The organism is Sphingomonas sp. MM-1 (assembly GCF_000347675.2).
Lineage (GTDB): Bacteria > Pseudomonadota > Alphaproteobacteria > Sphingomonadales > Sphingomonadaceae > Sphingomonas_E > Sphingomonas_E fennica.
Genome location: NC_020542.1, coordinates 57672 through 173014 on the forward strand (window position 1 = coordinate 57672; position 115343 = coordinate 173014).

The following is a 115343-nucleotide window of genomic DNA, read 5'->3' on the forward strand; positions in this document are numbered from 1 at the left end:
CCAGTCTCGATCATCCGGACGCCAAGCTGTTGCCGCTGCTGTTCGCAGCCGACACCGCGCGCGATCTTGGCGCTCGCAGGATCGGGCTCGTCGCCCCTTACCTCGCTTACATGCGCCAGGACATACGCTTCCATGCCGGCGAGGCGGTGACGTCGCGAACCTTTGCTGCGATCCTGTCTCGCCATCTCGACTGGCTGGTGACGGTCGATCCGCATCTCCATCGCTACCATGAATTGTCGGAAATCTACCGCATCCCAACCCAGGTTGTTCATGCCGCGCCGTTTTTGGCCTCGTGGATCAAGCGCAATGTCGCTCGCCCGCTGATCATCGGTCCGGACCTGGAAAGCGAACAGTGGGTCTCGCAGGTGGCGGCCGATGCCGATGCTCCGTTTCTCGTGTGCGAGAAAATCCGATCCGGCGACCGTCACGTCACCATCTCGATTCCGAATGCCCCAGCGTTTCTCGATCGCCAGCCGGTGCTGGTCGACGATATCGCCTCATCCGGTCGGACCCTCACCGAGGCGGCGCGCCAACTGGTCGGCATGGGGTTCGCGCGACCGGATTGCGTGGTCGTGCATCCGCTTTTTGCCGGCGATGCAGCGCAGGTTCTGGGTGGGCTTGTCGAAAGGATCGTCAGCACGAACGCGGTTGCACATGCGTCGAATGATATAGACGTCATGCCAGCGATCGCGGAGGCCGTTCGCCACCGGATTGAATGGCGTGCTGCGCGTCAGTTCTAAGACGGAAATGAACGCCCGGCAAACGCTGTGCGCGTCCTCATCCATTGACCCTAAACGAGTCCGAACCAATCTCCTGAGATCTCCCTTTCGGAGAAAATCGCGGCAGGGAAGGAGGATATGTCGTGTCGCACACACGCTCGTTCATCGATCCCCTCGACGTTGCTGGGCACCTGAAGCTTGAGCCCGAAGTAAAGCGCGCCACCCTGCTATCCTGGGCGTCCGATCGCGCAGCCGTCAAGGGCCAACCCGCCCCCCTCGCCCGCCGGGCGCCAGTAACCCGCTGCCGGTCGACGATGTGATGGAAGCGTAGCGATGGCTCGATCGCGCCGAGGGCGGCGCGGGCAACTCGCATGCATCGTCCGGAGCAGAGACCCGGCAATGAGCCGCAGCGACCGCGGCATTGGTGTGAGCGGAGTAGCCGAACCCTCACAGTTTCGCTGTCCTTCGCCGTTTTGCCTCGCCAAATTTTTACTCTTGACCTGGGACCATAGTCCAACGTGCAGAGAAGTATCCCTTGAAGCGCTGCCCTCGCGGCACTGCGTATTGATCGATCTCGGGGGCTATGGGGAACAAGCGCGTCGTGCATATCGTCGATGACGAAGAGACAATACGAAAAGCACTAAGTTTCACGTTGCGGACCGCAGGGTTTGCCGTAGAAGCCTACGCTTCGGGGCCGGAGTTTCTGTTGAGCGCAGAGGACGCCGAGAAAGGCTGCGTGGTTCTCGACATGCACATGCCCGACATGGACGGCCTGCAGGTTCAGGCGGAGCTGACGCGACGCGGTATCGACATGCCCGTCGTGGTGCTGACGGGCAATGGCGATCCTACGCTCGCCGTACAGGCGATGAAGGCGGGCGCTGCCGACTTTCTCGCCAAACCGGTCGAGAAGGCCGCATTGCTCGGCGCGATCGACCGCGGCTTCAGCTGGCTTGAGAGTATAGCCCGTCGTGCCTCCGAACAGGCCGACGCTCTTTCGAAAGCCGCGAGACTGACGCAGCGCGAACGGGCCGTTCTGAGAGGAATTTCGCGAGGCTATCCAAATAGCCTTATCGCAGATGAACTCGGCGTCACGTCGCGCACGGTCGAGCTGCATCGGGCCAGTCTGATGATCAAACTCAACGCGCAAAGCCTGCCCGACCTGTTGCGGATCGCTTTCGCCGTCGACCTGCACGAATCGACCGAAAACGGGCACCTCTAAAATTCTCGGCCGTGCGATGCCGGATGCTATGCGGATCGGGCCGCGGCCAGTTCGGCGATGATCGGACAATCCGGCCGCTCGTCGCCTTGGCAGCGCTCGGCCAGGTCGATTAGCGTGTCGCGCAGCGCCGTCAACGCCTCGGCTTTGCGCTGAAACTCATCGGCGCGGGCAAGGGCAAGCCGCTTCACCTCCGCGCTGGCACGGCCGGTATTGGCCCAAAGGCTGAGCAAGGTGCGGATCTCCTCGATCGGGAAGCCGAGATCGCGGGCATTGGCGATAAACCGGAGGCGATGGAGGTCGCGCTCGCCATAGTCACGATAGCCAGCACCCCGACGCGCCGGCGCCGGGATGAGGCCGATCTTTTCATAATGGCGGATCATCCGCTCAGAGACGCCGCTCTGCCGTGACGTCTCGCCGATGTTCACAGTGCTTTCCGGTTGAGGCGCAGCGCGTTGGTGACCACGCTCACCGAAGAGAGCGCCATCGCCGCCCCCGCGATAATGGGCGAGAGCAGAATACCGAACAGCGGATAGAGCGCACCCGCCGCTACGGGCACGCCCGCGACATTGTAGATGAAGGCGAAGACGAGATTCTGGCGGATGTTCGACATGGTCGCTTGGCTGAGCCGCCGCGCCCGGACGATGCCAGTCAGGTCGCCCTTGAGCAGCGTGACGCCAGCGCTCTCGATCGCGACGTCGGTGCCGGAACCCATGGCGATGCCGACGTCGGCGGCGGCCAACGCGGGGGCGTCGTTGACACCGTCGCCGGCCATGGCGACGACCCGCCCCTCGCGCTTGAACCTGGCGACCACGGCGCTCTTCTGATCGGGCAGCACCTCGGCTTCGACCTCGTCGATGCCCAGGCGTCGGGCGACCGCTTCCGCGGTCGTGCGGTTGTCGCCGGTCAGCATGACCACGCGAATGCCCTCCGCCTTGAGCGCGGCGAGCGCTTCTGGTGTCGTGGCCTTCACCGGATCGGCGATCGCGAAGGCGCCGCCGACTGTGCCGTCGACCCCGATGAAGATCGCGGTGGCGCCATCCCGGCGCAGCGCGTCGGCCTGGCTGGCGAGCGCATCGGTCGCAACCCCTTCGTCGGCAAGGAACTGCGCATTGCCGAGGACGATGCGCCGCCCTTCGACCGTGCCGAGCGCGCCGCGCCCGGTCGGCGAGTCGAAGTCGATGACGTCGCTCGTGACGATGCCGCGATCCTTCGCGGCCTCGACGATTGCCAACGCGAGCGGATGCTCGGACGCCCGCTCGACCGAGGCGGCAAGACGCAGCAGCTCGGCTTCGTCGAAGCCGGGCGCCGGCACGACCTGGGTGACGGCAGGCCGGCCTTCGGTCAGCGTGCCTGTCTTGTCGACGACGAGAGTGTCGACCTTCTCCATATGCTCGAGTGCTTCGGCATTTTTGATGAGGACACCGAGCCCGGCGCCGCGACCGACCCCGACCATGATCGACATCGGCGTTGCCAGCCCCAGTGCGCAGGGACAGGCGATGATCAGCACGGCGACCGCCGCCACCAGCCCATAGGCGAAGCGCGGCTCGGGACCCCAGATGCCCCAGGCGATGAACGCGACGGCCGCGACCGCGATGACCACGGGCACAAACCAGCCCGACACCTGATCGGCCATGCGCTGGATCGGCGCGCGCGAGCGCTGCGCCTCAGCGACCATCTGGACGATGCGTGCGAGCATGGTATCGCGGCCGACCTTGTCGGCGACGATCACCAGCGCACCGGTCTGGTTGAGCGTGCCGCCGATCACTGTGTCGGCCTTTGCCTTGGTGACGGGCATGGATTCGCCGGTGACCATCGACTCGTCGAGCGAGGAGCGGCCGTCCTCGACTACGCCGTCGACCGGCACCTTCTCGCCCGGCCGCACCCGCAGGCGGTCGCCCACCGCAACCAGATCAAGGCTGATTTCCTCTTCGTTCCCATCAGAACCGATCCGGCGCGCGGTCTTTGGTGCAAGGTTGAGCAGCGCCTTGATCGCGCCCGAGGTGCGTTCCCGCGCGCGCAGTTCGAGCATCTGGCCGAGCAGCACGAGGACGGTGATCACCGCGGCCGCCTCGAAATAGACGGCAACCATGCCGTCCTCGCCGCGGAAGGCCGGCGGGAACAGCTGAGGCGCGAGCGTCGCGATGACGCTGTAGATCCAGGCGACCCCGGTCCCCATCGCGATCAGGGTGAACATGTTGAGGTTGCGGGTCTTGAGCGAGGCCCAGCCACGCTCGAAGAACGGCCAGCCCGCCCAGAGCACGACAGGCGTCGCCAGCACGAACTGGATCCATACCGAGGTGGACATCGGCACGAGGCGATGGATCGCGGGAAAGACATGCGCGCCCATCTCGAGGATCAGCACCGGGAGAGCCAGCACGAGGCCGACCCAGAAGCGCCGCGTGAAATCGACTAGCTCGTGGCTGGGGCCGCTGTCGGCGGTCACGGTCGCGGGTTCGAGCGCCATGCCGCAGATCGGACAGGACCCGGGATGGTCCTGGCGGATCTCGGGATGCATCGGGCAGGTCCAGATCGTGCCTTCGGGCGCCGCGACCGGCGGCGTCGGCGGGCCGAGATAGCGCTCGGGATCGGCGATGAATTTGGTCCGGCAGCCCGCGCTGCAGAAATGATAGCTTTCACCGCTATGCTCGGCGTGATGCGCCGTGGTCGCCGGGTCGACGGTCATGCCGCAGACCGGGTCCTTGACGCCGGTCGCCGCTTTAGCGGTGCCGTGGCCGCCGCAGCAACCGCCGCCATGCGCCGCTCCATGTGTCTCGTTCATCGCCTCGCTCCTTTCGACGCCTGACGATCTAGGGTCTGACACCGTGTCAGGGTCAATACGTAATCGCCTAAGCGGCCAAATCGGCGGGCCCGTTCGCTTGGCCGCCATCAGGCCGGGGAGCACGCCGTCGGCATTGGGCTGGGTATCGTCGATGCCATCGAGCCGCTGCACGGTCAGGCGGAAGGCGAGCCGCATGAGACCCGTGCTGTCGGCCATAATCGGCGATTACCAGGCGCCAATCCGGGCGCAGCATGGCAAGCATGGCGGCACGCCACCGCTTCTCCCGCGCCCACAGGCGGATCGCGCGATCATAGTCTTTCGTCGATCCAGTCCCGCGCGGCGGGGTGTACGATTGCATTGGCTTCTCCCAACGCGAGGCGTTCGAAACGATAAACTACATCGACATGGGTGGCGACAGTGTCCCCAGCCAGGCGACCAGCCCGAGAATGACGATCGCAAGACCGCCTTCGACGACGAGGCTCGCGCGCAGCAGCGCCTGCGCCCGTGGCGCGTCCTCTTCCTCGATCGCCTGCGCAAGTGCCGGGGTCAGGCGATAACGGTTGAGCGCGGCCAGGCCCAGCATGCCGGCGAAGAGCAGCAGCTTGGCGATGAGCAGCAGGCCGTAGCTCGACTGACCGAGCGAGGCGATGTTGCCCGGGCCGACCAGAAACCAGCCGTTCACCGTCCCGGTCAGGATCAGCAGGGCGACGATGATCGTGCCGACGAGGGAGAAACCCCGCAGGGCTTCCTCGGCCAGTGTGACCTGGTCCATGTCTTCAGCGGCGACATCATCGGTTGCGAGCCTGGGAAGAACCAGCGCGAGGAAGGCGGCAAGCGCGCCGACCCAGGCGCCGGCGGCGAGCAGATGGATGAGATCGGCCCCCAGTTGCAGCCAGCCCGCCTCGCCTTCGCCGGCCGCGCCATGCCCGCTCCAGGCGAGGGTCGCGAGTGCGACCGCGCCTGCCAGAGTGGAGGCGATGAAGGCAGGACGGGATTGCCGGCGATAGAAGGGGATGGAGAGCAGAAGAACGAGGAGCGCGACGAGGCGCGCCTTCAGCGCCGTTCCCATGGACGTGCCGTTGAACAGCTCTGCGACCATGGAAAGATCAGGCTGGGTGAGCGGCAGCCCGGTCATGGCCGCTGCCTGCAACGCGAACCCCAGCGCCGACAGCAGGAGGGCGAGACAGGCGAGACCGGCCACCATTGCTACCATCGGCAGATGCCGCTGTACCGTCCGGCCGCCGCCGGGCGCATAGAGCGCGAACAGCGGCAGGCCGAACAACAGGCCGAGATCGACGTAGAGCGCCCAGCGGACGGCGACGAGTGCCACGTCGTTCATGGCGTCACTTGACGGTAAAGGCGAGATTGCCCTGGATGCGGTGCGTGTCGGTCGAGACGACGTGCCAGGCGACCTGATAGCTGCCCGCCATGAGCGGCTTGGCGAGCGTCAGCACGAGCGTCTTGTCGCCTTCGACGGACGTCTTGAAGCCGGTTACCGCCATGCGGTGGTTGGGCATGCCGGGCATGCCGGTCATCACGATCTCGGCGCCCGACAGCTTCGGCATCAGACCTTCACTGAAGGTGAGCGTGATACGCGAAGGCGCCGAGACGCTGGCGTTCGCGGCGGGCGTCGAGGACACAAGCTTGGGATGCGCGTAGGCCGGAGCAGAAACACTCAGGCCGACGGCGGCGATAACTGCGAGAGGCGAAAAGAAACGCATTGGAACATTCTCCTGTAGATCCCATGAGACAATACGCAGCCCGAGCCCCCACCCCTCGCAATTATTCTTTTCAATCTACAGCAAGGGTTCCTGGACCATCGTGCGTATTGAAGGATGAAGACGGAGAAGCACCATGGATGAACTTGACCACCTGCTCTCGCGGTTGCGCGATGCGCCTCTCGATCCCAGGCTCGGCGGCCTGGAAAGCCGGGTCATGGCGGAAATAGCGCGCATCCGGGCCATACCAAGCCTTGGCGCTATGACGTTCGGCATCGCGGCCGCAACCGCGCTGTTCATCGGAATTGCCGGCTCGGCAGTTCCGACACGGTCTGCTGATGCCAAACCGCTATCGCCCTTCGATGCTCGGCTCGCGCTTGCGCCCTCGACGCTGCTGAGCTCGCAGTGATGCGCGACCGCCGCCGGCTCCTGCTCCTCGTCCTGGTGACCTTCGCCGCGGCGATCGCTGGCGTTGTCATTGGCCGCGTCTATGTGGTTCCAGTGCGCCCGGTCGAAAATGAGCTGCACGAGCTGCTCCATCGCGATCTGAAGCTGAATTCAGCGCAACACAGCCGACTCGAGACAATCGAGAAGAACTACGCGATCCGGCGTCAAGCGCTGGAGGCCGAATTGCGCGCCGACAATGCGCGTCTCGCGGAAGCGATCGAAGCGGAGCATGGCTATGGCCCGCAAGTCGCAACTGCGGTGGATCGCTCGCACCAGGCCATGGGCGCGCTGCAGAAAGACACACTTGAGCATATCTTCGCGATGCGGGCCGTGCTGCGCCCGGATCAGACGGACAAATTCGACGACGCCGTGGTGAAAGCGCTGACGGCCAAATCCGAATGACCGCGTGCCTCCCCGACTGCTCGGACGGGGAGCTCGCGGCTCTGGCGCTTGGAGGCCGGCAAGCGGCCTATGGCGAGCTGGTCCGCCGGCATCAAGGTTGGGTTCACCGGCTCGTGCGCAGCCATGTCGGATCTATGGATGAGGCATTGGATGTCACCCAGGCGAGCTTCGTCGCGGCCTTTGCCGCACTCAACCGCTATGACGTAACCCGACCCTTCCAGGTCTGGATGTCCCGGATTGTCATCAACAAATGCCATGACTGGCGGCGTCGGCGAGCGGTTCGAAATTTCTTTGCCCTAGCCCTACCGCTCGGCGAGGCGGACGGCGTCGCCGACGACGCACCGCTGCCCGATCAGGCGATCGGGGCCGAACAGCAGCTCGCGCAAGCAATGAAAGCGATTGCTGCCCTGCCGTCTTCCCTCAAGGACACGCTTATTTTGCGGACGATCGACGAGAAATCGGAAGCCGAAACCGCCGAGATCCTCGGCATCTCCCAGAAGGCCGTCGAGACCCGCCTCTACCGCGCCCGGGCGCGCCTCGCGGAAAGTTTGAAGAAAGTTTGAGGGGCAGGCGGGTGGGCTGCGTATTTCCAATAGGTCCGCCCTCTTTCCGCAAGCTGAGACAAACCGAATGATTTCTGCCCTCGACCGCCGCCAGTTCCTTCGCGGCGCGGCCCTCGCCGGTGGTGGCGCCGCATTATCAGCCTGGCTGCCTGCCTGGGCGCAGACCATCTCGCCGGGGATGCGACCGACGCTACCGACCGTGTCGGGCGAAGACATCACGCTGACCATCGCCCGGCAGTCGATGAGCATCGACGGGCGCCAGTTCCGCGCAATCGGTCTCAACGGCACGGTCCCCGCCCCGCTGATCCGGCTGCGCGAAGGCCAGCGCGTGCGGCTCAACGTCGTCAATCAACTCGAGGAGGACAGCTCGATCCACTGGCACGGGCTGATCCTGCCGGCCAATATGGACGGCGTGCCGGGCGTGTCTTTTCCGGGCATCAAGCCGGGATCGAACTACCTCTACCAGTTCCCCGTCGTGCAAAGCGGCACCTACTGGTATCACAGCCATTCGGGCCTGCAGGAGCAGGAAGGCCATTACGGCCCGATCATCATCGACCCCGCCGGTGCCGATCCGGTCGCCTATGACCGCGAGCATGTCATCGTGCTCGCCGATCACAGCGCACTCTCGCCGCAGGCGATCTTCCGGCGTCTCAAGGTCAACCCCGGCCATTTCAACTTCCAGCGCCAGACGCTGGCCGGGCTGCTCTCGGGCAAGGACCAGCCACTCAAGGACCGGCTCGACTGGGGCCAGATGCGGATGGACCCCGCCGACATCTCCGATGTCACCGGATCGACCTACACCTATCTCGTCAATGGCCATGGTCCGATGGACAACTGGACCGCGCTCTTCACCCCGGGCGAGCGGGTGCGGCTGCGCGTCATCAATGCGTCGGCGATGACCACCTTCAACGTCCGCGTACCCGGCCTGCCGCTCAGCATCGTCCAGGCCGACGGGCAGAATGTGGTGCCCGTCACCGTCGACGAGTTCCAGATCGGTGTCGCCGAGACCTACGACGTCGTTGTCAGCCCAGGCGAGGACAAGGCCTATACTCTTGTCGGCGAGGCCATCGACCGCTCGGGTATGGCGCGTGCCACGCTCGCGCCGCGCGCCGGCATGGCTGGCGAGGTGCCTCCCTTACGCAAACGGCCGCTCGCCGACATGAAGGACATGGGCATGGACATGTCCTCGATGCCGGGCATGGAAGGCATGGACATGTCGGGCGGCGCTATGCGGGGCGTCGATCCGACGGCCGAGAAGAACGCGTCCGCGCGCCTCGCGACCGGCGCGGCGGCAGCGATGGCGACCATGGACAACAGCGCCATGGCGGGCATGGACCATTCGGGGATGGATCATTCCGCGATGAGCGGGATGGATCATGGATCGATGGCCGGCATGGACCACGGCGCGATGGGCGCCGATGGCCAGATGGCGGGCATGGATCATGGCGGGCACGCGATGGGTTCGATGAAGATGCGCGACTTCTCGAACGCGCCGCAGGTGAAGCGCGATCCGAGCGTCCAGACCATCTCGCCGATGCCCGTCGACCGCACCGGCGAGCCCGGCCAGGGCCTCACCGACGTCGGCCACAAGGTGCTCGTCTACAAGGATCTGATGGCGCTCGAGCGCAATCCAGACGTGCGCGCGCCGAGCCGCAGCATCGACATCCACCTCACCGGCAACATGGAGCGGTTCATGTGGTCGTTCGACGGCGAGAAAATGTCGGACCATCACGAGCCGATCCCGTTCATCGAAGGCGAGCGGGTGCGCGTCAATCTCATCAACGACACGATGATGGGGCATCCGATCCACATCCACGGCCATTTCTTCGAGCTGGTGACCGGGCATGGCGACCATGCGCCGCGCAAGCACACCGTCATCGTCCAGCCCGGCGGCAAGGTGAGCTGGGACTTCACCGCCGACGCGGTCGGCGACTGGGCCTTCCACTGCCATCTCCTCTACCACATGCATGCAGGGATGATGCGGGTCGTGAGCGTGCGTCCGAAGGGAGACGCGCAATGACCCGCATCCTCACGCCGCTGGTGAGCGCGATCGCCCTTCTCGCCGCCGCACCCGCCTTTGCCCAGGATCATTCGATGCACGACATGCCCGGCATGGCGCCGCCGGGCGGGGCGCGGCCGGCGCAGGAGAAAAAGAAGGACAAGGCCGCCGCGCCGCGCCCCAAGCCCACTGCCAGGCCGCGCGCTCAGAAGCCAGCGCCGGACACCATGCCGGCAATGGACCATTCGCAGCACCAGACCACTCCCGCGGCGCAAGCAAATGCGGCCGGTCAGCCGCAATCCACGTCTCCCGCAATGCCGGAGATGCCGGGCATGGACCACTCCCAGCATCAGGACGGCGCGATGCCCGACATGCCCGGGATGGACCATGCGCAGCATGGCCAGACAGCGACGCCGGGAACGCCCGCCATGCCCGGCATGCAAATGACCGGCACCGCACTTCCGGCCGGCAATGCGCCCCCGCCGCCGCCCCCAGGCGACCACTTCGCCGATCGGGATTTTCCCGGCGGCGAGATGGCGCGCTCGCGCGACATCATGATGAAGGACAGCGGCGGCAACAATTTCGGGCAGGTGCTGCTCAACCTGTTCGAGTATCAGGCGCATAGCGGCCGCGATGGCTATCGCTGGGATGGCGAAGGCTTTTACGGCGGCGACATCAACCGCCTCTGGCTCAAGAGCGAGGGCGAAGGCGAGTTCGGCCGCGGCATCGACAGCGCCGAGGTGCAGGTGCTCTACAGCCGGGCCATCGACCCCTATTTCAATCTTCAGGGCGGTATCCGCCAGGACTTCGGCCGCGGGCCCGACCGCACCTACGCGACGATCGGCGTCGAGGGCCTGGCTCCTGGCATGTTCGAGGTCGAAGGCGCGCTGTTCCTCTCGACCAAGGGCGATGTTCTGGGCCGGGTCGAGGGCTATTACGACCAGCGCATCACCCAGCGCCTGATCTTGCAGCCGCGCGCCGAGGTCAATTTCGCCGCGCAGGATATTCCGGAGAACGACATCGGTTCGGGGCTGGTCAACATAGAGCTCGGCGCGCGCCTGCGCTACGAATTCAGCCGCCAGTTCGCACCTTACATCGGCGTTTCCTATCTGCGCAAAGCCGGAGACACGGCGCGGCTGTCGAGGCTTGCGGGCGAGGACGTCCATGCCACCAGCTTCGTCGCCGGCGTTCGCTTCTGGTTTTAGCATCAGGACGGCTGATGGCGGGGGCGAACAAGAGAGCGGGGCGTTACACTCATACCCAGGTCGGCCGGCGCCGAGCGAAGGAGATACGCCATGGACCATTCGTCCCACATGAACACCCGGAAGATGGGTGCCTATTGGAGCCTTGCCGTTCAGACCGTCATCAGCGGCGTCATCATGTATCTGGTGATGTTCGTCATGATCGACGGGCTCGACAGCTTCTACAACAACCTCAACATGCTCTACATGACGCTGATGATGGTCGCACCGATGGTGGTGCTGATGATCCTCGCCATGCGACACATGTTCGTGTCGAAGGCCGCCAACATCGCGCTGATCGCCGCGTCGCTGGTCGCCTTCTTCGGCAGCTTTGCACTCATCCGCACCCAGACCACGATCGGCGACACGGCCTTTCTGCGCTCGATGATCCCGCATCATTCCGGGGCGATCCTGATGTGCCAGGAAGCAAAGCTCAGCGATCCGGAAGTCATCCGGCTTTGCGAAGCGATCAAGCGCTCGCAGCGGCAGGAAATCGACGAGATGAAGGCCATACTCGCGCGGCGCTGAGTGGCACGGTCGGGCTACGCCCGGATACGTGCGCCCGGCCAGGTATGTGAGCCGGCCGATGGTCGACACGAGGCGCGGGGCGGACGAGATTGCCAGGGAGGTGGTGCGGCTTGCGCCGTTGTTCCTGCGACAGGCTGGCGGCCATGTCCTGACGCTGCTCGATCCTGCCGGGATCGTGCTGAGCTATAATGAAGAAGGCGAGCGTGCCGAATGCTGGCCCCTCGATCGCGTCCTGGGACAGCCCCATGACCTGTTCTACCCGCCCGACGAGATTGCGGCCGGCCGCCCGTGCGCAGACCTGGCGGCCGCCCTTCACGAAGGCACGCTGGAGCGCGAAGCGTGGCGGGTCTGCGAGAACGGAGCGGAGTATCTCGCGCGCCTGACGATCAGCGCCCTGTTCGAAGGCGACGCACATCGAGGCTTTGCCTGCATCAGTCGCGATGTCACCGACGAGGCGGCGGTCCGGGCGTCAATCGAGACCCGCGAGCAGCATCTCCAGTCGATCCTGGCGACCGTCCCCGATGCGATGATCATCATCGACGAGACCGGCGACATCACGTCGTTCAGCGCGGCCGCCCAACGCCTGTTCGGCTATTCGGAAACCGAGCTCGTCGGCCGCAACGTCTCCTGCCTGATGCCCCAGCCCGATCGCGACCGGCATGACGAATATATCGCGCATTATCTCCAGACCGGCGAGCGCCGGATCATCGGCCTCGGCCGCGTCGTGGTCGGCCAGCGCCGCGACGGCTCGACCTTCCCGATGCAGCTGTCGGTTGGCGAGGCCGGTGAAGACGGGCAGCGGTTGTTCACCGGCTTCATCCGGGATCTCACCGCCAAGGAGCAGGATGAGCTCAGGCTCAAGGAACTGCAGGCAGAGCTGGTCCATGTCTCCCGGCTGAGCGCGATGGGCACGATGGCCTTGACCCTCGCGCATGAGCTCAACCAGCCGCTTGCCGCGGTCGCGCTCTATCTCGAGACGATCCGCGACATGCTCGACGAGCGGGACGACGAACCCTTCGTGTCGCTACGGTCGGTGATGGATGATGCGGCACAGGAAACGCTGCGGGCCGGCCATATCGTCCGGCGCCTGCGCGATTTCGTCGCCCGCGGCGAGGTCGACAAGAGCCTCCACGATCTGCCGCAGGTTGTCGCCGAGGCGAGCGAGCTCGCGCTGGTCGGTGCACGCGAGCGCGGCATCCGCAGCTTCTTCGCGGTCGATCCCGCCGCGACGCCGGTTCTCGTCGACAGGGTGCAGATCCAGCAGGTGCTGGTCAACCTGATGCGCAACGCCATCGAGGCGATGGCGGCGTGTCCTGTTCGCGACCTCAAGGTAGCGACCAGGTTGCGCCCTGACGGGCTGATCGAGGTGACCGTGGAGGATACCGGCCCCGGCATCGCCGACGAGGTCCGGGAGCAGCTCTTCACGGCGTTCAAGTCGACAAAGGCCGACGGCATGGGCCTCGGCCTTTCGATCTGCCGGACCATCATCGAAGCGCATGGGGGCCGTATCTGGATGGAGCGCCCCGACCGCGGCGGCGCGCGCTTTCATTTTACCTTGATCCATGCGCGGGCGGAGGAGGAACATGGGGGATAGACGCGTCATCCATCTGGTCGACGACGAGGAGAGCATCCGCAAGGCGGCGAGCTTTGCGCTCAAGACCGCGGGCTACGACGTCGTGACCTATGCCTCGGGCGTGGAGTTTCTCAAGGAGGCGAAGTCGGCGGCCGTCGGCTGCGTCATCCTCGACGTGCGCATGCCCGAGATGGACGGTCTCGAGATTCAGGCCGCCATGGCAGCACGCGGGGTCAATATGCCGGTCATCGTCCTGACCGGCCATGGCGACGTGTCGGTTGCGGTGCAGGCCATGAAAGGCGGCGCGGTCGACTTTCTCGAGAAGCCCTTCGAGAAAGCCGCCCTGCTCGGCGCCGTCAGCCGCGCGTTCGCGCGTCTCGACGATGTCGACCTTCGCACTCTGGAAACCTCTGAAGCCGGCGTGCGGGTCGCTGCACTGACGCCCCGGGAGCGTGAAGTGCTGGAAGGGCTGGCGAACGGCCTGCCCAATAAGACGATCGCCTATGACCTGGGCTGTTCATCGCGAACGGTCGAGGTCCATCGCGCGAGCCTGATGGCCAAGCTCGAGGTCCGCAATTTGTCCGAAGCCCTGCGGATCGCCTTTGCCGCGGGCATGGGCCGCAAGCCGAAGTGACTGCGACCTCTACGTAGCGACGGGACGAGGCGCGATATGCGATCGATGGTGCAATCGTCACACGGGTGTCCGCTTCTCGCAATGCCATCGGTCCGTTCCACTCAGCATGATGGCAGATACACCATCCTCGTCTCCGACGACGATCCCGGCGTGCGGCGTGGCCTCCAGCTGCTGCTGAGATCGCGCGGCTATGCCGTGTGGGGATATACGACCGGCCACGCGCTGTTGGCCGACCCCCGCGCGAAGGAGGCAGACTGCGTCATCCTCGACTATCGCATGCCCGACATCGACGGATTCGCGATGCTGCGTCACCTTCGCGAGATCGGATGGTCGGGACGCGCGATCATGATCTCAGGCTTTCATGACACGCTGCTGGCCTCGCGGGCCGCTGAGGCGGGCTTCGATCATGTTCTCGCAAAGCCGCTGATCGGCAGGGCTTTGCTCGAAGCGTTGGACCGGCACCGCATCGAGACGCTTCGAAAGCATTGAATTGTGGCGGCCGGCCCCCGGCAGCCTCAGCCCGGCGCGATGTGGAAAGCCGATCTGCGCCGTCAAAGCCAGTGGCTACGTTTGAACCGGATGTAGAGCCCAATGCAGACCGCAGCGATGACGCCGAGGATGACGAAATATCCCCATTGCGTCTTCAGTTCGGGCATATTCTCGAAATTCATGCCGTAGATTCCGGCAATCGCGGTAGGCACCGCGAGGATCGCAGCCCGGGCGGCAAGCTAACGGGTGATCGCACCTTGGCGCTGCTGTTCGAGCAGGTGACTCGCCTCGAACACCGAGATCAGGATGTCGCGGATGCCGGTGATGGCGCTCTCAACCCTGAGCATGTGATCGTCGAGCTTCGAAATCTGGTGGCCGTTGTCGGCACCTTCCATGGCAAGCGGGTGAAGGCCGTAATTCCCGGCGATGTCGGCAAGTTCTGTTTCGCTGGGCTGGGACATTTTGATCCACACGAAGTCATCCTTGCCGACGTGCTCGCACGCCGGATCGATCAGGGTCGCCGGCCGTAGCCGTTTGCCATTGTGACAAAGAACGGCGGCGGCGACCGGAAGCCGTGTGCCTCGCCTATTGAGACGCGCGCACAAACACTCGTCATTCTTCAAGCCCAATCGCAGGAAGAAGAAGGCGGCGCGCAGCAATTCGAGCGAGAGCTTATAGAAAATGCGGCGGAGCGTTGGGTTTCGCAGAAGGCCGCTCCCGTTCATGACGCGCGTGGCTGGGCGGCGCGCTGCCACATCAAGGGCACGCAGACTGCGAAGGTCTGCGCACCCTTGATTGGCGACCGCGAGGGTTTTCCTCTCTTGCGATGATACCAAGCGATTGCCCGTGTGGCGCCTCTGCAATCGTGTCGGATGACTATACCTAAGTATCGGATAACGGCGCTGACGACAGGGTTGCCGGGCCCCGGTAAGGCGCGTCGCACCGCGCGGAGACGAAAGCTGGAAGACGGAAAAGCTCAACTGTCGAAAGCGACCGAGCGCGCGAGCGCTTCCTGGGACTGCAGAAAGGCGAGCCGCGATTGCAGCGCCGCCTGGACAACGCCGAAAGCGTCACCCCCCAGAGTCACGCGCAGCGGCGGATGGTCGCTGGTTGCGACATCAACGATCCCTTGCGCGATCTTTTGCGGGTCGAGCGTGTAGAGCTCGTTTCCGGCGGTCTCGAACATCTTGCGGATATGGCCGGCGGGCGTATCGCGATACGCGGCGATCTCGCTGGCGAATTGCAGATTGTGGCTGAAGCTGGTGCGCGCCCCGCCCGGCTCGATCAGTGTCACGAACAGGTTGAAGGGTTCAAGCTCCTGGCGGAGGCATTCGCTGAAGCCCTCCAGGCCCCATTTGGCCACATGATAGAGACTGCTCGTCGGAAGCGAGCCCTGACCACTAGCGCTGGAGATCTGGATGATCCGGCCGCTCCCGCGCAGCCGCATGGCGGGGACAAAGGCGCGGGTGATGTGGATGGGCGCCATGAGATTGAGCGCGATCTGGCCTTCGACCTCGGCGTCCGACATCTCTTCGGTGGCGCCGATCACGCCGCCGCCGGCGTTGTTGACCAGAATATCGACGGGTCGACGCGCCTGCGCCCGGGCCACGACCGCAGCAATATCGTCCTTGACCGTGACGTCGAGCGCTTCGACGCGCAGCTGGCTCGGATATTTCGCCGCGAGATCATCGAGGCTTTCGGGCTTGCGGGCCGTCGCGGTAAGGTCGTCGCCAGCGGCCAGGATCAGTTCGGCCAGATGGCGGCCGATGCCGCTGGACGCGCCCGTGAGAAACCAGTGATTGGACATATGTTACTCCATATATTACCAACTGGTAGGTAACTTGAAACCTGGAATGCGTCAATGCTTGGAGGTGTGATGAAGCAACGAACCCGGCGGAATGCCGCACAGAGCCGCGAGACGCTCCTGGCTGCAGCGACCGAGGAGTTCGCGTCCCATGGGCTGGCGGGCGCGCGGATCGACCGGATTGCGCAGGCGGCGGGTATCAGCAAGCCGATGCTCTACACCTATTTCGGGGACAAGGAGGCGCTCTTCGATGCCGCGCTGACGCAGGAAGTGATGGACGCGGCGCAGGCCGATCGCTTCGATCCCAATGATCTTGAGGGTTATGCGGGGCGCACCTATGACTTGCTGGTCGAACGCCCGCGCCTGTGGAGGCTGCTGACCTGGCATCATTTGGAGCGTGGCCAGGATGTTCTGATGCTCCCGGCCGGCGAGGTCCTTCTCGGGGAGAAGCTGGACGGGATCGCAGCGGCGCAGGCCGAGGGGCGGATCGTCGCCGACTTCACGCCCCTGGATGTCGTCCGGCTTGTCGCCGCCCTCACCCAGCTCTGGTGCATGACCGGAGCTGCACGCGACGCTGCCGAGCACGCGGCGCGCCGGGCGACGATCATGCGGGCGGTGGGGCGACTGCTGCGCGTGTGATCGTGCGAGGCGCGAGCTGCACGCCCGCGCGCCGACCGGGACACAGCAAGCATTTTTCGCAACCTGCCGTACTGCCCAGCGGCAAAATCAGGGCGGCTCATGCACAAGCCGGCCCGTCGGCTCCGCGGATGCGATCGACGTTCGAGGACTGCGCCGCCACTGCCGAACCGGATTGGATCATCGCCAAGTGACCCAGTGGCTGCGCGACGATCTCAGGTCGCCGGACTCGTCGCACGACGTTTCGTCAGGAGTCGTTTCATCTGCCTCAAAAGGCGAACCTGCGGCTCAATCCGGAAGAAGGCGCGACACATCCAGGAAACGAGGATCAAATGCGGTCCGCATCGGTATTACTTTCCCTGGCGCGTGCAAGCTCAGCAAAGGACTAATGTTCCCGGAGCATCTCTAGCGCTATACCTAGGTATATCACGCCGACACCAATAACATGTGATCATGCCGCTTCGCATTCTTGCCGGCCAAATGTCCCGATCATCAAATCGAAGCGTGCGAGGCTGTATTACGATATGATATTCTATCTCCTATCTCAGCAGCTTTGCAAATGAGCGCTCGCAAAAATATCTCTTCAGTCATGAGGGTTCGACGTCTGGCGTGCGTATTATAGCTTTATCTATATCTAAATTTCACGAGAATAAGGTATTGGAAAAACAGGAAAAATACTGTTGACCTGTATATACAACTGATGTTGTCTGTGGCTGTTCTAAAACGTCAGGGGGATTGCACATGACCATCAGGATGGCCCTGCTCGGCAGCGCCGCCATCGTCGCGGGCTACGCCGCGCCGGCTCTCGCTCAGGCCGATCCGACACCGCAGCCAAAAGCACAAGTCCTGGGGGATGACAGCGACATCGTCGTTACCGGCTCACGAATCCGTCGGCAGGATCTGGCCGGGGTTGGACCGGCCACCGTGGTCACCGCCGAGCAGATCCAAAATACCGGCATCGTCAATATCGAAACCGCCTTGCAGCGTTTGCCGGCCAATGCCGGCTTCGCGGGCAACCAGACATCGGCCTACTGGACCAACAACGGTTATGGCACTGCTCAGGTCAATCTGCGCGGCCTCGGCATCAAGCGCACACTCGTGCTCCTCAACGGCCGACGCCTCGTCGCGGGCGGCACCGGCGCCAATTCCTCACCCGATCTCAACATGATCCCGGTCGTGGCGCTGGCACGCACCGATGTCCTCAAGGATGGCGCGTCCGCTATCTACGGGGCCGATGCCATGGCCGGCGTGGTCAACCTTGTCACGCGCACCGATTATGAAGGCCTGGGTCTCAGCGTCCGACAAGGCATTACCGAGCGCGGCGACGGCTCCGATCTCACCGCGGACCTACTTTGGGGCATTCGCAACGATCGTGGCGGGTTCATGGCAGCAGTCACCTACCAGAAGACCAGCGCCGTCAACATGGCCTCGCGTGCGCCCTGCTCGCTCGCTGAAACGACGCCGGGCTCGCTGAGCTGCGTCAACAGCGCCTCGACGATCGGCGGACGCGCGGTGCTGCCCAACGGCCAACAGATCAACTTCAACCAGGTACCCGGAGGGAACGGGAACTTCTACGAGCCTTACAGTCCCGCCAAGCACAACTTCAACTCGAACCCGTTTCTCAATGCGGTCAGCCCAGTCGAGCGCGTCAGCACGGCCTTCTTCGCGGACTATGCGCTGACCGACGGTATCCAGGCGTTCGGCGAGTTCCTCTATACGTTCCGCAAGTCGAATCAGATCGCGACACCCGGCACGCTGCGCAATCTCTCGATACCAGCCAGCAATCCGACCAATCCGACCGGCCAGAACCTGGTCCTGGCCCAGCGCCGCCTCGCCGAACCCGGCGCGCGCCACTTCTTCCAGGAGACCGATACCTGGCAAGGCACCTTCGGGCTGCGCGGCAAGCTGGCGAACGACTGGGCCTGGGAAGTCGCGGGCAGCTTCGGGCGTAACACGGCCGTCGACGGCTCGACCAACATCGCCAATCTCGAGCGCGTCGCGAACACGCTCGACAGGAGCAAATGCTCCAGCACGGCGGGCGCGGCCATCCCCTGCGGTGACTATCTTGGGTTCGGAGACCTGACACCTCAGGTTCTGGATTATATTCTGTTCACCTCGCGCGATCGCGGAGGCAACGAACTCGGCACGGTCACGGCTGACCTCAACGGCGATCTCTTCTCCCTTCCAGCCGGCGCGGTGTCCTTCGCCACCGGCGTGGTCTATCGGCGCGAAAAAGGCTGGCGCGATCCCGACCCGTTGACGGTGCTCGGCGTGGCGAACGTCAATCAGCAGGATCCTATTTCGGGCTCGAGCACCGCCAAGGAAGCCTATCTCGAGCTATCGGTGCCGGTGCTTGCCAACACAGCTTTCGCCAAGGCGCTCACGCTCGATGGCGCAGTCCGCTACTCAGACTATAATCTCTTCGGGAGCGACTGGAATTACAAGCTCAGTGCCGACTGGGTAGTCAATGACAGCATCCGTCTGCGCGGCACTTATGGGACGGGCTTTCGCATTCCCAACGTGCCGGAGCTTTTCGGCGGCGTCTCGGAAGGCAATCTGACCACGACCGATCCCTGCTCGCGCTACACCTCCAGCGGCAACGTGACCTTGATCGCCAATTGTCAGGCGTCCGGTGTGCCGGCCAACTATACGCAGCTCGGCACCACGATCCTCACCACAGTGGGCGGTAACCAGAGCCTTCGGCCCGAAAGCTCCACGACCTGGACCGTTGGTACGGTGATATCGCCGCGCGGCATCATCCCAGGGTTGTCGCTGACGGCAGACTGGTTCGACATCAAGATCAAGGACGCGATCCGGGCCATTCCCGGCTCGACCAAGCTCGCAGTCTGCTATGCGAGCCAGAACCTGTCGCACCCGTTCTGCAGCGACTTTACGCGCAGCGCGCTGACCGGCGAGGTCACTTACCTCTCCGCCCAGCCCATCAACACCGGCCGCGAGGAGATGAATGGTCTCGATCTGGGTCTGGTGTACAGTGGTGCGGTGGGCGAGGTGAAGATCTCCTTGGATCTCAACATGACCTATCTCAACAAATATGTCGTAAACCCCTTCCCCGGCGGCGCGCCGATCTATTTCGACGGGTTTATCGGGGGCGGCAATGGCGGCTATCCGAAATGGCGTGGTTATGGCGTGCTGACGGCGGAAAAGGACGGCATCAGCGCGACCTGGTCGACACAATGGATCGGCAAGGCGACCGACTTCAACGCATCGGCCGGCGACATCGGCTACCGCACGCCGAACGTCTTCTACCACAATCTTCAGCTTGCCTTCGCGATCGACGAGAAGACACGTTTCCAGATCGGGGCCGATAATCTGTTCGACCGCAAGGCGCCCTATATCCAGAGCTTCACCGATGCCAACACCGACACGATGACCTATGATCTGCTCGGACGGCGCTTCTACGCCGGCTTCCGAACCGCGTTCTGAAGGGCAGCACATGGCAATTCGCTGGCCTTTGGTCATCCGCCGGACGCACAAGTGGCTGGCCCTGATCGTCGGCGTCCAGGTTCTGCTCTGGACGCTGACCGGCTTCTATATGGTGGCCGTCCATATCGACATCATCCATGGCGACGATCTGGTCCGCCCACCGGTCGTCGCCCCCATCGACCTTGCGAGCTTCGTCCCGCCGGCGCGGATTGTTCAATCGGCTCCCGACGCGTCCGAGATCCGCCTGCAACGGTTCATGGATCAGCCCGTCTGGCGCGCGCAAACCTCGGGTGGTCCAAGACTCTTCGATGCAGGTTCGGGACAGCCCATCCCCGATTTGAGCGAGGCACAAATCCGCGCCGCCGCTCGGCGCATCTACAGCGGCACCGGGGACATCGTCGCAGCCCGGCTGCTGACGACGGCGCCACTGGAAATGCAGGCGCGCAAGCCTCCCTATTGGCAGGTCGAATTCGATGCCTGGAACCGGCCAACCCTGTATCTCTCTCCGCAGACCGGTGAGCTGATCTCGCGCCGCCATGCGCTGTGGCGCGTGTTCGATTTCGCGTGGATGCTGCACATCATGGACTATGACGATCGCTCCGACGTCAACAATCCGCTGCTGCGCGTGGCGACCTGGAGTGCCCTTGCCATGGCGCTGGCCGGGGCTTGGCTGCTGCTTTGGTCGTTCCCGCGGCGCAGGAAGAAGAAGGCATGAAGAAAATCCGGTTCACCCCGCTCTTTTTTCGGCGCATCCACAAATGGGTCGGCCTGATCCTGGGCGTGCAGTTTCTCCTTTGGGCTCTGAGCGGCTCGATGATGGCCTTGCTCGATCAGGAGAAGGTCGGCGGACACAGTGCGCAGGCCAGCCATCAGCACGCCCTACCTGCCGGTGACTATATTGCGCCGGCAAAGCTCGCTCTTGATGGTCCCGTGCTCGGCATCGCCTTGCGGTCCCTTGCCACACGCCCCGTCTACGAGCTTCGATCCACCACGGGCACGCGGCTAATCGACGCGACGAGCGGCGCCCCGGTTCGGGTCGACGAGCAGGTCGCGCGCGACGTCGCGACGATGGTGAATGAAGCACCGATCCGCAAGGCAACGTTGCTCGCCGAACCGAATGTGGAAGCGCGCGAGCACGAAGGCACCATGTGGCGACTGGATTTCGCGGACGCAGAGAACAGCAGCGCCTACATCTCCGCCGACACCGGCCGATTCCTGGTCATGCGCGGCGACACATGGCGCACCTGGGATTTCTTCTGGATGCTCCACAATATGGACTATGTGAACCGCACCAGCTTCAATCACCCGCTGATCGTCTTCGTTGCGTTCGGTACTTTGTGGCTGTCGGGGACGGGCTTCTACCTGCTGTTTAAGAGCTTCAGTCGCGCCGACGTGCGATGGTTGCGGCGCAGGCGCAAATCGGCCGTCAAGTTGGGCGCGGGCTGATCGCTAGGTCCCAACAGAAAAAGCCGCCGATAGCTCGAACCGATTGCCCGGGTGCGTGAGCCAAGCGTGCGATACGAGACGTCCGCGACTCCAGGTTCTGCGCGTCATCATTAGCACTGGTTCTCCTTCAGCGAGGCCCAGCATTGTTCGCATGGCTGTATCCGGCATCGCCGCGCACACCCGGTGCTCTACTCGCTCGAGCGGGGCAACACGTGTCAGATATTCATTCGGCGTCGAGGCGCTGAAATCCCTCTCTCCGTAGCGTGGCGCAGCAGATGCCAGCACAAAGCGCTCCTCGACCTGAATTGGGAATTCGGTCTCGTGATGGACGATAAGCGAATGGAAGAGGCGCGTGCCCAAGCCGACTTCCAGCAGAGCTGCCCTTTCCGCATCAGCCCGTATCTCGATATTATAAATGACGCGCGCGCGATAGGCGTGGCCCCTGCCGCGCACCTCCTCCGCGATGTTGCGGATCTCGATCAGCTGCCCGATCGGCCGGGGCTCGGCGACAAAGCTGCCCCGCCCCGCCCGCCGTACCACGACACCGGCCGATTGCAGTTCCCGCAACGCCCGGTTTGCGGTCATGCGCGAGACTTTGAACGTCTCGACGAGCTCGGCCTCTGACGGCGTCTGGTCGCCGGGCTTCAGGCGACCTTCCCGGATGTCCTCGAAAATGCTGTCTTTGATCGCCACATAGCGAGGTTGCTTCTCCGCACCGGCAGCGTCGACCGCGGGTTCGCCCACAGAAGCAGCTTTCGTCCGGGGAGCGGATGCGCGGCTATGGGGGCGAGCGGGAGCATGCATCAAATGACTATACAGGTGGGGGCGAGCAAGTCCCAGTCATTCAAACAGGAAATCACCAGCGAGAGCCGAGGCGTGCGTGATCAATGCCGCGCGAAGACCTTCTGGCCCGAACTGCCGAACGACACCACCGCATAGGGTTGGCGGGCGGCGCCTGCCACTTCCATGCCCTCCGAGCCGATCGGCATCCCCGCCACCGCAATGCCTCTGACGCCTACGGGACGGGTTGCCAGCAGGCGCTTGATATCGGCGACCGGGACATGGCCCTCGATCAGATAGCCATCAACCATCGCGCTGTGGCAGGATGCCAGCGTGCCCGGCATGCCGGCCCTCCGCTGAAGCGCCCCGCGCGACGCATCGTCGCGCATGACGACCGTGCGGCCCAGCTTCGCGCGAAGCGCCTGGGCCCACTTCTCACAGCATCCACAACCCGGGTCCCGGTGGACGACGACATCATTCGCCGCAAGCGCTGCGCCGGGCAGGGCGAGGAACAGCAAGGCGGCAGAAAGACGGGTCTTCATGAACGGCTCCCGGAAGCATGCGATAGGGTTCCTAATGATCTATACGCATTGATGCCCCCTACCCCTCATCACGCTGAAGATTTCACGATGGCGCGCGGCCTCCAGGCGAGCGGCAAGGACACAAGCAGCGCCAGCGACAGACCACCAATCCCCCACAAGACTAAGTGCTGCGCCCCGGGAGCGACGACGGCGATCGCCAGCGGCGCGAGCGCCTGCCCGATGCTGGCGGCGGAATGCTGGAGACCGAGCTTCAGACCCGAAGGGGCTGCCGCACCGCTGATCCAGAAGCTGGTGACCAATCGAAGGGTTGCCGAGCTCCAGCCGGCAGCAACGATGATCCCACTGAGTTCGGCCATGCTCGCGGCGACAGGGAACAGGAAGAGCGCCGCAGCCAGCAGGCCGAGCGTCAGCCCCGCAAGCCGCCTCGGCATGGTCACCAGCCAATCGAGCCTCGCATGGAAGATCTGTGCTGCCAGCATGCCCAATCCGCAGAGACTGAGCATCCAGGCGATCTCTTCGCGGCTCAGCGAAATGACGCTCCGCGTCACCAGGAGATTGACATGCATCGCCGCCAGCCCGCCGCCCGCGACGATCGTGACGAAAAGCAGGATCAGCGTCGCGCCGAGCGTCGGCGCGGGCAGGTCTCCGCCATCGATGCAAGGTGCACACCAGCGCGGCAGACGCACGGCGCAAAGCGCCGCCCCGACGGCACCGATGCCGAAAGCGAGGATCATGAGGGGAGCGCGGGGCAGGATCGCGGCCGAGACCTCCGCCACCAGCGGACCGGCGAGATCGCCCAGAAACAAGAAGGCGGTCAGCCAGGTGAAGCGCCGCGCCTGGTCCGCGCGCTCGTTTGCGGCAAAGCTCGCGCAGAGCAAGCCCAACGGTATGATGGCGGCCGACGCCATCCCCGCCACCAGGCGCAATGCATAAAGCTCAGGCAGCCCGACGAGGCCGATCGGCGCGGTCACCAGGGCGAGGATGACCAGCGCTGCGCGCAACATCGCCCGATAGTCGACCCGGTCCGCGATCCAGCCCCAGAGCGGCGCCGCCAGCAAGGCTGCCAGGGGATGGACCGCGGTCAGGCTCGCGACATGAAAATCATGAGCGCTTGACGATAGCGCGCCACGAGCCGGGTCGACCAGTGCCGGAAGGAAGGCGAGAATGGCCGTCTGTCCCGCCGACGCCGCAGCCGCCGCGAGCAACAAGACGAAAAAGGAGGCCGGCCAGCGACCGTTGGCTTGCGATCCAGCCTTGTCACGCGGCGCGTTCGCGGTCGACCCCTCGAGTGGCCATCCGCGGATCACCACCAGGCGCGCAAGCCGATCACCAGCCTGTGTTCGGAAGGCCCTTCCCCGCGCAGGCGACGGAAATCGGCCGTGCCGTCAAATGCGCGCTCCCAGACGAAGCCGATATAGGGCGCGAACTTGCGCGACACCTCGTAGCGCAACCGTCCGCTCAGCTCGACATTGCTGAAGCCGCTGCCGAGCTGCCGATCGCTCGACCGCTTCGAATAGATATTGGTCTCCACCTGCGGCGTAAGGATCAACCGATTGGTGAACAAGACCTCATAGGACGCCTTGGCGCGCGCCGCGAGACGCCCATCGGTTCCTACATAGCCGGTGAGCTGGACGTCGAACCAATAGGGCGCCAGTCCCTCGACGCCGGCGGCCAGCCAGGTGGTCGCACCCTTGCCGAGATCCTGCCTGACCCCGAGCAGCGTGCCCCAGAACGGGTTCTTGCTGTGCCACCACAGCGCCTCGACGCTGCTCTCCGGATCGAGACGTTGGTCGCGGGAGTTCTTGAGCCCCTGGCTGCGCAGCCAGAGCTTGTCATTGTCCTGACCCTTGGTGACGAGCACGGTCCAGCCCACGCCCTGACCCTCGTTGCCGCTGGTGAACTCAAGCTCATCGACAAGTATCTTGGGGATTGAGAGCTTGTCGGCCATCTCATAGCCCGGCAGCGTCGAGTTGCGGTAGCCGTCGGCATAATCGTCCGAGTTGCGCGCGTCCGGCGGGGCCTGGCCGCCCTGCATCGAGCCCATGTCCATCGTGGCGCCGTTACCGGACGCCTTCGTGTCGGTCATATCCATGCCCGGCATGTCCATGCCCGCATGGTCCTGAGAGCCTTGCGCGGAAGGGGTGTGCTGAGCGGGAGTGGCCGTTTGGGCAGGGGTGGCGGCGGGCGACGGGGGCGAGGCATCCTGCGCGAGGGCGGGAGCCGTGATCGCCGGCGCCAGGAAGAGGGCAGCGCCAAGAGCGATGCCGCGCGAGGGGAAAATCCGGATCATGCGACCACCACCTCCCGGAACATGCCGGCCGCCATGTGATAGAGCAGATGGCAGTGGAAGGCCCATCGGCCCATGGCGTCGGCGGTGACGCGGAAGCTCACCCGCTGGGCGGGCTGGACCACGACCGTATGCTTGCGGACCTGGAAGGCGCCGTCCGGGCCTTCGACATCGCTCCACATGCCGTGCAGATGCATCGGATGCGCCATCATCGTGTCGTTGACGAAGGTGACGCGCAGCCGCTCGTTTGGCTTGAAATGAAGCGGCCTGGAATCGTTGAGCTTGATGCCGTCGAGCGACCAGATGAACCGTTCCATATTGCCCGTCAGATGCAGCTCGATGTCGCGCTCGGGCTCGCGCGGGTCGGGATCGCCGCCCGGCGTGCGCAGATCGGCCAGCGTCAGCACGCGCCAGCCGCGCCCGCGCAGCCCGGCGCCGGGATCGTCGAGATTGGTGCGCGGATAGTCGACGCGCATGTCGGTATTGGCGCCATATTCGGTGCGGGCGTGCCGTGCCCTGGCCGGCATCTCGGTCATGCCGTGCCCGGCATGCGCGTCGCCTCCCATTGCGCCCATCGTCGCCATCGCGCCCATCATGTCGACCGGCTCGAGCCAGGTCCGGGCATCGAGCGGCGGCACGGCTGCCGCCATGCCCGGGGCCGGTGCGATCGTGCCACGCGCATAGCCGCTCCGATCGATCGCCTGCGCGAAGATGGTGCGGGCGCCGCCCTCGGGCATGGTGAACTCGACGTCGTAGGTCTCGCCCGGGCCGATCCGGAATTCCTCGACCGTGACCGGCTCGACCGGCTGCCCGTCGGTCGATACGACCGTCAGCTCGACCCCGGGGATCCGCACGTCGAAGAACGTCGCCGTCCCCGCGCCGACGAAGCGCAGGCGCACGCGCTCGCCGGGCGCGGCGATACCGGTCCAGTTGCCGGCGGGCGGCGCGCCGTTCATCAGATAGGTGTAGGTCGCGGCAGAGACATCGCTGTAGTCGGTCGGGTTCATCCGCGAGCTGTTCCACATCCGCCGCCGCTCGAGCGCCTTGCCCAAGCCCATGGTGCCGACATCCTTGAGGAAATCGCCGGCGGTCGGCTGCGCAAAATTATAGTAGCTGCTCTGCTTCTTGAGATTGAGGAAGATCTGCAGCGGCGGCTCGTCCGACCAGTCGCTGAGCACGATGCAATAGTCGCGATCGGGCGCCCGCGCCGTCGGCACCTGTTTTGGCTCCACGATGATCGCTCCATAGAGTCCCGTCTGCTCGGCGAGCGTGTGAGCGTGATACCAGTAGGTTCCGCTCTGGCGGACCTCGAAGCGATAGGTGAAGGTCTCGCCCGGCGCGATGCCGGCAAAGCTGATGCCGGGCACGCCGTCCATCTCCGCCGGCACGATGATGCCGTGCCAATGGATGCTCGACATCTCCTTGAGGCCGTTGCGTACGCGCAGCGTGACCGTGTCGCCTTCGCGCAGGCGCAGGACCGGCGCGGGCACGCTGCCGTTCACGGCGGTCGCGATACGGCGTTTGCCGGTGAAGTTGACCGGCAGCTCGGCGATCTCGAGGTCGAACTCGGTCCCGCTCAGCTCAGCGGGCAAGGTTGGTGCGGATCGCGCGAGAAGCGCCGGGGCGAAACCGGCGACCGCGCCGCCGATCGCCAGCCCCTGGACGAAACGGCGCCGCGCGATCGGCCGGATATGTAAGGGAGACATGAACTGTACTTTCGCGAAGTCGGCTTCAGGCGAGGTCGAGGACGATCCGGCCCTCGATGTCGCCATGATGCATGCGGGAGAAGACGTCGTTGATGTTCTCCAGCTTGTCTGCATGGACCGTGGCCTTGACCTTGCCCTCGCCGGCGAACGCCAGTGCCTCGAGCAGATCGAGCCGCGTGCCGACGATCGAGCCGCGCACGGTAATGCCGTTCAGCACGGTGTCGAAGATCGACAACGGGAAGTCGCCCGGCGGCAGGCCGTTGAGCGCGACCGTGCCGCCGCGCCGGACCATGCCGAGCGCCTGCTGGAACGCCTTGGGCGAAACGGCGGTCACCAGCGCCCCGTGCGCGCCGCCAATGGCTTTCTTGAGCGCTGCCGAAGGGTCCTCGTTGCGCGCGTTGACCGTCAGTGTGGCGCCAAGGCGTGTAGCGAGGTCGAGCTTGCTATCGTCGATGTCGACCGCGGCCACATTGAGACCCATGGCTCGGGCATATTGCACCGCCATGTGGCCGAGCCCGCCAATGCCGGAGACGACCACCCACTCGCCGGGTCGGGCCTCGGTGGCCTTCAATCCCTTGTAGACGGTGACGCCCGCGCAGAGGATCGGCGCAATGTCGAGGAAGTCGACATTGTCGGGAAGGTGACCAACATAGTTGGGATCGGCGAGGACATATTCGGCAAAGCTGCCATTGACCGAATAGCCGGTGTTCTGCTGTTCGTGGCAAAGCGTCTCCCAGCCACCCAGGCAATGCACGCAGTGCCCGCAGGCGGTGTAGAGCCAGGGCACACCGACCCGGTCGCCTTCCTTCACATGGGTGACGCCGGCACCAACGGCGGCGACATGCCCGACGCCCTCATGGCCAGGAATGAAGGGCGGGTTGGGCTTGACCGGCCAGTCCCCTTCTGCCGCGTGCAGGTCGGTATGGCACACGCCGGTTGCCGCAATCTTGACCAGGACCTGCCCGGGGCCGACCGTCGGGATCGGCGCGTCCTCGATGACCAGGGGCTTGCCAAATTCGCGGACGACCGCCGCCTTCATGGTTTTCGCCATGTCCGTTTCTCCTTTTAAGCGGGGGGTCAGAATAGGCCGAGCGCGTGCTCGTCATAGGAGACGAGCAGATTCTTGGTCTGCTGATAATGATCGAGCATCATCCGGTGGTTTTCACGCCCGAAGCCCGATGCCTTGTATCCGCCGAAGGCGGCATGGGCGGGGTACTGATGATAGCAGTTGGTCCAGACCCGCCCGGCCTCGATCGCGCGGCCGAGCCGGTAGGCGGTGTTGCCGCTCCGGGTCCAGACGCCCGCGCCAAGACCGTAGGCGGTGTCATTGGCAAGTGCGATCGCCTCCTCGACCGTCTTGAACGTGGTGACCGACAGGACGGGACCGAAGATCTCCTCCTGGAAGATGCGCATGTGGTTCTGACCCACGAACACGGTCGGCTGCACGAAATAGCCCTGGTCGAGCGCACCGCCCGGCAGCGCCCTGGCGCCACCGACCAGACACTGCGCGCCCTCGGCCTTGCCGATATCGATATAGCCCAGGATCTTGTGGAGCTGGTCCTCCGACGCCTGCGCGCCGACCTGGACCGACGGGTCGAGCGGATCGCCCTGGCGGATCGCGGCGACGCGCGCCACGGCGCGCTCGATGAAGCGGTCGAAGATCGACTCATGGATCAGGGCGCGCGACGGGCAGGTACAGACCTCGCCCTTGTTGAAGGCGAACAAAGTAAAGCCTTCGAGCGCCTTGTCGAAGAAGGCATCGTCCTCGTCGAGCACGTCCGCCATGAAGATGTTGGGCGACTTGCCGCCAAGCTCCATCGTCTGGGGGATCAGATGGTCCGCCGCGGCGTGCATGATCTGCTTGCCGGTGACGGTCTCGCCGGTGAACGAGACCTTGGCGATGCGCGGATTGGCGGCGATCGCCTGGCCAACGGTCCGTCCCGGGCCGGTAACGACATTGAGCACGCCGGGCGGCAGGATGTCGGCGGTGAGCTCGGCGAACATCAGCAAGGTGAGCGGCGTCTGGGATGCGGGTTTGATGACGGTGCAGTTGCCCGCCGCCAGCGCCGGGGCGATCTTCCACGCCGCCATCAGCAGCGGGAAGTTCCACGGGATGATCTGGCCGACGACGCCGAGCGGCTCGCGGAAATGATAGGCGATGGTGTCCGCATCGATCGTCGAGATGCCGCCTTCCTCCGCCCGGATGCAGCCGGCGAAGTAGCGGAAATGGTCGATCGCGAGCGGCACGTCGGCAGCGCGCGTCTCGCGGATCGGCTTGCCATTGTCGATCGTCTCGGCAAGTGCCAGCAACTCCAGATTGTCTTCGAGCCGGTCGGCGACGCGATTGAGAATCCTGGCGCGTTCGGCGGGCGCGATCCTTGCCCATTGATCCTTGGCGGCGTGCGCCGCATCGAGCGCGCGCTCGACATCTTCCGGCGTCGACAGCGCGAACTCTGCGATCTGGGCGCCATTGATCGGGCTCGTGTCGGCGAAATACTCGCCGCCCGCAGGAGCGCTCCAGCGGCCTCCGATGAAATTATCATAGCGGTGTCGGAAGGAGGCCGCCGCGTTAATGGTCCCGATCGCCTTCTCGAACATAACCTGACTCCATCTCTATCGATGGCCTGACGGAGTAATCTCTTTGCCCGGGTGGCCTATAAGTAAGTTCCGCAGAAGGTAGTCTGGTATCGGGGTCGCGGGCTTGAGGGTCAGACACGCCAACAGAGCCGATGACTATTCATCGACTCCTGAACGTATTCGCGCACGCCTGATCGGAATTATGCCGAGACAGGCGTTACTCGGCCGAGTCTTCTTTTGGCGAGGGCGGCGCTTGGCATTCCAATTCTGGCGTTACGCCCGGACGCGCTTTAGGCTCACCCAATCGCCTTTCTGAAGCGTCCCGTCCCTCACGCGGAAATGAGCATAATGGTCGTCGAAAATCTGGTCGACTTCGACATGACCGACAAGACGGCGGTGGCGCGGCGTTGCGTGATAGACTTCGAGTATCTGCCCGATGTGCGCGCCATCGGCCTTACCCAGGCAGGCCACTGTGCCGCCCGCATCCATACGGACGATCTTGCCGCGCATGAACAAGCTATGGCCGATACCCTGTGCGAGGAGCGGCGTGCTGCCAAAGAGCAGAAAGCCAACAGCAGCACCGACGCCAAGATGTTTTCGCATCGCTGTTTCCTCTGTCAAGTCAGACGCTCGGACCCGGTTTTGAAAGCTGGGAGCACGGGGCGACGCTGGGCATCGTCAAAGAACTGGCCCGCCGCGGGGGAACGGCGGGCCCTCAGCCCCTGGGGTCTGTTCTCGGGGCTGGAAACCTCACATGTCGCTCATCGGCTTGTCGGCCATGGGCTTGGCGGTCTTCTTCTTCGCCGCCGGCTTGGCCTTCTTCATCGGCATCTTGCAGCAGCCACTCTTCGCCTTACCGGCCATGCCCGAGCCGTTCGATGCAGGCGAGCCGCCGGACATGCCGGCCATCCCCGACATGCCCTGTTGATCCTGCTGGGCCGGTTGCCCCTGCTGCTTCTGCGCGCCGGCCTGATGATCCTTCATCATCTGATCGTGCATCTGCTGCCCGCCATGATCCATGCCCTGCTGGTGGGCATGGGCCGGCGCAGCCTGCGCGGGCGCGGGCGTCGACTGGGCGAGAGCGGTGCCGGCGGCGAAGGTTAGCGTCGCGAAGAGGCTGACGGGCGCCGCGAGAAATGTCGTCTGTCGCATTGAGGGTCTCCGAGTGTTCTTCCTGTTGCCCGATCGACGTTCCGATCCCGGCAATTCCGAAGCTTCAATGCTGCTAGCGAGACGCTGTCTGTATACGTAAGTTACGAATCGAAATCCGATCGGCCGTGTGCCTGCTGGAGCAGGCGCGTAAAATGATGATCCGGGATCGATCAAAAATGTGACCCGGCCTGGTTTTCTCGTCCTGAGACCGGCCAGAAAAGCGATTGGCCCGCCGTGGGAACGGCGGACCAAGGCTTCGGTTGAAAGCGGCCATGATCTTGTCCGTCAACCTTGTCGTCTGATGGAATGATGGCAGGGTCAGCAACCACCGTCCGACCTGTGTGACATGCCGGAGGCGCCGTCCTGGTCCTGCGAATCCCGCATCGCCATTCGATGGCCCTGCATCATCTGGCCGTGCATCTGCTCCTTACCGTGAGCCATGCCCTGCATGTGGGCAGGATCGGGCTGGGCAGGCGCCGGCCTGGCCTTGAGGGTCTCCTCAAGATCGGGCATGCCCGGCGGCATCCCGTCCGCCAGCACCGGTCCGGCACTGACGGCGAGGAAGCCGAGAGCTGCGAGCGAAGCGATCATTGCCGTCTTCTTGCGCAAGTATCCATTCCTTCAAGTCTGGGTTTCCCGTTCGATCGAGCATATGCCCGGTCGATTGTCGCCCCTTCCGGAGCTTGCCCGTGAAATGGTGTCACCTTCCGCCTTGCTGTATACGTAATGTGCGAAGTCCGTCTCTGAGATGGCCATAAATTATCGCACTGGCATCGTTGTTGTGCCGATGTGTAACTATGGTTCGGACTCGAGAGCAGGACAGGTCGGCAACAGTGACTAATCCATGGCGGCCAGCAGACGCTCGAGAGGAATAGTGGCAAAAGTGGTGAAGCTGTCAGCAATGGCATAAGGCAGTACCAGCACCCGATTATGTACCATCGCGCCGCAGCTGTAGGCTACGTTTGGCACATAACCTTCGCGCTCATCCATGTCCGACCGCAAAAGCGGTAGCTTCGTCCGCGCCAGCAGCTTCGAGGGATCGTCACGGTCCAGCAGGCACGCCCCGATGCAATAGTTCCGAACGGCGCCGACTCCATGAGTTACGACCAGCCAGCCTTCGTCGATCTCGATCGGCGATCCGCAATTACCGATCTGGACAAACTCCCAAGGCCAGCGAGGTTCGATGGCTTTCGCTCCGCCACTCCAGTCGTGAATGTCCGCGGACGTCAGGAACCAGATATTTTCGTTATCCTCGCGCCCAAGCATGGCAAAGTGCCCGGCAATGCGTCGGGGGAAAAGCGCCATGCCCTTGCTACCGGTGGCATCCCCACGCAGCGGTCTGAGTTCGAATGTCCGGAAGTCCGGCGTGGACAACAACTCCTGCCGGACGGACTGGCCGCTAAATGCCGTATATGTACCGAAATAGGTGGCTCGGCCATCGTCGTCCAGGAAGCGGACCAAGCGAAGGTCTTCGATGCCACCACGCTGGCTGGGGGTTGTCGGAAAGATCACGATCTCCGAGAGATCGTGGCTGCCATCGCACTTGATCCGAATGCCCGCGTCCGGCCCGTCCTCGCCGGAGATGTTTTCAGTCTCCAGCACGAGCGGCATGGGGCTCGGAGGATTGATTGCTATGGTTCCGTCCGCGGCGCAAAACCCGGTGCGAAAGGTGACGGAGGAGATATGCCCCTCGCCCACGCCTCGCAGGGAAAGAATGAATCGGAGAGAGTTTTCAGGTACAGCAGACTGATCAGGATGCAGGACGATGCTCGGATTGAAAAGCGCTGCTGCCTCATAGGAATATTCGTTGCAAAAATGGGCACCGATCAAGAGCGCCTGTTCATGGGTGACCTCGCAATCACAGACGATGATGCCATCAACCTCGTGGAACCGCCGCAAAAACAGGGACGGAACCTCACGATGCCTTCCCGAGAAATCATCAAGAATGCGTTGCAACTCATCGTGGAGCGATGCTGGGTCGAGCGCCAGGACGCGGTCGGCGATGCGCTGCGCACGTGGCTGATCCGGTACCGCATATTTATAGGTTTCCGTCGACGGCATATAGGGTCTGATCACTACCCTTGCTGGATTGGGGCGGAGCAATTCGGGTAGCCGGTTGACAAATTCGGCGGTTGACACTGACTTCTCCAATACAGATCGACCGTGGAGCGTTCACGCAATCGTAAAGATGGTGCTCGGCATTACCCGACTATCGGGTGGCGGCACGGAAGGCTCCGGCGATGGCGGGTGCGATGATTTCCGCCGTTGCCGGATACTCGGACTTTGTGCCACGTGCCATGATCGCTGTCCTGGCGTAGTTGTCGGACACACAAGCTGTGACCGGGGGCTCTGGCCTGAACGTGACTATGTGGGGCACGTGCGAAGCGCGCCGCTCAGCTCGACATGTCCGCCATCGTTCGGCAGCTCGCCGCGCATTTCTTGCAGGTGGCCGAGCAACGCGCGATCCGCTGGTCCGCGCTATGGCGTCCGCATTCCTCGGCGCAGCGCTCGCAAGCGTCGGCGCAGGCGCGGCAGACGATGCGGTGCAGGGCAGATTCCCGCAGCATCGAGTTGGCGGTCGCCTGGCACAGTTCCGCACAGTCGTTCAGCATGGCGATCAGCGACGCCGTAGCTGACGCGCCGCCTTGCTTCGTCAGCCAAGCGGCGGTTTCCAGGCACATGCGGTGCGAAGCCACGCAATCGTCGATGCAGTCCGTCATCGACATCGCCATCCCTTCCATTCGATGCTGCTGCGCCGCCGCCGGCACAGCCAGCGTTCCGGCGGCGGCAAGGCCGGCGCCGGCCATCAGCAATTCGCGTCTCTCGATCATCATGCACCTCCCATCTGCTATCCCTTGAGCGCTGTGCCGCATCCGGCGGCCTCAGCCGTCGCAGGCGACCCATCCGACGCCGCACGCGCCTTCTCCCGCGCCATCCGGGTTTCCTCCCAGGGCCAGTGGCCGTTGATCTCGACCCCGAGCGAGATGCTCAGGAAGGTCCGCACCAGCACCAGCCCGGCCAGAACGATGAGATCGTCGAGCGTTGGGTTGATCACCAGCGACTTGACGATGTCGCCGGCGACCAGAAATTCCAGGCCGAGCAGGATGCTGCGGCCGAGCGCCGAGCGGAACGCGCTATAGGCCTCGGTTCGGTCGCCCGCCCTCGCCCGCCGCGCAAACAGAAAGGTTGCGAGCCCCGCGCCGACCAGGATGGTCAGCGTGCCCGCCAGTTCCAGGCCGATCACCGCGAGCCGGAAGAAGGCGCTCAGCCAGTCGGCCTCAATGGTGATCATACCAGCCTCGCTTGCGGATATTGTTGAAGCTGTCGGTGGCGTGACAGGCATAGCATTGGTCGACGCGCGCCTTCGATCCGGCTGCGCGCTGCGAGACCATGCTGAAATGCTCCATGAAGTGACTCGGCGGCGCCTTGTGGCACTCGGCGCACTGCGTCGAATTGACCGATGGATGGCGGTAATTGGCGATCTTCCAGCTGTCGGTCTTGTGGCAGCTCGCGCAGTCGGTGCCGAACAGGCCCTGGTGCGGATCGCGGAACGCATGGCAGCTCGCGCAATTGAGCGCGGTCTCGGGGGTCAGGCTTCGAGTGTTTGTCGACATGCCCGCCAAAGGCTGCCGCCACTTCGCCATGTCGAGCAACGCGGCGTGATCCATGCGGATGATGCCGCGCTCTCCCTCATGTTCGACGTGGCAGGAGGTGCACTGCGTCGCTTTCGCGTGGAACTGCGTCGACTGCTTCGTCCCGAAATCGGTGCCCGCATGGCAGGTGAGACAGGTCCGGGTTTCGACGCCCTTGCCCGGCGTGTGGCAGGCCGTGCATTGGCCGGCAAAGGACTGGTGCGCGCTCGAGAGCGGGCCGGGCGAGACGAGCTGCGCCACCAGGCCGGCATCCCTCGGCGCGTCCGATCGCATCCGGATCGCGACCGCGGCGACCATCACCAGCAGGGCTGCGATGAAGACGGCGTAGGAAAGACGCTGCCAGCTCATAGCCAGCGCAGCCCGTAATAGATCGCCGCGCCGACGTGGAGCGCGAGCAGCGCGAAGATGAGACAGCCCAGCAGGATGTGCAGGAACCGCCACCGCGCGAACAGGGTGTTGGTTGCCTCTTCGGCACGGATCGCGAATTCGGTATCGGCCAGCGCTGCGGCGATCCCCGCCTTGTCCTGGGGGCGCTGGCCCGCGGACGCATCCCCGGCGACGAACAGATAGCGCTTCCAGCCCGACAGCGGCGGGGCTGCGGTATCGGCCTGCGTCGGCGCCGCCGGCTCCTCGAGGAAGGCGGCGCGAAGCGAGGCCAGTTCTGACCTGCGTCCGCGCAGCGCCCGACCAAGCTGGGCAAGCAGGTAGCGGCCGATGAAGCCGGTGATGACCGTCATCAGCAGGAGGACGGTCAGAAGCAGGCCGACCGGGCTTTCGAGCTTGTGCGCGGCGTGGACCAGACCCAGGATCGGCGCCAGCACGCCGGCATAGATGTGGATGGCGAGCAGGGTTGGCTTGCTGACGACCCGGGAGAGCGCCTTGTCGACCCAGGCGATGTGCTTGGCCGCGACATAAGGAAGCGTCAGCAGCATCAGCACGAGCGCTGCGATCCCGATGATCCCGCCGGCCAGGCTACCCGGAAAGCGGGGCGACACATGCACGAGATAGCCGAACGGGAACAGCAGCAGGAACGCGACCAGCAGGCCCACGGCAATGTCGCTGCGTTCGCGCATCAGGCTTCGACCACGAGCGGCGTGCCCGTCCCCTTCGCCTGGCACGCGAGCACATAGCCTTGCGCCTTGTCGGCGGGCGCAAGGCCGGATTCGACCTCCATCGTCACTTCGCCCTGCAGCAGCTTGACCACGCAGGCGCCGCATGTGCCCGCACGGCATGCATAGGGGATCTCGACGCCCGCGCCCTCGGCCGCCTCCAGCACGGTCTCGTCCGCGGGCAAGGCCGCCGACACCCCCGACACGGAGAAGGTCACCGTGCTCGGCGCCACCTCGGCGCTCGGGGCCGGCTTATCCGCTGGCGGGGGCGCGGGCTTGACCTCGAGATCCTCGTGGTCGGCCGGCAGCGAGGCCGGACCGAACGCCTCGGTGTGCAGCTGCGCTTCGGGGACGCCGAGTTCCGCCAGCACGCCGCGCATCGCGCCCATCATCGCCGGCGGGCCGCACATATGGATGCGCCGGCTCGCGATCTCCGGCACCGCGGCCAGGATCATCTCGCGCGTGATCGGCCCTTCGGGGCCCATCCAGACGGTGCCGGGCGCGCGCTGCATCGCGGCGACGACATGGAGGTTGGGAAAACGGCGTTCGAGCCGCTCGAGCTCGTCGCGGAACACGAATTCCTCGGTCGACCGTGCGCCGTAGAAGAAGAAGATATCACCCTTCCACGCGGTGTCGGTGAGATAGCGCAGCACCGACATCATCGGGGTGATGCCGACCCCGCCCGCGATCAGCACGATGCTCTGGGCATCCGTTCCCGTGAAGGTGAAGGCGCCGAACGGTCCGCTGACCTTCAGCAGATCGTCGGCGACGACCTTGTCGTGCAGGTATCGCGAGACCACGCCCTGCTCCTCGCGCTTGACCGTCAGTTCGACATAGGCCCGCTGGGTCGGCGAAGAGGCGATCGTGTAGGAACGGCGCGCGGTCTTGCCCGCTTCGGGCTCTACCTCGACCTGCAGGAACTGGCCCGGCAGGAAGTCGAACGGCAGCCGGTCGGCGGTCGGGTCCGCGAGCCGGAAGGTCAGCACGCTCGGCGTCTCTCGCACGATCTGGACCACGCGCAGCTGCCCCGCCCAGCTTTTGGGCTTGCGCAGCGACGCCCCAGCGGGTGCGGCCGCATTGCTCGGCGCGAGCCCGGCGCTGTCGGCAACGGGTGCAGGCGCGGGCGCAACCCTGGTAGCGGGAGGGGCAGCCTTCGGCTCCGGCTTTGCTGGAACCTTGGCGGTGGCGACACCGCCGGCGATCGCCCCGATCCGCCGCAGGCGGAAGATCTGCAGCGCGATAAGCGTGGCGCTCACCAGCCCCAGGAACAGCATGAGAAGGAGGTGCGAGGGCGAGATGCCGAACCAGTGATCGGCATGGCCGGGCGCGGCCTGGTCGATGTCGAGCTGATCGCGCAGCCAGGCAAGCCCGACCTCCCGGGGCGGCTGCAAGCCCCCGATCGCGCCCTGCGCGGCGGTGCCGGAGCGGAACAGGTCGGTTCCCTCGCGCAGGCGCCGCGCCGCATCGAGCCGGGCCGAGACCGTGGTCGCACGCGCGCCGTCGGCCGAGGCGGCGTTGATCATCGCCAGACCCGTGCTTACCCGTTCGCCGGCCTGCGCAGCGATCCGCTGCCTTGCCGCTTCGTCAAGCGCGGGAAAGGCGAGCAGCTGCGAGATGAAGCCGGTCCGGCGCGATTCGTGGCCGTGCTCATTCTCCCCTTCCCCATTGATCATGCGATCCATCATGGGGTTCATCATCTTCGCCATGTCCGACGACCCCGGCTCTGCCGGTGCGGACATGCCCCCGCCGGCCGGCATGCCTGCGCCATGATGCGCGGCATGATCCTCGCCCTCCTGCGCGCCCGCGCTCGCGGACAGGCTGAGAGCGATTGCGCAGCCGAGGCTCAAGCGTCGAAGGCTGATCCGCCTGGACATCCTCATCCCCTTAGTGTGCGAGCCTACATATCCTTCATCGGCATCGCCGCATTGCCCGGCGCGGGATCGGGTGCCGGCGCGGTCTGGTTGCCGGCCCCGGCGCGCATCGCGTCATGGTCCATCGCCTGACGGTGATGCCGCTCCATCTCGGCCTGGTTGCTCATCGCGTCCATCGGCGCCGCGTCTGCAGCGTTGCCGCTGTCGGTCAGGACCGGGGTGGCGGCGACGCTGTTCGCCGCGGGCGGCACCGTCTGGTCGGCCTGGCGGTCGCAGCCCGAAAGCGCGAGCGCCAGCAACAGGCTTCCGCCGACAAGTGGAAGGGCTTTCTTCGCATGGTCGATCATGGCTTTGCTCCTTGGCTTGAAAACTGTGTCCGGGCGCCATCCCTGGCGTCCGGACCGGCTCATTGCGCGCTGCGCAGAATCCGGAGACACCGGTCGTGCGAGAGGTTCATCGGGTTGCGCCCCTGCCCCTTCATCTCGCCATGATCATGCGGCGTCTGGAGACCCATATTGCCCTCCATCGCCCGGCAACTCTCGACCTGCGCCGAGGTCGGCCGCGTGGTCACACAGGCGCCTAGAAGCAGCGCCGGCGTGAGGACGGCGATCAAACGCATTTTCTTCATGACAAAACCCCTTTCGCTCGTGGTGATCGTTCGTCCTGCGCTGCCTGATGTTTCTTGTTATGCTGCTGGTCTTTCCGCCGCGCCGTCAGGAAGGCGAGGATCGGGCAATCGGAGACCGGCACTTCGCCCGGGCATTCGTCGGCGAGCATCCGCAGCATGTCGCGGATATCCGACAGGCGCTCGAGCCGGGCTTCGGCGTCCGCGATCTTGGCAAGCGTGATATCGAGCACGGCCTGGGCATGCGCGGTGTCCGACGCCCTGAGCGCCAGCAGCTGCCGGGCCTGTTCGAGTGTGAAACCAAGCTCCTGCGCCGAGCGGATGAAATTGACGCGCTCGAGGTCGGTCGCGTCGTAGAGCCTGTAGCCCGCTGCCGTGCGCGCGGGCTCGCGCAGCAGGCCCATCCGCTCATAATAGCGGATCGTATCCCGCCCCACGCCTGCGGCCGCGGCCAGTTCGCCGATCTTGAAATTGCCCATGTCATCCGCTCGATCATGCCGGTTGGACCATGGTCCAGGGTCAAGCGGTTTCGCTTTGACCCCGAACGGTCTCCTCGTCGCCGGCGGCCCGCTGCCCCGACGCGTCGCAGGGCAGCCCGTGCCGCCGGGCCACCGGCTTGTCAGTTCTTGCGAAGCTCGACGATGTCGTGCCTGGCAGGCGTGCCGTCGGCGACGGACACGTGCGCGAAGTGATCGTCAAAGATATGGTCGATCGTCACATGGCCGACGAGCTGGCGGTGATAGGTCGGCGCCACGCCCTTGGACGGACCCGGATGGGTCACGACGCGATAGACCTCGAGCTTCTGGCCGACCTCGGCGCCATCGGCCTTGCCGATGCAGACGACCGTGCCGTTGCTGCCCGTGTCGACGATCGAGCCGCGCATGAACAGGCTGTGCCCGATGCCCTGGGCCATAGCGGGGACGGCAGCAAGCATCGAAATGCCGGCAAGCGCGACCATGAGAGTTTTTCTGACCATATTCACCTCCTTGGATGGTAAGCCACCGCCCGGACTTTGCCGAGGGGAAGAGCGTCTCTTCAGGCTTGGGACTACGGTCCCGGGTCCAGCCTCGATATACGTAGAGGCCGCAGCCGATCTTCTTCCCCGGGCCGGATCTTTATTGACGCGGAGTTGACGGAATCAGCCGTCAGCACTTCAAAATCCGCGCGGCGCGAGACTTTGGTTGGCTGCGCCCGCGAAACCCGCTAGATATCGAGGCCCGTGAAACGCCTGCTCGCCCTCCTGCTCGTCATCGGAGCGCTGTCCGGTCTCTTCGGAGCCCAGATGGCGGCCGCGCACAGCGTGCCGCAGGCGGCAGGCGCGCCGCTGGCCAAGGGCATGGATGCGGACTGCATGGCGATGATGGCCAAGCAGCAGCCTGCGCCCAGCGAAAAGCCCTGCAAGGGCCTGACGCTCGATTGCATCGCCGCGATGGGGTGCGTGATCCCGCTGGTCGCAGCGGACCTGGCAGGCGGCGTTGCGCCTGCGCGTCTCTACGACGCGCCCAGCTTCTGGACGACCGACACGATATTGACCGGCAAGGCGGTTGCGCCCGAGCCGGATCCTCCCACCAGCCTTGCCTGATTGAACGAGCACGGGCTGCGCGCATCGATCGATGCGTGCGCGCCCGGTTTCCTTCTTTTCAGTCAAAGGTTTTCGTGATGATCAAACTGCTTCCGGCCGCCCTTGTGGCGGCCCTCAGTCTCGCCGCGCCTGCGCTTGCAACCGACGCGAGCCGCACGCCGCAAGGCCATTGGGAATGGCGGTCGGCGCCGCAATATGGTCCGCGGGCGACTGGCCCTGCGCGTGTCCGCATATGGGTGCCCGACAGCCGGGACATGGCCAGCTGCGATTGCGCGATGATGCAGGCAAGCGCCGCCGACTGCATGCGCGGCGCAGTCAGGTCGGACAAGGGCTAAACCCGCTCCGGAGCGGCGCGTCACATCTTGGCGCGCCGCCTCTGTCATGAGGGGATGATATCCATGATCATGATGCCGAGGCGCGCTGTGCGACGCCTGTTGCTCTCTATCGGTGCGACGCTTGCGAGCGCCTGGGCCGTGCCGGTGTCGGCCGGCCCGCTCACCTACGAGCAGGCAGTGAGGCTCGCTGCCGCCAACGCGCCAAGCCTCAAGGCGCGCGCGGCGGCGACAGCCGGCGCCCGCTCTTCGGCCGTCGCGGCCGATCGCCTGCCCGATCCGACGCTCGACCTGGGCCTGCAGAACTTCCCGGTGAGCGGCCCCAATGCCGGCAGCTTCACGCGCGACGATTTCACTATGGCGACGATCGGGTTCAGCCAGACCTTCCCCAATCTCGCCAAGCGCCATGCACGCGCCGCGCGCGCCGCGGCCGATATCGGTATCGCCGAGGCGGGCGAGCTGGTCGAAGGCCGCAACGTGCGGCTCGAGACCGCCCTCGCCTGGGTCGATCTCTATTATGGAGAACGCCGGCTCCGGCAGCTCGACCTGCTCGATGCCAGCCTCGACGACCTGCAGAAGACCGTGACCGCACGCCTGGCGTCGGGCAGCGCGCGCCCGAGCCAGGCGCTCGAGCCCGACCAGCTCCGCGCCGCCATCGCCGATCGCCGCGCCGAGATGGCTGCGGTGGTGGCGCAGGCGCGGGCCCGGCTCGCGCGCTATACCGGCGACCCCGACCCGCAGGCGACGGGCGACCCGCCGATGCTCGATGTCGATCCGATCCGGCTGCGGGCCGAAATCGATGCGCTTCCCGCCCTGCGCGCGCAGGACGCGCGGATCGCAGTCGCCGAAGCGGACGTGCGTCTCGCGCGCGCCGACAAGCGCCCCGACTGGAAGGGGTCGTCTCAGAAAACGGAAAATAAAGCACGCTAAGCCGGTTGCAGCGGCCGTAGCGGCCTGAACTTGCCCGCGCCGATCTTGGCGCTGCTGCGCCAGAGGTAATCGCCGGTCAGGTTGATGTGCTCCCAGCCGAGCGGCGACAGGTACTGCAACAGGCCGTCATCGACGGCTTGACCGTGGCCACGCAAGGCGTTCGCGGCCCGCTCCAGATAGACCGTGTTCCATAGCACGATGGCCGCCGTCACCAGGTTGAGGCCGCTGGCCCGGTAGCGCTGCTGCTCGAAGCTGCGGTCGCGGATTTCCCCCAGGCGGTTGAAGAACACGGCGCGGGCCAGCGCGTTGCGCGCCTCGCCTTTGTTCAGCCCGGCATGCACGCGGCGGCGCAGCTCGACGCTTTGCAGCCAGTCCAGGATGAACAGTGTGCGCTCGATGCGTCCCAGCTCACGCAGGGCGACGGCCAGGCCGTTCTGGCGCGGGTAGCTGCCAAGCTTCCTGAGCATCAGCGAGGCCGTCGCCGTGCCCTGCTTGATCGAGGTGGCCATCCGCAGGATTTCATCCCAATGGGCGCGGACGTGCTTGATGTTGAGCGTGCCGCCGATCATCGGTTTCAACGCCTCGTAGGTGGCATCGCCCTTCGGGATGTAGAGCTTGGTGTCGCCCAGGTCACGAATGCGCGGGGCGAAGCGGAAGCCCAGCAGGTGCATCAACGCGAAGACGTGGTCCGTGAACCCTGCCGTGTCGGTGTAGTGCTCCTCGATCCGCAGGTCGGATTCGTGATACAGCAGGCCGTCGAGCACGTAGGTCGAGTCGCGCACGCCGACGTTCACGACCTTGGTGTGGAACGGCGCGTACTGGTCGGAGATATGGGTGTAGAACGTCCGCCCTGGGCTGCTGCCGTATTTCGGATTGATGTGGCCGGTGCTCTCGGCCTTGCTGCCGGTGCGGAAGTTCTGGCCGTCCGACGATGACGTGGTGCCGTCGCCCCAATGCTCGGCGAAGGGATGTCGGAACTGCGCGTTGACCAGCTCGGCCAGTGCCGCCCCGTAGGTTTCGTCGCGGATGTGCCAGGCTTGCAGCCAGGCCAGCTTGGCGTAGGTCGTGCCGGGGCACGATTCCGCCATCTTGGTCAGGCCCAGGTTGATCGCGTCGGCGAGGATCGTGGTCAGCAACAGGTTTTTGTCCTTGGCCAGGTCGCCTGACTTCAGGTGGGCGAAGTGCCGGGTGAAGCCCGTCCATTCGTCTACCTCCAGCAGCAATTCGGTGATCTTGACGTGCGGTAGGATCATCGCCGTCTGGTCGATCAGGGCCTGTGCGGTATCGGGCACCGCCGCATCGAGCGGCGTGATCTTCAGGCCCGACTCCGTGATGATGGCGTCCGGCAGCTCGTTGGCCAGCGCCATGCGGTTGACGGTGGCGAGCTGCGTTTCCAGCAGCGTCAGCCGGTCATGCAGGTACTGGTCGCAATCGGTGGCCACGGCCAGCGGCAATTCGCTGGCCTGCTTGAGGCTGGCGAATTTCGCGGGCGGCACCAGGTAGTCCTCGAAGTCCTTGAACTGGCGCGAGCCTTGCACCCAGATGTCGCCGGAGCGCAGCGCGTTCTTCAGCTCCGACAGCGCGCACAGTTCGTAGTAGCGCCGGTCGATGCCGGTGTCGGTCATCACCAGCTTCTGCCAGCGCGGCTTGATGAACTCGGTCGGCGCGTCGGTGGGCACCTTGCGGGCGTTGTCGCTGTTCATGCTGCGCAGCACCTCGATGGCGTCGAGTACGTCCTTGGCGGCGGGCGCGGCCCGCAACTTGAGCACGTCGAGAAATTCCGGCGCGTAGCGGCGCAGCGTGGCGTAGCTCTCGCCGATGCGGTGCAGGAAATCGAAGTCCTCGGGTTGCGCGAGCCGCTGCGCTTCGGTGACGCTCTCGGCGAAAGCATCCCAGGACATGACGGCCTCGATGGCGGCGAACGGATCGCGGCCCGCTTGCTTGGCCTCGATCAGCGCCTGGCCGATGCGCCCGAACAGCCGCACCTTGGCATTGATCGCCTTGCCGGATGCCTGGAACTGCTGCTGATGCTTGTTCTTGGCGGCATTGAACAGCTTGCCCAGGATGCGGTCATGCAGGTCGATGATTTCGTCGGTGACGGTGGCCATGCCCTCGATGGCGAGCGCCACCAGGGTCGCGTAACGCCGCTGCGGCTCGAACTTCGCCAGGTCGGCGGGCGTCATCTGGCCGCCCTCGCGGGCGATCTTGAGCAGCCGGTTCTGGTGAACCAGCCGCTCGATGCCGGAGGGCAGGTCGAGCGCCTGCCACGCCTTGAGGCGTTCGATGTGTTCCAGCATGTGCCGCGAGTTCGGTTTGACCGGGGATTGCCGCAGCCAGGCCAGCCACGTCGTCTTGCCGTTGTCGCGGCGCTTGAGCAGATCGTCGAGGCGACGGCGATGCACGTCCGTCAGCGGCTCAGCCAAGGCGTCGTAGAGACGCCGGTTGGCGCGGGTAATCGCTTCGGCGCTCGCCCGCTCGACGGCGTTGAGGGCGGGCACAATGACCGACTGCCGCCGCAGGTGCTCGATCAAGGCTCTGGCCAGCACGATGCCCTTGTCGGTTTGCATGGCCAGCTCGGTCAGCAACTGGACAGCCTGCCGGTAGTGGCCAATCGTGAACGGCTGGAAGCCGAACACCGTTTGCAGCTCGACCAGGTGCTCGCGTCGGGTCTGCTCACGCTGCCCGTACTCGTCCCAGCTTTCGATGCCGACCTTGAGCTGGTTGGCGACCAGTCTCAGCAATGGCGGGAACGGTGGCTCATCAGCGCCAAGGATGACGCCGGGAAAGCGCAGGTAGCAGAGCTGCACCGCGAAGCCCAGCCGATTGGCCGGGCCGCGCCGCTGCCGGATGATGGAGAGGTCGCTTTCGCTGAACGTGTAGTGACGGATCAACTCATCCTTGGTGTCCGGCAACGCCAGCAGGCTTTCGCGCTCGGCGGCGGAGAGGATCGAACGGCGGGGCATGCGGTTTCCTTCTTCTTGAAAACGTAGGTTTGTGACAAGCCCGCCAAGGCAACCGGCGCGGCACGGGAATCAAGGCATTGCGATTCTCGAAAATAGTTCTTGAAATTCTATTCTTGATTGCATATCATCTCAACGAGTTTCGATAAGAAAGGATGCCCATGCGACCGTCTGTTGTGCTTGACATGAAGCGAAGCGCAGTGCGTGAAGCGGTAGGCCGCTTTCGCGCCGCGAACCCGCGCGTCTTCGGCTCGGTGCTGCATGGCACCGACCGGGATGGCAGCGACCTCGACCTGTTGGTCGATGCGCTGCCCGGTGCCACGTTGTTGGACTTGGGCGATTTGGAAGAAGAACTGAAATCGCTGCTCGGCGTTGACGTCGATCTGCTGACTCCCGGCGACCTGCCGCCGAAGTTCCGGGCCAAGGTGCTCGCGGAGGCGCAACCGATATGAGCGAGAACCGCCTGCCCGATTACCTCGACCACATTCAGCAGGCCGCAACCGATGCGCGCAGCTTCGTGGAAGGGATGGCCAAGGACGACTTCTTGGCCGACAAGCGCACCCAGCAGGCCGTCATCATGAGCCTGATCGTCATCGGCGAGGCGGCCACAAAGGTGATGGATGGCTACGTCGAGTTCACCCAGGCAGGCTCTGTTGCAAAAATCGTGAAGCTTGAGCATGCTTGGCGGAGATTGGACGGACGGAACGATGACGGATTTCAAGTGGCGCCATTTCCAGGGTGATGTGATCCTGTGGGCGGTGCGCTGGTATTGTCGCTATCCGATCAGCTATCGCGACCTTGAGGAAATGCTGGCGGAACGCGGCATTTCGGTCGGCCATACGACGATCTATCGCTGGGTCCAGTGCTACGCCCCGGAGATGGAGAAGCGGCTGCGCTGGTTCTGGCGGCGTGGCTTTGATCCGAGCTGGCGCCTGGATGAAACCTACGTCAAGGTGCGGGGCAAGTGGACCTACCTGTACCGGGCAGTCGACAAGCGGGGCGACACGATCGATTTCTACCTGTCGCCGACCCGCAGCGCCAAGGCAGCGAAGCGGTTCCTGGGCAAGGCCCTGCGAGGCCTGAAGCACTGGGAAAAGCCTGCCACGCTCAATACCGACAAAGCGCCGAGCTATGGTGCAGCGATCACCGAATTGAAGCGCGAAGGAAAGCTGGACCGGGAGACGGCCCACCGGCAGGTGAAGTATCTCAATAACGTGATCGAGGCCGATCACGGAAAGCTCAAGATACTGATCAAGCCGGTGCGCGGTTTCAAATCGATCCCCACGGCCTATGCCACGATCAAGGGATTCGAAGTCATGCGAGCCCTGCGCAAAGGACAGGCTCGCCCCTGGTGCCTGCAGCCCGGCATCAGGGGCGAGGTGCGCCTTGTGGAGAGAGCTTTTGGCATTGGGCCCTCGGCGCTGACGGAGGCCATGGGCATGCTCAACCACCATTTCGCAGCAGCCGCCTGATCGGCGCAGAGCGACAGCCTACCTCTGACTGCCGCCAATCTTTGCAACAGAGCCCTCCAAGGTGCAGTCGATCACCCTGGCGATCGGACGGGACGCCGCACGGTTTGACGACCATTTGCGGCGCGTGCGGGCGAGCGTATGATGAATCGTCCCCACATTAAGCTTGGCTTGATCGCCGCATGTCTGGCGATGGCTTCCCATTCCGGCGCCGAAGCGAAGAAGAAAAAGGAAGCTCAGGTCGAGCAGGCGGCGCCCATAGACCTCGCGGCACTGGATGAAGCGATCAGAGCCGATCGGCTCGTCCAGGCCAAAACGCTGATCGAACAATCCCAGCTCGCCCGTCAGTCCGGACCGATGCTCGATCTGCTGAAGGCCGAATATGACCTTGCGCGCGGGCAGAATGATGTGGCGCTGGCGGGCTTTCGCCTTCTTGTCGCCGATGCGGGCGTGGGCGCGCGCGCTCAGCAAGGCGCCGGGATCGCCTCGGTCCGGATCAACCGGATCGACGACGCAATGGGTTATCTGACGGCGGCGACCAAAGCCGATGGCTCGCTTTGGCGCGCGTGGAGCGCGCTGGGTGTCGCTTACGATGTCAAGCGGAACTGGCCGGCGGCGGAAGCGGCCTACGCAAGCGGGCTTGCCGCGCGCCCCAACGCTGGAGAAATTCTTGCAAACCGGGGATATTCGCGCTAAATACGTGACCGGCGCCGAACTGGTCATCGACGGCGGCTGGTCCGTCAGCGCTTGAACTCGATCACAATCACAGAGGAGTAATCATGTCGAATCTAGAAGAGGTGATCAGCAGGTTTGCACTGGCCGATCTTGTGTCGGATTATTGCCTTGGCGTGGACAAGCATGAACTGGAGCGATTCCAGGCGATCTGGTGGGAAGATGCAGTCTGGGATATCGAGTTTGTCCAGAAATTCAGCGGTATCGACGAGATCAGCGGCGCAGTTGAAAATCTGATCTGGCCGATGTGGCAGAGCACCACCCATTATTGCACCAATCACCGTCTTGAACTCAACGGCGATACCGCAAAGGGCATTTGCGACGTCTACTGCATCGGCAATCTTGCCGATGGTCAGGCCGCACATGTCGTCGCGAGCTATCATGACGATTATGAACGCCGCAATGGCACATGGAAGATCAGCCGCCGGTTCGTCAACCAGCGCGTTTTCAGCCCGCTCACCGGATTGAAGCTTTCACCTCCGGGCCAATGATTGCCGGCCGGTAAAACGCATCAACTCTCAAGCGTGATATTTGGAGGAGAGACATGGCAAACCGATTGACCGGCAAGATTGTCCTTGTAACCGGAGCGGCGAGCGGACTTGGAGAAGCACAGGCCCGGGTCTTTGCACGCGAAGGCGCGAAGGTGATGCTGGCCGATATATCCACGGCTGGCGCAGATGCCGCTGCCAAAATCAGGGATGAGGGCGGAAGCGCCGATTTCGTGCAGCTCGATGTATCGAAACTGGAAAGCTGGAAAGACGCGGTAAGTGCGGCCGTTCAGACTTTCGGCGGCCTGACGTCACTGTCGAACACTGCTGGCATCATCCATTATGCAGGCGTTGAAGAAGAAACGATGGATGGCTGGAACCGGATCATCTCGGTTAACCAGACCGGTGTTCTTCTGGGCATGCAGGCGGCTCTTCCCGAGTTGGTGAAAAGCGGAAACGGCGCCATCGTCAACGTCAGTTCCCTGATCGCCCTGATCGCGGCACCAGGTTCGATCAGCTATGTGTAGGCGCTTGCAATCATAGCGGCGTGTGCTCGCAAACAGCCTGATTTCCTGCTCACGCTTTCTGCCACTGGCGGGGAGCGTCCTGCTCGAATTATCTGCCAGTGTGCTCGCCATCATCCGGCGCTGCTTGCAAACGGGGCGTTGTGCTCACGCTCCGTGCCAATGGGCTCTCCAAACCCGTAGCCGGCAAGCGCTTTTGGGGGTGACTACACGAAAGTGACGTATCTGCACGGAAAGGGCGAACGGATAGCGAACGTCACGCGGCAAGTAGGGAGTTGACGGCGCGCAGCGGTCGCAAGGCGTCCGGATCGGGTTGATCTTCAACATTCCAGCTATAGTCACCGGTCAGCGAGATATGCTCCCAGCCCAATGGCGCGATGTGGCGTGCGATTTCGTCGGCTGTGCCGATGTCCGCCAGCGCCATTTCGAGATAGCGAGTGTTCCACAAGATGATGGCGGCGACGAGCAGGTTGAGGCCGGAGGCGCGATAGGTCTGGTTCTCGAACCGACGATCGCGCAGTTCGCCGAGCTGGTTGAAGAAGAGCGCGCGGGCGAGCGCGTTGCGGGCTTCGCCTTTGTTGAGGCCCGCCTGGGTGCGCCGGCGCAGGTCGATGTCGCGCAGCCAGTCGAGCATGAAAATGGAGCGTTCGAGGCGGCCCAGCTCGCGTAGTGCGAGGGCCAGTCCGTTCTGTCGCGGATAGGCGGACAAGCGGCGCAGCATTGCCGAAGCAGTGACGGTGCCGGTGCGGATCGACGTGGCGAACCGCAGCAGTTCGTCCCAATGCGCCGCGACATGACCCAATGCGATCGGTTCGGCCGTCATGCCGGCAAGCAAGGGGCCGGATTCTTGGCCGGGAAGGAGGTGTAAACGACGCTCCTTGATGTCGCGCAGGCGCGGCGCGAAGCGGTAGCCGAAGAAGGGCATGAGGCCGAACACATGGTCCGATGCCCCGCCCGTATCGGTGTAGTGCTCCTCGATCGTCAGGCCGGTCTGGTGATACAGCAAGCCATCCAGCACATAGGGCGCTTCGCCAGCGGTCGCCGCGATCACCCGACTTGCGAAGGGGTCATATCGATCCGAGACATGGGTGTAGAAGGCAACGCCTGGTTCGTTGCCGCTGCGCGCGTTGATGTCGCCGATCGCGGCCCCACGGCCCCCGGCATGAAATTGCTGTCCGTCGCTCGACGAAGTGGTGCCGTCTCCCCACAGCGCGGCGAGCGGCATGGCGCGATGGGCGTCGATCAGCCTTCCCAACGCTTCGCCATAGGCGGCTTCGCTGATGTGCCAGTCGTGAAGATGGGCGAGCTGACGCAGACTTGCGCCCCGGCAGGTTTCCGCCATGCGTGTGAGGCCGAGATTGATGCCATCGGCGAGGATGACCGTGAGCAGCGCATTGCGATCGTCGGCTTCCCGGCCCGAACGACGATGGATGAAGCATTCGCTGAACCCGGTCCAGGCATCGACCTCCAGCAGAAGATCGGTGATCTTCACGCGCGGCAGTCGATCATAGGCGGCGCGACGGGCAATCTCGGTGGCGGGCGGTGTTGCCGCCTTCAGCGGCGAGATGATGAGACCGTTTTCGTCAAGCTTAACCTGGGGCAGCTCCCCTTGCCGTGCAAGGACCGTTACCTGCTCGATCGCCGTGTCGAGCCTGGTGCGCCGTTCCTCGATATGGCGCTCGAAATCCGTTTCGATGGCGAGCGGCAACGGCCCCTTCTCGCGCAGCGCCGCAAAGGTCGCCGGCGGTATGAGATAGCTGTCGAAATCGCGAAACTGCCGGCTTCCCGCGACCCATATATCCCCGGCTCGCAACCGCTCGCGTAGTTGCGACAAGGCGCATAGTTCATAAGCGGCACGATCAACGATGCCATCCCGCAGGACGAACGGGCGCCATGCGGGCGGCACAAAGCGTAGCGGCACGCGATCAGGCAAGCGCCGTTTGCCGGTCCGATATAGCTCCGCGATGATGGCCAGCGCTGACAGGAGCCCCTGAACCGCGCCGGCGCCGCGAAACTCGAAGGCGTTGAGAAAAGCGCCGACAAAGAGCTTCACCGTCCGATGCCGCTCGATCAATTCGGCGGTGCGATCGACGGTTTCCGGTCGCCCGAGCACTTCGGCCTGCTCGACGGCCACGGCGAAGTGCTGCCAGTCCAGCGCCTCGATCTGCGCCAGAGAATCCACGCCCTTGCTGCGCGCGTCGATGAGGAGGCGGCAAGACCCCGTGAGCGTCCGGAGGTGGCCTTGCAACTCGCGCACCGTCTTGGCCTCCGTCAGCGCCGAGGGCCCAATGCCAAAAGCTCTCTCCACAAGGCCGCGCCATGCTGCCCAACAGCTTGTCGAACATCGTCAGGGTGGCGTCGGTCAGGCTTTCCTCAAGCCGGATGCCGGTTGCCGCCAGCGTCGCATGGCGGCGCAGGGCATTGAGTTCGCCAAGGTGCTGGGGTGTGATGCGGCTGCCTTCGTCCGCCAGCCTGTCAAAAGTCAAAGCCGGGATCATGTCGGCACGGGCGCGATCGAGGCCCAGCGCGCGGATATAGGCGAGCCGTTCGATCAGGCGCAGGATGTTGCGCGCTGCCGGCGATTGTGGCGCATTGCGCATCCAGGATAGCCATGTCGCGACCTGCCCCGGTCGTCGGGCCAGCAAATCGTCCAGGCCCTGAAGGGTGTCAGGCAGCAGGCCATTCGTGAGCACTTCATAGGTAAGCTGTTCGGCTTGCTGGCGCGCCCGCCGCAGCACCGCTTCGAGAATCGACGGAGAAGGCAGGAGGATCTGCAGGCGCCGGAGTTCATCGACGATGACGTCTGCCATCTGGCCGGGGTGTATGATGGTCTGCGCGATTGGGACCGAGAAGGCGACAACTTCACGGAAAGCGTTGCGGTCAAAAATCCTGAACCCGTGCGATCGTCGGATTTCGACGAGATGCTCGCGACGGGTCTGGTCCCGATGGGCATAATCCGCGAAGGCTGCCGGCGCGACGCCGAGTTGCTGCGCCACATAGGCGAGCACAGGAGCGGGCGGGACTTCGCCCGCTTCCAGCGCACGGCCAGGCCATCTCATATATAGCATGAGCATCGCATAGCCGAGCCGGGTGGCATCGCCGCGACGGCGGCCGACAATTTCCAGGTCGTCGCTGGTCAGCGTATAATGACGCGCGATCTCGCGCTCATCGAGCGGCGCGCCATAATGCCTCGCCCAGATTTCCAGGCTCACCAGTCGCCGTCTCGCCAAGCATCATCTCCTTCGCTTTGCGTGTCCGTCAGACGGTCCTCTGGCGGCCAGCAGGAATATGTCCGTTAACTCTGGACCTATAACGGCGATTCGGACAAGATCAGATAATGATGGGAAAACGGACAGGATTGGGCTGCATGTGGCGTTGATCGGCTATGCGCGCGTCTCGACGGCAGACCAGAAGCTCTCACTCCAGCTCGACGCGCTGAACGCGGCCGGGTGCGACCGGATATTCGACGATCACGCATCTGGTGCAAAAGCCGATCGGCCCGGCCTGGCCGAGGCGCTCGCCTATCTGCGCAGCGGCGACACGCTGGTGGTTTGGAAACTCGACCGTCTTGGGCGCTCGATGAGCCATCTGATTGAGAAGGTCGGCGAGCTAGCGACGCGAGGTATCGGGTTCCGCTCGCTCACCGAGAACATCGACACCACCACTTCGGGCGGGATGCTGGTGTTCAACATCTTCGGCTCGCTTGCCCAGTTTGAGCGCGATCTGATCCGGGAGCGCACCCATGCAGGCCTCAAGGCCGCTCGCGAGCGAGGTCGCCCCGGTGGGCGGCGGCCAGTGGTCACACCTGACAAGCTCCGCAAGGCGCGCGAACATATCGCTTCCGGCCTCACAGTTCGCGAGGCCGCCGCGCGCCTCAAGATCGGCAAAACCGCCCTCTACAAAGCCCTCGAAGCCACGGAGAAGAACACAAAGTCCCAGCGTTCCCGGTCCGTTCGCTCTTAGCGTGCAGATAAGTCACTTTCGTGCAGTCACCCCTTTTGCGAAGCAGGTTTCCAGAACAGTTCTGACAAGCGGCGGGCCGCAGAAATGCGTTGTCGTCATGGCCCGCCCGCGAGGTCGTCAGAAAGGAAGGTTTTCGCGAACAGGGCCGGCGCGTCGTGCTAGGCGATGGAACCCCGCAAGCGGACAGGATGCGATGACCAGGACCGAAATGCTGGAAACGATGAAGCGTCTCGACGCCCATGCGAACGCCCTGTTGCTTACCGGGGCCTCCGATATCGATCTGCTCGGCGGCATGTTCGACGTGATGCCCGACTTCAAGGCGTTGCTCGACGCCGGATACGGCGGTGAAATCGACAAGAACGCTGGTCGCTTCCCCGGTTTGCATCGCTACGCCGTCATGCTCTCCAATGTCGCCGAGGGGATCGCGGAAGGTTCCATCCGGGTGCCGCGCTGACGCCCTGTTTCGCTGGCAGGGGATGTGAGCAGACCTTTATGATTGCGAGCAGCGCAGGATGATGGCGAGCACATTGGCAGATAGCGCGAGCAGATCGCCGAGCCGGTTGTCAGATAATCCGAGCAAAAAAAGGCTCTGTTTGCAAGCAAACGCCGCTACGATTGCAAGCACCTACACTTATCGGGCCGTCCGGAAAGGATCGCAGCTTTCGCCTGCGGAGGAAATTGCTGCAAATGAATTAGGAATATTCGCGATACGGATTTGATCGAAACGGGGCCAACTGCCCACAAATCGGTCATGGGGATTGAGCGACCGCGCTTTGAAAGCAGCCATCGCATGCTATGGTCGCCTTGAGCATTTCCCGGCAGGCGGAATATCCGCCGACCGGAAAGCCCGCTAAAACAGGAAGCCGGAGCAGCCGGGCCGACGCCGTCGGACCGGACGCCGCTTCGGCTTCGCATCGCCAGGAATTGGAAGCGAACATGTCTCGAGACAATGCCATCGTCATGCGATACGACAATCCCGACATTCCGTCCGGCCGCGACATCGTATATCTTCACGGCCGCGGCAGCACCGAAAGGGAAGCGGGGTTCGCGCTGCCCCTTTTCGGCCGCGCGAATGTTCGCTCCTATCGCGGGCCGCTTCCCCAGGGGCCGGGGTTCGCCTGGTTCGAAAATGCCGGGATCGGCGTCGCCCTGCCCTCCAGCCTGTCGGGCGAAACGTCGAAGGTCGGCGACTGGATCGCCGCAGATACCGGCCGCCAACGGCCCTGGCTATGCGGTTTCAGCAACGGCGCCGCGATGGCCGCCAGTCTTCTGCTCAGCAATCCGGGGGCCTATAGCGGCCTCATCATGATCGGCGGCTGCTTCGCGGTGGAGGACGGCGACCTGCCGGACAACGGCCTGCTCGACAAGCCGGTCCTCTTCTGCCGGGGCCAATTCGACGATGTGATCCCGCGCCACAAGTTCGAGCAGGCGGAAGCCTATCTCTCCGGCCCCAGCGGCGCGCGGGCGACTTTCATCCCTTATGAAGGCGGGCATGAACTGCCGTTGCCGATCAAGGCGGCGGTGCAGGGCTGGCTCGGCGCGGAAAGCCGCTGAATTTCGTCCCGTCCTTGGCCATGGCCGAACGGGAGCGCCGGATGATCGAGAACCGGCCGCATCCGGAAATGATCGGATGCGGCCGGCACTGTTCCAGGATCAGGCCTTTGCTTATGCGGTGATCGGCGGAAGCCCCTCCACCGCGCGGCTCAGAAGCTGCACGATGCCCTCCTCCGTGATCGGACGGGGGTTGGGATAGGGGTTGGCGACCGCCAGCGCGGCGGCCTTCGCGATGCCGTCCTTGGGCATGCCGAGCTTCGCCAGCGACATTTCCGCGCCCAGGCCCACCGCCAGTTCGTACAGCTTGGTCGCGGGGTCGCCGCCGCCTAGTGCGCGGCTAGCCCGTTCCATCGCCTCCGGCACCGACGGCGCATTATAGGCGATCGCATGGGGCAGCACGGCGGTGTGGGTCTGCGCATGCGGCATGTCGAAGGTGCCGCCCAGCGTGTGGCAGAGCTTGTGGTGCAGCGCGACGCTCGCCGCGCCCAGGACGCTGCCGGCGAGCCAGCAGCCATAGAGCGCGTCGCCCCGCGCCTTCGCATCGGTGGGATCGGCCTTGATCAGCGGCAGGCTCCTGGCGAGCGCCCTGATGCTTTCCTCCGCCATCAGGGAGACGATGGGATTGCCGTCGAAGGCATAGAGCCCCTCCATCGCATGGGCGATGGCGTTGAGGCCGCTAGCGATCGACATTTCGGCGGGCAGCGACAGGGTGAGATCGGGGTCGTAAACGACCACCTTGGGCAGCACCTTCTTGTCGCGACCCGTGGTCTTGATCCCATCTTCGGTCAGGCCCCAGATCGGGGTGACTTCCGAACCCGCATAGGTGGTCGGAACGACGAGCGAAGGCAGGTCGAGCCGAAGCGAGAGCGCCTTGGCCAGCCCGACCGTGGACCCGCCGCCGATGGCGACCGTGCAATCGGCGTTCAGTTCCCTGGCGACGGCGGCCGCCGCGTCGACCGTCGCGACCGGGACGTGCATGACCGCCTTGCTGAACAGGCCCACGGCCTTGTCGCCCAGGGTGGCGGCAAGCTCCTGCGCGCTGCCGGCCTGCTCCGGCGTCGAAAGCACCAGCGCGCGGCTGCCGACATGCGAAAGCTCGTCAGCCACCCGCCGCACCGAACCCGCGCCGAAGATGACCCTATAGGGTAGGGGATCATAAACGAATTGCATCACGCTTCCTCTCTATCTCATTAGAATTGGCGAATATCCGGGGCAGAGGATCTTTGCCTGCTGCCAGCGCTTCGCCATGAGCCAAGTCGACCGATAAAAGGGGAAATCGGGCAGACGCACAAGGGGCCAGGCCCGCCCATGCCGGTGCGGGAGCCGCCCGCCCCCTGTTCGGCAGGGCTGTCGCAACGACCGGAACGGGCCGGTCCCGACATGAAGAAAATTCCCGCAAGCATATGGATTTTATAGTGTTTTTCCTTTTCCCGACCCGCCACATCCTTGGCTCGCCGGCCGCATGGCTCGCCTTCCGGCGGGGCGCGGCGCGGCACTTATTCATGGAGCGAATTGCGAATATCCGGATTCGAAGCGCCATCGCCCTCCGCCGCCCCGCCCACGAATTCGGGCAAGGACGGGCCTTCGCCCTCCTCCGAAAGGCCGCGCATGCGCGACAGAATTCCGCGCAGCCAGCGATTGCCGGGATCGTCATGGAATCTCTCATGCCAATATTGCTTCACGGTGAAGCCTGGAAGGGCGACGGGCGGCTTGAGAATGCGGACGCTCTTGGTGTTCAGCAAGCCGGTAAGGCGGGAGGGCGTGGTCAGGATCAGTTCCGACTGCTCGGCTATATGGGCGCTCAGGAGGAAGCTCTCCGCCATGACGGTGATGTTCGATGGACCCACGATCTTGCGAAGCAGCTTTTCCACATCCTCATGGATGTGGCCAAGGTGGCGGCCGTCGACCAGGACGTGCCGGGCGGCCTTAAACCTGTTCATGGTCAGGCGCCCGGCGGGCAGATAGCTTCGCGGCACGACGCAGACATATTCCTCCGGGAAAAGCGTCTGTTCGACGACGCCGGCATAGAGCGCCGGGAAACTGCCGATCGCGATGTCGACCTCGCCGGTCTCGAGCCGGGCGATCAGCTTTTCCCCTCCCAGGGGAATGGCCTTGAACCGCACGCCCGGCGCCAGATCGCGCACCCATTGCAGGACGCGGGGAAGGACGAGCAGATGCCCGACATCCGAAGCCGCGATGTGGAAATCGCGGTTCGAAGTCGCGGGATCGAATGTCGGCTCGCCGCTCAGGCGGGAATGATAGAGTTCCAATGTCTGCGACACGGCGGGCGCGGCGGTGATGGCCAGGGACGTGGGCTCCAGGCCCCGGCTGGTCCGCACGAAAAGCTGGTTCCCGAAATGCTCCCTGAGCTGTTTGAGATGACGGCTGAGCGTGGGCTGCGGCATATCCAGCATCTCCGCCGCCACCCCCACGCTTTTCGCCCGCATCAGGGCCTGAAACACAGTCAAATGCATGAAGGAAATCATTGCGCCATTTCCGGTTTCCGAATGAGAAAGCACCGGAAACCCTGCTATTGCGTAAAGCGCTGCATGGCCAGGAACATTCGCTTTTCGAATGCCGGATATTCGTGAACCCGCGTGGAGTAAACGGCTTTGGAGTGCTATTTCAATGGAGGTCCCGCTCCTCGCCGCCAGGCGAAAAGCAGAGGCGCGATTTTCGGACTATATTTTGATCTTGGAGAGCGATCGTGGATACGAACCATATCACCAGCCTGCATCATATCACCATCTGCACCGGCACAGCCCAGGGCGACATCGACTTTTTCGTGAAGGTCTTGGGCCAGCGCTTCGTGAAGCGGACCCTGTTCTATGATGGCAGCATTCCCATCTATCACCTTTACTTCGCGGACGAACTGGGCACGCCCGGCACCGTCATGACGACCTTCCCCACCCGTCGCACGGGCCTGAAGGGCCGCAAGGGTTCCAACCAGTTCACCGTCTGCACCTATTCGATCCCCAAGGGGTCGCTGGAATGGTGGATCGGCCACCTCAACAAGCATGGCATCGAGACCAGCGCGCCGGGCACCCGCTTCGGTCAGCGCTTCGTGAGCTTCCAGCATCCCGACTGCGGCATCGAATTCGAGGTGCTGGAGGACGAGACCGACACGCGGGCGCCCTATGATTCGCCCTATGTGCCGCTCGAATATGCCCAGCGCGGTTTCCATAGCTGGACGGCCTCCGTGCGCGAGCTGGAGGACATGGACTTCTTCATGGAGAATTGCTAAGGCAATCGTCACCGCTACCGCGTGAAGGGTTCGACGGAAGCAGGCACGATCATCGACCTGCTTCATGAACCCGACGTGCGCCAGGGTAGCTGGACGATCGCGGAAGGCATCATCCACCACGGCGCCTTCGCCGTGCCCGACATGGACGTCCAGGCCCGGATCAAGTTCGACACCGAGGGCGTCGGCTTCACCGACTTCTCGGACCGCAAGAACCGCGGCTATTTCGAATCCACCTATGTCCGTACCCCGGGCGGCGTGATGTTCGAAGCGACCCACAGCCTGGGCTTCACCCATGACGAGGACGAAAACACCCTCGGCATGGACCTGAAGGTTTCGCCGCAGTTCGACGACAAGAAGCACCTCATCCAGCAGGCGATGGAAGACGATCCGATCGTCGTCTGATCGCTGACGCAGGAAAGAAAGGGAGGCCCGGCAAATGTCGGGCCTCTTTTTTTGCGTCCTGGAACCTTGAAGTCCTGGGAAAGGAGAGGACGGCTATTGCCGGAATGTCCTTGCAGCATCGAGCAATAACTCGCCGAGCAGGAACCGAGCGAAGTCGAAGGCCCATATCGAAGCATCAGTCCTTCGATACGCCTCTTCGACAGGCCCTAAGAGCCCGTTTCGAAAGGTCGAAGGGTAGTCAGCGCCAAACGGCACGACCCTTTCCATATCCGGGAAAGCGGGCCTCGAATTCGTCCATAAATTTGAGCCGGACAATGTTCAGTTCGCCGATCAGTTCAGCGGGAAAGTCGGCCATACCGGCTTCGTCCATGAGATCGTAGAGACCCAGCATCACTTGCTGCATTCGCTCCGCCGGATCGACGGGCAAGCCATATTCATCGCGCTCTTCGCTCATCTTCACGTCTCGCGGTGGGACAGAGGTTGAGCATCGCGGCATGGTCTGATTCAAGGGGGTTGCTTACACCATCCTTGGACAGATCATGTGGACCCGCGACACTCGGCGGCAGCATAGCCGCGATCATCTTCGATATCCAACCAGCCTAACGGACGCCGAATGGCAGATTATCGCCTGTCATCCGCAGGATACCCCGACAAACGGACGGCCACGGCGCTGGTCGTGGCGCGCGTTGCTCGATGGCATATTGTTTATCCTACGCACGGGCGCTCCGTGGCGCTGCTTGCCTCCCGGTTTTCCGCCATGGCAAACCGTCTACAGATGGTTTGCGTCTCTACGTGACCGAGGCTTTTTTCAGGCGCTTAATCATGCCCTCGTCATCGCTGACCGTAGCAGTCAAGGACGAGAGGAGGCACCGTCTGCTGCCGTGATCGACAGCCAGTCTGTGAAAACCACGGAGGCAGGCGGACCACGCGGTTACGATGCCGGGAAGAAAGTCATGGGGCGAAAACGGCATGCCATGGTCGATACCGATGGCCGCGCCCTAGAACTGTTGATCCATGCTGGAGATGTTCAGGATCGCGACGGAGCCATCCCTTTGTTGCAGCAATCTCGACACCGACACCCCTTTGTCTCCAAAGCGTTCGCGGACAGTGCATACAGCGCCGCTCGTGTCATCAACGCCACATCCATCAGCATTGAGATCGTTAGAAAAATAGCCGGTCAGGTCGGCTTTACCGTTCATCCTCGTCGATGGGTGGTCGAGCGCACCTTCGCTTGGCTCGGACGAAACAGGCGGTTGGCGAAGGACTTTGAAGCCACCCTCAGTTCCGCCACCGCCTTCCTCTACGCGGCTGCGGCAATGGTCTTGGTCCGCCGCATGGCCCGCGCATCATGACTTTCGAAACGGACTCTAAGCATGTCGAATGACTCGACGGCTACTCCGGTGATTTAACGCAGGGGTTCTTTGGAGCGATTTCCAAGCAATCGAAACCGCTCCAAGAGGAGGATGACGTTGCCCAAGCGCAGGGGCTTCGATGCCGATAAGCCGCCTGATCCGGGCAACATCTGCCCGCACGGGACAGCAACTCCGGCGAAAATTTGGCGACTGCTCTCCGGCCCTCCGGTGATGGATGGGATGGCCCCCCTGGAACGAACCCGCGCCGGGCCGGTCTCAGGGCGCCCGCCTGTCCGGCAGGGGGGATAGGGGGGGCACTTGCCCCTGCCCCTTACGCTTCGGCATTCGCCAATATGGGCGCTTTCCGATCGACCAATATGTTGAACAGAAGGGGCGCCAGGGCTGCGCTGATGATGGCAACCAGCACCATGGCCGCATTGGTCGCCGTATCGAGCACGCCGATCCGCGTCGCAATGTCGGACGCGGCGACGATCAGGCTGAGGCGGGCGCTCAGCAGCAGGCCGGCCGCGACGGCCATCTTCCGACCATGCGCCGGAACCAGCAGCAATGCGGGAATGATCTTGTTGGCGAAGGCGACCGCCACGAAGCCCGGCACCAGCAACAAGGCCTTGGGCGAGGCGAAGAGGGCGGGAATGTCGAATTTCAGGCCGACATTGATGAAGAAGAAGGGAACGATGAAGCCGTAGCCGATCGCTTCCAGCGTCTCGCGCCGATGGCTGTTGCGGGGGATGATCTGCCCCAGCAGCAATCCGGCGAGGAAGGCCGCCAGCACCAGTTCGGATTCCAGCCGCTCCGCGAGCCAGGCGACCATGAACAGCAGCGCCAGGCTGAGCCTGACCAACGGCAGGCTGGTCCGGCTGTCCAACTGCGCGGCCGGCACCCGCGCCAGCAGCTTGGGCAGCAGCCAGATCGCCAGCCCGGCGATGCCGACGAGCGCCAGGCTGCCCAATGCGCCCTCGGCGCGGCCGCTGACGACGATGCCGGCCAGGGACGAGATGGCGATCATCGTGAAAAAATCCGCGAGCAACGCGGTGGAGAGGATGGTCTGGCCATAGGCGCCGTCGGCCAGGCGTCGTTCCTGTATGGTCGGCACGACGATCCCGACCGACGTCGTCGACAGGATCACGGCATAGATCGCCAGATGCAGCAGCGGCGTCGAGGAGTCGAGCAACAGCCAGGCGCCGAACGCGGCCATGACCACGGTCATCAGCGACATCATCACCGCGAGCATGAGCGGACTCGCCTGCTTCGCCTTCTGCCCGCGCGCGAGCAGCATGCCGAGATCGATTTCCAGTCCGGCGATCAGCATCAGCACGCCGAATCCCAGCTTGGCGAGCATTTCCATGGCCGGTCCCGGCGCCAGCAGCGCCATGCCGTTGGGACCGATCAGGATGCCGAAGGCGATTTCCAGCACCAGGGCCGGCAACAATGCCCTGGGCATCCATCGGGCGAGGATGGCAGCTATCGCGCTGCCGGCACATGCCAAGGCTATTACGGAAATGATCACTCGCCCGCCTGCTTTCAGATCGCGATGTCGACACCGCTCAACAGTGAATATGGGGAAATTCCCCTACTGGCTCCCAATCCCGTCGAGTATCTCTCAGGATGAATAATCATTATTCGGATTATGTCGGGTCGGCGAATCCGGCCGTTACTGTCCGCTCCTCAATATTGGTCCAGGTCGCGGCCATGGGCGACTTCGCCGTGGAAATGCCGGGATATTCCCGCGGCATAGGATTCGACATCGGTTTCCCCGTCATTGCCAGGCGCGAAATGCGTGAGGATGACCTTCTTGACGCCCGCGGCGGCGGCGATTTCGCCGATCTGCTCCCCGGTCAGGTGGTCTTCGCGCATATGTTCCATCAGCGGCGGAATCTGATCGGCGGAGAAGCCCGGATAGCTTCGCAGCAATTTTTCCATGCGGGCAATGTCGATCACCTCGCAGACAAGATAATCGGCATCCTTCGCCAGGATCTTCAGGCGTTCGGACGGTCCGGTGTCGCCGCTGAAGACATAGACCTTGCCTCCCGCCTCCACGCGATAGGCATAGGAACGGGACGACCGCGCCTCGATCGATCCGGCCGGATAATGATAGTGATCGACGCCGATGGCGAACACCCGCACCCGATCGTCCTTGTAGACCAGCCGCGGTTCATTGAGGTCAAGCGGCAGGTCATGGCCGACCGCCGATCCGGCGAGGGGCGGCTTGACCGGGCCGCCGACCGTCACCGGGGCCAGCTCCACCGGCCGAAAGGCGGCGAGCGTCCCGGCGACGAGCTGCGCCGATCCCGGCGGTCCGTATATCTCCAGCGGAGGCGCGTTGGCGAGAAGCCAGCGGTCGATCATCAGCACGGGAACATCGGCGACGTGATCGATATGATGGTGGGTTAGGAACAGGGCCTTGACCGACCCCAGCCCCAGCTTGCTGGCCGCCATCTGCCTCAAAAGGCCGTCGCCCGCATCGATGAGATAGGTTTGCCCGCCGACGACGATCGCATTGGCGGGCTGGGAGCGTTCCAGCCGCGCTATCGGCCCGCCGGCCGTGCCCAGCAGGATGAGGCGCGGCGGCTGCGCAGGCGGCGTTTCCGCCCGCGCAGCCACGGTTCCGGCTAGTGCGAATATCAATATTGGGAGCAGATGCTTCATCGGGACGACCCCTGTTCGACTATTGGCGCTTTTGCGGCCGGGCCGCTGCCTTGGGCGGACCGGCAGGATCAAGCCGGAAGAGGCTGGATTCCGGTCAGCGAATGGCCCGGCCCCAATGGTTCGGCCGGGCCGACGGGCACGATGCCCGTGGGATTAACGCTGGTGTGGCTGCGGTAATAATGCGCCTTGGCATGGCGCAGATCGATGGTCGGCGCCACGCGCTCATGGGACGCCAGCTTCCAGGTCAGCCGCGAAAGATTGGGATAGTCGGCGATGCGGCGCAGATTGCATTTGAAATGCCCGTGGTAGATCGCATCGAAGCGGACCAGCGTGGTGAACAGGCGGATGTCCGCTTCCGTCAGCCTGTCTCCGACAAGCCATTCCCTGCCCGTCAGATGCTCCTCCAGCCAGTCGAGCGTTTCGAACAGCGGATGGACCGCCTCCTCATAGGCTTCCTGCGTCGTCGCGAAACCCGAACGGTACACGCCGTTGTTGAGCGTTTCGTAGACGCGCGCGTTGATCGCGTCGATTTCGGCGCGCAATTCCTGCGGATAATAATCGCCGGGAAGCGCCCCCACATGATCGAACGCCGAGTTCAGGATCCGGATGATCTCCGACGATTCATTGTTGACGATCCTCTTCTCGAACTTGTCCCACAGGATCGGGATGGTCACGCGGCCGGTATAGGTCGGATCGCCCGCCAGATAGACCTGATAGAGATATTGCGCGCCGTTGACGCTGTCCGGCACGACGCCCTCGCCCGGCAGGAACGTCCAGCCCTTCTCGCCCATGAACGCATTGACCATGGAGACGGAGATCAACCCCTCCAGCCCCTTGAGCGCGCGCATGATGAGGACGCGGTGCGCCCAGGGACAGGCGAAGCCGGCATAGATATGATAGCGGCCCGGCTCGGCCTGGAAACGGCCGTCCAGCCCGTCGCGATATTGCGATTCCTTGCGCACGAATCTGCCGCCGCTCGATTTCGTGTCATACCAGGCGTCGCGCCAGACGCCGTCAACCAACAGGCCCATATATCGGTATCTCCATCTTCGGCCCGGCCGATCCGCTTCGCATGATGCCGGGCAGGTTCGCGCATGATCGGCGAGAGACGGCGCTCATCCCGCGCATCCGGGATGCTGCGCCGGCGCGTCATGGGATCGAAATCCGTCAGAACGAGGAAGGACGACAGGGCCACAGGATTCCGGCAGGACGGACGATGAGGCCATTCTCTCTCTCTCCACGCGCATATTATGCGGAACCACAAAGGATGTGGCGCCCCCGCTTTCAAGCGCGGATTATGAAAACCCCTTATCCATTTTCTGGATGTAGACAGGCCGCGGCATTGCGGCGCCGCCCGAACGCATGCGCGGTGGCCATGTCGGCCCGATCGGTCGGGAATGCCTCAGGCCGCTTGGGCAGTGCGATCGCAGGCGATGCCGCCAAGCTCGATCAACGTCCGGGCTTCGCGCAGGATATTGTTCCACAATTCGTCGCCCAGCGCATTTTTCAGCTCATCCTGGGCCTTGCGCCATTTGGGGATCGACACCTCCAGCGCCTCATGCCCGCGCTCCGTCAAGCGCACCAGCCGCTGGCGCCTGTCCTTGCCCTCCCCGATCTCCAGGAATCCGTCCCGCACCAGCACATCGACGTTGCGCGTCGTCGTGGTGCGATCGGTCTCCATATGCTGGGCAAGCGTCTGCATGGTCGCGTTGCGCAGATAATAGACGCGCATGAGCAGCGACATCTGCACCGGATTGACCGGCGATCCCGCCATGCTGTCGACATAATGCTTCATGACGGCGCGATTGGCCGCCCGCAGACCTTCCGCGAGGCAGATGTGGGGCGTGTTCCTGACTTCCTCCAGGAAGGCGATGGGTCGTAGCGCGCTCATTGTGTGAGCATACACTTATGGCGCACGCCTGTCGACCCCCCAGGCGCATTGCCGCGCCGGGGAAGCCGGCCGTACGGTGCCGGCCGGGGGTCGCAATAGGGATTCCGCCGGCGTTTTCCCCCGGATGGAGCGCCTGCGCGCCGGTTCAGCGTCCTTTCGCGACGAGGATAAGGCTGTCCGCCCCGGCATGGCGATGGGCCGCGATCTCGCGATAGCTTTCGCTGTCGGCGAACGCGTTGAAGGCGTCCAGATCGGCGAATTCCAGGATCACGATCTTCTCATAAGACCATTGGCCTTCCTGGACGACCGGATTGTCGTCGGCGGCGACGAGCCGGCCATCATATTGCTGGAGCACCGCGCCGAAGCGCTCCCGATATTTCTCATATCTCTCGCCGTCGTTGATCTTGACCTGAGCCACTGTGTAGACCGCCATTCCTGCATCCTTCCCGAATTCTCTGACGTCTCTTCAAGGGGGCCGCCTTCCGCGGGCGAAGGCGGCCCGGTCCGACCTTCGTTCAGGCCGCTGCGTTCAGCGTTTCCAGCGTCGGATAATCGGTATAGCCCTTGGCATCGCCGCCGTAGAAGGTCGGACGGTCCCAGGGGTTGAGCGGAGCGCCCAGGCGGATTCGTTCGACCAGGTCGGGATTGGCGATGAACGGACGCCCAAAGGCGATCGCGTCCGCCAGCCCCTTGCCCACTTCCTCCTGGGCGGAAGCCCCCTCATAACCGCCGGCGGCGATCAGGACGCCGGGCCAGGAGTCGCGGAAGAGTTCAGCGGCGGAGGGCGCGCTATCATTGAGGACGTCCGCCTTGCCGGTCCCGGCTATCCGCGGTTCGATCAGGTGCAGATAGGCCAGTTGGAAGCCGGAAAGCGCGGCGATCGCATGCCGGTACAGCGGCAGCGGATCGTCCTCGCCGGAATCGTTGGTGGTGCCGAAGGGCGACAGGCGCACGGCGACGCGGTCGGCCCCCGCCTCCTCCACCACGGCGCGCGTGACGTCGAGCAGGAAGCGGGTGCGGTTCGCGATCGATCCGCCGTAAATATCCTGCCGCCTGTTGGAGCGGGACTGGAGGAACTGCTCGATCAGATAGCCGTTCGCGCCATGGATCTCGACCCCGTCGAATCCTGCGGCGAGCGCGTTGCGGGCGCCGGTGCGATAGGCCTCGACGATCGCGGCGATGTCCTCAAGCTCAAGGGCGCGGGGCGTCTGGAACGGCTCCAGCTTCCAGCTCGCGGTGAAATGATCGCCCGCGGCGGCGACGGCGGACGGCGCGACCGGCGTTTCGCCATGGTAGGATGAATGGGAAATGCGCCCCACATGCCAGAGCTGGAGGAAGATGTGGCCACCCGCTTCATGCACCGCGTCGGTGACCCTTTTCCAGCCGGCGATCTGTTCCGCCGTATGGATGCCGGGGGTTTGCGGATAGCCCTGGCCGGTCGGCATCACCTGGGATGCTTCCGCGACGATGAGGCCGCCCGGCGTCGCCCGCTGGCGATAATATTCGACGGCGATGTCGCGCGGCACCATGCCCGGACCGGCGCGCATCCGCGTCAGCGGAGCCATCACCACGCGGTGGGACAGTTCGAGCCGACCGATCCTGAGCGGCTGGAACAAGGCGGATTGGGTCATTGGCAACTCCTGGCAATGCTGGCTGAGGAAAGGGGGCGAGGGTCGCGGGACTTCATCCCTGTCGTTCGGCTCTCTCCGCAAGGGAGCCGGGCGCGGACGATCCGAAGGGGCCGGGCCATGGCTGACGTGCTTGTCCGCGCAAATCGATCATCCGACACCCTACTCCAGGACGGCATGGCCGCTTCTTTCGACCAGGCGCGCCCGGCGCCTCGTTACGGTTTAATTTTGCAACCATGCGGATAGTGCCGCCTATGGTTTAAAATTGCAACCATAATATTTTCAAGGATGACGACTGCCGCCGCCGGCTCCCGACGGCATGGGAATGGCGCGGGCAGGCCGGCGCCCCCGCCTTATAGCTCGTCCTGTCCAGGCCGAACCGCAGCGCTGCGCGGGCGGCTATCGGTCCTCGACGGACCCGGCGGAAAGGGAATGCGACGGATCAGAGGTCGGTGGCGGGGACGGGCGCGTCCTGGGGCGGGAACGCCCTGAAGAACATGCTGACCAGATCGGGAATCAACCCCTCCATATCCGCCTGGCAGGGCGGTTCTTCGGCGTGCAGCATCCGAAGGGTGGAGGCCCCGGTCAGCAGCGCGGCCAGCATCAGCACATGCCGCGATCCGGCCGCGCCGGCGTCCAGTTGCCGCCGCGCCACGGCCTGGTCCAGCGACTGGCGGAAAATGCCCAATATCCGGATGCTGGGGTCCAGCGCGTCGGGAGCGGGAATATAGCCGGGGATCGGCCGGCCGATGAGCAGCTGGGCCATTTCCGGGTTCACCGTCGCCCATCGGTCCACGGCCAGCATCGCGTCCCTTATCGCCGCCATGCCTGGTTCGGCGCTCGCGACGGCATTTTCGACTTCATGCAGGACATCGTTTTCGGCGCGGCGGTAGAGCGCGTCATAGACCGCCATCAAGGACGGGAAATATTTGTACAGCGCGGTCGGCTGCACGCCCAGAAGCCGCGCCACCGTCGTGAGATTCAGTCCGGCGACGCCTTGCTGCCTTATGACCTCGATCGACAGATCGAGAATCTCGTTCATCGTTTCCTGCCGGCGACGCTCCCGCAACGGGATGACAGGGGACTCGCTCATGGGGAAGGCTCTTATCTGGGTCATCTCCTCTCCCGACATTTTCTTTTGGCGCTCGGCCTTATGGCGCTTGGGCCCTGTTCCGGCATTCGGCGGCGCTGGGGCGTTTGCTGTCCTCCAAGCGCGTTCGATCTGTTGCCGACCATCGGCCAAGCGTGGATTCAACCGCATATCAGATCGCCATGGCCCTGTCGATGTCGCGGCGCGCCGACCGGCAAATTGGCTTCGGCGTCCAGCGAACATCCATGGCGAAAGTTACAGGTCATAACCAAAGACAGGGCGTATCACGCCGGGCATATGCGCCAACTTTGCAAATCCTCCGGAACTGAAGAGACAATAGGTGATAATTATTATTCTTTATTTTAAAATTTGAAGATTTAGCTTGTTCATTGTCGATTCTATTCGGCCATAAATAACAAAAAACAAGGCGTGGATGATGCAAGTAAAAACCTTGCCGGAGAGGTGCGTTTCGTCGGGCCAATGCGTGATGCTGGCGCCCGGGGTTTTCGATCAGGACGATGATGGCGTCGTCCTCCTGCTGCGCGACACGGTGGACGATGGCGACGAAGCCAGCGTAGCCGCGGTCCGATCCTCCGCCAATGTCTGCCCGGCGGCGGCGATCCGACTTTCGGCGACCCCGAAGGCCTGACCTCCAGGTCCGCTTTCCGCTTCCAGGAGGAGTGTCGAAGACATGCACGCCAGCGCCGCGATCCTGCGCCATGCGCAAGCCCCTTTCGCCATCGAGCCATTGGACCTGCCCGAACCCGGCGGGAACGAGATCCTCGTCCGCGTCGCCGGTGTCGGCATGTGCCACACCGACCTGGTGGTCAGGCATATCCCCGCCGAATGGGCGCCCCTGCCCGCCGTGCTGGGCCATGAAGGATCCGGCATCGTCGAGGCGGTCGGCCCCTCCGTCACGCGCTTCGCCGTCGGGGACCATGTGGTCCTGACCTATGATTCATGCGGCTGGTGCGACAATTGCCATGGCGGCACGCCATCCTTCTGCTCCGAATTCAGCGAGCGGAACGAACTGGGGCTGCGGCCCGGATCGCATCGGTCGGGCCGGGATTCGGACGGGGTCGAATTGCAGACGCGCTGGTTCGGCCAGTCGTCCTTCGCCACCCATTCGCTGGCGACCGAGCGCAATGCGGTCAAGGTGTCGCCGGACCTGCCCATAGAATTGCTGGGGCCGCTGGGCTGCGGCATCCAGACCGGGGCGGGCGCTGTCCTCAACGCCCTGCAGGTCCGTTTCGACAGCAGCGTCGTCATATTCGGGACAGGCGCGGTCGGCATGGCGGCGATCATGGCGGCGCGCATCGCCGGGGCGCGGAAGGTGATCGCGGTCGACCTGCACGAAAACCGCCTGCAACTCGCGCAGGAACTGGGGGCGACGCATCGCATCTCCGGCCGCGATCCCGAACTGGTCGAGCAGATCATGTCCATCACCGGGGGCGGCGCGACCCATGCGCTGGACACGACCGCCGCGCCCGCCGTCATCGCCGGCGCCCTGGCGGCCCTGCGCGCGCGGGGGAAGCTGGGGCTGGTGGGCGGCGGCGGCGCGCCGCTGGACCTGCCGCAGGAGGCGCTGATGAAGGGGCAGCAAATTTCCTTCATCATCGAGGGCAATTCGGTGCCCCAATTGCTGATCCCGCAACTGATCGAACTCTGGTCGGAGGGGCTTTTTCCCTTCGACCGGCTGATCGCCCGATATCCGCTGGAGAAGATCAACGATGCCGAGCGCGACCTTGCATCCGGTTCGGTCATCAAGCCGGTCCTGCTGCCGGGCCGATGACGCGACGAACCGCTGACACCCACTACGAAGAAGGCACGAGCCAGTGACGACAGAGACCCAAATCCAGGAAAAGCCCGTTCCCGAAACCACCTTCCCCTGGGAGCGCGGCACTTATGATCCGCCGCCGGCCTATGCCTGGCTGCGCGAGCACGAGCCGGTCCGGCGCGTCGTCCTGCACGACGGCACGCCGGCCTGGCTCGTCACCCGCTATAACGACGTCCGGAGCATCCTGGCCGATCCCAGGGTCAGTTCGAACCAGAATCTGCCCGGCTTCCCCCAGATCGAACTGTTGCCGCGCCCCAGCGAGGAGGAAAGCACCTTCCTCAACATGGACGCGCCGCGCCACACGCTGTTCCGGCGGCTCATCTCCAAGCATTTCATCGTGAAGAAGCTGGAGGTCATGCGGCCGCGCATCCAGGCGCTGGTCGACGAGCATATCGACCATATCATCGATCGTTCGGAGCCGTTCGATTTCGTGGAGGAGATCGCCCTGCCCGTCCCCTCCACGGTGATCGCCTGGCTGCTGGGCGTGCCGCCGTCGGACCATCCCTTCTTCAACCGGGAGACGGAGGCGCTGCTGGCCGCCAGCCTGGGGACGGAGGAAGCCATAGAGCGCGCCACGGAGGCCTATGCGAACATCAACGACTATGTCGACCGGCTGATCGCCGAGCGGGAGAAGCTGGACGATCCGGGCGACGACATATTGGGCGACCTGGTGCGCGCCAGCCGGGAGGGCCAGATCGAGCGGCGGGACGTGCTGAACACCGCATGGCTGCTGCTGGTCGCGGGTCATGACACGACCGCGAACATGATCGGCCTGGGCATGCTGACGCTGCTGGAGCATCCGGATCAACTGGCGCAGCTTCAGGCGGAACCGGCCCTGATCCCGGACGCCATAGAGGAACTGCTGCGCTATCTGACGGTCGTGCACCTCATCATCCTGCGCATCGCGACGGAGGATATAGAGATTGGCGGGGTGACGATCCCTGCGGGCGAAGGGATCATCCCGCTCAACTTCGCGGCGAACCGCGACGACGGGCATTTCCCGGATGCGGCGAAGTTCGACATACGCCGCCGCCCGCGCGACCATGTCGCCTTCGGCTATGGCGTGCACCAGTGCATCGGTCAGGCGCTGGCCCGCATCGAATTGCAGATCGTGTTCGAAACGCTGCTGCGGCGCATTCCGAACGTGCGGCTGGCGACCGATCCGGCCGACATCCAGTTCAAGAGCCATGCGAGCATCAACGGCATCGCCCGGCTGCCGGTGGCGCTCTAGGACCGATGGGAGGACCGACCATGGAAGAGGCGACCACCCTCGTCACGCCGCAGATGGAGGCGTCGAAAGGCGTCTGGCATTCGTTCGAGACCAGCTTTCCGATCACGGCCACCGACATACGCCGCTGGGCGATAGCGACCTATTGGGGGCAGATGCCGCCGCGTCTCTTCTGGGACGAGGAATATGCCCGGACGACCCGCTGGGGCGGGATCGTCGCGCCGGAGGATTTCAACCCCTTCGCCTGGCAGTTGCCCCGCGAACTGACCGAGGAGGAATTGCGGCTTCAGGGCGCGATCCCCGGCCAGGAAACGAAGAAGGGCGACAATATCCTGAACGGCGGCCAGGTCGACAGGTTCGGGGCGCGCATGCGGCCGGGCGACGTCATCTCCAGCCGTTCCCGCCTGACCCATTGGGAGGAGCGGGAGGGCCGCAACGGCCTGACGCTCTACACCTATAACGAGACCGAATGGACGAACCAGCGCGGCGAATGGGTGAAGTCCCGCGTCATGACCCTCATTCATTATTAGGAGCTTCGCCTTGTCCATTTTCTTCGAAGACATCGCCGTGGGCGACCAGATTCCGGCCTTCACCCGCAAGACGACCATGATGGAATGGAGCCGCTTCGCCGCGGTGAACGAGGAGTTCGTCTATGTCCATATGGACGATGAGGCGGGACAGGCGGCGGGACAGCCGGGCGCGTTCGGCATGGGCAATCTGCGCTGGGCCTATATGCTGAACGCCCTGCGCGACTGGGCGGGCGACGAGAGCGAGATCAGGGAACTGGCCATGCAGTTCCGCGCCATCAACCAGAAGAACGACATATTGTCGACCAGGGCGGTGGTCGTGGAAAAGTCCGTCGCGGATGACGGCGCGGCCCTCATCCACCTTCAGATCGACGTGGAAAATCAGGACGGCAAGGGCACTTCGCCGGGGCGCGCCATCGTGGCGGTTCCGTCCCGCGCCTGACCATGGCCGCAAGAACGATAATTTTTCGGGAGCTTTGACGACCAATGGATGCTCTTGGCGATATTCGGGTGATCGAACTCGCGACCGGCGTCGCCGGCCCCATAGTCGGCATGTTCTGCGCCGACTTCGGCGCCGACGTGGTGAAGGTCGAGACGCCGGACGGCGACCCGGAACGCGGCCGTCCCGGCTTTCCGATGTGGAATCGCGGCAAGCGCAGCGTGGTGATCGATCCCGGATCGGCCGAGGGGCGCGCATGGCTGCGGAACCGGATCGGCGGGGCCGACATGCTGATCACCAGGGACGGCGAGGAACTGGCGGCCTTCGGGCTGGACGGCGACGAACTGCTGGCCAGCCATCCCCGGCTGATCCTGCTGGAGATGCCCGTCTATCTGCCCGGCCATGTCCCCTGGGCGGGCGGGGTCGAATCCGCCGCGCTGCTGGGGGCCTATGGCGGCCAGTTCGCCCGCCAGTCCTCCGTATCGGGGGAGCCGGTCGAGTCCGTCTATCAGACTTTGCTCTATGCGCATGGCCTGTGGGCGTCGGTCTGCGCGGTGGCGGCCTTGATCGAGCGCGAGGGTTCGGGTTTCGGGCAGCGCGTCACCGTGTCCGGCATCAACGCGCTTCAGCAGCTTACCATGATATCGCTGGTGGTCGATCCCAACGCGCCGGACCCCAGCACCGCCGTGGGGGGCGCGGGCCGCCATCCGACCTATTCCCGGATGATCGCGGGCGACGGCAAATGGTTCACCAGCGGCGCGCTCGGTCCCCGGTTCGAGGCGATGTTCATGGAGGTGATCGGGCTAGGTTCGATTGTCGAGGATGAGCGGCTGGGCGGCAGCCTGGCGAACATGGTCGCGCCGGAGAATATCGGCTGGGTGCAGAAGGCGGTCGAGGAAGCGGTGCTGAAGCAGCCCCGCCAATATTGGCTGGACCGCCTCGACGCCGTCGGCATCCCCTCCGGACCGATCGACGGGCGCGAGGGGTGGCTGGACCATCCCCAGGTCGCCGCCATGGGCATGCGGGTGGAGGTTGACGATCCCGACCGTGGTCCTGTCGTCATGCCGGGCGTCCCGATCAACCTGACCGCGACGCCGGGCGCCGTTCGCGGCCCCGCCCCTGCCCTTGGCGAGCATAGCGGCAAGGTCGCGCCATGGCCCGCGCAGCCCCGTCCGGCCGCCGATGCGCGCCCGCTCGTGCGATCCGGCCCGCTGTCGGGCATCAGGGTCGTCAACAGCGGGCCGTTCCTCGCCAGCCCCTATGCCGGATGCCTGCTTTCGGCGCTGGGCGCGGACGTGATCAAGGTGGAACCGCGAGAGGGCGACCCCTTCCGCAAGCCCGCCTATGGCGCGAACCGGGGCATGCGCAGCATCGCCATCGACCTGAAACATCCCGACAGCATCCGGGCCTTCCACAAGATCATCGAGGGCGCGGACGTCTTCATCGACGGCCTGAGGCCCGGCGTGACGAAAAGCCTGGGCATCGACTATGATTCCCTTAAGGCGATCAACCCCGGCATCGTCACCATGTCGCTTTCCGCCTTCGGCCAGACCGGCCCGCTGGGCGGGCGCGGCGGCGTGGACATGGTGTTGCAGGGCATGGCCGGGATGATGGCGGCGGAGGGCGGCGACGGCGAACCCATCGTCAACACCATATCCGTCTGCGACATCAGCACGGCCTCCATGTCCTCGCTCACCATCGCGCTTGCCCTGTTCCACCGGCTGCGCACCGGGGAAGGCCAGCGGACATGGGACACGCTGCTGGGCACCGCAACCTACCTCCAGTCGGCGGAGATCATCCGGTTCGAAGGCCGCCCGCCCGCCATCGTCGGCGGCGTCGACTTCCAGGGGGACGGCGCGTTCGACCGCATGTATCGGGCGGCGGACGGCTGGGTCCGGATCGCCGCGCCCGACGCCCCGGCGAAGATCGCCAGCGCCCTGGAAATTCCTGAGGAAAAGCTGGCGGACAAGGATGGGGCCATTGCCGCCATCGGGGCCGCCATCATCGATCTCAGCCGCGAGGAGGCGACGCGCCGCCTCAACCGGGCGGGCGTGCCGTCGGCATCCGTCAGGAAGGTGACGGAGGTGCTGCGCGATCCCCGGCTGTGCGAGGCTGGCTTCGCCCATGTCTATCCTTCCGACAATGGCGGCTTCATCGCCACGCCGGGCCGCATCGCATCCTTCAGCAGGACCGAATGGCGCGGCGTGCTGAAGCCGCCGGGGATCGGCGAGCACAGCGTCCGGATATTGGAGGATGCGGGGATCGATCCTGCGACCATCGACCAGTTGATCGAACGCCGCGCCGTCGCGGTCGGCGGACCCATGCCGCAGATATTGCCGCACGCCTATCGTTGAGCCCCGGATCGCAAGCATAAGGAAAAAAACAGCCGTGAACGCCATCGCAATGACCATCAACGGTCGATCCGTCGGGACAGGGGCCACCTTCCCGGTGATCGATCCATCGACGGGCGAAGCCTTTGCCGAGGCCCCTGCCGCCAGCCCCGAACAGTTGGAGGAGGCGATGGCGACCGCGCAGGACGCCTTCGCTTCGTGGAGCCGCGACGAGGGGTTGCGCCGCAGGGCGCTGAAGGAGGCCGCCGGGCTGGTGATGGAGATGGCCGCCGATCTGGGACCGACACTGGCCCAGGAACAGGGCAAGCCGCTGGCGGACACCGGCATAGAGTTTGAGGCGTCGGCGGAATGGCTCCGCTATTATGCCGATCTCGAACTGCCGCGGGAGGTGGTGCAGGACGATGCGGCGGCCTATGCGGAAATCGTCCGCAGGCCGCTGGGCGTGGTGGCGGGCATTACGCCGTGGAATTATCCCATCGCCCTCGCCTTCTGGAAGATCGCGCCCGCCCTGCGCGCCGGGAACACGCTGGTGCTGAAGCCATCGCCCTATACGCCGCTTTCGACGCTGGCGGTCGGGCAGGCGCTGCAATCGGTCCTGCCGCCCGGCGTGCTGAACGTCATTTCCGGCCCGGACCCGCTGGGCGCGGCGATGACCGCCCATGCCATACCGCGCAAGCTGACCTTCACCGGGTCGACCGCGACCGGCAGGAAGGTGATGGCGTCGGGGGCCAACGACCTGAAGCGGGTGACGCTGGAACTGGGCGGCAACGATCCGGCGGTGATATTGGACGATGCCGACATATCCGCCATCGCGGACGAGCTGTTCTGGGGCGCCTTCGCCAATAATGGGCAGGTCTGCGTCGCGATCAAGCGCATCTATGTCCATGAAAGCCGCCATGACGAACTGGTCGAGGCGCTGGCGGAGCGCGCCCGTTCCGTGGCGGTCGGCGCCTGGAACGAGGAAGGCGCGCTGCTGGGGCCGCTCTGCAACCGGCCGCAGTTCGAGCGCGTGAAGGAACTGGTCGCGGAAGCCATCGGCATGGGAGCGCGGGTGGCGGCGGGCGGCGCGCCGATGGACCGGCCCGGCTTCTTCTTCCAGCCGACCATCCTCGCCGATCTGGACGAAAGGGCGCGGATCGTGAGCGAGGAGCAGTTCGGCCCGGCGCTGCCGATCCTGTCCTACAGCGATGTCGACGATGCGGTCGCCCGCGCCAATGCGGGTCCGTTCGGCCTGACCGCGTCGGTCTGGTCGTCCGACCCGATCCGCGCCGCCAATGTCGGGCTGGGGATCGAGGCGGGGCAGGTGCAGGTCAACGGCCATGCCATGGGCCTGCAACCCCATCTGCCCTTCGGCGGGCTGAAGTCGAGCGGCATCGGCGTCGAAAACGGACCATGGGGCCTGCACGGCTTCACCGACATCCAGCTTCTCTACGCGCCCCCCAGGCGGGCGGCGGCCTGAGGAAAGCGGAACAACGAAACCACAAGCAACAAGTCGAGGATATGTCATGGGTGCATTGGAAGGACGGGTCGCCATCATCACCGGGGCCGGGCGCGGCATCGGGGCGGCGATAGCGCGGCGCTACGCGGCGGAGGGCGCGAAGGTCGTCATCAACGACCTGGGCGGCGACACGACGGGCGAAGGCAGCGACCTGGGACCGGCCGCCGCCGTCGCCAGCGACATCATCGCCGCCGGGGGGCAGGCCATTGCCGACGGCGGCGACATCGCCGACGTCGCGACCGGCGAACGGCTGGTCGGCCTGGCCATAGAGAAGTTCGGCGGGCTGGACATCGTCGTCAATGTGGCGGGCATATTGCGCGACCGGATGATCTTCAACCTGGACGAGAAGGATTGGGATGCGGTCATCCGCGTCCACCTGAAGGGGCATTATTCGACCATCAAGCCCGCCGCCGCCTATTGGCGTTCGCTGCGCAATCCGCAGGGCGATTTCCGGATCGTCAACTTCACCTCCGCTTCGGGCCTGCACGGGTCGCCCGGCCAGCCCAATTACGCCGCCGCCAAGATGGGCGTCGTCGGCCTGACCATGTCGCTGGCGAACGGCCTTGCCCGTTACGGCGTCACGGTCAACGCCATCGCGCCGGGCGCGACGACGCGGCTCACCGAAACCGCGCCCGAAGACAAGAATGTGGACGGCCCGGCGCGGGCGGACGACCCCTATACGCCCGACCGCGTCGCGCCCATCGCGGTGTTCCTGGGTTCGAAGCAATCGGGCTGGATGTCCGGGCGGACCATCGGCGCGGCGGGGGGCGAGCTGATGCTCTACAATGTGCCGGAGATGATCAAGACCCTGAACGGCATGGCCGATCTGGATGCAGCGACCTTCGCCGCCACGGTGGAAAGGGAGTTCCGCCCGCTCGCGGACGGGCTGGCGCCCAGCATCTATTTCGATTCGCAGATGTGAACCGGGCCATGACTGACGGAGATTCATGATGTCGATCGGGCCCATTCCCGAACCTACCCCGGAAACCGCGCCCTTCTGGCAGGGCGCGGCCGAAGGAGAGTTGCGCATCCAGCGCTGCGTCCGTTGCGAAAGCTTCTATTTCTATCCGCGTCCCTTCTGCCCGAAATGCAATTCGGACGAGGTCGAATGGAAGCCGGTGTCGGGGCGGGCGCGGCTGGCCTCCTACATCATCAACTATCGCCCTTCGCCGGAATTCGAGAGCAAGGACCCGCAGATCATCGCGCTGGTGACGCTGGAGGAAGGCCCGCGCCTCTGCACCAATATCGTCGGGGTCGAACCGGAACCGGACAATCTGCCGCTGGGGATGGAATTGCAGGTCGCGTTCGAACCGCGCGGCGACCAGTTCCTGCCCGTCTTCAAGCCCGTCAGGATATGAGCATGCCCCTATCTTCCCCCAATGGCGGCAATATCGCCATCGTCGGCGCGTCGGAGACGGAACGCGTCGGCGTCGTTCCCGATATGTCGATGATCCAGTTGCATGCCGACGCCGCCCGGCGGGCGCTGAAGGATGCCGGGCTGACGCCCGCCGACGTGGACGGCATCGCCACGGCGGAGACGCAGGTCATCGAAGTCGCCGCCATGCTGGGCATCCGCCCGCGCTGGATGGACGGCACGACCATCGGCGGATGCAGCTTCATGGCCCATGTCCGCCACGCCGCCGCCGCGATCGCCACGGGTCAGGCGAGCGTCGTGCTGATCACCCATGGCGAATCCGGCCGGTCGTGGGTGGGCATGCCCAACTATTCGATGAACCCCAGGGGGCCGGACGGGCAGTTCGAGCAGCCCTATGGCGCCATCGCCCCCTATTCCCTGTTCACCCTGCCCGCGCTGGCCTTCCTGGAGGCGCGGGGCATGGGGCAGCGCGACCTGGCCGAAGTGGTGGTGGCGCAGCGCGAATGGGCGATCCCCAACGAACGCGCCCAGCGCCGGACGCCGGTGACGGTCGAGGATGTTCTGGCAGGACCGCGCGTGGCCTATCCCTTCACCCGCGACATGTGCTGCGTCGTGACCGACGGCGGCGGTGCGCTCGTCCTCGTCAGCGCGGAGCGGGCGCGCGACCTGCCGAGCGCGAAGCGCGCCGTCTATCTGATGGGGTCCGGGGAATCCTGCGAGAGCGTGCTGGTGTCGCAGATGGACGACCTCACCTCCTTCGGCTCCTTCCGCAGGGCCAGCGCGGAGGCGTTCGAAACGGCCGGCGTCACCCATGCCGACATCGACCATGCCATGTTCTACGACGCGTTCGCGCACCTGCCGCTCTACATGCTGGAGGATACGGGCTTCGTCGGTTTCGGCGAATCCGGCGCCTTCCATGCCGAAGGGCACACGCGGCCGGGCGGCCGCCTGCCGATCAACACAAATGGCGGCGGTATGTCCTACACCCATTCCGGCATGTACGGGATGTACGCCATCCAGGAAGCCGTGCGCCAGTTGCGCGGCGAAGCCGTGGTGCAGGTGCCCGACATGAAACTCAGCTTCGTCCAGGGGGTCGGCGGGCTTTTCTGGTCGGCGGCCTCCCTGATCCTGTCCAACCAGGCGCCCTAGGGAGGCAATGACGGTTTCGATCCATCAAAAGCGCTGCCAAGAAGGAGGCAAACTCCTCGATGGCCAATCAAGGAGAGAGAAAATGAACGGATTGGGGTATCAGCTATTATGTGGCGTCTGCGCCTTCGCATTTGCGCAACCCGCCCTGGCGCAGGATAGCGGTCCGGATCAGGCCGCGGCGGAAAGAAGCGCGTCGGGATCGGTCAGCACCAGCGACATCGTCGTGACCGCGCTCCGCCGGTCCGAAAGGTTGCAGGACGTGCCCGTGTCGGTGACGGCGCTGGGCAGCGCGGCGCTGTCGCAGCAGCGGCTTCAGCAGGTCAGCGATCTCGCCGGGTCGGTTCCCAATCTTCAGGCGTCGACCGTCGCCGGGGACGGGCTGCCGATCTTCTCGCTGCGCGGCGTTTCCATGTCGGACTTCAGCTTCAACCAGCAGGGTCCGGTCGCGACCTATTTCGACGAAGTCTACAAGGGCAGCTTTCCCCTGCTGGGACTGGGCATGTTCGATCTGGAACGGGTCGAAGTGCTGCGGGGACCGCAGGGAACCCTATATGGAAAGAATACGACCGGCGGCGCCATCAATTTCATCAGCAAGAGACCGGGGCATGATTCCGAAGCCTATCTGAAACTGGGCTACGGCAATTACAACCGATACGACGCCGACGGAGCGGTGCAGGCGGGCCTGGGCGACACGCTGGCGGCGCGCATCGCCTTCACATTCTCCCGCGCCGACGGCTGGTTCAAGAATCTGATGCCGGGCAGGCCCGACGGCAGCGCCGTGCGCCAATATGGCATCCGGGCGTCCCTGCTGTTCGAACCGAACGACAAGCTGGACTTCATCCTGCGGCTGACGACCAGCCTGCAAAATCCGATCGAATATGGCGTCCTGGGCGAGCCGGTCGGGTCTCTGGGCATAGGGAACGGGGTCTATGAGATGTTCGGCGCGTCGAGCTATTTCAGGACCGGGCTTGGACGGCGGGAGATGGAGGCGGACAATATCGGCCGCCATCGCCACCGCACCTATGGCGCGTCCCTGACCGGAAACTGGCATGTCGCGGACGCACTGACCGTCACGTCGGTGACGTCCTACGACTATGGGCGCCTGCGCGTCATCGACGAGGCGGACGGCACGCCGCTGCGGGTGCTGGAGGCCGACCTGAAAGGACGGGGCAAGCAGTTGTCGCAGGATCTTCGCCTGTCTTCGGACTTCGACGGACCGTTCAACTTCATCTTCGGCGCCTATTATAATATCGAGAAATTGTGGAACGAGACGTCGGCGGGATTCTACAGCGACATCGACGTGAACGGAGACGGCGCGCTCACCTGGGAAGATTGCGTCGACAGCGGCTTCGCGGTCTCCTGCATCTACCGCAACAATTATAAGCAGGTCAGGAAAAGCGCCGCCGTCTATACCGACATGAATTACAAGCTGTCGGACCGGCTCATCCTGCGCGGCGGCATCCGCTATACGCAGGATCGGGGCAAGGTCGTCGGCTACCGCGCCCAGATAGAGGGGCCGGACGGCGTTCCCATCGTCAACACCATCCCAGGCGACGATCCGTTCGATTTCGATGCGTCGACCAGCGCCCGTTTCAAGAAAGGCACGGTCACCGGCAAGGTCGGCGTCGATTTCAAGACCGCCGACAACGACCTGATCTACGCCAGCTTCAGTCGCGGCTATCGCGCCAACGCCTTCAACGCGCAGGCCTATTTTTCCCCGGCCGAATTGAACGTGGCGGAACCGGAAACCGTCAACGCCTATGAACTGGGTTTCAAGAGCCAGTTCCTGGACCGCGCCGTGACCTTCAACGGGGCGGCATTCTATTATGATTATCGCGACCAGCAGGCGATCAGCGTCAATTCGGTCACCCATATCCAGACGCTGATCAATATTCCCAAGTCCCGCATCCTGGGCGCGGAATTCGAACTGACGGTGCGCCCGGTCCAGGCGCTTCGGATCAATGTCGGGGTCGGCATATTGGACACGAAGATCAAGGAAGGATCGCTCAACGGCACGTCCCTGCGGGGGAACCAGTTGCCCAACGCGCCGAAGCTCAGCGCATCGGCGGGTTTCGATTGGGATATAGTGGAGACCGGCGGCGGAAAGCTGAGCTGGGGCGTGAACGGCAGTTTCACGTCCAAGCAATATTTCGACCTGTTCAACACGGAACGCACCGCGCAGAAGGGATATGCGCTGGTCAACAGCCAGCTCAGCTATCGATTTGCCGACGATCGCTACGGCGTCAGCCTGTGGGGCAAAAATATCTTCAACAAATATTATGCGCGTTATTCGCTGGACCTGTCCGGCAACGGGTTCGATTACACCCATCTCGCCGACCCGCGCACCTACGGGATCAGCTTCGACGCGAAATTCTAAAGCAGATTCGGATCCGACTGCTCTACCTTTTATCCCTTCCTGCGCAGGCAGGCGCCCAGTTCGGACGGCGAACCGGGGTTCCTGCCAGCGGCCCAATTCGGAAGCGTGCCGCGTCCATCAGGCGCGGCACGCTCCCTTTGCCGGACGAGATGGGCAGAACGTCCGGCAATGGCATCCCCACATCCCTGCCGATCCCTTTTGCAGGCGGCGCCGCCCGCCGGGAAAATGCTTCACGGGCGGGAAACGGACGGCAGCAGCGTATATTTGGTGGTCAGATATTCATCGATCCCTTCAGCGCCGCCCTCGCGCCCCAGGCCCGACATCTTCACCCCGCCAAAGGGTGCGGCGGCATTGGAAAGGACGCCGACATTCCATCCCATCATGCCGGTCTGGAGTTCATTGATCAGCCGCTGCCCCCGCTCGATGCTGGCGGTGAAGGCATAGCCGACCAGGCCATATTCGGTGTCGTTCGCAATGGCGATGGCTTCGTCGTCCGTGTCGAAAGTGACGATCGGCAGGACGGGGCCGAAAATCTCCTCCCGCAGGATTCGGCTGTCCCTTGCGACATCGGTGAGCACCGTGGGTTCGAAGAAGGTGCCCGCGCCGCCCCGCCGCTTGCCGCCCGTGACGAGGGTCGCGCCGCGGGACAGGGCATCCTGGACCAGCTCGTCCACCCCCGCGACCGCCGCCTCGTCGATCAGAGGGCCGATCGCGACGTCCGGATCGAAGCCTGAGCCGAGCTTGAACTGCGCCACCTTCTCCGCCACCCGCCGGCTGAATTCCTGGGCCACGCTTGCATGAACGATGAACCTGTTGGCCGCCGTGCAGGCCTGGCCGATATTCCTGAACTTCGCGACGAGCGCGCCTTCCACGGCGCGGGAGAGATCGGCATCGTCGAAGACCAGGAAGGGCGCGTTTCCGCCCAGTTCCATGGAGGATCGCAGGATGTTGGCGGAGGCCTTCTCCAGCAGCACCCGCCCCACTTGCGTCGACCCGGTGAAGCTGATCTTGCGCAAGCGGCTGTCCGCGATGATCGGTCCGGTGGCGCCGCCCGAATTCGTCGTGGGAATGACGTTGACGACGCCCGCCGGCAGGCCCGCCTCTTCAAGCAATTTCACGAGATACAGGGTGGTGAGCGGCGTCAGCGCGGCGGGCTTGATCACGACGGTGCATCCGGCGGCCAGCGCGGGCGCGATCTTGCGCGTCGCCATGGCGAGGGGAAAGTTCCAGGGCGTGATGAGCAGCGCCGGGCCAAGCGCATGGCGCGAGACGATCATGTCCCCGGTGCCCTCCGGCAACGAGCCGAAGCGTCCGGATATGCGAACCGCCTCCTCGCCGAACCAGCGGAGGAATTCCGCGCCATAGCTCACCTCGGCATGGGATTCCCGCAGCGGCTTTCCCATTTCGAGCGTGATGATGCGGGCGATCCGTTCCCTGTCGCGCATGACGAGGTCGAACGTCCGGCGCAGCAACTCGGCGCGCTCGCGCGGCGGCGTGCGCGACCATGACGGGAAGGCGCGGTCGGCGGCGTCGAGCGCATCCATGGCGTCCGACGGCGTCGCATTCGCCAGCCGGGCGACGACATCCCCGGTCGCCGGATCGTGGACGCTAAATTGCTGCCCGTCGGCCGCCGAGCGCCAGGCGCCGTCGATGAAAAGTCCCGTGGGGACGGACGAAACCGTGTCGGTCGCCTCCGTCAGAGCCTGCTGCTGCATGGTCGCGGCCGTCATGCGCTTTCTCCCTCCCGCTCCAGCACGGGGCCAAGGCCCATAGCCTGGCGAAGGAAGCGCGCCGCATGGTCCAGTTCGCCCCGCGCCGGAGCGATGACCCCGCCCAGCGTCAGGAAGCCGTGCATCTGGTCAGGCAGGTGTCGGTGCTCGCTGCCCCGCACCTCGCGCTTCAGCCGCCCGGCCAGCGCGATGGTGTCGTCGCGCAAGGGATCGTGGCCGACCGACAGGATGAGCGTGGGCGGCAGGGCGCCGAAATCCGGATGGCGCGCCGGCGATGCGCGCCAGTCGCCCGCCAGCGCCACATCGTCCAGATAAAGGTCGCGGAACCAGCGAAGCGTCGAGGATGTGAGCGGATAGCCGCTGCTGAATTCGTCCATCGACGCGGTTCTGCGGCCCATGTCGCCGGCGGGGTAGAAGAGGGCCAGCGCGGATGGCGTCGCTTCGTCCCTCAGCGCGAGCGCCGCGACCAATGCCAGCGTCGCGCCCGCGCTGTCGCCCGCAACCGCCAGCCCCGCCGTTTCGATGCCCAGCCCGGCCACCGCCTCAGGCACATGGCGCAGCGCGGCGACGGCGTCCTCCACCGCCGCAGGAAAGGGATGTTCGGGCGCCAGCCGGTAATCGACCGCGACCAGGATCGCGCCCGCCTGCCTGGCCAGCAGCCGGCAGGTGGAATCATGGGTGTCCAAATCCCCCATGACCCAGCCGCCGCCATGCAGGTAGACGATCAGCGGGCGCGGCCCGATCGCCGCCTCCGGCTCGTATATCCGCGTCCGCAGCGGATTGCCGCCCGCCCCGATCGTCAGATCCCTGGCGCGGACATCGCGTTCCGGTTCGAAGCCTGCGCGCAGCGACGTGGCGCGATAGCCTTCCCGCGCCTGTTGCGCCGTGCCCTGTTCGAGCGGAGGCAGGGCCGCCGCGCGATATTGATCGACGACGCCCTGCGCCCCCGGTTCCAGGGGGACGCGAAGTTCGATTGCCTCTGTCATTGTCCAACCACTTTCTGCACGACGCCGCCATCGACCAGGAATTCGGCGCCGGTGACATAGGATGCTTCATCCGAAGCGAGGAACGCGACGACCTGGGCCACTTCGTCCATGCCCCCCGGCCGTCCCAGCGGGATAAGCGACGTGTCGACCTTCAATCCCGCGGTCATGGGCGTGCTGATCATGCCGGGCAGCACCGCGTTCACCCGGACGCCCGCCGCCGCGAAGTCGAGGGCGGCCGCCTTGGTGAGGCCGATGACCCCGAATTTGGAGGCGACATAGCCGTAACGTTCGCGATTGCCCCTGACGCCGTTGATCGAGGAGATGTTGATCACCGATCCGCCGCCGGCCGCCGCCATGCGCGGAATGCAGGCGCGCATGCCGTAGAAGACGCCGCCCAGATTGACGGCGATCTGCCTTTCCCATTGGTCGTCGGACGTGGTTTCCAGCGCGCCGCCCCCGCCCACGCCCGCATTGTTCACCAATATGTCGATCCTGCCGAACCGTTCGACGCATCGGTCCGCCGCCGCCCCCCAGCTTTCGCCGCAGGACACGTCCAGGCGGAGATAGTCGGCGGCATCGGCGCCCATCTCCCCGGCCAGCAGCCGGCCCTCCTCGTCGATCACGTCGGTGACCAGAACCCTGGCGCCCTCGGCGACGAAGCGGCGGACATAGGCCGCGCCCAGGCCACGGGCGGCGCCCGTGATCAGGGCGGTCTTCCCCGTCAGGCGGCTCATTCCGCCGCCTGCGTCGTCAGCTCGCCCAAGGGGGTGAAGCGATAATCGCCCTCGGCCGGCCCGCGCGTCATGTTCCAGAACTCCAGCAGTTCGAACGGCCAGACGGCGGAAACGCGGCCGGTCTTGTTCCTGTACCAGCTCGTGACGCCTTCCGCGCCCCATGCCCGCGCGCGGTTGGCGCGGTCGATCTTCCCCACGAAGGCATCGGTCGCGGCGTCGGTGGGTTCCATGTCCTTCAGCCGCTTCACGACCAGGGTGCGGATGCACTCCAATATATATTCGATGCTGCATTCGACGATGAAGATCGCGCTGCCGTTCGCCGCCACGGCCGAATTGGGACCGCCGCAGATGAAGAAATTGGGGAAGCCCGGCACCGTCATGGTGGCATAGGCCCGCGGATCGCCGTCCCAATATTCGTGCACCTCCACGCCGTCGCGCCCGCGCACCTCCATGTCGGCCAGGAACTCGTCCGCGCGGAAGCCGGTGGCATAGGCGATGACGTCCACCTCATGCAGCACGCCGTCCGCCGTGACGACGCCTTCGGGCACGATCCGCTCTATTCCTTCGGTCACCAGGTCGACATGCGGCTTGCGCAGCGTGGCCGACCATTGGCCATTGTCGCGCAACAGGCGCTTGGCCCCCGCCGGATAGGTGGGAATGACCTTGTCGATCAGGTCCGGCCTGTCGGCGAGCTGGCGGCGGAATTCGGCCTCCAGTTCCTGGCGGAAGGCATGGTTGATGGCGCCGATGGAACCCTCTTCGCTCCAGCCTTCATCGGCGGTGACGGTGGGCATCCGGCCTTCCGTCGCGAGCCAGAACTGCCAGAAGCGATACCAGCGCGCATAGCCCGGAATGTGCCGGAACAGCCACATCAGTTCCGGGCTGATGTCGTCCAGATAGTCGGCCGTGGGCAACAGCCAGGGCGCGCTGCGCTGGAACACCTCCAGCTTGCCGACCTCGTCGGCGATCGCCGGCGCGATCTGATAGGCGCTGGCGCCGGTCCCGATGATCGCCACCCGCTTGCCCTTCAGGCTTACGTCATGGTTCCAACGGGCGGAATGCATGCTTGCGCCCGCGAAGCTGTCCATGCCCTCGATATTGGGCAGCTTGGGCGAGTTGAGCTGGCCGGTGCCGCTGATGACGACATTGGCGCGGTGGACCCTGACCTCCCCGTCGGTGACGGCCGTCACCTCCCACTCGCCCGCTTCCTCGTCATAGATCACCGATCGGACGAGGGTATTGAAAACGATGCGGTCGCGCACGCCATAGTCATGCGCCACTTTCAGGACATAGTCCTGGATCTCCGACTGGCGCGAGAATTTCTGCGGCCAGTCGGTCTTCTGCGCGAAGCTGAAGCTATAGGCATAGTTCGACGTGTCGAGACGGCAGCCCGGATAGGTGTTTTCCCACCATGTCCCGCCGATCTCTGGATTCTTTTCCAGCACGACATGCTCCACCCCGGCCTGCTTGAGGCGATAGGCGGCGACGACGCCGGTGATGCCCGCGCCGATGATCAGCACCTTGAACGGCCGGTCGGGATCGAGTTCGGACAGGGTCCACCGGGGCGCGCCCACGTCATGGTCGGCCACCTCATGGATCAGAAGATCCCGGTAATCGTCGAAATCGCGGGTGATGAGGAAGCTGACGATCGCCCGCAGCTCCGCATCGTCGGTGTGGCCGGGCGTCTGGATCTCGCCGTCGCGATACCGCCTGATCGCGTCGAAGGCGAGCCGCCTCGCTTCCTTCTGCTGTGCTTCGTCAAGGCCGCCCTGCGGCATCGGGATGAAGGATTTGCGCGTATGCGGCGGCTTGAGCGATGGGGGAACCAGCGACGTGTCGCCCGTCAGCTTCGCCAGCGCGGCCAGCAGGGCGGGCAGTTCCGCCTTCTCCAATATACGCTCCAGTTCGGCATCGTCGATGTCGATCGGAAGATAGGTGTCGAACGCATCTGCATGGTCGATGGGGTTGGCGGACATGGTCTTTCCTCTCTGGCCGCGAACCTGCGGCATATGCGTGGCGGCGCGTGAACCGGGCCGTGAACTAGGCATCGAACATGATGACCTGGCGAAGCTGGTCGCCCGATGCCAGGGCGTCGAAGGCGGCGTTGATGTCCTCCAGCCCGATGCGGCGCGAAATCAGCCGCTCGACCGGCAGCCGGCCTTCGCGCCACAGCCTTTCCAGGAACGGAATGTCGCGCCGGGGAACCGACGAACCAAGATAGCTGCCGACGATGCGGCGCGCCTCGGCGGTCACCTGCAAGGGCGATATCTGCGCCATGGCGCCGGGCGCGGGCAGGCCGACCGTCACGGTCGTGCCGCCGGGCGCGGTGATGGCGAAGGCGGTTTCGAACGCCTTGGGATGGCCGGCGCATTCCATGACGATGTCGGCCCTGATCCCCCGGTCGACGGCGTCCTGCGGCGACAGCGCCTCGTCGGCGCCCAGCGAACGGGCTAGGGCGAGCTTGTCCGGAAGCGCGTCGATCGCGACGATCCGGCGCGGACGCAGCGCCTTCGCGGTGATGAGCGCGGCCATGCCGACGCCGCCCAGGCCGATGACCGCCACCACGTCCGCCTCGGTAGGCCGCGCCTCGTTGAGGAGCGCGCCGCCGCCGGTGAGCACGGCGCAGCCCAGCAGCGCCGCCACGTCCGGCGGAACGTCGTCGCCCACCGGGACGGCGGAACTGCGATGCGCGACCAGGTGATCCGCGAAGGCGGAGACCCCCAGATGGTGGAGGACGGGGTGGCCGCATTCGCTGAGGTGCACGGCGCCGTCGAGCAGCGTCCCCGCCCCGTTGGCGGCGGTGCCGCGGGTGCAGGGAATGCGCCCTTCGGTCCGGCATGCGTCGCAGGCGCCGCAGCGGGGCATGAAGGTGAGGACGACGCGCTGTCCCAGGGCGAGGTCGTCGACATCCGGTCCCAGGGCGACGACGCGCCCGCTGGATTCATGCCCCAGCAGCATGGGCAGCGGGCGCCTGCGGTTTCCGTTGATGACGGACAGGTCCGAATGGCAGAGGCTGGCCGCCTCGACCTTGACCAATATCTCGCCGGGGCCGGGCGGCGTCAGGTCCAGCGTGCCGATCCGGATCGGCCGGCTGTCGGCATAGGGCCGCGGCGCGTCCGACGTTTCCAGGATCGCGCCCCGGATCGTCATCGACCCGTCGCTCCGTCCATCCATGGCGGGGGATGCTGCGCTCATGCGATCAGACCCCGGCCATGGAGCCGCCGTCCACGACAAGGGCGGTTCCGGTGATCCAGGACGCGTCGTCGGACGCCAGGAAACTGACCGCGCCGGCAATGTCCTCCGGCGTGCCCAGCCGACCGAGCGGATGACGCCGGGCGAGATCCTCCCGCGTGAACGCCTCGCCATGATGCGCCAGCACCGCATCCACCATCGGCGTGTCGATCACGCCCGGGCAGATGCAGTTCACCCGGACTCCCGATGCCGCGAAATCGAGCGCCATGCACTTCGTCATTCCGACGACCGCGCTCTTGGAACTGTTGTAGGCGACCGCGCCCGGCGTGCCCTTCAGCCCCGCGACGGAGGCGATGTTGATGATCGATCCCCTGGTCTGCCGAAGGTGGGGCACGCAATGCCGGGCGATCAGATAGGCGCTGGTCGTGTTCACTTCCAGCACCCGCGTCCACCGCGCTTCGTCGATGTCGAGCACGGTGCCGCCCGCCCACATGCCCGCCGCATGCACGACCACGTCCAGCCGCCCGGTCCATCCGACGATGGAGGCGACGGCGAATTCGATCGAGGCGGCGTCGCCGACGTCCAGCGTGGCCGCCCGCGCCCTGCCCTGTCCGCCAATCGCCTCGGCGACCTGGCCGGCGGCCCGCGCATCGATGTCGGTGACGAGGACGGACGCGCCCTGCTCCGCGAAGCGCCTGGCAATGGCTTTTCCGACGCCCCCCGCGGCGCCGGTTACGAGAACGGATTTATCCTGCATCGAACCCTCGAAGACCCTTGGCTGAAAACGGACGGCACGCGGTCGCCGACCGCGTGCCGGAAATGGCGGCGGGGAAACGGGCGCGCCCGTCCCCCGCCTTGGTCGGAGCGGCCTTGCAAGCCTGCGCGCCTGTTCCGCTCCGCATGGCCTAGAAGCGCCAGTTCATCTGGATGCCGTAGGTCGCGGGCTGCCCCGCCAGCCTGCGGACGACGTCATAGAGCTTGGCGACGTTGGTCCAGTAATAGCTGTTGGTCACGTTGCGGCCGAAGACGCTGACCTGCCAATTGCCGTCGCTGCCGCCGAAGCCGGCGCGCAGGTCGAGCACGCCATAGTCCTTCATGTAGAGCAGCGGTTCGTTGCCGAAGCCCGCATTGGTCTTGGTCCGGTAGCTGTAGTTGACGCCCAGATTGGCATCCAGCCGCGATGAAATCGGAAAGCGGTATGCGCCGTCCAGATTGACCTGCCATTTGGGCGTATAGGGAAAATCATTCCCCTTGAAGTTCTGGCGCGTGCCGATGATCGTGTAGTTGATGAAGTCCGACGTGACCTTCGAGTCCAGATACGTCGCCGCGGCGGTCAGGGACAGGCCGTTGGTCGGATAGACCGTGACCTGCCCCTCAAAGCCGCGAACGCGGGACTTGGGCACGTTGACCAGCGCGATCAGCGGCCCCATCAGCGTGATGATGCGCCCCTGAAGCTGCTTGTCCGAATAGTCATAGTTGAAGGCCGCGCCGGTCACGTCGACCAGCCGCCCGAAAAGCGACGCCTTGAACCCCGCCTCCAGCGCGACCACGCTTTCCTGCTTCACCGGAACATATTGGTCGACGCTGGTGCCCGAAAGGACGGGCACGCTGCCCGCCTTGTAGCCCCGGCTCGCGTTGAAATAGAGCAGCACCCGGTCGGCGGGCTTCACGTCGACGCCGAAGCGCCAGGACAGGCTGTCCTCGTTGAACGTCCCTTCGATATGGCTGGCATAGTTGAGATTGGCGTCCAGCGTCGAGCAACCGTCCATCGGAATGACGGGTATCGGCCCCAGCCCGGCCGCGGCGCGGATATTGTTGAACAGCCGCGTCAGCCCGACCGCCGAATTCTGGTTGGCCGGAAGCCCGCACCCCTCATAGTCCAGGTCCGCCTTGGTATAGCGGGCGCCGGCGTGCAGCGTGACCAGGCGGCCGATGTCATAGTCGACATTGCCGAACGCCGCATAGGTGTTGAAATCCTGATAGCCGTAGGGCGCGGCGGCGACGTCGTTGGTCAGCGGCGTGAAAAAGCTGTTCTGGGTGGAATAGTAGGTCGCCCAGATCGCATTCTCCCGCGTCTTGTCATGCGCATAGTTGACGCCCAGGATGATGGTCGCTGGCCCGAAATTGCCGGTCAGCCGCTCCTCGGTCGAAAAGGACGAGATGCGGCCGCGAATGCTCTGGTCGCCGTTCGTCAGCGACGTGCCGTCCAGGTCGATCCGCTGGTCCATGCTCATATGCGCGTAGGAATTGAGCGAGACCAGCGTGATGTCGTCGGTCAGTTCGTAATCCCCGCGCAGCACCGCCTGGTAGAAGCTGTTGTCCTTGCGGTAGGGCGTGTTGGCGTTCCAGTCCGCCGCGCGCGGCGTCTGGGGCGCGCGCGGATAGTTGGTGACGAGCGGAATGGTGCTGGCAAATGCCCCGAACAAGGGAACCACGGCGAGGAGCTGGCCCGCCTGCATATCCCCATCGTCGATGAAACCGTTGAGATTGAGCGAGAGCCTGAGGCGATCGGACGCCTGCCAGTCCAGAAGGAACCGGCCCTGGAGCATGCGCTGGCGGCCCAGGCTGTCGTTGCGGGTATAGCTTTGCTGCCAGCCGTCGCCCCGCACCCCGCGAACCGCCAGGCGGGCGTTGAGGCCCGGCGCAAGCGGGCCGGTGACATAGCCCTGCGCGTCCAGCGTGTTGAAGCGCGCGAAACTCGCCGTCACGCCCGCGCCCAGCTCATCCCTGGGCTTCGCGGCGATATAGTTGATCGCGCCGCCCGTGGCGTTCTGGCCGAACAGGGTTCCCTGCGGCCCCTTGAGCACTTCGACCCGCTCCAGGTCGAAGGCGGCGCCGGTCGTCATCACGGAAAAGGGCAAGGGCGCCTCGTCGACATAGACGCTGACGGTCGGGCGCGCACCCACCGCCGTGTCGTAGAAGCCCACGCCGCGCAGCGAATAGACCGGCACGCCGCTGCCGCTCTGCACGAAATTGAGGCCGGGCGTGACCTTCGCCAGATCCTGGACATCGTTGATCCCCCGCGCCGCAAGCTGCTCCCCGGTCAGCGCCGTCACCGACATCGGCACGGTGCTGAGGCTCTGGGCGCGCTTCTGCGCCGTCACGACGATGTCGCTGACGCTGTTCAGGCCATTGCCCTGGTCGGCGGGGGCCGCCTGGCCATGGGCGGCATGGGGCAGAATAGCCGCCCCAGCCAAATAAAGCGCCGTCTTGAGCATTTTCATCATCAATCCCCCTCCTGGGCCCATTCGACCGATGGGTTGCCTTGAAATCACAGGCTTGAACGGCACGGCCCGTCGACCGCCGCCGGGCGACACGGCCCGGCAGGGAGCGACGGGGTTCCCGCTGACTGCCTTTCACGAAGCGACGCAACCGGACTCGATCCACTCCGGCATCCCGACTCGTTGCGTTATGTGTATATACACATTCTGCAATGTCAATCATGTTCCGCCGCGCTCCTGCCAAGGCGCGGAAAAGCCCTGGGCAGGCCGAATCGGCGATGCGCAGCGGGGCGGCGACCAGAACCGTCCCGCCGCCGCCCGACATATCGATTCCTCGCAAGGCACTGTTTTCAGGCAATTTTAAAATCCTGCCGTCCGCGCTTGAACAACGATGTTTTCATTGGTAACACTGTTACCGGATTGGGCAGACGACGAAGGAGCTTAGGAATGCGCACGCGGATCACGGAACTGTTCGGGATCGAACATCCGATCATACAGGGCGGGATGCACTATGTCGGCTTCGCCTCCCTCGCCGCCGCGGTTTCCAATGCGGGCGGCCTGGGCCTGATCACCGGCCTGACCCAGCGCACCCCTGAACTGCTGGGGCAGGAAATCGCGAAGGCACGGGATCTGACCGACAAGCCGTTCGGCGTGAACCTGACCTTCCTGCCGACCTTCAACGCGCCGCCCTATGCCGAATATATCCAGGTCATCGCCGAAAACGGCATCCGGATCGTGGAAACGGCGGGGCGCAGCCCGGAAGAATATATGCCGCTGTTCAAGCAGGCCGGCATCAAGGTCATCCACAAATGCACCTCCGTGCGCCACGCCCTGAAGGCCGAACGGATCGGCTGCGACGCGGTCAGCGTCGACGGCTTCGAATGCGGCGGGCATCCGGGCGAAGACGACATTCCCAACATGATCCTGCTGCCATTGGCGGCGGAGGCGCTTTCCGTGCCGTTCGTCGCGTCGGGCGGCATGGCCGACGGCCGCAGCCTGGTGGCGGCGCTGGCGCTGGGCGCCGACGGCGTCAACATGGGAACCCGTTTCGTCGCGACCCAGGACGCGCCGGTCCATGAAAATGTGAAACGGGCGCTTGTCGAGGCGACGGAACTCGATACGCGGCTGGTGATGCGGCCGCTGCGCAATACCGAACGCGTGCTCAACAATCCCGGCGTGGAGAAGATCCGCCAGATCGAACGGGAAAAGGGCGACGCGATCAAGATCGACGATATTTTCGAGCAGGTCGCGGGCGTCTATCCCAAGGTAATGGTTGAAGGCGAGGTCGATGTCGGTGCATGGAGTTGCGGGCTGGTCGTCGGATTGATCCGGGACGTGCCGACCGTGAAGGAACTTGTCGACCGCATCATGAACGAAGCCGAGCAGATCATCACCGACCGGCTGGGCCGCTCCCTGGGCGCAACGGTCCAGAACGCGCTCGAAACGGCATAGGCGGCATGCCGTCCGGCACGGCCCGATGGGAAGGTGGCGTCGACCTGCAACAGGTCCGCGCCACCTATCGGGACGAGACGCGGTCCGCCATCCTCGCCGCCGCCGCGCGCATTTTGAGCGAGGAAGGGCCAGCCGCGCTGACGGTCCGGCGCGTCGCGGAGGTCGTCAACGCTTCGACGAAGATGATCTATACCTGCTTTTCGGGCAAGGCGGGGCTGCTGGACGCGCTGTATATCCACAGTTTCGACGGCTTGGGCCGCGAATTCGGAAAATGCCTGGCAGAACCTGCGCCGGTCGCCCGATTGCGGGCGATATGCAAGGCCTATCGCGCCTATGCGCTGGCGGAACCGGCATTCTACAATGTCATGTTCGGCGACCTCGGCCGGGCCTATGAAGCGCCGCTGGAAAGCCGGCGGCGCGCCTGGTCGACATTCCGCGCCATGCGGGAGGCGGTCGCGGCCTGCCTTCCGGAAGATCGGCGGGACGAAGCCCGGCAACTCTCCCAGATGCTCTGGGCGACGCTGCACGGCGTCGTCAGTCTGGAACTGAGGGGCCTGCTCGGCGAAAAGACGGATGCCGGCGATCTGTATGACAGGACGAGCGAACTCTTCCTCCAGGGAAGCGGCCTGATCCCCTCCTGACCGGCGTCAGCAACCGCGTCAGGCGGCTGCCTTGTCGTCCATGCGCGAGGCCACGAAGTCGCGCGGCCCCAGGACCCGCCCGTCTCTGGCCTTCAGCTCGATCCTGGCCAGCGGTTCGCCATTCTGGCGGTCGACCATCGCATATCGGGCCTCGTCCGGCTTGAAGCATGTGCTTTCGCCCCACTGCCACAGCGCCATGAGAACGACGTACAACCCCTCTCCCTTTGCGGTGAGGACATAGCGGTGGCCGACGCCGTTGTCCGCGTCCGGCTCTATCCGGAAGATGTCATGTTCGACCAGCTTCTTCAGCCGCGCGGACAATATGTTCTTGGCCAGCCCGATAGCCTTCTGGAATTCGCCGAAGCGCTCCCTTCCCTTGAAGGCTTCGCGCACGATCAGCAACGACCACCAGTCGCCGACCACTTCAAGGGAACGGGCAATGCCGCAATCGGCGTTGCCGAGATTGGTCCGCTTTCCCTTCATCGCCATCTCCAACATCACAGCAAGGTTTTGAAGTTAAACCAACTCCGCCGATTTGTCGAGCGTTCCTCCCCGCGACGCCGCCGGGAGCCATTGGCGGGGAAGGCCCTGGTCGTCGCCGCCTTCCCGAACCGCAGGGGACGGCGTCAGTCGATCTTCACGACGAGCTTGCCGAAATTCCGTCCCTCCAACAGGCCCATGAACGCCGCCGGAGCGTTGTCCAGTCCTTCGACAATGTCTTCGCGGAACCGGATCTTCCCTTCGGAAATCCACTGGCTGACCTCGTCCAGGAACTTCGGCCGCTGGTCCCAGAATTCGCCGACGATGAAACCCCGCATCATGATGCTGCGCGACAGGATGATCCGCATCGCGGCGGGCAGATGATCGACCTGTTCGCCGGACGATCCGTTATACTGGGCGATCAGGCCGCAGACGGGCACCCTGGCGAAATTGTTGAGCAGCGGCAGCACGGCCTGCCAGACGGCGCCGCCGACCAGTTCGAAATTGATGTCGATGCCGTCCGGGCACGCCGCGGCCAGATCGTCGGCGAAGGTCGGGGACCGATGGTCGACCACCGCATCGAAGCCCAGTTCCTGCTTCGCATAGGCGCATTTTTCCGCGCCGCCCGCGATTCCGACGGCCCTGGCGCCATAGAGCCTGGCGATCTGGCCGACCAGCGATCCGACCGGGCCGGTCGCCGCCGCGACGACGACCGTTTCGCCGGGCTGGGGTTTGCCCAGGGTCAGCAGCCCCGAATAAGCGGTGAGGCCGGGCATGCCGAGCACGCCCACGGCGGTGGTGATCGGCTTGAAGCGGTCGTCCAGCTTCACAAGGCCAGTGCCGTCCGAAATGGCGTGCGTCTGCCATCCCAGCCGTCCGGCCACGCGTTCCCCGACCGAAAAGCCCGGATGGCGGGATTCCAGCACGGTCCCGATGATCTCGCCTTCCATCACCCCGCCGACCGGCGTCGGCGCGGCATAGGATTTCCGGTCATCCATGCGGCCGCGCATATAGGGGTCGAGCGACAGATAATTCGCCCCGACCAGGAACTGTCCATCCCCGATGGGCGGCAGGGCCGCGTCCTCTGCCCTGAAATTGGCGGGCGTCACCGCGCCCTGCGGACGTTCGGCAAGGACGATCCGGTGGGTGGTCACCATGGCATATTTCCTTTTTCTTCTGTTCGGTCCGCGCGCCGTTGCGAATGGATGGGCGTTCCGAACGGGATTGCGTGGCGGCATGGGGCCTGCGCTGCGCTCGACCCGGTTCCGCTCTGCCGGCCGCGAGGACGCGGCCGGTTCGAATGCGGGTCAGGCCGCCTGGACGTCCCATAAGTCGATGGCGATGGCGATCCGGTCGAGGATCGGGCGGTTGTCCGCGCCGGCGGCATAGACGCGCCGCTTCGTCGGGAAGATGAGGCCGTCGAACGCCTTGTGATCGGTCGCATAGTTGGCGCTGGTCGTGCCGCCCATGATCTCCACGCTGTAGTCGTGGCGCCGCAGCAGGCCCGATTGATCGAAATAGAAGGTCTGCTGGGTGGAATGGCTGGGCACGCCTTCGGGGAATGTCACCTTCAGCCGACGCCAGGTTTCGCCATTCTCGTCCCAGGGTTCGACCTCTTCCGACGTGAAGCCGGGCAGCCTGAACAGGAACGGCGTGGTCAGATAGGTCCACATCGCATAGCCGGTGAAATAGACGAGATGCTGTTCGTCCCACGGCGTCGGAATGCTGTGCCCTTCGAAGAAGGAGCGCGGATTTTCCCGCTTATCGATCAGTTCGCCGCTGTCGGCGACGATGGCGGTGCTGTCCGGCTCCCAGACGCAATGCTGCCCCTCCTTGAGGAAGGGCGTGAATTCGGTGTGCGGCTTCCGCGTGGAGATCGAGCAATGCATGTCCGCATAGGCGCCGGGCCACTGCTTCACATGCCAGACCGTGCCCTCCGCATGGAAATGGGCTTTCAGTTCATTGATCTGCTCCCAGCGGTCCCAACCGCCATGCGCCGCGATCGCCAGGTCCAACAATTCGCTCACACCTATTCTCCATCGCTCCCCGGCCAATGCCGGATAGGTTTAACTTTGCAACCATGCAGCCCATAGGCCCTTATGGTTTAACTTTGCAACCTAAATTCGCGCGATGGATTCCCGGAGAGGTCGCCGGCAGGGCGTTCGCTAAGGGGATGGGAGCGTCGGCGGGCGCGGAAAAGCGCGGCGCGACAGGATGCGGCGCGGTGGGGCGGCCGGCGCAGGGCGACCAAGGCCGCGCCTTCAGATCATCCATTACCGAGCCGCGGCCGGCGGGTTTCGCCGGCCGCGTCGGTTCACAGCCTGGGGCATCGCGCGGAAAGGCCTGTCCCGCGCCTGTCGAAGGGGCGGGAGCCAGCCTGCCGCTTGAAACCGCTTAGGACCGCTCGAAGATGGCGGCGAGACCCTGGCCGCCGCCGATGCACATGGTCTCCAGACCGTAGCGCGCATCGCGGCGGCGCATCTCGTTCAGCATCGTCGCGGCGATTCGCGCCCCGGTGACGCCGATCGGGTGGCCCAGGGAAATGCCCGAGCCGTTGACGTTGAGCTTGTCCAGGCGGCTGTCGTCCTCACCCCATTCCCACGCCTTGAGCAGCGCGAGCACCTGGGCCGCGAAAGCCTCGTTGATTTCGATAAGGTCCATGTCGTCCCAGCCCAGGCCCGTGCGCGCGAACAGCCGCTGGACGGCGCCCACGGGGCCGATGCCCATGCGGGAGGGATCGCAACCCGCCGCCGCCCAGCCGACGAACCAGCCGCTCGGTTCCAGGCCGAGCTTCGCGAGCTGGTCTTCGGCAACGACCAGGCAGGCCGCGGCGGCGTCATTCTGCTGGCTGGCGTTGCCGGCGGTCACCACGCCGCCCTCGATCGGCTTCAACCCGCCGAGCGTCTCCAGCGAGGCATCCTCGCGGAACCCCTCGTCCCGATCGAAGATCACGGGTTCGCCGCGCTTCTGCGGCACGGCGACGGGCACGATCTCGTCAGCGAACTTGCCCTCGCGCCAGGCGGCGGCGGCGCGCTGGTGCGATCGGACGGCATAGGCGTCCGACTGCTCCCGCGTGATGCCATAGTCGCGGGCGAGATTTTCGGCGGTCTCGATCATGCCCGTGATCACGCCATAGCGTTCGATCGGCTGCGACATCAGGCGGGCGCGGGTCAGCCGGTCGTGCAGTTCGAGGCTGCCCATGCGCGCGCCCTTGCGCAGCGCGGTCGAATAATGTTCGACATTGGACATGCTTTCCGCGCCGCCCGCGACCACGACGTCGGCGGCGCCGGTCTGAACCATCATGGCCGCTTCGATGATCGCCTGAAGGCCGGAGCCGCAGCGGCGGTCGAGCTGGAAGCCCGGCACATTCTGGGGCATTCCGGCGGCCAGCCAGGACCAGCGGCCGATGCTGGGCGCCTCCCCGCTGGGATAGCCATGTCCGAAGACGACGTCGTCGACGCGTTCGGGATCGATCCCGCTGCGTTCGACCAGCGCCTTGATGATCGTGGCGCCCAATTGCCCGGCCGTCAGCGCGGAAAGGCCGCCGCCGAATTTCCCGACGGCGGTCCGAAGAGGCGAAACGATGGCGGCTCGACGCAATGTCATGATGTCAACTCCTGTAGATTCAACGGATTGCGGGTTTATGGATTGGGGCGATGGCTCTGGATGGCGCGCTCAAGCTGACCGGCGGCCGCCCTCAGGTCGGGAAGATAGCGCTCGATCAGATCCTCGCGGCTGTGGGCGTCGGAAAAGGTGGCGACATTGAGCGCCGCCAGGACCTGCCCCTCGCGGTCGCGGACGGGAACGGCCAGGGATCGCAGCCCGACCTCCAGTTCCTCCTCGACCAGGCTCCAGCGCCGCTCGCCCACGGCGACCAGTTCGGTGCGGAGCACATCGGGGGAAACGATGGTGCGTTCGGTCCTCGGCTCCAGGGCGGCGCGCGCCAGCCACCGTTCGGTCTCGCACGGCGCGAGCGAGGCGAGGAGGACGCGCCCCATCGACGTGCAATGGCTGGGCAAGGTGCTGCCGACCATCAGCGGCGCGGCGATCACCTGGTTCCGCTCGGCGCGGGCGATGTAGATGATGCGGCCCGGGTCCGACGGATCGAGCGCGCCGACCGACACCGTTTCCTGAAGGCTGTCGCGCAAGGCGTTGGCGACCGCCTGGCTGGCGCTGGCCAGGGGGGTGGACGTCAGGAACCCGGCGGCCAGCGGCAGCAATTTGGGCGTGAGCGAATAGCGCCCGTCCCGCTCGCGAACATAGCCAAGGCATGTCAGCGTGTGCAGGCAGCGGCCGGCGCTGGGCCGGTTCAGCCCGCTCAGCCGCGCCGCTTCCGTGATGCTGAGCGAGGACTGCCCCTCGAAAGCGCGCAGCACGCCAAGGCCCCGCGCCAGCGAAAGCATGAAGTTGGGATCGGCGGTTTGGCTGTCGTCAGCCATGGGCATTGACCTTTTGCGCTTAAACGAATATTGGCGTTTTTATCCGATAATCGGACAAATAGGGATTATTATGGCAAAGCGCAAGATATTTCCCGACGCTGATGCAGCGCTTGAGGGCGTTCTCTTCGACGGGATGACCATCATGTCCGGTGGGTTCGGGCTTTCGGGCAATCCGGAACATCTGATCGCCGGCCTGCTGCGGAACGGCGTCAAGGAACTCACCGTCATCTCCAACAATTGCGGCGCGGACGGCTTCGGCCTCTGGACGCTGCTCAACAACGGCCAGATCCGCAAGATGGTCTCCTCCTATATCGGGGAGAACAAGCTGTTCGCGGAACTCTATCTGTCGGGCCAGCTCGAACTGGAGCTCAATCCGCAGGGCACGCTGGCGGAACGCATACGCGCGGGCGGCGCGGGCATTCCGGCCTTCTACACGAAGACCGGCGTGGGAACCGTCGTCGCGGAGGGCAAGCCCGTCGAGGAATTCGAAGGGTCGCTCTATGTGCGCGAAACGTGGCTGCGGGCCGACGTTTCCATCGTGAAGGCCTGGAAAGCCGATCCGGAGGGCAATCTCGTCTATCGCAAGACGGCGCGGAACTTCAATCCGAACATGGCGACCGCCGGCAAGATCACCATCGCCGAGGTGGAGGAGATCGTCCCGGCCGGCGCGCTCGACCCCGACCAGGTCCACACGCCGGGCATCTATGTCGATCGCGTGATCCAGGGACCGTCCTATGAGAAGCGAATCGAATTCCGGACCACGCGTCCCCGCACGGAGGAGAAGGCCTGATGCCCTGGACACGTGAGGAAATGGCGGCCCGCGCCGCCGGCGAGCTGCAGGACGGCTTTTATGTGAACCTGGGCATCGGCATTCCGACGCTGGTCGCCAATTATGTGCCCGCCGACATAGAGGTCGTCCTCCAGTCGGAGAACGGCCTGCTGGGCATCGGTCCCTTTCCCTATGAGGATGAAGTCGACCCGGACCTCATCAACGCGGGCAAGCAGACGGTGACCACTTTGCCCACGTCGAGCTTCTTCAGCTCGGCCGACAGCTTCGCCATGATCCGCGGCGGGCATATCGACCTTGCCATATTGGGCGCCATGGAGGTTGCCGGCAATGGCGACCTGGCCAACTGGACCGTGCCGGGCAAGATGATCAAGGGCATGGGCGGCGCGATGGACCTGGTCGCGGGCGTGAAGCGCGTCGTCGTGGTGATGAGCCACAGCGACAAGGCGGGCAATTCCAAGATCGTCGAACGCTGCACCCTGCCGCTCACCGGCACGGGCGTCGTCGACGCCATCATTTCCGACTTCGGCCGGTTCGTGCTGGATCGGGACCGCGGCGAATTGATCGTGCAGGAACTGGCGTCTGATCTCGACATCGATTTCGTTCGCGCCCGGACGGGAATCCCGATCCGGTCGGCCTGATCCGAAATCAGACAGGCGCCGCCAAACAGCGGGGGGAGAGCGTTTTCGCAGGAAGCGGAGACGCTCTCTTTTCTTTTGCCTCTGCCCCGTCCGCGCCGAAGAGGAAAAGGCCCGTTCAGGCCTGGACGGGCGTCGGCGGCTGCCTGTGCGGCGCGGCGAGGATGTTGAACAGGATGGGGGCGAGCGCCGCGCTGATGATCGCGACCAGCACCATGGCCGCGTTGGTCGCGGTGTCGAGCACGCCGATCCGGGTCGCGATGTCGGACGCCGCGACGATCAGGCTGATGCGCGCGCTCAGCAATATGCCGGCGGCCATCGCCTTCCTGCGGCCGTGGATCGGGACCAGCAGCAGCGACGGGATGATCTTGTTGGCGAAGGCGACCGCCACGAAGCCCGGCACCAGCCACAGGGTCTTGGGCGATCCCAGCAGCGCGGGAATATCGAATTTCAGGCCGACATTGATGAAGAAGAAGGGCACGATGAAGCCATAGCCGATGACCTCCAGCCGCTCGCGCAGGTGGCTGCCGCGCGGAACGATCTGCCCCAGCAGCAATCCCGCGAGGAACGCCGCCAGCACCAGTTGCGAATTCAGCATCTCCGCCAGCCAGGCCGTCAGGAACAGCAGCGCCAGGCTGAGCCTGACGAAAGGCAGGCTGGTCCGGTTGTCCAGCCGCGCCGCGGGCACCCGCGCCAGCAGCCTGGGCAGCAGCCGGATCGCCGGGACGGCGATGGCGACAAGCGCCAGGCTGCCCAAGGCGCCCTGCGCGCTGCCGCTGACGACGATCCCGGCCAGGGCGGAAATGGCGATCATCGCGAAGAAGTCGACGAGCAGCGCGGCCGAGAGGATCGTCTGCCCGTATATGTCGCTGGCGATGCCCTTTTCCTGTATCATCGGCACGACGATGCCGACCGAGCTGGTCGAAAGGATCGCGGCATAGATCGCCAGGTGCACCAGGGGCGTCCCCGGGTCGAGCAGCAGCCAGGCGCCAAGGCCGGCCATGGCAAGGGTCAGCAGCGATATGAGGATGGCCAGGATGAGCGGCCTCGCCCGCTGCGCCCCCTGCGGCCGGGCCAGCAACGCGCCGAAATCGACCTCCAGCCCCGCGATCACCATGGGTATGGCAAGCCCGATCTGGGCGAACAGCTCCATCGAGGGACCGGGCGACAGGAATCCCAGGCCATGCGGGCCGACCAGGATCCCGAACGCGATTTCCAGCACCAGCGCGGGCAAGAGGGCCTTGGGCATCCATTGGGCGACGACGGCGGCCAGTGCGCTGCCGGCACAAGCCAGGGCCAATATGGAAACTATCACTTGTCCCTCTATGTCCTCATCGTGGCGCGGCGGCGGATGCCCGCTTCCTGATTGCCGACCTTCTCTCCGGCGGCGCCTGAGGGTCGATCCGTTGGTGCGCGGACGGCAAGCCCTTATCCCATGAACGACCGGCACTCAACCGTTGGTTCCGGACGGATGGGACGAGTTGCGGGGAAGCCCACCCCGATGTCCGCCGGACCCGCCGCGTCAGCCGCCGAACGCCCGCCATCCGGCAACCGTCGCGCGCGCGGCGTCTCCCTGCGCCAGCGCAAGCGCGTCGGCCGCCTGGAGAACACGGCGCTGCGCCTCGACCAGTTCGGCCAGCGAAACATGGCCCGCCCGATAGGCGCGATCCAGCGCGTCGCAGGCGGCGGTCGCGGCCCGGACCTCTTCGGCATGGACGGCTTCGCGCTCTCTGGCGGTCCGCCAGGCAACGACGGCGCGTTCGACATCCTCGGCGGCGCGCAGCGCGGCATTACGGAACTGGGCGATGGCCTCCCGCTCCGCGCCCTTCGCCCGTGCGACCTCCGCATCGACCCGGCCGAAGTCGAAAAGCCGCCAGCGCAGGCCCAACCCGCCCTGCACCACGCTCGCCGGGCCGGAAATGAGCCTGCCCGCGTCATTGCCCTGAAAACCCAGCAGGCCCGACAGGGTGAATTTGGGATAATATTCGGCAAGGGCGACGCCCAGCCGCGCATGGCCGGCAGCAACGCGCCGTTCGGCAGCGACCAGATCCGGCCTGCGCCGCATCAGATCGGCGGGCAGCCCCATGGCCGCGAAACCGGCGACCGGCACCGGCTCCGGCCTCTCCAGCGCCTGGACAACCGAATCCGGCAGGCCGCCGGCCAGCACCGCCAGCCGCGCCAACTGCGCCTGCGCCGCCTGGTCGAACTCGGCGATCCCGGCGCTGATCGCGGCGGTGGAGGCGCGGGACTGGTCCAGTTCGAAACGGGCAGCCGCGCCATGGACGAAGCGGGCGCGGACGATATTTTCCAGCTTCTGCGCCGCCGCCGCCTGATCGACGGCGATGGAGCGCCTGCGCTGCGCGGAACGAAGGAGGATATAGGCATCGCCAATCTCCGCCGCCACGGTGAGGCGGACGGCCTGGCTGTCGGCGACGGCCGCCTCCAGTTCCGCGACGGCCGCTTCCCGCCCGCGCTTCAGCCCGCCGGCAAGGTCCAGTTCCCAGCTTGCCCCGCCGACCAGTTCGAAACTGTCCTGCGTCCGGTCGAAATCCGGGACATAATCGGCGATCTGCCCCAGCCCGGCCCTCAGCGACTGGCGCGTCCGGACCGCGGAACCGTCCAGCGATCCCGACGGCATCCGCGCCGCCCGCGCCGACCCGGCGGCCGCCCTTGCCTGGTCGACCCGCGCCATCGCCGCCTCCACGTCGAAGCCGCCCTTGAGGCCGCGCGCGACCAGATCGTCCAGCATGGGGTCGGCGAAATCCCGCCACCACGGCCTGCCGCCCGGCTCCACGATCAGGGGAGCATTGTGAAAGGCGGCCGGCAGCGGCAAGGCCGGCCGTCGATACTCCGTGCCCGCGGCGCAGCCGCCCAGCAGGGCAAGGCCGATCAGGGCGGCCAGCGACCGATTCGTCGTCACGACGCTTCTCCCGTCCGGGCGAGCAGGAGATAGACGACCGGCGTCGCCACCCGCGACAGCAGGGTGGAGGCGATCAGGCCGCCGATGATCGCGACCGCCATCGGGCCGTACAGCCCCGATCCGCCCATGGCCAGCGGCAGCAGCCCGCCGATCGCCGTGACGGAGGTGAGCAGCACGGGCAGGAAGCGCATCTCGCCCGCCTGCTCGATCGCTTCGCGCATGGCGATCCCCTGCCCCCGCAACTGTTCGGTGAAATCGACGAGAAGGAGGGCATAGCGTGGATGGTACGCTAAACAACGCTAAGGGCGAACAATCAGCGAACGCTTAGGCGGCGCGGCTATCCGGCGGCAGATTGAGGGCCTTGCGGCCAGCGGAAGCGGCTGCTCGATCCCAGAGGAAATCGCCCGAGAAAGCAATATGCTCCCAACCTACTGGGGACGTATGGGCGAGTAGATCATCAGGCACCGCGACCGATGTTGATCGTAGATGCTGGGCGGCGGCATCCATGTAGATCGTGTTCCAATAGACGATCGCGGCGACGAGCAGATTGAGGCCGGACGCCCGATATTGCTGCGCCTCGTGGCTGCGGTCGATGATGCGGCCCTGGCGGAATGTGTAGATCGCCTGCGTCAGGGCATGGCGCTGCTCGCTGTTGTTGAGACCGGCATGGCATCGCCGGCGCAGATCGGGATTTTCTAGCCAGTCCAGCATGAACAGCGTCCGCTCGATCTTGCCGATTTCCTGTAGCGCGACATCGAGCTGGTTCTGCCGTTCGTAGGCAGCGAGCTTTCGCAGCATGACCGATGGCGCGACATGGCCGGCCTTGATCGACCCTACGAGGCGCAGCACGTCTTCCCATTGCTCACCGATGATGTCGGTGCGGATACGCTTGCCCAACAGCGGGGTGATGGACGGATAGGCCGTGACCGGCGCGATCGGCGCGAGCCGCCTGTCGGGGAAGTCGCGCAGGCGCGGGCAGAAGCGAAATCCCAGCATCGCGCACAGGGCGAAGACATGATCGGTCGCCCCGCCGGTGTCGGTGTAATGCTCGACGATCCTGAGATCGGTGCCGTGGCTGGTGAGGCCGTCGAGGACATAGGGCGCCTCATGCGTCGCGGCCGAGATCACTTTGACGTGGTAGGGCGCGCGCTGATCAGAATTATGGGTGTAGAAGCTGAAGCCATGATCGACGCCATAGCGGGCGTTGATATCGCCGCCCGACGCGCCGCGCTTCGCGGCCCTGAAGAACTGGCCATCGGAACTGGACGTGGTGCCGTCGCCCCATACTCGTGAGAATGGCAGGCGGTGGTGCGCGTTGATGAGGAGGGCCAGCGCCGCGCGGTAGCTGTCGTCGCGGATATAGGCGTCATGGGTCCAGAGGAGCTGATCGCGCGTGACGCCCTGACTCGCCGCCGCCATGCGCGACAGGCCGAGATTGGTCGCATCGGCGAGGATCGTGGCGAGCAGCGCGTTTTCATTGGGACACGGCTCGCCGGTACGCAGGTTGGTGAACGCCGCAAGAAAGCCGGTTTCCTGCGCCACCTCATGCAGTAGCTCGGTGATGCGGATGCGTGGCATCATGGCATCGAGCCGGTCGGCCAGCGCTTCGGCGTCGGGCGTCGCGATCGTGCGAACGGGGGATATCTGGAGGCGGTCGTCGCGATATCGCACACCCTCCAGAGCGTCGCGCTTCAGGCGCTGGGCAAATTTCTTAAGCCGCCAGTCAAGTTCGCGGCCCCGCTGTTCGAGCCATTCGCCGGCTGTGGGTGGCAGACCGAGAGCCGACACGATCGGCTTCGCCTGGGGTTCGCTGAGCAGGTAGCTGTCGAACCGGCGGTATCCTGCCGATCGCTCCACCCAGACATCCCCGGAACGCAGCTTGTTGCGCAGATGCGCGATCGTCGCGATTTCCCAGAGACGCCGGTTGATCTTGCCGTCATCGCCCACGACGATTTTCCGCCATTCCTTGCGGAAGGGCATCGGAGCGTCGGCAGGCAGATCGCGTTTGCCCGACCTGTTGAGGTCGCGCAGCATCTCGATGGCGGCGATCGTTTTTGCACTGCCCTTTCCGGCCCTGAACTGGAGCGCCTCAAGCAGGTCGGGGGCGAACTTGCGCAACGTCGCATAGCGGTCGGCCGCCACCGTCAGCGGATCAAGGTTGGCGGTTTCCGCGATTGTCGCCACTTCTGGCCTCGCCTTCAGGAGGGTGTTCCACCCGACCGATGCGTCCAGGGCCTCCATTGGATCTTCGCCGGTATCGACCGCATCGGTCAATGCGTCGATTGTCCTGCGAAAGATCAGCATCAGCCGCGCCACATTCTTTGACGTGGTGGCATAGCTGCGCGCCTGGGCGTTCTTCGCGCGGGTGAAGATGCTGCCGATCAGCTTGTCCGCCATCTCCAAGGCGTTATCGGTCAGTCGTTCCTCGAGGTCGAGCAGGAACGCAACCAGCGTAGCGCGCCGTCGGGAGGGAATATATCGCTCGATCATATAGGCAGGCGAAGCGCGGCCTTCCCTGACATATTGCCGAAATCGGTCGGCATGGATGCGGCCAGCCACGTCCGGGGAGATGCCGATCTTCCGCACTTGCCGCAGGCGGTCGAGAATCTGGCGGATGTGATCGGGCCTGGCCGCAACGGGAATGGTCTTGAGCGAAGCGAGTTGGCTCATGCCGCCGGCGTCGTCAAAGACCTGGTCGAGGGCGTGGACCTGTTCGGCGCTAAGATCAGCGATCAGGGCGTAGGCAGCCTGCTTGCGGGCACGCGCGCGTCCCGCACTACTGGCGCGTTCGATGGTGGAGATGGACGGCAGTAGAATCCGGGCCTCGCGAAGGGCGGTGACAACGCCGATCGCTATCGTCATCCCCTTGTCGGTCGCCCATGCCGTTTTCGCGGCCGCTTCGATCATGAAGGGAATGTCGGCGCGGGTTGGTCCACGAAGGCCCGCTCGCATCGCCAGCTCGCGGGCATGGTCCGTCATCGTCTGATCCCGCGCTGCATAGTTGGCCAGGTCGGTTACGTGTAGACCAAGTTGTTCCGCGACGAAGGCGGCGAGATCATGGGGTATCGCTCCCTTGTCCTGTATCAACTGCGCCAGTGTGATGCCCGGGTGCCGCAAGAGCGCGAGTTGCAGCGCGACACCCAACTGGTTCCGTCGCTCCCGTCGTGCGCCGATGATCTCGATGTCCGAAGGCTCGAAGGTGTAGAGCCGGGCTAGATGGTCGCGCTCGCTCGGGATGGCGAGGATCTGATCGCGTTCGCTCTCGGTCAGGAGTTGATGCTTACGCTTCGTCATTCCGATTCCCGTCCACAAAAGGTCATCTGGGCCTATGGACAGCCATGAGTAAAGAGACATAGTATGTGGACGGATATGGATGGGGCGAAGCGATCGCCCTTCAGATCGTCCACAGAACGACCGTTTGGGAGACGTGCGGCATGGGTGATATTCTGGGCTATGCCCGCGTCAGCACCGGCGATCAGGACGTTGCGGGCCAGACCATGCGTCTGGAGAAGGCTGGCGCCATCAAAATCTTCACCGATGTCATTTCAGGTAAGAGCATGGAACGGCCCGGTCTGGCTGAGCTAATCGCCTATGCCCGCAAGGGTGACACGCTGGCGGTGGTCCGCCTCGATCGGCTTGGGCGCTCGCTTGCCGAACTTCTCACCACGGTTGAGACGCTACGCGGTCAGGGCATCGCGCTCCTGAGCCTTGAAGAAAAGATCGACACTTCGTCAGCTGCCGGCGAGCTCATCTTCCATGTGTTTGGGGCCATCGCCCATTTTGAGCGACGGCTGATTTCTGAGCGAACCAGAGATGGTATTGCCGCCGCCCGTGCTAAGGGCAAACAGCCTGGCCGTCAGCCGCTGGACATGTCCAAAGTGGATGCGGCCATCAAGCTGGTCGAAGCTCGTATCTCGCCTACCGAAGCAGCGCGGCAACTCGGCATCGGCCGATCGACCATTTATCGCGAAATGCGTAGGATGGGAATCGAACGGCCCGCCTGATTAAGCGCCCGTCCGTTCGCATCGAGCGTTCGCCATGCGTTCTCGCTTAGCGTTGTTTAGCGTACTTTCCACGCTATGCCCTCCAATGAAGTCAAACGGAGGGGGCACTTCCTGCCAGGGCTGACGCACTCGGCGATGTGCCGTTTGTTCCCAATCGAGAGAGAGGATCACACCGATACAAACCGCGATCACGAAGACCACCACGGCAACGAAGACATCGTCACTGATCGCACCAGCGTCGTAAAAACTGAAAAGTGCTATGCCTATCCCTAAAACCAGCAACGCCAGCGCTATGCTGACTTTCCAGATTTCGGCCCGCGGCGGCGGCGGTTCGGGCGTGAAGCGGCCTAAAGGTTTCATCTGAAAGTTCGCCCAAACCGTTGGACGCCTTATGGTTGTTGGGGCCTGTCCAGGGTCGATCACACGGGTCTTGCCTTGTGATCCCATCATCGGCCCGCTACCATGAAGCAAGCAAATGAATATTATTGCGCATTGAGCGCAAGGATGATGGCTTATGGATATCAATGTTGCGCGCACATTCTTGGAAGTCGTCAAAACCGGCAGTTTTGTGAACGCTGCGTCGAACCTTCACCTCACGCAGACCGCAGTCAGTGCCCGCATCCGGGTGCTTGAGGACCTGCTCGATCGGCCAGTATTCATCCGCAACAAGGCAGGTGCGAAGCTGACACCGGCGGGCGAGCAGTTTCTGCGCTTTGCAACCACCATGGTGCAGGTCTGGGATCGGGCGCGCCGCGCCGTCGCGCTCCCGCCGGGACGGGAGACCGTGGTAACGGTCGGCGCCGAGCTCAGTCTGTGGAGTCCCTTGCTGCGGCACTGGCTGCTCTGGATGCGTCGGGAATGTCCGGAAATCGCGGTAAGCACCCATATCGACACATCCGAACGCCTGATGGAGCAGGTCCAGGATGGCTCACTCGATATGGCGGTGCTCTATGCCGCGCCGAGCCGTCCGGGGATCATCGCCGAACTCTTGTTCGAGGAAAAGTTGGTCCTGGTGCGGACCACGCCAACCAGCAGCCCTCTCGCACCGGAAGATCATGTTCAGATCGATTGGGGTGAGGAGTTTGCCGGGAGCTATCACGCCGCTTTCCCGGATCAGCCTAACGCCGTCGTTTCGATAAGCTATGGTCCGCTCGCGCTCGATTATATCCTGGCGACAGGGGGTAGCGGCTATTTTCGCAAAGGCTTCATCCGCTCCTATCTCGAGGAAGGCCGCCTCACTCTCGTCCCTGGAAGTCCTGAATTTTCGTACTCGGCCTATGTCGTCCACAGCACAAAGGCCGACCCGGGCGTGATGGACCGCATTCGTGCCGGCCTCAAGGCGGCCGCGGCGATTACAGCATGACCGTGAACGAACCATCCTCGCTCGTTTGTTACGCCAGCGAAGCCGATGACATTTACATGGGCTTTGCCGGTCGCGAGGAGATCCTCGCGGCGCTCCACGAACTGCTGGAAGCCGAACGGGCCGGCGCCCGCGTCGCGCTCGCCAGCACCAAGTCGGCGAACGATCCCGACTACGCCGAACTGATGCGATCGGTCCGTGCCGACGAAGCACGTTGGTGCGCGATGCTCTCGAGGCAGATCAGGCGATTGGGCGCAGCGCCCTCACGCAAGACCGGCGCCTTTTACAAGAAGGCGTTGGCAATCCCTGATCCGCTTGAAAGGCTCGCCTTTCTCAACCGCGGACAAGCCTGGGTGGTTCGCAAACTGGAATCTCTGACCCCTAGGGTTCGTGACGAGGCATTGCATGCCGATCTTCGCGAGATGCTCGAGAGCCATCGGGTCAACATCGATCGCGCCGCAGCGCATCTTGAAGCGGAGCATTGACCTGCGCGGAAATCCGCAGCTGTATCATTTAGTCCATGCCGACGCCGAGCGGTGATTGGCGGTTAATCAGCCGCTTCATGGCCTCACGATCGGACAGGAGATCGGAAATCCGGTAGGTATCGAATACCGCCATCATCGCCTGCATGCCTTGCGCCAGCACGCCGGTCAGTCCACATGCGGGAGACAGCGCACACCCGGAACAATCTGCGAGTTGGAAGCCTTCCTCGGTGCGGCGGACGACCTCGCCGACGGTGATCTCATCCGCTGGTCGGGCGAGACGCATGCCGCCGGCGCGACCGCGAACGGTTTCGATGAAGCCGTCGTGCGCCAGGGCGTTGACGACCTTCATCAGGTGATTGTGGGAGACATCATAAGCCCGCGCGATTTCGCCGATCGAACACAGGCGCTCTTCGTGAAGGGCCAGGTGAATCAAGACCCGCAGTGAATAATCCGTGTAGCGTGTCAGCCGCACGCAGAACTCCCGAGAACCAATCTGCAACACCATACCTGTATGTCACAGACATGTTAAGGTCGGGATCGCCCTCGAGCCGGCTTGCAACGATCGGCCCATGGTTGTTGGCCTGCAGCGACCGGCCTTATCGAGCAATTATTTTGATGGATCGCTGCATTAAAAGTCATTTTGTGCATGAGTGCTCGTGATGCCATCCTGATGTCCCCTTGGGCGTGAGAGGCTGATATGTACAAATACGACGAGTATGATCAGGCCATGGTCGATGCCCGGGTCGAAGAGTTTCGCGACCAGACGCGCCGTCGGATCGAAGGCCATCTCAGCGAAGACCAGTTCAAGCCTCTGCGGCTCAAGAATGGGCTCTACCTGCAACTGCACGCTTATATGCTGCGCGTAGCGGTGCCTTACGGCACGCTCAATTCGCGGCAAATGCGCAAGCTGGCGCATATCGCGCGCAAATATGACCGAGGCTACGGTCATTTCACGACACGACAGAACATCCAATATAACTGGATCAAACTGGCGGATGCGCCCGACATCCTCGCTGAGCTCGCGACGGTGGAAATGCACGCCATCCAGACGAGCGGCGAGAGCATTCGCAACCTGTCGGCGGATCATTATGCTGGAGCTGCTCCCGACGAGATATGCGATCCGCGGCCCTGGGCCGAACTGATCCGCCAGGCCACGACGTTCCATCCAGAATTCAGTTATCTGCCGCGCAAGTTCAAGATCGCAGTGATCGCCGCGCAGGAAGACCGTGCCGCGCTGCGCTGGCACGACTGTGCACTGCGCATCATCAAGAACGAGAGCGGTGAGCAGGGGTTCGAGGTCTATGCTGGCGGCGGTATGGGGCGCACGCCGATTATCGCTTTCCCGATCAGGACGTTCTGTCCGGCAGGCCAGATCTTTTCCTATATCCAGGCGATCCTGCGGGTGTGGAACCGGCATGCGCGGCGCGACAACATCCACAAGCAGAGGATGAAGATCCTTGTTCATGAACTGGGGGAAGAAGAGTTCCGCCGTCAGGTGGAGATGGAGTTCGAGCACATCCTGACGCTGGGCCGGGATTTTCCGCAGGCCGAGTATGACAGGATTGCCGCCCATTTTGACCCGCCGCCGTTCGAGACCGGGCTTTCCGAGGAGCTCGACCGCTCCGATCCCGACTTCGCGCTATGGGTCGATCGCCAGGTCGCCGCACATAAGGCGCCCGGTTATGCCATCGTCAATATCAGCCTCAAACCCGACGGGGGTATAACCGGCGACATTTCAGCCGAGCAGATGGAGCTCGTGGCCGACCTTGCCGAACGCTACAGCTTCGATGACCTGCGCTCGACGCATGTCCAGAATCTCGTGCTGCCCCATGTGCGCAAGCGGGATCTCCATGCGGTCTGGCAGGCGCTGGACGCGGCGGGGCTGGCAAGCGTCAATCTCGGCCTCGTCACGGACATCATCGCTTGTCCCGGACTCGATTATTGCAGCCTGGCCAACGCGCGTTCGATACCCGTCGCCCAACAGATCGCAGAGCGCTTTGCCGATCTCGATCGTCAGCTCGACCTCGGCGAACTCAAGATCAAGATTTCGGGCTGCATCAACGCCTGCGGTCATCATCACGCGGCCCATATCGGTATCCTTGGTGTCGATCGTAAGGGCACAGAGAACTACCAGTTGCTGCTTGGCGGGTCCGGGGCCAAGGATGTTTCGCAGGCCAAGATCACCGGGCCGGGCTTCGACGAGACCGGGATCGTCGATGCCGTCGAACGCACGATCGAACGCTATCGTGAGATTCGCGAGCCAGGTGAACGCTTTCTCGATTGCTATCGCCGCGTTGGCATGGATCCGTTCAAGGAGGCTATTTATGGGTGATCCGTTACGCTTCCGGGACGATCCGGCACCGGATGAGCCGGGAGTTTCCCTGGATGCGTTTCTCAATCAGAAGGACGCAACCTCAGTGCTTCTCGAGGCGGGCGATGATGTCCGCGCCTTGTTACCCGAACTTGGCCGTGTGCGGCTCGTCGAGATCGCCTTTCCGCGGTTTCGCGACGGGCGTGGTTTTTCCAGCGCAAGCATATTGCGCGAGGCGGGCTACACAGGCGAAATCCGCGCGATCGGTGACGTGCTCATTGATCTCGTATTCTTTATGCGGCGTTGCGGCTTCGACAGCTTCGAGCCCGACGCCCCCTTTCATCCGGGTGCCGTCGATGCTGCGCTGAGCCGCTACCCTGACGTCTATCAGTCCGCGACAGATGGGCGAGTACCGATTTGGGCGCTGCGGCATCCCCAATTCGCCACGGAATGAAGGCAGTTCCTTCCTCTGGTTTGGACGGTAGTTCGGCACTTGGCGCGCGCACCATATATTAACCAGACCATCGTGCCTTGAATGCTGGAAGTGATGAGCGGGGTCCTTGTAAATATATCGCAACACGATATATTGGAACGAAGGGCGCGGAGGGGATGTCGATGGAGGCAGATATGCCGATGTTGCAAATCCTGGTCACGGCTGTCGGCCTGACGTTGGGCAGCTTGCTGGTCGCGATATCGCTGTCCTGTCTGGCTTGGTGGCTGGCCACCCGCGTTCATCATCCGCGCTGGGGCGCGGCTTTTCTGCTCATCATAGTCGGTGGCACCTGGCTGGCTGCGTTAGGGCAAAGTGAGTTCGTGAAGATGGCCACCGTGTTCGCTCTGGTTGGGGCAGGCCTGCTCTATCTGGTAGGCCGGGAAGAACGGGATGGAGGATCTTCGCGCGATAACCAAGCCGGGCCGCTCCGCCCTCTCTAAAGGAAAGCACTGATGGCAACGCAGATCTGGATCTATCCCGCCCTCATCGCGGTTCTAGGCCAGAATAGACGGCCGAGCTTTGCTGAAATGCGCAGTTTCGTTCGACGAGCCCGGCGTGAAGTCGCTGCAGCTGGGGGTTCGGACCTAGCACGCCGAGGGAAGGTGCGTCGCCTGATCGAAGCGGCTTTGAAAGCGCCAACTCCTCAGTTGATAGCGGACGAATAGGCGCTTCCTACTCTCGCTTTGCGAACGCCCCTGCGTGCTATGCTGATGCCCCGGTTGCGCGACCTCAGAGTTTTTGCGCTTAACCTGCAAAAACATTCGTTTGCGACGCAGTGCGCATTCTTTCACCCTGCTTCTATCAAACCATGAAGATAGCTGGTTGCGAGCGAGCATCGACAGGAGAGGATGCCGCATGAAGAGGTTTATGTCGGGCGACCCTGCTACACAGGCCGTTTTTACATGGTCGCGGGCTCTGGGGACGCTTCTGTTCGCTGGGCTCGCCTTTGCTCTCTATTGCCTCAGCGAATATCGCCTCCTCAGTGAGGAGCAGACTATGCTGCTGATTTTCCTCGCCGTACCGATCGCCGCATTCTTTGTGTCGGGCAAAGGGCAGGACATGTCTGATGGTTCGAACAAGACAGACCAGGGCACCAATTCGCGCGCGTCCACAAGAAAGAATTAAACGCAAAATATTTGCGCTTATCCATTAATATTTTGATTTACGGTTTAGGGCGCTGGCTCGGTTAAAGAGCTTTCTCATATCCATGGGAGGTAATGACCACGGTCGCTGTCGATCGTGACAATCCCGTTTGTCATGGTTGTCAGTGATGCTTGTTGCGTTTGCAGGCGGGAAACGCCTGCCAGCCTCTCCCTTGGTGGTTGACCCCCAGAAGCTGCTCTTCTCGCTCAGCAGCTTGCTGGCGGCAGCCGCTACGTTGGCCATAGCCTTCTCAGCCAGTTTGCCGCGCCCCTGGTGGGCTCTGTTGACGGTATACGTTACCGCTCAACCCATGGCCGGTGCCTTTCGGCCCAAGGTTCTCTACCGTCTGGGCGGCATACTAACCGGTGCCGCTGTCACGATCCTGCTCGTTCCCAACTTGCAGAACTCGCCCGAACTTCTGGTCTTGTGCCTCGCGGCCTGGACAGGTTTCTGCATCTATCTTGCGGTTCTTGATCGCACCCCGCGTGCTTTCCTGTTCCAGATGGCGGCGTTCAGCTCAGCGGTGATCAGCTTTCCGTATCTCGATGATCCGGGGAATATTTTCGAAACCACGGCCGCGAGGGTGCAGGAGATGACGGTTGCTATCCTGTGCGTGACGGCGGTTCATGCGCTGCTCCAACCCTGGAGCGCGACGCCGGCTATTCGCGCCCGTGTCCAATCTTTTTTGGGTCACGCCCGCCGCTGGACGGCAGAGGCGCTTGGCAGTCAACATACCCGTCTCGAGGACGCGCATCGCCGCGCACTGGCGGCGGACGTCACCGAACTCGGCATGATCGCGGTCCATTTGCCGTTCGATCAGCGCTGGGCTCCCGCGACCCGGCGACGGGTTACGGCCTTGCAACAGCAGCTCGCCACCGTCCTGCCACTTGCCTCGGCTGCGGCGAACCGGCTCGACCGCCTTCGCGAAGCTGGCGATCTCCCCCCGGAGCTCGAAGCTTTGCTGGCCGACGTCACCGACTGGCTGGATGATGAGCAAAGCGAGCTGCACCGGGTGGGATCGCTGGTGCGGCGGTGCGAGGCGCTGGCGGCTGCCGCTGAGGCGCGCGGCGACTGGAACGACCTGCTGACCGCGAGCGCCTGCATCCGCATCGCCGAGTTCCTGACCGCATTGGCCGCGAGTCGAAGGCTGGCGGACAGGATCGGGTCACCGGGTCGGCCCAGCGTTAAAATTCTTGCCGCAGAATCCTTTTCGCTTGCCCGCGATCATGGCGTCGCTGCGCTCGCGGGCCTGGCGACCGCCACGGCAATCGGGCTCTATTGCGCCGTCTGGATCCTGCTCGCCTGGCCTAATGGATCGGCGACCGCGGCCTTTGCCGCGCTCATTACCTGTTCTTTTGCCGCACAGGACGATCCCGCGCCGGTGATCGGTCGCTATCTCGTGGCGACGCTCAAGACCTTTCCGTTGGCGGCCCTCTATCTTTTCGTGATCCTGCCCCGGGTCGATGGCTATGAAATGCTGATCGTCACCCTGGCGCCAGCCTTGCTGTGGATGGGCTATATCCAGGCCGATCCCGCACGTTCGCCGCAGGCATTGCCGATGTTCTCCTGCTTCATTGTCGCCATGGGCTTTCTCGCGCGTTTTCAGGCGGATTTTGCACTGTTCATCAACACTGGGTTGGCCCAGCTGGGTGGAATTGTAGCGACGCTTGCCGTCACCCGCATGTTCCGATCGGCCAATGTCCTGTGGACCGCCCGGCGTATCCTGCGCGCGAACTGGGGTGAACTGGCCCTACTTGCGGACATTCGTCGGCCGTTCCGTCCGGACCGCTGGACGGCAAGAGCGGTCGATCGGCTCGGGCAGGTGGCTGCACGCATGGCGGTGGCACCCGCCGGCGATAGACTCCGTGCCGCTGACGGTCTGGCGGACCTCAGGATCGGCCGCAACATCATTCCGATCCGCCGGGCGCTGTCTCATGTCCCGCATAACGTGCGGCACCGCCTGGGCGCGGTACTTGCCGTGCTGGCGGTGTTTTATGGGGATCGCTGGCGCCATGGCCATGCGGATGCTCCGCCGCCCGGCTTGCTCGATCCGATCGACCGGGCCTTGGAAGCGCTTCTCAGCCTGCCGCTCGATGAGCATCGCCGGCCTGCCTTGCGGGCGCTGGTAGGGATGCGCTGCAATCTCTTCCCGACTGCCGCTGCGCCCCATATCGTTTCATCAAGAGCTGGGGAAAGCGCATGATCGAGGAGATCAATGTGCTCGGCGTTTATATGCCGGCGGCGCTCGCCTGGGGCGTGCTGGCCGCGGTGCTCGTCTATATTGTGCGCGGGCTCCTGCAGCGCCTGCCGGGCTATCGACTGCTCTGGCACCCAAGCCTGCTCGAGCTCGCTCTCTTCATTCTGCTGTGGTGGGGCCTGAGCGCGCTCGCCGATAGTGTCCTCTACCGATGGGTCGCGTCTTGACATGTTGCACCGACAAAATCTCCTGCGATCGCTCGCCACGCTCCTCGTCATACTCGTAGTTCTGGGGGCGATATATGCACTGTGGCTGCGCTATCAGGTCGAGCCGGTCACGCGCGATGGCAAGGTGCGCGCGGACATGGTGCCGGTGGCCGCCGATGTCAGTGGGCTCGTCACCGAGGTGAAGGTCGCCGACAATCAGAAGGTCCGAAAGGGCGAGATACTCTTCATCATCGACCGTCCGCGCTACCGGCTTGCGCTGGAACAGGCCGAGGCCAACGTGGCAAGCCAGCGCACCGCGCTCGCGCAAGCTGTCCGTGAGGATCGGCGCAACCGGGCCATGCCCGAAGTGATCGCTGCTGAAGTGATCGAACAAGGCACGGCGCGGGTCGAAGGACTGCGGGCGACGATTGGTCAGGCGGTGGCAGCGCGCGACCTGGCTCGCTTCAATCTGGAACGAACCATCGTGCGTGCACCGGTGGACGGGACCGTGTCCAACATGTCGCTCCAGCCCGGGGTCTATCTGACGGCCGGCAAAGCCGCGTTAGCGCTCGTCTATGACCACTCGCTCCGGGTGGAAGGTTATTTTGAGGAAACAAAATTGCCGGCGATCCGCGTCGGCGACCGTGCAAGCATCTACCTGATGGGCGTTGCTGACGAGATCGAGGGGCATGTTCAGAGCATTGCGGGCGGTGTCGAGGATCGCGAGCGGGCCGGAACCGACGGGCAACTGGCTAATGTAAACCCGTCCTTCACCTGGGTTCGCCTCGCGCAGCGCATTCCCGTGCGTGTCACGATTGATAGAATACCGCCTAATGTACGGATGATTCCGGGCCAGACGGCCACGGTTGTCGTTCATCCGCGCGATGATGGGCGCAGCGTACACCGGAGCCTGCCATGGTAAGGCGCGCGCTGGTGCTGGCGGCTGCAGCCGCGCTGGGCGGCTGCACGGTGGTCGGACCCGATTATCATGTGCCTGACGCCGCGATGGTGAAGGCACCTGCGGCGCAAGGCGCGTTTCAGTCGATAGGCGCGGCCACGACGCAGGAACCGCTGCCCGATCATTGGTGGCGGCTCTACGAGAACCCGACCCTCGACCGGCTGATCGAACAGGCATTCGCCGCCAATACGGATCTGCGAGTGGCCGAGGCCAATCTCGAACGCAGTCTGGCCTTGCTCGACCAGCGCAATGCGGGCCGGGAAATTCAGGGCAGCGCGAACGCCGAAACAAGCTGGGCCCAGCGCTCGGCGGAAGCCGAGTTGAGCCATGTGAAGCCGCCGACGCGGCAAATCTACAATATGGGCATCGGGGCCAGCTATGATCTCGATCTGTTCGGCGGAATAAAGCGCGGGATCGAGGCAGCAAGTGCCGATGCCGACGCTGCCGTGGCGGCGCGCGATCTGGTGCGTGTGACCGTCGCGGCCGAGACGGCGCGCGCCTATGCCGACATCTGTAACGCGGGCTATCAGCGCGATGTGTTGGGTCGTGCGATTGCTGTCCTAGAGCAAAGTGTTCGATTAACCCGGATCATGGTGTCGCATGGACGCGCGGCACCCTATGAACTGGACCGGCGACAAGCGTTGCTCGAAGCGAGCCAGGCCCGGCTCCCACAATTGGTGGCGCGCCAACGCAACGCCCTTTTCCGTGCCACAGCGCTGGCCGGTCGCATGCCGAGCGACGCGGACCCCGGCTTGTTGGCGTGCCATGCCCCGCTTGCGCTGACACGCATGATCCCCGTTGGCGACGGTGCCGCGCTGCTCAAGCGTCGGCCCGACATCCGCATGGCCGAGCGCCGGCTCGCCGCGGCGACGGCGCGGATCGGCGTCGCCACGGCGGATCTCTATCCAGACATCCGCCTGGGGGCATCGATCGGCTCCACGGGGGCTGCCGCCGATTTCCTGTCACCGCTTACCAACCGTTTTGGTCTCGGGCCGCTGATCAGTTGGACGCTCAACCGACATGCCGTTCGCGCCCGCATTGTGGCAACTGAGGCCCAAAGTCGCGGCGACCTCGCCGCGTTTGACGGCGCGGTGATCAAGGCGTTGCGAGAGGTTGAGACGGCGCTGACCAATTATCAAGCTGGGCTTGAGCAGCAGGAAAGCCTGGATCGTGCATCCGAAGATGCCATGCGAGCAGCGATGCGGATAAGTCAGTTGCGGCGTGGAGGCAAGATCGCCGCGTTGCCCGCGCTCGAGGCTGAACGTGATCGGATCGCGGCGGATCAGGCGGCGGCCGAGGCGCGCGCGGCGATCAATGACGATCAGATTACGCTGTTCCTCACACTTGGCGGAGGATGGACCAACTGAAACGCGATGTGATTTCCTCTGCCGTCAGAACCTGGGCTGCCACGTTTGCTGCTGGCGCGTGCGCGCAGCCTTCCAGGATTCGCTGACCGACGACCGCAGTACAAATTCGGTGATGCCGAACCCGGTTCCCGCTCATTTCTCCTCGACGGTGCGATCGAGCGTGAGGCTCCCCACCTTGCCATCGTCGGGGGTTGAGTAGCAACGGAACAGAAAACCTACATAAGGCGCGGCTTCAGGCATCGTCGATGCCCGTGACGCTGGGATCACGGAGCGGCCGCAGCTCGCCGCGCGCGACCATGTCGGGGATGGTGAAGGCGTAGCGCCCGAGCATGTTGATGTGTTGGGAGCCGAGCGGCGAGAGGCGCGCGACGTCCTCGTCGAGGATCACATGACCTTCGGTGCGGAGCTGGTTGAGCGCGGCGTCGATGTAGATCGTGTTCCAGAGCACGACCAGATTGACGACGAGCCCAAGCGCGCCGAGTTGATCTTCTTGCCCTTCGCGGTAACGCTGACGAAGCTCACCGCGCTTGCCGTGGAATACGGTGCGGGCGAGCTGGTGACGGCTCTCGCCCCGGTTGAGCTGGACCAGGATGCGTCGCCGGTAGGTTTCGTCATCGATGAACCGCAGCATGTAGAGCGACTTGATGAGGCGGCCAAGTTCCTGGAGCGCGCGCGCTAGCTTGGTCGGGCGATCGTTGGTCTGAAGGACACGGGTGAGCCCAGTCGCGCGCACGACGCCGAGTTTCAGCGATCCGGCCAGGCGCAGCAGGTCATCCCAGTGCTCGACGATCAGCTTGGTGTTGATCCTGTTCGACGCGAGGTCGTCCAGCACACCGTAATCGGCCTTTCCATCGACACGCCAGAACCGCGCGCCGCCGATATCGGCGATGCGCGGCGAGAACTGGAGCCCGAGGAGGTAGAAAACGCCGAAAATCGTGTCGGTATAGCCGGCCGTATCGGTCATGATTTCGCTTGGCCGCAATTCGGTTTCCTGGTCGAGCACGACCGCCAGCAGATGGAGGCTGTCGCGCAACGTACCGGGGACCGTCACGGCATTCAGCCCGGAAAAACGGTCGGAAACCAGATTGTACCAGGTGACGCCGCGTTCGCGCCCGAAATAGCGCGGGTTCGGGCCGGCGTGGATCGTGCGGACCGGCACGGTGAATCGCAGCCCATCGGCCGAGGCGACCTCGCCGCCGCCCCAGGCACGGGTCAGTGGAATCCTGTTATGCGCGGCGACCAGTAGCGCGTTGGCCGCCGTCAGCGTTTCGGCCCGCATGAAGTTCTGCTTCACCCAGCTCAGCCGCGACCGGCGCAAGGCGGGGACCTCCGAGCGGACAAGCGGCTCGAACCCGGTATTGGTTGCCTCCGCGACAAGCACTGCACAGATCGTGGTCGCTATATCCTCAGCGCGCGCATTGCCCTCACTGGCATGAGTGAACGCTGCCCCGAACCCCGTTCGCGCGTGCATCTCCAGGATCAGCTCGGGGAGATCGAGCCGCGGCAGTCGCGCATCGATCGCATTATGCAGGTTGGTGAGGCTCAATGGCTCGTCGATCTTATCGAGCGGTGCGATTGATAGGTCGGCGGCGCTCGCGGTCTTCGTAATTGTCACCGCATCGTTGTCCGGCACGCGCGCGGCTGTTTCGCGGTAGGCAAGATCGAGCCGCGCCGAAAGTTTGGCGATTTCCTCGTCGCCAGCGACCGCCACGCCGACCGTGCGGCATACCGTCGGTCGCGCCGCCTCCCAGCCAGCTCCCGTCAGTAGGCCCTTGCGAGGATCGGCATAGCGAAGTGAGCGAACGGGAAAGACGTCGCGGCGACGGATGGCGCGGCGTAGTCGGTCGAGCGTACAAAGCCGGTATCCGATCAGATCGAATGCACCGTCCGCGGTCTTCAGCTGGCGGGCCCAGGCCTTGGGTACGAAAGATGTTGGTACCGGTCCACGGCGCTTTTCACCCTGGTGAACTCTCCGCAGGTGATCGACCGCGTCCAACAGCGGCTGCCCCGCTGGCGCCGCCGCAAGATCGAGCCCAGCAAGCATCTTCGGCAGATAGCGCATCGTGC

109 protein-coding genes and 4 pseudogenes (2 of these 113 cut by a window edge) are annotated in these 115343 nt (G+C 64.5%); 55 read left to right on the forward strand and 58 right to left on the reverse strand.

The window, feature by feature from the left end; all coding sequences use genetic code 11:
* On the forward strand, positions 1-740 hold the 3' portion of the coding sequence (locus tag G432_RS19495) for a ribose-phosphate pyrophosphokinase (RefSeq protein WP_004212748.1). It extends 169 nt beyond the left edge of the window; only the last 740 of its 909 coding nucleotides appear in the window; its start codon lies off the left edge, out of view; its stop codon occupies positions 738-740.
* A 562-nt stretch (positions 741-1302) separates the two neighbouring features.
* Positions 1303-1938, forward strand: coding sequence for a response regulator transcription factor (locus tag G432_RS19500; protein WP_015449246.1), 636 nt, complete (start codon positions 1303-1305; stop codon positions 1936-1938).
* Between the two features lie 26 nt (positions 1939-1964).
* On the opposite strand, the gene cueR is transcribed toward G432_RS19500, so the two are convergent.
* The 4 genes from cueR to copC all read right to left on the reverse strand — a co-directional run bounded on the left by cueR (position 1965) and on the right by copC (position 6438).
* Positions 1965-2363 carry a Cu(I)-responsive transcriptional regulator gene (gene cueR, locus G432_RS19505; protein ID WP_004212744.1) on the reverse strand — a complete coding sequence of 133 codons (399 nt, stop codon included), beginning with the start codon at positions 2361-2363 and terminating at the stop codon, positions 1965-1967.
* Positions 2360-4717 carry a heavy metal translocating P-type ATPase gene (locus G432_RS19510; RefSeq protein WP_015449247.1) on the reverse strand — a complete coding sequence of 786 codons (2358 nt, stop codon included), beginning with the start codon at positions 4715-4717 and terminating at the stop codon, positions 2360-2362. Before G432_RS19510 ends, cueR begins: the two co-directional genes overlap by 4 nt.
* A 394-nt stretch (positions 4718-5111) precedes the next feature.
* Entirely contained in the window at positions 5112-6056 is a 945-nt protein-coding gene (copD, locus tag G432_RS19515) for a copper homeostasis membrane protein CopD (protein WP_015449248.1), read from the reverse strand.
* Between the two features lie 4 nt (positions 6057-6060).
* A complete protein-coding gene (gene copC / locus G432_RS19520; protein ID WP_007683372.1) occupies positions 6061-6438 on the reverse strand; it encodes a copper homeostasis periplasmic binding protein CopC in 378 nt (125 codons plus the stop codon).
* 133 nt (positions 6439-6571) lie between these two features.
* On the opposite strand from copC, the gene G432_RS19525 reads away from it, so the two are divergent.
* From G432_RS19525 to G432_RS19565, 9 genes are all read left to right on the forward strand, one after another.
* A complete protein-coding gene (locus G432_RS19525; RefSeq protein ID WP_004212738.1) occupies positions 6572-6844 on the forward strand; it encodes a hypothetical protein in 273 nt (90 codons plus the stop codon).
* A complete protein-coding gene (locus G432_RS19530; protein WP_015449249.1) occupies positions 6844-7284 on the forward strand; it encodes a periplasmic heavy metal sensor in 441 nt (146 codons plus the stop codon). The genes G432_RS19525 and G432_RS19530 overlap by 1 nt, the downstream gene beginning before the upstream one ends.
* Positions 7281-7847: an RNA polymerase sigma factor gene (locus G432_RS19535; RefSeq protein ID WP_015449250.1), complete on the forward strand. Its 567-nt coding sequence runs from the start codon at positions 7281-7283 to the stop codon at positions 7845-7847. The genes G432_RS19530 and G432_RS19535 overlap by 4 nt, the downstream gene beginning before the upstream one ends.
* A 67-nt stretch (positions 7848-7914) precedes the next feature.
* A complete protein-coding gene (locus tag G432_RS19540) occupies positions 7915-9867 on the forward strand; it encodes a copper resistance system multicopper oxidase (RefSeq protein WP_015449251.1) in 1953 nt (650 codons plus the stop codon).
* Positions 9864-11051, forward strand: coding sequence for a copper resistance protein B (locus tag G432_RS19545; protein ID WP_015449252.1), 1188 nt, complete (start codon positions 9864-9866; stop codon positions 11049-11051). Before G432_RS19540 ends, G432_RS19545 begins: the two co-directional genes overlap by 4 nt.
* A gap of 90 nt (positions 11052-11141) precedes the next feature.
* Positions 11142-11615, forward strand: a complete 474-nt coding sequence (locus tag G432_RS19550; protein ID WP_015449253.1) for a DUF305 domain-containing protein — start codon at positions 11142-11144, stop codon at positions 11613-11615.
* A 58-nt stretch (positions 11616-11673) separates the two neighbouring features.
* Positions 11674-13209: a PAS domain-containing sensor histidine kinase gene (locus tag G432_RS19555; protein ID WP_015449254.1), complete on the forward strand. Its 1536-nt coding sequence runs from the start codon at positions 11674-11676 to the stop codon at positions 13207-13209.
* On the forward strand, positions 13199-13822 hold the full coding sequence (locus G432_RS19560) for a response regulator transcription factor (protein WP_015449255.1): 624 nt from the start codon (positions 13199-13201) through the stop codon (positions 13820-13822). Before G432_RS19555 ends, G432_RS19560 begins: the two co-directional genes overlap by 11 nt.
* An 81-nt stretch (positions 13823-13903) precedes the next feature.
* Positions 13904-14311 carry a response regulator gene (locus tag G432_RS19565; protein WP_016743851.1) on the forward strand — a complete coding sequence of 136 codons (408 nt, stop codon included), beginning with the start codon at positions 13904-13906 and terminating at the stop codon, positions 14309-14311.
* Between the two features lie 62 nt (positions 14312-14373).
* Here G432_RS19565 and G432_RS24195 read toward each other — a convergent pair whose 3' ends face one another.
* The 3 genes from G432_RS24195 to G432_RS19575 form a co-directional block, all read right to left on the reverse strand.
* Entirely contained in the window at positions 14374-14493 is a 120-nt protein-coding gene (locus G432_RS24195; protein WP_016743852.1) for a CorA family divalent cation transporter, read from the reverse strand.
* 57 nt (positions 14494-14550) lie between these two features.
* On the reverse strand, positions 14551-15036 hold the full coding sequence (locus tag G432_RS24200; RefSeq protein ID WP_016743853.1) for a hypothetical protein: 486 nt from the start codon (positions 15034-15036) through the stop codon (positions 14551-14553).
* A gap of 251 nt (positions 15037-15287) precedes the next feature.
* A complete protein-coding gene (locus G432_RS19575) occupies positions 15288-16118 on the reverse strand; it encodes an SDR family oxidoreductase (RefSeq protein WP_015449257.1) in 831 nt (276 codons plus the stop codon).
* A 69-nt stretch (positions 16119-16187) separates the two neighbouring features.
* Between G432_RS19575 and G432_RS19580 the strand changes: the two genes are divergently transcribed.
* The 4 genes from G432_RS19580 to G432_RS19595 all read left to right on the forward strand — a co-directional run bounded on the left by G432_RS19580 (position 16188) and on the right by G432_RS19595 (position 21641).
* Positions 16188-16754, forward strand: coding sequence for a TetR family transcriptional regulator (locus tag G432_RS19580; protein WP_015449258.1), 567 nt, complete (start codon positions 16188-16190; stop codon positions 16752-16754).
* 738 nt (positions 16755-17492) lie between these two features.
* Positions 17493-20195: a TonB-dependent receptor domain-containing protein gene (locus G432_RS19585; protein ID WP_015449259.1), complete on the forward strand. Its 2703-nt coding sequence runs from the start codon at positions 17493-17495 to the stop codon at positions 20193-20195.
* Between the two features lie 10 nt (positions 20196-20205).
* The gene (locus tag G432_RS19590; RefSeq protein WP_015449260.1) at positions 20206-20910 is read left to right on the forward strand and encodes a PepSY domain-containing protein; all 705 of its coding nucleotides are present in this window, start codon (positions 20206-20208) and stop codon (positions 20908-20910) included.
* Positions 20907-21641, forward strand: coding sequence for a PepSY domain-containing protein (locus G432_RS19595; RefSeq protein WP_004213137.1), 735 nt, complete (start codon positions 20907-20909; stop codon positions 21639-21641). Before G432_RS19590 ends, G432_RS19595 begins: the two co-directional genes overlap by 4 nt.
* 3 nt (positions 21642-21644) lie before the next feature.
* Here the strand turns inward: G432_RS19595 and hutC are convergent, their stop codons facing one another.
* The 20 genes from hutC to G432_RS19695 all read right to left on the reverse strand — a co-directional run bounded on the left by hutC (position 21645) and on the right by G432_RS19695 (position 38919).
* Complete coding sequence (hutC, locus tag G432_RS19600) at positions 21645-22334, reverse strand: histidine utilization repressor (RefSeq protein ID WP_230588639.1); 690 nt, start codon at positions 22332-22334, stop codon at positions 21645-21647.
* Between the two features lie 191 nt (positions 22335-22525).
* The gene (locus G432_RS19605; protein ID WP_004213035.1) at positions 22526-22963 is read right to left on the reverse strand and encodes a DUF411 domain-containing protein; all 438 of its coding nucleotides are present in this window, start codon (positions 22961-22963) and stop codon (positions 22526-22528) included.
* Between the two features lie 68 nt (positions 22964-23031).
* The gene (locus G432_RS19610; protein WP_015449261.1) at positions 23032-24273 is read right to left on the reverse strand and encodes an MFS transporter; all 1242 of its coding nucleotides are present in this window, start codon (positions 24271-24273) and stop codon (positions 23032-23034) included.
* On the reverse strand, positions 24267-25253 hold the full coding sequence (locus G432_RS19615; protein ID WP_015449262.1) for a copper resistance protein B: 987 nt from the start codon (positions 25251-25253) through the stop codon (positions 24267-24269). The genes G432_RS19610 and G432_RS19615 overlap by 7 nt, the downstream gene beginning before the upstream one ends.
* The gene (locus tag G432_RS19620) at positions 25250-26956 is read right to left on the reverse strand and encodes a copper resistance system multicopper oxidase (RefSeq protein ID WP_015449263.1); all 1707 of its coding nucleotides are present in this window, start codon (positions 26954-26956) and stop codon (positions 25250-25252) included. Before G432_RS19620 ends, G432_RS19615 begins: the two co-directional genes overlap by 4 nt.
* A gap of 25 nt (positions 26957-26981) precedes the next feature.
* The gene (adhP, locus tag G432_RS19625) at positions 26982-28007 is read right to left on the reverse strand and encodes an alcohol dehydrogenase AdhP (RefSeq protein WP_004212676.1); all 1026 of its coding nucleotides are present in this window, start codon (positions 28005-28007) and stop codon (positions 26982-26984) included.
* 26 nt (positions 28008-28033) lie between these two features.
* The gene (locus G432_RS19630; protein WP_015449264.1) at positions 28034-29554 is read right to left on the reverse strand and encodes an aldehyde dehydrogenase family protein; all 1521 of its coding nucleotides are present in this window, start codon (positions 29552-29554) and stop codon (positions 28034-28036) included.
* Between the two features lie 252 nt (positions 29555-29806).
* The gene (locus G432_RS19635) at positions 29807-30136 is read right to left on the reverse strand and encodes a hypothetical protein (RefSeq protein ID WP_004212674.1); all 330 of its coding nucleotides are present in this window, start codon (positions 30134-30136) and stop codon (positions 29807-29809) included.
* Positions 30137-30283: 147 nt separating this feature from the next.
* A complete protein-coding gene (locus G432_RS23840) occupies positions 30284-30685 on the reverse strand; it encodes a hypothetical protein (protein WP_015449265.1) in 402 nt (133 codons plus the stop codon).
* 318 nt (positions 30686-31003) lie between these two features.
* Positions 31004-31294 carry a hypothetical protein gene (locus tag G432_RS19645; protein WP_007406388.1) on the reverse strand — a complete coding sequence of 97 codons (291 nt, stop codon included), beginning with the start codon at positions 31292-31294 and terminating at the stop codon, positions 31004-31006.
* Positions 31295-31522: 228 nt separating this feature from the next.
* Positions 31523-32824, reverse strand: coding sequence for a glycoside hydrolase family 130 protein (locus G432_RS19650; protein ID WP_438830636.1), 1302 nt, complete (start codon positions 32822-32824; stop codon positions 31523-31525).
* 254 nt (positions 32825-33078) lie between these two features.
* Entirely contained in the window at positions 33079-33519 is a 441-nt protein-coding gene (locus G432_RS19655) for a four-helix bundle copper-binding protein (RefSeq protein ID WP_015449267.1), read from the reverse strand.
* A gap of 14 nt (positions 33520-33533) precedes the next feature.
* On the reverse strand, positions 33534-33977 hold the full coding sequence (locus tag G432_RS19660) for a DUF1622 domain-containing protein (RefSeq protein WP_007406411.1): 444 nt from the start codon (positions 33975-33977) through the stop codon (positions 33534-33536).
* The gene (locus tag G432_RS19665; RefSeq protein ID WP_007406380.1) at positions 33964-34686 is read right to left on the reverse strand and encodes a hypothetical protein; all 723 of its coding nucleotides are present in this window, start codon (positions 34684-34686) and stop codon (positions 33964-33966) included. The genes G432_RS19660 and G432_RS19665 overlap by 14 nt, the downstream gene beginning before the upstream one ends.
* A complete protein-coding gene (locus tag G432_RS19670; RefSeq protein ID WP_007406424.1) occupies positions 34683-35411 on the reverse strand; it encodes a hypothetical protein in 729 nt (242 codons plus the stop codon). Before G432_RS19670 ends, G432_RS19665 begins: the two co-directional genes overlap by 4 nt.
* Complete coding sequence (locus G432_RS19675) at positions 35411-37321, reverse strand: 2Fe-2S iron-sulfur cluster-binding protein (protein WP_015449268.1); 1911 nt, start codon at positions 37319-37321, stop codon at positions 35411-35413. Before G432_RS19675 ends, G432_RS19670 begins: the two co-directional genes overlap by 1 nt.
* A gap of 23 nt (positions 37322-37344) precedes the next feature.
* A complete protein-coding gene (locus G432_RS19680; protein WP_007406382.1) occupies positions 37345-37665 on the reverse strand; it encodes a hypothetical protein in 321 nt (106 codons plus the stop codon).
* Between the two features lie 59 nt (positions 37666-37724).
* Positions 37725-37946: a hypothetical protein gene (locus G432_RS19685; protein WP_007406426.1), complete on the reverse strand. Its 222-nt coding sequence runs from the start codon at positions 37944-37946 to the stop codon at positions 37725-37727.
* Positions 37943-38422, reverse strand: a complete 480-nt coding sequence (locus G432_RS19690) for a heavy metal-responsive transcriptional regulator (RefSeq protein ID WP_007406417.1) — start codon at positions 38420-38422, stop codon at positions 37943-37945. Before G432_RS19690 ends, G432_RS19685 begins: the two co-directional genes overlap by 4 nt.
* 140 nt (positions 38423-38562) lie before the next feature.
* On the reverse strand, positions 38563-38919 hold the full coding sequence (locus tag G432_RS19695; RefSeq protein WP_004212653.1) for a hypothetical protein: 357 nt from the start codon (positions 38917-38919) through the stop codon (positions 38563-38565).
* Between the two features lie 243 nt (positions 38920-39162).
* Between G432_RS19695 and G432_RS19700 the strand changes: the two genes are divergently transcribed.
* Positions 39163-39525, forward strand: coding sequence for a hypothetical protein (locus G432_RS19700; protein WP_007406428.1), 363 nt, complete (start codon positions 39163-39165; stop codon positions 39523-39525).
* A 398-nt stretch (positions 39526-39923) separates the two neighbouring features.
* A pseudogene (locus G432_RS19710) lies at positions 39924-40751 on the forward strand (TolC family protein); the annotation flags it as partial.
* A gap of 32 nt (positions 40752-40783) precedes the next feature.
* Here the strand turns inward: G432_RS19710 and G432_RS19715 are convergent.
* Positions 40784-43750 carry a Tn3-like element ISPa38 family transposase gene (locus G432_RS19715; protein ID WP_003100881.1) on the reverse strand — a complete coding sequence of 989 codons (2967 nt, stop codon included), beginning with the start codon at positions 43748-43750 and terminating at the stop codon, positions 40784-40786.
* Between the two features lie 158 nt (positions 43751-43908).
* On the opposite strand from G432_RS19715, the gene G432_RS19720 reads away from it, so the two are divergent.
* The 6 genes and pseudogenes from G432_RS19720 (at position 43909) to G432_RS19745 (ending at position 46963) form a co-directional block, all read left to right on the forward strand.
* A complete protein-coding gene (locus G432_RS19720; RefSeq protein WP_001247892.1) occupies positions 43909-44199 on the forward strand; it encodes a nucleotidyltransferase family protein in 291 nt (96 codons plus the stop codon).
* A pseudogene (locus G432_RS19725) lies at positions 44196-44393 on the forward strand (HepT-like ribonuclease domain-containing protein); the annotation flags it as partial. The gene G432_RS19720 and the pseudogene G432_RS19725, both read left to right, overlap by 4 nt.
* Positions 44394-44454: 61 nt before the next feature.
* Positions 44455-45219 carry an IS6-like element IS6100 family transposase gene (locus G432_RS19730; RefSeq protein ID WP_041865600.1) on the forward strand — a complete coding sequence of 255 codons (765 nt, stop codon included), beginning with the start codon at positions 44455-44457 and terminating at the stop codon, positions 45217-45219.
* 138 nt (positions 45220-45357) lie between these two features.
* The gene (locus tag G432_RS19735) at positions 45358-45912 is read left to right on the forward strand and encodes a hypothetical protein (protein ID WP_144062185.1); all 555 of its coding nucleotides are present in this window, start codon (positions 45358-45360) and stop codon (positions 45910-45912) included.
* Positions 45913-45995: 83 nt separating this feature from the next.
* A complete protein-coding gene (locus tag G432_RS19740) occupies positions 45996-46439 on the forward strand; it encodes a nuclear transport factor 2 family protein (protein ID WP_015449273.1) in 444 nt (147 codons plus the stop codon).
* Between the two features lie 53 nt (positions 46440-46492).
* Entirely contained in the window at positions 46493-46963 is a 471-nt protein-coding gene (locus G432_RS19745) for an SDR family NAD(P)-dependent oxidoreductase (protein WP_015449274.1), read from the forward strand.
* A 253-nt stretch (positions 46964-47216) separates the two neighbouring features.
* Here G432_RS19745 and G432_RS19750 read toward each other — a convergent pair.
* A pseudogene (locus tag G432_RS19750) lies at positions 47217-50190 on the reverse strand (Tn3 family transposase).
* Positions 50191-50329: 139 nt separating this feature from the next.
* On the opposite strand from G432_RS19750, the gene G432_RS19755 reads away from it, so the two are divergent.
* From G432_RS19755 to G432_RS19765, 3 genes are all read left to right on the forward strand, one after another.
* On the forward strand, positions 50330-50923 hold the full coding sequence (locus G432_RS19755) for a recombinase family protein (protein ID WP_013039114.1): 594 nt from the start codon (positions 50330-50332) through the stop codon (positions 50921-50923).
* Positions 50924-51143: 220 nt separating this feature from the next.
* Positions 51144-51377 (forward strand): arylsulfatase regulator, encoded by a 234-nt coding sequence (locus tag G432_RS19760; protein WP_236626754.1) that lies wholly within the window; start codon positions 51144-51146, stop codon positions 51375-51377.
* Between the two features lie 482 nt (positions 51378-51859).
* Positions 51860-52477 carry an alpha/beta hydrolase gene (locus G432_RS19765; protein WP_013054035.1) on the forward strand — a complete coding sequence of 206 codons (618 nt, stop codon included), beginning with the start codon at positions 51860-51862 and terminating at the stop codon, positions 52475-52477.
* Between the two features lie 111 nt (positions 52478-52588).
* Here G432_RS19765 and G432_RS19770 read toward each other — a convergent pair whose 3' ends face one another.
* The gene (locus tag G432_RS19770; protein WP_015449275.1) at positions 52589-53647 is read right to left on the reverse strand and encodes a maleylacetate reductase; all 1059 of its coding nucleotides are present in this window, start codon (positions 53645-53647) and stop codon (positions 52589-52591) included.
* A gap of 326 nt (positions 53648-53973) precedes the next feature.
* Positions 53974-54951 (reverse strand): LysR family transcriptional regulator, encoded by a 978-nt coding sequence (locus tag G432_RS19775; RefSeq protein ID WP_236626941.1) that lies wholly within the window; start codon positions 54949-54951, stop codon positions 53974-53976.
* Positions 54952-55184: 233 nt separating this feature from the next.
* On the opposite strand from G432_RS19775, the gene G432_RS24370 reads away from it, so the two are divergent.
* Positions 55185-55721, forward strand: coding sequence for a hypothetical protein (locus G432_RS24370; RefSeq protein ID WP_330218207.1), 537 nt, complete (start codon positions 55185-55187; stop codon positions 55719-55721).
* Between the two features lie 21 nt (positions 55722-55742).
* Positions 55743-56123 (forward strand): hypothetical protein, encoded by a 381-nt coding sequence (locus tag G432_RS24375; protein WP_330218208.1) that lies wholly within the window; start codon positions 55743-55745, stop codon positions 56121-56123.
* A 238-nt stretch (positions 56124-56361) separates the two neighbouring features.
* Here G432_RS24375 and G432_RS19785 read toward each other — a convergent pair whose 3' ends face one another.
* Complete coding sequence (locus G432_RS19785; protein ID WP_007687848.1) at positions 56362-56577, reverse strand: hypothetical protein; 216 nt, start codon at positions 56575-56577, stop codon at positions 56362-56364.
* Positions 56578-56662: 85 nt separating this feature from the next.
* Between G432_RS19785 and G432_RS22790 the strand changes: the two genes are divergently transcribed.
* Positions 56663-57475: an IS5 family transposase gene (locus G432_RS22790; RefSeq protein WP_031291306.1), complete on the forward strand. Its 813-nt coding sequence runs from the start codon at positions 56663-56665 to the stop codon at positions 57473-57475.
* A gap of 331 nt (positions 57476-57806) precedes the next feature.
* On the opposite strand, the gene G432_RS19795 is transcribed toward G432_RS22790, so the two are convergent.
* From G432_RS19795 to G432_RS19825, 7 genes are all read right to left on the reverse strand, one after another.
* Positions 57807-58925 carry a cation:proton antiporter gene (locus G432_RS19795; RefSeq protein WP_007687844.1) on the reverse strand — a complete coding sequence of 373 codons (1119 nt, stop codon included), beginning with the start codon at positions 58923-58925 and terminating at the stop codon, positions 57807-57809.
* 236 nt (positions 58926-59161) lie between these two features.
* Positions 59162-60142, reverse strand: a complete 981-nt coding sequence (locus tag G432_RS19800; protein WP_007687842.1) for an MBL fold metallo-hydrolase — start codon at positions 60140-60142, stop codon at positions 59162-59164.
* A 68-nt stretch (positions 60143-60210) separates the two neighbouring features.
* Entirely contained in the window at positions 60211-61173 is a 963-nt protein-coding gene (locus tag G432_RS19805; protein ID WP_007687840.1) for a glutathione S-transferase family protein, read from the reverse strand.
* A gap of 371 nt (positions 61174-61544) precedes the next feature.
* Complete coding sequence (locus tag G432_RS19810; protein ID WP_007687838.1) at positions 61545-62033, reverse strand: MarR family winged helix-turn-helix transcriptional regulator; 489 nt, start codon at positions 62031-62033, stop codon at positions 61545-61547.
* A 145-nt stretch (positions 62034-62178) separates the two neighbouring features.
* Positions 62179-62466, reverse strand: a complete 288-nt coding sequence (locus G432_RS19815) for a DUF1330 domain-containing protein (RefSeq protein WP_007687835.1) — start codon at positions 62464-62466, stop codon at positions 62179-62181.
* An 82-nt stretch (positions 62467-62548) separates the two neighbouring features.
* A complete protein-coding gene (locus G432_RS19820; protein ID WP_007687833.1) occupies positions 62549-63664 on the reverse strand; it encodes an alkene reductase in 1116 nt (371 codons plus the stop codon).
* A 439-nt stretch (positions 63665-64103) separates the two neighbouring features.
* Positions 64104-64922 (reverse strand): TetR/AcrR family transcriptional regulator, encoded by an 819-nt coding sequence (locus G432_RS19825; RefSeq protein ID WP_236626942.1) that lies wholly within the window; start codon positions 64920-64922, stop codon positions 64104-64106.
* A gap of 265 nt (positions 64923-65187) precedes the next feature.
* On the opposite strand from G432_RS19825, the gene G432_RS19830 reads away from it, so the two are divergent.
* From G432_RS19830 to G432_RS19880, 11 genes are all read left to right on the forward strand, one after another.
* Positions 65188-65400, forward strand: coding sequence for a ferredoxin (locus tag G432_RS19830; protein WP_025160874.1), 213 nt, complete (start codon positions 65188-65190; stop codon positions 65398-65400).
* A gap of 42 nt (positions 65401-65442) precedes the next feature.
* Positions 65443-66543 carry an NAD(P)-dependent alcohol dehydrogenase gene (locus tag G432_RS19835; RefSeq protein ID WP_007687828.1) on the forward strand — a complete coding sequence of 367 codons (1101 nt, stop codon included), beginning with the start codon at positions 65443-65445 and terminating at the stop codon, positions 66541-66543.
* A 43-nt stretch (positions 66544-66586) separates the two neighbouring features.
* On the forward strand, positions 66587-67819 hold the full coding sequence (locus G432_RS19840) for a cytochrome P450 (RefSeq protein ID WP_007687826.1): 1233 nt from the start codon (positions 66587-66589) through the stop codon (positions 67817-67819).
* Positions 67820-67839: 20 nt separating this feature from the next.
* Positions 67840-68346, forward strand: coding sequence for an FAS1-like dehydratase domain-containing protein (locus G432_RS19845; RefSeq protein WP_007687824.1), 507 nt, complete (start codon positions 67840-67842; stop codon positions 68344-68346).
* A 10-nt stretch (positions 68347-68356) separates the two neighbouring features.
* Entirely contained in the window at positions 68357-68785 is a 429-nt protein-coding gene (locus G432_RS19850; protein ID WP_007687822.1) for a MaoC/PaaZ C-terminal domain-containing protein, read from the forward strand.
* A gap of 68 nt (positions 68786-68853) precedes the next feature.
* Complete coding sequence (locus G432_RS19855; RefSeq protein ID WP_236626943.1) at positions 68854-71136, forward strand: CaiB/BaiF CoA-transferase family protein; 2283 nt, start codon at positions 68854-68856, stop codon at positions 71134-71136.
* Between the two features lie 34 nt (positions 71137-71170).
* Complete coding sequence (locus G432_RS19860) at positions 71171-72592, forward strand: aldehyde dehydrogenase family protein (protein WP_007687818.1); 1422 nt, start codon at positions 71171-71173, stop codon at positions 72590-72592.
* Between the two features lie 46 nt (positions 72593-72638).
* Positions 72639-73553 carry an SDR family NAD(P)-dependent oxidoreductase gene (locus G432_RS19865; RefSeq protein WP_007687816.1) on the forward strand — a complete coding sequence of 305 codons (915 nt, stop codon included), beginning with the start codon at positions 72639-72641 and terminating at the stop codon, positions 73551-73553.
* Positions 73554-73578: 25 nt separating this feature from the next.
* Positions 73579-73989, forward strand: a complete 411-nt coding sequence (locus G432_RS19870; RefSeq protein ID WP_015449277.1) for a Zn-ribbon domain-containing OB-fold protein — start codon at positions 73579-73581, stop codon at positions 73987-73989.
* Between the two features lie 2 nt (positions 73990-73991).
* The gene (locus G432_RS19875) at positions 73992-75155 is read left to right on the forward strand and encodes a thiolase C-terminal domain-containing protein (RefSeq protein WP_007687812.1); all 1164 of its coding nucleotides are present in this window, start codon (positions 73992-73994) and stop codon (positions 75153-75155) included.
* A gap of 82 nt (positions 75156-75237) precedes the next feature.
* Complete coding sequence (locus G432_RS19880; RefSeq protein ID WP_007682306.1) at positions 75238-77532, forward strand: TonB-dependent receptor; 2295 nt, start codon at positions 75238-75240, stop codon at positions 77530-77532.
* Positions 77533-77762: 230 nt separating this feature from the next.
* On the opposite strand, the gene G432_RS19885 is transcribed toward G432_RS19880, so the two are convergent.
* The 7 genes from G432_RS19885 to G432_RS19915 form a co-directional block, all read right to left on the reverse strand.
* Complete coding sequence (locus G432_RS19885) at positions 77763-79262, reverse strand: NAD-dependent succinate-semialdehyde dehydrogenase (protein ID WP_015449278.1); 1500 nt, start codon at positions 79260-79262, stop codon at positions 77763-77765.
* Positions 79259-80248 (reverse strand): alpha/beta hydrolase, encoded by a 990-nt coding sequence (locus G432_RS19890; protein ID WP_015449279.1) that lies wholly within the window; start codon positions 80246-80248, stop codon positions 79259-79261. Before G432_RS19890 ends, G432_RS19885 begins: the two co-directional genes overlap by 4 nt.
* Positions 80245-80982: an SDR family NAD(P)-dependent oxidoreductase gene (locus tag G432_RS19895; protein ID WP_015449280.1), complete on the reverse strand. Its 738-nt coding sequence runs from the start codon at positions 80980-80982 to the stop codon at positions 80245-80247. The genes G432_RS19890 and G432_RS19895 overlap by 4 nt, the downstream gene beginning before the upstream one ends.
* On the reverse strand, positions 80979-82958 hold the full coding sequence (locus G432_RS19900) for a flavin-containing monooxygenase (RefSeq protein ID WP_015449281.1): 1980 nt from the start codon (positions 82956-82958) through the stop codon (positions 80979-80981). Before G432_RS19900 ends, G432_RS19895 begins: the two co-directional genes overlap by 4 nt.
* A 64-nt stretch (positions 82959-83022) precedes the next feature.
* On the reverse strand, positions 83023-84132 hold the full coding sequence (locus G432_RS19905) for an alcohol dehydrogenase catalytic domain-containing protein (protein ID WP_015449282.1): 1110 nt from the start codon (positions 84130-84132) through the stop codon (positions 83023-83025).
* Between the two features lie 49 nt (positions 84133-84181).
* Complete coding sequence (locus G432_RS19910; protein WP_015449283.1) at positions 84182-84931, reverse strand: SDR family NAD(P)-dependent oxidoreductase; 750 nt, start codon at positions 84929-84931, stop codon at positions 84182-84184.
* Positions 84932-85079: 148 nt separating this feature from the next.
* The gene (locus G432_RS19915; RefSeq protein ID WP_015449284.1) at positions 85080-87401 is read right to left on the reverse strand and encodes a TonB-dependent receptor; all 2322 of its coding nucleotides are present in this window, start codon (positions 87399-87401) and stop codon (positions 85080-85082) included.
* A 441-nt stretch (positions 87402-87842) separates the two neighbouring features.
* Here G432_RS19915 and G432_RS19920 point away from each other — a divergent pair, with 441 nt between their 5' ends.
* Both G432_RS19920 and G432_RS19925 read left to right on the forward strand, forming a co-directional pair.
* Positions 87843-88847, forward strand: a complete 1005-nt coding sequence (locus tag G432_RS19920) for an NAD(P)H-dependent flavin oxidoreductase (protein ID WP_015449285.1) — start codon at positions 87843-87845, stop codon at positions 88845-88847.
* A 5-nt stretch (positions 88848-88852) separates the two neighbouring features.
* A complete protein-coding gene (locus G432_RS19925) occupies positions 88853-89488 on the forward strand; it encodes a TetR-like C-terminal domain-containing protein (protein WP_007684910.1) in 636 nt (211 codons plus the stop codon).
* Between the two features lie 18 nt (positions 89489-89506).
* Here G432_RS19925 and G432_RS19930 read toward each other — a convergent pair whose 3' ends face one another.
* The 5 genes from G432_RS19930 to G432_RS19950 all read right to left on the reverse strand — a co-directional run bounded on the left by G432_RS19930 (position 89507) and on the right by G432_RS19950 (position 94407).
* The gene (locus tag G432_RS19930; protein ID WP_025161107.1) at positions 89507-89971 is read right to left on the reverse strand and encodes a winged helix-turn-helix transcriptional regulator; all 465 of its coding nucleotides are present in this window, start codon (positions 89969-89971) and stop codon (positions 89507-89509) included.
* A 143-nt stretch (positions 89972-90114) separates the two neighbouring features.
* Positions 90115-91125: an NADP-dependent oxidoreductase gene (locus tag G432_RS19935; protein WP_015449286.1), complete on the reverse strand. Its 1011-nt coding sequence runs from the start codon at positions 91123-91125 to the stop codon at positions 90115-90117.
* A 150-nt stretch (positions 91126-91275) separates the two neighbouring features.
* Positions 91276-91995 carry a hypothetical protein gene (locus tag G432_RS19940; protein WP_015449287.1) on the reverse strand — a complete coding sequence of 240 codons (720 nt, stop codon included), beginning with the start codon at positions 91993-91995 and terminating at the stop codon, positions 91276-91278.
* Between the two features lie 367 nt (positions 91996-92362).
* Positions 92363-93574, reverse strand: coding sequence for an acetyl-CoA C-acetyltransferase (locus G432_RS19945; protein WP_013054067.1), 1212 nt, complete (start codon positions 93572-93574; stop codon positions 92363-92365).
* A 35-nt stretch (positions 93575-93609) separates the two neighbouring features.
* Positions 93610-94407, reverse strand: a complete 798-nt coding sequence (locus tag G432_RS19950) for an IclR family transcriptional regulator domain-containing protein (protein ID WP_021247407.1) — start codon at positions 94405-94407, stop codon at positions 93610-93612.
* Between the two features lie 70 nt (positions 94408-94477).
* On the opposite strand from G432_RS19950, the gene G432_RS19955 reads away from it, so the two are divergent.
* Complete coding sequence (locus G432_RS19955; protein WP_007684919.1) at positions 94478-95197, forward strand: CoA transferase subunit A; 720 nt, start codon at positions 94478-94480, stop codon at positions 95195-95197.
* Complete coding sequence (locus G432_RS19960; protein ID WP_007686450.1) at positions 95197-95835, forward strand: 3-oxoacid CoA-transferase subunit B; 639 nt, start codon at positions 95197-95199, stop codon at positions 95833-95835. Before G432_RS19955 ends, G432_RS19960 begins: the two co-directional genes overlap by 1 nt.
* A gap of 115 nt (positions 95836-95950) precedes the next feature.
* Here G432_RS19960 and G432_RS19965 read toward each other — a convergent pair whose 3' ends face one another.
* The 4 genes and pseudogenes from G432_RS19965 to G432_RS19980 all read right to left on the reverse strand — a co-directional run bounded on the left by G432_RS19965 (position 95951) and on the right by G432_RS19980 (position 102046).
* Positions 95951-97132, reverse strand: a complete 1182-nt coding sequence (locus G432_RS19965) for a cation:proton antiporter (RefSeq protein WP_015449289.1) — start codon at positions 97130-97132, stop codon at positions 95951-95953.
* Between the two features lie 222 nt (positions 97133-97354).
* Positions 97355-98752: an efflux transporter outer membrane subunit gene (locus tag G432_RS19970; protein ID WP_015449290.1), complete on the reverse strand. Its 1398-nt coding sequence runs from the start codon at positions 98750-98752 to the stop codon at positions 97355-97357.
* Positions 98749-99024, reverse strand: a pseudogene (locus G432_RS19975) (efflux RND transporter permease subunit); the annotation flags it as partial. The pseudogene G432_RS19975 and the gene G432_RS19970, both read right to left, overlap by 4 nt.
* A 52-nt stretch (positions 99025-99076) precedes the next feature.
* Positions 99077-102046 carry a Tn3 family transposase gene (locus G432_RS19980; protein ID WP_015449292.1) on the reverse strand — a complete coding sequence of 990 codons (2970 nt, stop codon included), beginning with the start codon at positions 102044-102046 and terminating at the stop codon, positions 99077-99079.
* 140 nt (positions 102047-102186) lie between these two features.
* Between G432_RS19980 and G432_RS19985 the strand changes: the two genes are divergently transcribed.
* Complete coding sequence (locus G432_RS19985) at positions 102187-102756, forward strand: recombinase family protein (protein ID WP_011607925.1); 570 nt, start codon at positions 102187-102189, stop codon at positions 102754-102756.
* On the opposite strand, the gene G432_RS23440 is transcribed toward G432_RS19985, so the two are convergent.
* Complete coding sequence (locus G432_RS23440) at positions 102757-103206, reverse strand: hypothetical protein (RefSeq protein ID WP_144062186.1); 450 nt, start codon at positions 103204-103206, stop codon at positions 102757-102759.
* Positions 103207-103270: 64 nt separating this feature from the next.
* On the opposite strand from G432_RS23440, the gene G432_RS19990 reads away from it, so the two are divergent.
* Positions 103271-104119: a LysR family transcriptional regulator gene (locus tag G432_RS19990; protein ID WP_015449293.1), complete on the forward strand. Its 849-nt coding sequence runs from the start codon at positions 103271-103273 to the stop codon at positions 104117-104119.
* Positions 104116-104601 carry a DUF6306 domain-containing protein gene (locus tag G432_RS19995; RefSeq protein ID WP_015449294.1) on the forward strand — a complete coding sequence of 162 codons (486 nt, stop codon included), beginning with the start codon at positions 104116-104118 and terminating at the stop codon, positions 104599-104601. The genes G432_RS19990 and G432_RS19995 overlap by 4 nt, the downstream gene beginning before the upstream one ends.
* A gap of 28 nt (positions 104602-104629) precedes the next feature.
* Here G432_RS19995 and G432_RS20000 read toward each other — a convergent pair whose 3' ends face one another.
* The gene (locus G432_RS20000; RefSeq protein ID WP_008828736.1) at positions 104630-105073 is read right to left on the reverse strand and encodes an Rrf2 family transcriptional regulator; all 444 of its coding nucleotides are present in this window, start codon (positions 105071-105073) and stop codon (positions 104630-104632) included.
* A 225-nt stretch (positions 105074-105298) separates the two neighbouring features.
* Between G432_RS20000 and G432_RS20005 the strand changes: the two genes are divergently transcribed.
* The 8 genes from G432_RS20005 to G432_RS20040 all read left to right on the forward strand — a co-directional run bounded on the left by G432_RS20005 (position 105299) and on the right by G432_RS20040 (position 113276).
* Positions 105299-106933: a nitrite/sulfite reductase gene (locus G432_RS20005; protein ID WP_015449295.1), complete on the forward strand. Its 1635-nt coding sequence runs from the start codon at positions 105299-105301 to the stop codon at positions 106931-106933.
* Positions 106926-107366: a DUF934 domain-containing protein gene (locus G432_RS20010; protein ID WP_015449296.1), complete on the forward strand. Its 441-nt coding sequence runs from the start codon at positions 106926-106928 to the stop codon at positions 107364-107366. Before G432_RS20005 ends, G432_RS20010 begins: the two co-directional genes overlap by 8 nt.
* 155 nt (positions 107367-107521) lie before the next feature.
* Positions 107522-107845, forward strand: coding sequence for an MHYT domain-containing protein (locus G432_RS20015; protein ID WP_236626934.1), 324 nt, complete (start codon positions 107522-107524; stop codon positions 107843-107845).
* A gap of 556 nt (positions 107846-108401) precedes the next feature.
* Complete coding sequence (locus tag G432_RS24295; RefSeq protein ID WP_269078710.1) at positions 108402-108530, forward strand: hypothetical protein; 129 nt, start codon at positions 108402-108404, stop codon at positions 108528-108530.
* Between the two features lie 145 nt (positions 108531-108675).
* A complete protein-coding gene (locus G432_RS20025; protein WP_051128864.1) occupies positions 108676-110751 on the forward strand; it encodes an FUSC family protein in 2076 nt (691 codons plus the stop codon).
* Positions 110748-110972 carry a DUF1656 domain-containing protein gene (locus G432_RS20030; RefSeq protein ID WP_015449300.1) on the forward strand — a complete coding sequence of 75 codons (225 nt, stop codon included), beginning with the start codon at positions 110748-110750 and terminating at the stop codon, positions 110970-110972. Before G432_RS20025 ends, G432_RS20030 begins: the two co-directional genes overlap by 4 nt.
* Position 110973: 1 nt before the next feature.
* Positions 110974-111873 carry an efflux RND transporter periplasmic adaptor subunit gene (locus G432_RS20035; protein ID WP_015449301.1) on the forward strand — a complete coding sequence of 300 codons (900 nt, stop codon included), beginning with the start codon at positions 110974-110976 and terminating at the stop codon, positions 111871-111873.
* The gene (locus G432_RS20040) at positions 111867-113276 is read left to right on the forward strand and encodes an efflux transporter outer membrane subunit (protein ID WP_015449302.1); all 1410 of its coding nucleotides are present in this window, start codon (positions 111867-111869) and stop codon (positions 113274-113276) included. Before G432_RS20035 ends, G432_RS20040 begins: the two co-directional genes overlap by 7 nt.
* 232 nt (positions 113277-113508) lie before the next feature.
* On the opposite strand, the gene G432_RS20045 is transcribed toward G432_RS20040, so the two are convergent.
* Positions 113509-115343: the 3' portion of a Tn3 family transposase gene (locus tag G432_RS20045; RefSeq protein WP_015449303.1), read on the reverse strand. The gene runs 1171 nt beyond the window's last position; the window shows 1835 of its 3006 coding nt (coding positions 1172-3006); its start codon lies off the right edge, out of view — the gene reads right to left on this strand; it ends in the stop codon at positions 113509-113511.

Coding starts and splice junctions, on each gene's coding strand:
- G432_RS19500 (WP_015449246.1), top strand. CDS start 1,303: ATGGGGAACAAGCGCGTCGTGCATATCGTCGATGACGAAGAGACAATA.
- G432_RS19510 (WP_015449247.1), bottom strand. CDS start 4,717: ATGAACGAGACACATGGAGCGGCGCATGGCGGCGGTTGCTGCGGCGGC.
- copD (WP_015449248.1), bottom strand. CDS start 6,056: ATGAACGACGTGGCACTCGTCGCCGTCCGCTGGGCGCTCTACGTCGAT.
- copC (WP_007683372.1), bottom strand. CDS start 6,438: ATGCGTTTCTTTTCGCCTCTCGCAGTTATCGCCGCCGTCGGCCTGAGT.
- G432_RS19525 (WP_004212738.1), top strand. CDS start 6,572: ATGGATGAACTTGACCACCTGCTCTCGCGGTTGCGCGATGCGCCTCTC.
- G432_RS19530 (WP_015449249.1), top strand. CDS start 6,844: ATGCGCGACCGCCGCCGGCTCCTGCTCCTCGTCCTGGTGACCTTCGCC.
- G432_RS19535 (WP_015449250.1), top strand. CDS start 7,281: ATGACCGCGTGCCTCCCCGACTGCTCGGACGGGGAGCTCGCGGCTCTG.
- G432_RS19540 (WP_015449251.1), top strand. CDS start 7,915: ATGATTTCTGCCCTCGACCGCCGCCAGTTCCTTCGCGGCGCGGCCCTC.
- G432_RS19545 (WP_015449252.1), top strand. CDS start 9,864: ATGACCCGCATCCTCACGCCGCTGGTGAGCGCGATCGCCCTTCTCGCC.
- G432_RS19550 (WP_015449253.1), top strand. CDS start 11,142: ATGGACCATTCGTCCCACATGAACACCCGGAAGATGGGTGCCTATTGG.
- G432_RS19555 (WP_015449254.1), top strand. CDS start 11,674: ATGGTCGACACGAGGCGCGGGGCGGACGAGATTGCCAGGGAGGTGGTG.
- G432_RS19560 (WP_015449255.1), top strand. CDS start 13,199: ATGGGGGATAGACGCGTCATCCATCTGGTCGACGACGAGGAGAGCATC.
- G432_RS19565 (WP_016743851.1), top strand. CDS start 13,904: ATGCCATCGGTCCGTTCCACTCAGCATGATGGCAGATACACCATCCTC.
- G432_RS24195 (WP_016743852.1), bottom strand. CDS start 14,493: ATGAATTTCGAGAATATGCCCGAACTGAAGACGCAATGGGGATATTTC.
- G432_RS24200 (WP_016743853.1), bottom strand. CDS start 15,036: ATGAACGGGAGCGGCCTTCTGCGAAACCCAACGCTCCGCCGCATTTTC.
- G432_RS19575 (WP_015449257.1), bottom strand. CDS start 16,118: ATGTCCAATCACTGGTTTCTCACGGGCGCGTCCAGCGGCATCGGCCGC.
- G432_RS19580 (WP_015449258.1), top strand. CDS start 16,188: ATGAAGCAACGAACCCGGCGGAATGCCGCACAGAGCCGCGAGACGCTC.
- G432_RS19585 (WP_015449259.1), top strand. CDS start 17,493: ATGACCATCAGGATGGCCCTGCTCGGCAGCGCCGCCATCGTCGCGGGC.
- G432_RS19590 (WP_015449260.1), top strand. CDS start 20,206: ATGGCAATTCGCTGGCCTTTGGTCATCCGCCGGACGCACAAGTGGCTG.
- G432_RS19595 (WP_004213137.1), top strand. CDS start 20,907: ATGAAGAAAATCCGGTTCACCCCGCTCTTTTTTCGGCGCATCCACAAA.
- G432_RS19605 (WP_004213035.1), bottom strand. CDS start 22,963: ATGAAGACCCGTCTTTCTGCCGCCTTGCTGTTCCTCGCCCTGCCCGGC.
- G432_RS19615 (WP_015449262.1), bottom strand. CDS start 25,253: ATGATCCGGATTTTCCCCTCGCGCGGCATCGCTCTTGGCGCTGCCCTC.
- G432_RS19620 (WP_015449263.1), bottom strand. CDS start 26,956: ATGTCTCCCTTACATATCCGGCCGATCGCGCGGCGCCGTTTCGTCCAG.
- adhP (WP_004212676.1), bottom strand. CDS start 28,007: ATGGCGAAAACCATGAAGGCGGCGGTCGTCCGCGAATTTGGCAAGCCC.
- G432_RS19630 (WP_015449264.1), bottom strand. CDS start 29,554: ATGTTCGAGAAGGCGATCGGGACCATTAACGCGGCGGCCTCCTTCCGA.
- G432_RS19635 (WP_004212674.1), bottom strand. CDS start 30,136: ATGCGAAAACATCTTGGCGTCGGTGCTGCTGTTGGCTTTCTGCTCTTT.
- G432_RS23840 (WP_015449265.1), bottom strand. CDS start 30,685: ATGCGACAGACGACATTTCTCGCGGCGCCCGTCAGCCTCTTCGCGACG.
- G432_RS19655 (WP_015449267.1), bottom strand. CDS start 33,519: ATGATGATCGAGAGACGCGAATTGCTGATGGCCGGCGCCGGCCTTGCC.
- G432_RS19660 (WP_007406411.1), bottom strand. CDS start 33,977: ATGATCACCATTGAGGCCGACTGGCTGAGCGCCTTCTTCCGGCTCGCG.
- G432_RS19665 (WP_007406380.1), bottom strand. CDS start 34,686: ATGAGCTGGCAGCGTCTTTCCTACGCCGTCTTCATCGCAGCCCTGCTG.
- G432_RS19670 (WP_007406424.1), bottom strand. CDS start 35,411: ATGCGCGAACGCAGCGACATTGCCGTGGGCCTGCTGGTCGCGTTCCTG.
- G432_RS19675 (WP_015449268.1), bottom strand. CDS start 37,321: ATGTCCAGGCGGATCAGCCTTCGACGCTTGAGCCTCGGCTGCGCAATC.
- G432_RS19680 (WP_007406382.1), bottom strand. CDS start 37,665: ATGATCGACCATGCGAAGAAAGCCCTTCCACTTGTCGGCGGAAGCCTG.
- G432_RS19685 (WP_007406426.1), bottom strand. CDS start 37,946: ATGAAGAAAATGCGTTTGATCGCCGTCCTCACGCCGGCGCTGCTTCTA.
- G432_RS19690 (WP_007406417.1), bottom strand. CDS start 38,422: ATGGGCAATTTCAAGATCGGCGAACTGGCCGCGGCCGCAGGCGTGGGG.
- G432_RS19695 (WP_004212653.1), bottom strand. CDS start 38,919: ATGGTCAGAAAAACTCTCATGGTCGCGCTTGCCGGCATTTCGATGCTT.
- G432_RS19715 (WP_003100881.1), bottom strand. CDS start 43,750: ATGCCCCGCCGTTCGATCCTCTCCGCCGCCGAGCGCGAAAGCCTGCTG.
- G432_RS19720 (WP_001247892.1), top strand. CDS start 43,909: ATGCGACCGTCTGTTGTGCTTGACATGAAGCGAAGCGCAGTGCGTGAA.
- G432_RS19730 (WP_041865600.1), top strand. CDS start 44,455: ATGACGGATTTCAAGTGGCGCCATTTCCAGGGTGATGTGATCCTGTGG.
- G432_RS19735 (WP_144062185.1), top strand. CDS start 45,358: ATGATGAATCGTCCCCACATTAAGCTTGGCTTGATCGCCGCATGTCTG.
- G432_RS19740 (WP_015449273.1), top strand. CDS start 45,996: ATGTCGAATCTAGAAGAGGTGATCAGCAGGTTTGCACTGGCCGATCTT.
- G432_RS19745 (WP_015449274.1), top strand. CDS start 46,493: ATGGCAAACCGATTGACCGGCAAGATTGTCCTTGTAACCGGAGCGGCG.
- G432_RS19760 (WP_236626754.1), top strand. CDS start 51,144: ATGAAGCGTCTCGACGCCCATGCGAACGCCCTGTTGCTTACCGGGGCC.
- G432_RS19765 (WP_013054035.1), top strand. CDS start 51,860: ATGTCTCGAGACAATGCCATCGTCATGCGATACGACAATCCCGACATT.
- G432_RS19770 (WP_015449275.1), bottom strand. CDS start 53,647: ATGCAATTCGTTTATGATCCCCTACCCTATAGGGTCATCTTCGGCGCG.
- G432_RS19775 (WP_236626941.1), bottom strand. CDS start 54,951: ATGCATTTGACTGTGTTTCAGGCCCTGATGCGGGCGAAAAGCGTGGGG.
- G432_RS19785 (WP_007687848.1), bottom strand. CDS start 56,577: ATGAGCGAAGAGCGCGATGAATATGGCTTGCCCGTCGATCCGGCGGAG.
- G432_RS22790 (WP_031291306.1), top strand. CDS start 56,663: ATGTGGACCCGCGACACTCGGCGGCAGCATAGCCGCGATCATCTTCGA.
- G432_RS19800 (WP_007687842.1), bottom strand. CDS start 60,142: ATGAAGCATCTGCTCCCAATATTGATATTCGCACTAGCCGGAACCGTG.
- G432_RS19805 (WP_007687840.1), bottom strand. CDS start 61,173: ATGGGCCTGTTGGTTGACGGCGTCTGGCGCGACGCCTGGTATGACACG.
- G432_RS19810 (WP_007687838.1), bottom strand. CDS start 62,033: ATGAGCGCGCTACGACCCATCGCCTTCCTGGAGGAAGTCAGGAACACG.
- G432_RS19815 (WP_007687835.1), bottom strand. CDS start 62,466: ATGGCGGTCTACACAGTGGCTCAGGTCAAGATCAACGACGGCGAGAGA.
- G432_RS19820 (WP_007687833.1), bottom strand. CDS start 63,664: ATGACCCAATCCGCCTTGTTCCAGCCGCTCAGGATCGGTCGGCTCGAA.
- G432_RS19825 (WP_236626942.1), bottom strand. CDS start 64,922: ATGCGGTTGAATCCACGCTTGGCCGATGGTCGGCAACAGATCGAACGC.
- G432_RS19830 (WP_025160874.1), top strand. CDS start 65,188: ATGCAAGTAAAAACCTTGCCGGAGAGGTGCGTTTCGTCGGGCCAATGC.
- G432_RS19835 (WP_007687828.1), top strand. CDS start 65,443: ATGCACGCCAGCGCCGCGATCCTGCGCCATGCGCAAGCCCCTTTCGCC.
- G432_RS19845 (WP_007687824.1), top strand. CDS start 67,840: ATGGAAGAGGCGACCACCCTCGTCACGCCGCAGATGGAGGCGTCGAAA.
- G432_RS19865 (WP_007687816.1), top strand. CDS start 72,639: ATGGGTGCATTGGAAGGACGGGTCGCCATCATCACCGGGGCCGGGCGC.
- G432_RS19870 (WP_015449277.1), top strand. CDS start 73,579: ATGATGTCGATCGGGCCCATTCCCGAACCTACCCCGGAAACCGCGCCC.
- G432_RS19875 (WP_007687812.1), top strand. CDS start 73,992: ATGCCCCTATCTTCCCCCAATGGCGGCAATATCGCCATCGTCGGCGCG.
- G432_RS19880 (WP_007682306.1), top strand. CDS start 75,238: ATGAACGGATTGGGGTATCAGCTATTATGTGGCGTCTGCGCCTTCGCA.
- G432_RS19885 (WP_015449278.1), bottom strand. CDS start 79,262: ATGACGGCCGCGACCATGCAGCAGCAGGCTCTGACGGAGGCGACCGAC.
- G432_RS19890 (WP_015449279.1), bottom strand. CDS start 80,248: ATGACAGAGGCAATCGAACTTCGCGTCCCCCTGGAACCGGGGGCGCAG.
- G432_RS19895 (WP_015449280.1), bottom strand. CDS start 80,982: ATGAGCCGCCTGACGGGGAAGACCGCCCTGATCACGGGCGCCGCCCGT.
- G432_RS19900 (WP_015449281.1), bottom strand. CDS start 82,958: ATGTCCGCCAACCCCATCGACCATGCAGATGCGTTCGACACCTATCTT.
- G432_RS19905 (WP_015449282.1), bottom strand. CDS start 84,132: ATGACGATCCGGGGCGCGATCCTGGAAACGTCGGACGCGCCGCGGCCC.
- G432_RS19910 (WP_015449283.1), bottom strand. CDS start 84,931: ATGCAGGATAAATCCGTTCTCGTAACCGGCGCCGCGGGGGGCGTCGGA.
- G432_RS19915 (WP_015449284.1), bottom strand. CDS start 87,401: ATGATGAAAATGCTCAAGACGGCGCTTTATTTGGCTGGGGCGGCTATT.
- G432_RS19920 (WP_015449285.1), top strand. CDS start 87,843: ATGCGCACGCGGATCACGGAACTGTTCGGGATCGAACATCCGATCATA.
- G432_RS19925 (WP_007684910.1), top strand. CDS start 88,853: ATGCCGTCCGGCACGGCCCGATGGGAAGGTGGCGTCGACCTGCAACAG.
- G432_RS19930 (WP_025161107.1), bottom strand. CDS start 89,971: ATGAAGGGAAAGCGGACCAATCTCGGCAACGCCGATTGCGGCATTGCC.
- G432_RS19935 (WP_015449286.1), bottom strand. CDS start 91,125: ATGGTGACCACCCACCGGATCGTCCTTGCCGAACGTCCGCAGGGCGCG.
- G432_RS19945 (WP_013054067.1), bottom strand. CDS start 93,574: ATGACATTGCGTCGAGCCGCCATCGTTTCGCCTCTTCGGACCGCCGTC.
- G432_RS19950 (WP_021247407.1), bottom strand. CDS start 94,407: ATGGCTGACGACAGCCAAACCGCCGATCCCAACTTCATGCTTTCGCTG.
- G432_RS19955 (WP_007684919.1), top strand. CDS start 94,478: ATGGCAAAGCGCAAGATATTTCCCGACGCTGATGCAGCGCTTGAGGGC.
- G432_RS19960 (WP_007686450.1), top strand. CDS start 95,197: ATGCCCTGGACACGTGAGGAAATGGCGGCCCGCGCCGCCGGCGAGCTG.
- G432_RS19980 (WP_015449292.1), bottom strand. CDS start 102,046: ATGACGAAGCGTAAGCATCAACTCCTGACCGAGAGCGAACGCGATCAG.
- G432_RS19985 (WP_011607925.1), top strand. CDS start 102,187: ATGGGTGATATTCTGGGCTATGCCCGCGTCAGCACCGGCGATCAGGAC.
- G432_RS23440 (WP_144062186.1), bottom strand. CDS start 103,206: ATGATGGGATCACAAGGCAAGACCCGTGTGATCGACCCTGGACAGGCC.
- G432_RS19990 (WP_015449293.1), top strand. CDS start 103,271: ATGGATATCAATGTTGCGCGCACATTCTTGGAAGTCGTCAAAACCGGC.
- G432_RS19995 (WP_015449294.1), top strand. CDS start 104,116: ATGACCGTGAACGAACCATCCTCGCTCGTTTGTTACGCCAGCGAAGCC.
- G432_RS20005 (WP_015449295.1), top strand. CDS start 105,299: ATGTACAAATACGACGAGTATGATCAGGCCATGGTCGATGCCCGGGTC.
- G432_RS20010 (WP_015449296.1), top strand. CDS start 106,926: ATGGGTGATCCGTTACGCTTCCGGGACGATCCGGCACCGGATGAGCCG.
- G432_RS20015 (WP_236626934.1), top strand. CDS start 107,522: ATGTCGATGGAGGCAGATATGCCGATGTTGCAAATCCTGGTCACGGCT.
- G432_RS24295 (WP_269078710.1), top strand. CDS start 108,402: ATGCTGCTGATTTTCCTCGCCGTACCGATCGCCGCATTCTTTGTGTCG.
- G432_RS20025 (WP_051128864.1), top strand. CDS start 108,676: ATGCTTGTTGCGTTTGCAGGCGGGAAACGCCTGCCAGCCTCTCCCTTG.
- G432_RS20030 (WP_015449300.1), top strand. CDS start 110,748: ATGATCGAGGAGATCAATGTGCTCGGCGTTTATATGCCGGCGGCGCTC.
- G432_RS20035 (WP_015449301.1), top strand. CDS start 110,974: ATGTTGCACCGACAAAATCTCCTGCGATCGCTCGCCACGCTCCTCGTC.
- G432_RS20040 (WP_015449302.1), top strand. CDS start 111,867: ATGGTAAGGCGCGCGCTGGTGCTGGCGGCTGCAGCCGCGCTGGGCGGC.